This window comes from Pseudoalteromonas sp. J2K-J599, assembly GCF_059295115.2.
In genome coordinates this window covers 346029-461371 of sequence record NZ_CM200271.1, presented here as the reverse complement: position 1 = coordinate 461371, position 115343 = coordinate 346029, and the positions used below count along the sequence as shown (strand labels likewise).

The following is a 115343-nucleotide window of genomic DNA, read 5'->3' as shown; positions in this document are numbered from 1 at the left end:
TGCACCAGCACTGCATGTATACGATAAATCTAAGCTTACATCGCCACCAGCGGGAAATGCAGCTTCGCATACGCCCGTAGTGGTATTTGTTTTTACCGCTTGAATAGATAGCGCTTTTGCATTAAATCCAGTATTTGAAGGCTTTGCTGATAACTGAGTAGGAATTATAGTACTTCCATCTGTATCATTATTAAAAATAAATCCAGCATCAGAAAACGTAACTTTGCAGCCACTCAAACCAACATTATTACCACCGATATAACAACGAAGAGGTGCAGAAGGCTCTGCAGTGTTGTATCCAAATGTAACACTGCCTGTGGTGCGTTTAGCAAATTCGACAACCGCTGATCCTGTAAAATTAATATTCTCTCCTGTAACCCAGCTTTGTTGCCCACTATTATCTGGAGAAAGGTTTAAACTAGACGGCTCAGCAAATAATAAATCGCAGGCATCATTAGCGCAGGCTGTGAGTGTCATTTCTTTAGCTTCACACGTTAGACCTTTGTTATCGCTTATTGTTAAACGATAATGATCTAGGGTTTCTGGTATATAAATGCCACAAAAACCAGGGATACTTTCGGGTACTGGTAGAGCGTCAAACGTTGAGCTCCCTTCGGTAATAATTTGAGTAGCCGATGTAATTGACCCCTGATACGTTACATTTTGTGCGATTCTTACCTCACCAGTGGCAACAATATAGCCCGCAATATTTGCATCGGCTGCAATAGCAACCGCACCATCAACATAAATCGCTAAATACGCGCCAGTTTCGACCACTATATTTGTTTTACCTATATTCAAAAATGAAGTTGATAGAAGTGAGGTTGTGTCTTTTAAAAAAATACGTGTAGGCGCTGTTACTCTGTACTCTGTTTCCAGCATACTTAACTGCAACTCATCGTAGTAATAATCGCCAGCTAAAGAAGTAGGTACGGGCCCTGTTGAGCTGCCATCGTTTGTAACCGTTGGCACCTGTGCCGCTTGATTTGGCTCTAAAGAGTTATAGCCACCAGCAACACATGCTTGACCATTACATAAAGGAGGGCTCGTCAGCGCTGTAGAAATTAAGTTTGTGGTGGTGACAAACTGCGCATTACCATCGGTTATTTCTACCCCCTGAACTAACTGCACTTCACCATTGTTATAAGTAGAAATAGCGCCCGGGAATAACGTATCACAATCTAAAATATCACCATTAAATACAAAGGTACTGGTCATGGCGAGTATTGATGCTTCCTCGTTTACGTGACGGCGCTCGTTATCGCCATCACGATCTTCGTCAACAACAAGCCCTAGCCTGTCGGTCCTTAGATTACAGCTGCGTAACCACCCACCATCATCTTCTTGGCGTGAGTTTTTACTTGCTACAACTAGCGGAGCCACACTAAAATTATTAGTAAAACTAAAGTAATTACAGCCATTGCTCCAGCCGTCGACTTCAAAGCCGGTAAAAAAGGTTTCCCACGATACCTCAACGCCATTATCGTCAGAAAATATGCGATTACTTCCAGGCTCTACAGCCATATAAGCAACAGTTTCGGGTTTTATAACCCCAAGTGCTGTTTCAGATGCTTCTAATGCAATATTAACGCCGCTGGCAGATAGAGAATTACTTTCTACTGCAACTGTTAAAAATGGTATTAATGCTTGCGTTGGTGGATTGCTGTCTATGCTATTGAGTGTTTGTAATGAATGGAAAAAGTTTGGCCTTTGAGTAAATGGCTGAGCAAATGTCAGTGATTTATATCCCTTAGGTGTCAGTGGAGCAAAACCAGATTTAGAGCCATACTGTAATTCGAGTAATAAGTCTGTACTACCCACTTCCATAATTGTCCCATCAGGAAATTGATGCACACCATACTCAACAGCTAAATAGTGCGCCCCCATACTAATATGCCCGCCGTCCTCCCCAGAGGGTTCAAGCGGTAAGGCCTCAAAGCTAGTTGTGGTTATATTACGTATTCTTATTATTGCAGGGTTACCGCCTTGGTTTGTTGAGAGCATAAAAACAGCAGGAGGCGTTATATATTGCTGTTGAAAATTAACTTTTGTCCAAACAGGCGATGTATATGTATCTTGTAGTTCTATATAACGGCCTTCGATTTTTGGAGGCACTGCATTTGCGTAATTACAAAGTAACACGCAGCTAAAAAATATAGTGACCAATACATTTTTCATCATGGTAAGGTTTTAGCCTCCACACTGAGCGTTCTTTGTGTTTGCCAATAATCTTTTCTGCAGCTACTCCCTGCAGGGCAATCAATTGCGGCGCACGTTGCACTGCTTTGTAAGTAATATATATTCACAAGCCCGTTTGTTGTACTGCTATCTGGTAGGTCTATATATTCATTGCAACTTACCACTACTTTACAGTTAGCTAAATATGCAGTTTGGAAGGTTAAATCAGTAGTAACTGATGTACAGCTTTGAACTGAGCTATTTATTGGAAACAGTTGCGTTAAGCCACTTTCTAATCCACTTTGCGCCGCCATAAAAGCGCGAGCGCCGTAATACTCAATGGTATTTTGTTGAGATGCACCAGAAAGCACTTTAACTAATGCTAATCCTAGTGCTAATAAAGCAACAATAATGACTAAAGAAACTATTATTAAGTTTCCTTTTTGCTTACTGGGTAAGGCTTTTCCGTGAGGATTTTTTTTAAGGTACATTAGGAATATGTACCTCATGGTTAAAGCTCATTACTTCAGTATCGTTAAATTGCATTTGCGCATTCACATTAAGCACTGCGTTTCTTTGTAAAGAGAGTGCATCAAGAGTAAAAAACAAATCGCTAGCTAAATTGTTAGCAATATAAATACCTAATAAATCACGTTTAACACCACTGCTTATTTGTAAGCTCACGGCATCTAATTGATTAACAGTAAAACCGTAATTGGTATATCTATATAAATACTGCCCTTCAACGCAAAAACTTACAGGTTGAGAGAGTAAATAAAGGCGTTTACTCGGCGACTCTTGGGCAAATGCTTTACTAAATTGCCACTCATCAATTGCACTAGTGGTGGAGCTATTAAATGCTGATATTTTTAAACGCTTATTATTATTCTCATCGTATATATCAGCACTGCTTAACGGGTAAATTGTTGCCCAATCTCCAGTTTGCGGCTGCGTTAAATTATTAAGTTCAAAATCAACAGCGCTAACATTAAAAGGCGCTACGGTTGGTAAATAATTTGTATAGTGAGTCGCCGATAAAAATGGCGTAAATTCTAAGCACTGCTGAGCACCACATGCTCCGCTAGTACTGTTATCGCAAGAAAGCCTTAATGAATTTGGCGTGGCGTGGCGAAGTTCTTTACTAAGTCGCGTTATTAAAAAGCGGGCCTGGGCTACAGCTTCTTGGCGTTCAGCCCCTTGCGAATAAATACTGACTCCAGCACCAATAAACGAAAATGCACTTACGGCTAAAATACCAATAATCACCATAACAAGTAATAGCTCTATAAGGGTAAATGCATTTTGATATTTGGCTCTTTGCATTAGTAATTCCCTTTATATGCACTAAATCCGTAAACTTCGCCTAAGGGTGATGTTACTTCTATAGTAATACGCTTAAAAGTTGTGCCATCGTTAATGGTCAATTCGTTAAAGTCGCTATCGTACTGGACTGTAATAACTAAGTTAAAGTCACTGTATTGGCTTAACACCTCACCTAAGCTATTAGTAATAGGCTGGTTAGACAGTGCAATATAGTCATCTACATCGTTATAACTGGTTCTGGTTTCTGAGTTATCTATTCCTAAGTCAGCAGGTGCGGTACAAGCCTCAGCACCTATAGATATTTCGCCACACCGCTTAAAAGGTGCGCTTCTGTCGCTGTGTTCATCAAATGATTTACTTTGAATTTCGTTCATTAGTGATTGACCAAATTCAGAGGCTCTTAAAGCCACAATCGGCTCTGCACTTTTTTTGGCTTGTGGGGCAATTAAAGCTGTAATAATACTCAATGCAATCGCAAACATGACTATGCCAATAATAAGCTCAATTAAAGTAAAGCCTTTTACTTTAAGGGCACGCATATATTAGCCCTTCACCACTTATGCATACGCCAGCTAATCCAACGTCTATTCGACACTGCGTAGTACAAGTTTGATTTGATTTACCTAAAGCATCAAAACTAATTTGGGTAAAAATGTTCGCGTTACTATCTAAAGCACTAAATGTTATATCACTTCTTTGTGTGTCTATTTGTACCACTAAATGATCGGTGTTATTAGCATCAGCTCCACCGATACATGTATCGGGTGCGGGGGGAGCAATAAGTGTGGAGGTTATATAAAGGGTATGACAGCTTGCCGTTGCTGTATTTTGCATGGCACGTAGCTGCACTGTTCTCAGTGCATTTAAAGTACGATCTCGATACGAATAGGCGTCTTCTGTTGAGCTGCCCAGAAATTTGGGAACTGCCGTTACCGACAGTATTCCCAATATTACTAGAGTAATAATTAACTCAATGAGTGTGAAGCCACGCAATCGTTGCTTACTACTGCTTTTCATTTATGTAATTAACAACCCGTAGTAACAAGTGTTATTACTGGTGGCACTACAACAACAGAGCTTGTTGCGTCACCCGAATTTGTAGCTGCCGTATATTCAATACGGCAATCGTCCCCTACAAGATAACTATTAGGAAAAATAATAGCTTTATTTGCTGTAGCAGTATCTATATTAAAGTCTTTTGAATCCACTGTATCATCAGTACCATCTAAATCAGCAGTACCATCAGCAAAGTCGACATCTAAAAAGGCTTCAAAGGCAGCCTCTGTTGCTGCTGGATAACCATAAACTGTATCGACTGCATCACCTGTATCTACAGTAACTTTAGCCGATACCTTTTTGTGATTGCTAGCAATAATAGATTTGCCATTTACAATATTCATACCACTGCGAATAGAGCCTTGTAAGCCTTCAAGTGTTGAAGCATTTGCATCACCTTGCAAGTTTAAAAAACGAGGTGCTGCAGTAACAGCTAAAATGCCCAAAATAACAATTACGATGATCAATTCAACAAGTGTAAAACCTGCTTGTTTATTCATTGGTAAACTTTTTAACGATTGCGTTTTCATAAATAAGCCTCTTTTTAATTACTTAATTTTTAAATATTTTTACTTTGCCTGTTTTAGCAAAGTATGAAAAACCTGTTAGACCTGATATTTCCCCCGTATTGGTAGGTATACTTTTAACATCAATGGTGTGAGTTAAATAATAGACGCATTGCGTATTTTCTGCATTGTACCTAACTAAAAAACTTACACTTTTTATTATCGATAATTCATTACTTAACGTACTACTGGGTGCATCTTGTAAAATTATATTTAAAACTTGGCGGCATTTATTCGCATTTATAACTTCTGCACGAGTATCTTTTTTTTCTGTTTCATCGCTTGTTGGTGTACCTAACGTCCCATCAACACCAACTATTACCCCTGCATAGTTAACAAATGTTTTGTTTGACCTGCTGTTTGGCCTACCTTCTAACTCCCATTGACCTCTAACCATGCCAACAGCTGATGAAAAACTACCTGCTATAGCGTCAACGCTTGCATTATGCGCTTGATTTTTAATACCTATATATTGAGGTATAGCAAAGCTCAAAATGACTGCCAGTAAAATAACAACAATAACTAACTCAAATAATGAGAAACCTTTTGAGAAAGTTATTGTTGTGTTCACTTTAATTCCCTTTGATTGCCGACATCATGTTCCACATAGGCATAAAAATACCCAATGCTAAAATCAGCACCATAATGGCAACAAACACAGTTAAAATAGGTTCTATTTTTGCGGTTAAACTTCGTAAGTCATAATCAACTTCACGCTCATAATAATCAGCAGCTTCTTGAAGTAGCTCATCAACCCGGCCCGTTTCTTCACCTACCGCTACCATCTGTAATACAAGCTGAGAAAACAGCTGAGAACTTTTTGAGGCCCTAAGCAAACTATCGCCCTTTTCTATATCTTGGCGCATAGTAATAATCGCTTTTTCCATATAGCTGTTATCTACGGCATGCGCTGTTAGTGATAAACCAGTGGTCATAGGCACACCGGAGCGCAATACCATAGCTAAACTTTGACTGTAGCGCGCAAGCAATGTCCGTTTTAAAATATCCCCAATAAATGGAATTTTTAATTTATATTGATCCCACTTAAAGCGTCCAGACTCTGTATTTAAATAACGCCTCCAAGCAAAAACAGAACCAATAACCATCACCAACAATAACCACCAGTAGTTAACAAAAAAGCTGCTAGTGCCAATTAATATTTGCGTCATTAATGGCAATTCGGCATCAAATTTTTCGAACATACTGGCAAAGGTAGGAATAACAAAAATATTCAAAATAATCATAGCCGCTACTAGAGCCAAAATAACAAAAGTAGGGTAGCGCATAGCTGCTTTTATACGCTTTCGGGTTTCTTGTTCTTTCTCAAAATAAATAGCGAGTTGATAAAACGCATCTTCTAATCGTCCAGAGCCTTCACCAACCATTACCATGGATACTGTTAAACGGCTAAATACCTCGTTATGTATCGCCATTGCACTGGATAAGTCGCGGCCTTGTTCGAGCTGCTTGGTAACTTCTATTAGTACATTTTTAAATTTTTTATTTTGTGTTGTATCTGCCAACCCAACCATTGCTCGTATAATTGGTATACCTGCTTTTAATAGCGAATACATTTGCCTAGAAAACATAATCATGTCGTCTAGCGTTATTTTTTCGACAAATAAATTATCAAAAATTTTGATGTTATTTTTTGTTTCAACTAAAGAGATTGATATTGGTATAAATTGACGCTTCATTAAACTATCAGCTACGCCAGCTTGGTTACTCGCTTCTAATTGGCCTTTAACCAACATACCTTTGCTGTCTTTAGCTTTGTAGCTATATAGTTGCATCAATATCCCCTACTATTTCTGGGATATATTCAGCCACTTTAAATACTTCATCTAAAGAGGTAACACCTTGCTTGGCGTAGTTTAATGCCATTGTTGAGAGCGGCGAAAAATTCGCGCTATTTTTAGCGGCTTTTGCAAAACCTTGCGTGTCGTTAACTCGTAATGTATCCATCATTGCATCATCCATTTCGAGCAACTCAAAAATACCTACACGCCCTTTATAACCACTATGGTTACATGCTGTGCAACCTTGCCCTTTAGAGAATTGAGCTTCAGTAACATCTTCGCCTAAGTATTTTAGCCAACTTATTTCTTGATGATCTGGCAAGTACGGTACTCTACAGTCATTACATATTCGTCTTACTAATCGTTGGGCAATAATAGCGCGCAGTGAACTTGCCACTAAGTAAGCCGGTGCCCCCATATCAATTAGCCGCATAGCACTAGTGATTGCATCATTAGTATGTAGCGTTGATAACACAAGATGACCTGTTAAAGCGGCTCTTAACCCAATATCTACGGTTTCTTGGTCACGCATTTCACCAACCATTATAATGTCAGGATCTTGCCTTAAAGCGGTCCGTAAAATACTGGCAAAGCTCAGCCCTATTTTATTATTTATTTGTACCTGGTTAATACGACCGATACGATACTCAACAGGATCCTCTACTGTAATAATTTTACTTTCTTGTTGATTCAGCTCACTTAGTGCACCGTATAGTGTGGTTGTTTTACCCGAACCTGTTGGCCCGGTAACTAAAACCATGCCATGTGGACGTTTTATAATGCTGCGCACACGTTTTAATATGTGTACAGGCATACCCGTTTCATCTAACGATAGTAATCCTGCGGATTGGTCAAGCAGGCGCATTACAACTGACTCACCATGCTGAACCGGCATGGTAGATAAACGCACATCAATACTATGGCTGCGTACTTTTATATTAAACCGGCCATCTTGAGGGAGGCGTTTTTCAGATATATCTAATCCCGACATAAGCTTTAAACGTAGCACTAATGCCGATGCTATTTTTACTTGGTTAAGAGTGTGCTCTTGTAATATGCCATCTACACGTTGGCGAATACGTAATAAGCCTTCATCTGGCTCAATATGAATATCGGATGCACGTACTTGTACAGCATCCTCAAATATTGATTGCAGTAACTTTACAACGGTTGCATCTGATGTCTCATCACCTAAAGAATTTAAATCAAACTCTTCTACGTCTTGATATTCTTCATGAAGTTGTGCTGCAAAGTTGGTAATTTCATCTGTACGGCGATACACGTTGTCAAACGCAGCCATAATTTGGCTTTCTTGAACAACGGCTAAATCTATTCGTTTAGGAGCAAGCATAGTCGCAAGTTGATCAAGGCTCCTTAAATCAGCAGGATCGCTCATCCCGAGCAAAACAGAGTCACCATTATCTTCAATTACTAATGCTCTGTAACGACGCGCATATACTTCAGATAAAAGCTTAGATACATCATGTGATATTTTTCGCTGTGATATATCTAAAAAAGGTACCTGTAATTGCTGCGCTAAAAAGCGTAATAGTTGTGGCTCACTAATAAGCTCAAGGCTAATAAGTGTCGAACCTAATTTACGACCTGTCGCTGCTTGAACATTTAATGCTTCACTTAGTTGCGCTTCGGTGATCATGTGTTCATGAACAAGTAAATCGCCTAAGCGCATTTTTAAACTAGGTCTCATACGGCCTCCTTTAGCGCAACTAAACGCTGTAATGCATGCTGAGTCATAACAGTATTTAATCCACCTAAATCTAGAGCTACTTTGTAAAGTTGTTTAGCATCCAGATATTCTCCCAGTGCATCTTTTGAGGTTGCAAGTGCAAGCCACCACTTGGCTTGACTAGGCTGAAGCTTTGTAAGATGTTTAAAGCTTTCAAGTGCTTTATGGTGCTTACTTGCACTTTGCGCGGCAGTCCCTTGCAGCACCCAAAAATCAAGATTCGCTTGAGGCTCAAATTCATCACTTAAAAGCAGCAATACCTCTTCATACTGTTGTTGCATAATAAGTATTTTGCTTAGCATTACACGCCATTCAAGCACACTAGGATTTTGGCGAATACCCGCTTGCAAAACCTGCTGTGCAGAATTTATATCTTGTTGTTTAAAGTAAGTTGCAGCCAGTAAGTTTCGAGCCTCAACATGTAAAGGCGATTGCGCTAAAATCACGTTTAAATCACTTATAGCTTCGTTGTATAAGCCAAACTGTATTGCCTGCTTAGCTGCCGCTAATTGCTCAACCAATAAAGCCTGTGGCGACTTAGCTTCTGCCACGCTTTTAAACATAGTATTTTGAGGCTTAGCTTTAGTCACTGGCGTAATTTTTGGCTTACTCACAGTAACTTCACTAGCGGTTAACTCTTTATTATTAGCTAGTGCAGAGCTTTGTTTAACCTCGGCAGTTACAACCGGCTCAACTATTGGCTGAGAAGCTAACAATGTAGCTTCATCCAACTTGGGTTCAGCTAAATCATTCACTTTTGGCTTTATTTGCTCAATAGGCATAACTGCCTTTACAGCTTCTTGCTCAACCATAGGTTCTGCAGGACTTTTTTCATCTTGGGAGTCAGATAAATTAGAGGTTATAACCGCGACCATTTTTTGCTTTGGTAACACAGCCTCACGTTGGGTCTCTTTTTTGTCGGCGATAGGTAAATACAGGTATGCTAAAAAAATGACACTTAGCATAATAAGTAAAATTACGGCTTTAAATACAATGTTTCTTACATCATATATTGGCTTTACACTTACACCTTCTTGAATACTTACTTGCTTAGCTTCACGTTGCTCAATATTTTTAAGCATATTATTTATAACGCTCATAACCACTGCCTCCAAACCCATATGGCAGCAACAACTAAAACACTAAACATTAACGCGCTGTAACTCCAATATTGGCCTGTCCGGTATTTTGCGCAGTCTTCAGTATCTTTTATGGCAAGCTGAATATGGCGATTTGTTATTGTATTTAATCCTTCACCGTACGCTTGTAATAGTGCTTTGTGGCATAAAATATTAACTAATCTAGGAATACCACGGCTTGCTCTGGCAATCTTAAGCCCCATACTATTATTAAATAAAGGAGGCCGATTAAACCCTGCAATTTGTAAGCGATGATTAATATAATAAACAACCTCTGCGCCAGTCATCGCCCTTAATTTATACGAAAAACTGATACGCTGGCGTAACTGCCTTACTTTATTATTTGCCAGTTTTTCATCAAGTTCTGGTTGTCCAAATAGCACTACTTGAATCAGCTTTTCGCTTTCTGTTTCTAAGTTTGTAAATAATCTAAGCGCTTCTAGAGTCTCCCAGCTCAAGCATTGCGCTTCATCTATCAAAAGTACTACGCGCTCATTGTCTTCTTGTAAGTCGAGTAAATGATGATTTATAAGCTGCCCTAGTGCTTGTTGGTCCAATGCTTTATCTACATCCATGCCCAGCTCAATTGCAATCGCCCATCTAAGCTCTTCTGGGCTTAAATAAGAGTTAGGTAAATAGGCCACAATGTAATCTGGCTCAAGTTGATTTAATAACTTTCTACAAAGCAACGTTTTACCTGTCCCAACTTCACCGGTAACCTTAATAAACCCCTCCCCCATTTCAATGGCTGTTGTTAGCACTTGCATCGCTTCGTGGTGCGGCTCAAGTGCACAAAAAAATTGTGTGTTAGGGGTTAACGTGAAAGGCATTTCACTTAAATTAAAAAAGCTTAAATACATAGTTAGTTTTCATACCATGTTTTTAAAAGCTGACGGCTTTCACCTTGTTGTTTTTTCCAAGTGTCGGGCATAACAACGGTTGGTTTGATTAAGATAATCAGTTCTTTTTTCTCTTGGCGTTTACGAATACTTTTGAATAAATTGCCAAATAGCGGGATATCACCCAGCACCGGTGTTTTAGATTCTTCATCCTGAGTTGACGTTTGCATCAAGCCACCAATAACCACTATTTCGCCACTTTGAGCGCGAATAACGGTATCTGACTCTCGAATGTTGCTTTGCGCTAGAGGTAACTCAAAACGTTGATCGTCTAAAGTAATTACCTTTAGTTGCTCTTCTGTTTCAGTTACTGAAGGGTGAACATGCAAAATGACTGAGCCGTACTTGTCAATTTGCGGCGTTACATCAAGGGCAATACCAGAAAAGAACGGTGTTAAATCAATCTCAGGCGAGGTAGTTGTAGCAGTACCTGTTACCGTCGTACTTGATACGTTAGTAACAAAATATTCGTCCTGCCCTACTTTTATAACTGCTTTTTGATTGTTTGTAGCCGTAACCCGAGGGTTAGATAACATTTGCACATCGCCTTGGGTTTCTAGCAAATTAATAACCCCGTTAAAGTCACCTTTTTGAATGGTTAGCGATGACGCTCCGCCAATTGCAGCCGAAATACTATTACTAATTGTAGAACCCGCTGTTGTAGCAAACGAAATCCCACCTTCTAAACCACTGGCTATACGCTCCCAATTAACTCCTTGTTGATACTCATCTTTTAAAGTTACTTCTATTATTTTTGCTTCTAGAATAACTTGGCGTTGCAGGTTTTCTTGGCTTTGACGTAAAAACTCTTTGAGCTGACTAATTTCACTGGGCAATGCATTTACTGTAACCAAACTAGCTTGTGGGCTTGCAACAACATAGCGCCCATCGCCTGCGCCAATTAAGGACTTAAGAGCAACTTCTAATTCTTGCCAAAAATCATTTTTATTAATTGTTTGGATTCGAGAGCCATTTAAATCTAAGCTTTGGTTGTCACCACCAGAGCTACTATTTTGTTGGTTACCACTGCCTGAATTTGAACTACTCGATCCATTGCCACTTTGTGCAAACTGACTAACCCCACCAGCAACAACACTCACTGTAGATTGACCATGACGTTGCATCATCAAATAATTTACAGGTATCGTTTCTGTGCGCATTTTGGCTGGTAATACTTGTACAATTCGCCCTTCATTTACAATATCTAAAGGGTACATACGCTTAATAACAGCAATGACTTCGTTAAAAGTAACGCTTTTTAGGTTTAAACTAATTGTGCCATTTACTTCTGGGTGTACAGCAACACTAAAAGGAGTATCGTCTGTTAAGCCTGCAAAAAAGGCGCCTATTTCAACATCATTTGCAGCAACATCAAAACGCTTGATAGATAAATCATCACTTATAGTTTGCTCATTATTTATAGATGACAATAAGCTTTGTGTAAGTTCGCTTGGCATTTGTAAAGGCGCAATTACTTTAGGCTCTGTAGGTCTTTCAGATAACTCTTGCTCTATATGATTTTTAACCTCTTTACCTGGTTTAAAGCTATGGCACGCAGTTAAAAATGTAGGTAACAATAGAAGAACAAGCCACGGATGAGATAAATTATTTTTTAATTTCATAGTCATATAATTCTAATTTTATTTGTTTATCATCATTTGCTAACACAACCTGTTTTGAGTTAATGCTTAGCACCCGAAAATCATCTACAGCATCACCAACTCGATAAATATGGCCTGAAATAATGGCCTTAAATGCTGTACTGTTTTTAATAATAGATTGCAATTTAAGTTCTGTACTTTGCTTAACTGGACTATTGTTACTCACAAACATATTTGGCTGAGTCGGATCGCGAAGTTGCGCAAGCGCACTCGGCGCAATAATGTAAAGAGCCAAAGTACAAATACTATAACGCGATAAATTTTTCATTAGCGCTCACTGTAGCTATATGTAGGACGAGTTCAGCTTGAGGGTACTCTAGTACCTGATAACTAAACTCTTGTATTAATAACTTATTTTGATTGTTTTTTAATGCGGCTAAATATTTTTGTAAGCTAAAGTAGCTACCTTGCAAAGTAACTACCATCTGATGCTCAAAAAATAATGTTTGCGTATCATGTTCACCTAGTTTTTCTACATCGATAGCCCGTGCTGGTTTTACATTAAAGCTACTCACTTTTACGTCGCTACTATCTACAAGCAAATCTTTTAAAACGGCAGGTACATTTTTAGCAGCTACAAAGCCTTGGCTAAAACTATTAAGTTGATTATTTATTTCGGCTAATTCATCTCTGGTTTGTGCAATTTGGCCGCGTAAAACCTTAGTGTAGTCGTAGTTTAGTGCTTGGTTTAACATGGAGAGTTGCGCATTTATCTGCTGTAACTCTTGCAGCGTTGTATTGTGCTTTGAACGTATGTTGGCAACTTCATCTTGCTGTGGAAAAATAACGAACCAAAGACCGAGGTAAATCACTATAAACAAACCAACAAATAAGGTGGAATACTTCTCACGTTTTTGCAGCGATGCAAACTGAGCTTGGTATTTGACCCATAATGGCCAACCTTTATTTTTATTATTCTGGCTACTTGTTGTTTGGCTCATGGTTTATCGCCCTCATCACTAAGGTCTGTCGCTACATTAAATTCACTTACACCTGCTTGCGTAGATAACTCTAAAACTGAAAACTCTTTATCAATAAAAAATGGCGACTGTTTTAAATTATCAAACCAAATTGGTAAGAATTTTGATTGCGATGTTTGACCTTGAAGCGTCACACTTTGCCCTACAAACTTAATGTGGGTCAGCCAAATATTAGGTTCATGATACTTAGCTAAATCGTGCATTACCTGAGCGTAGTCGGTTGCAGACTGCTCTGAACTTTGCTCTAAATAGCTAAATATTTGCTGCTTGTGCAAAACCTCTTGCTGAAGTGTTTTTAGCTCATTAATAAAGAGTGTTTTATTTTGTTTCTCTGCTAACTGCTGTTTTACAACTTCTAACTGAGCTTTTCCTTGTTTGAGGTATTGCCTATTTTGTTCTAAATCAAGCTCACTAGAATATGTTTTATAACTGTAAAAAGCCCACGTGATTGCAATAATTAATAGCGCACCTAACCACAACGTGATCATTCCAGACAAAGGGACTGGGTCTCGCCGTACGCGTAAGGTTTTTTGATAAAAGTTAATCCGGGTTTTCATAGCACAGACTCAGGATCTGTTAATTGATAGGCTGCCCCAAGCGCATAATAAAAATTTGGCTCTAATTGCTGCGCTAATTCTAAGTTAGGCTCAAAATCTACAACTTTTACTTGTAAAAACTCTGCAAGCCCTGCTCTAAGAGTTAATGAAGATAAATCATCGCACTGTAACTGAATGCTGCGAATTGGTGGTTGCTTGAGCTGGCTTTCAAAAAAGTCCATAGAACGCTGAATTTCTAATCCTAACGCTTCTACCAATTCTTGATTTTGATCTTTATCAGAAATGCCTAAAAAACCATTTAATCGCCTAGCTAATACTAATTGCCCATCACGAATAATTAAGATTCGAGGTTCATGATTAGCATGTTGCACAATCAGCATATGCGCCTCTTTGTATGAGCCAAACAAGGTAACTAAAACCATTTCTTCAGAGGTCATTGCACGCAAAACAGGTTTAGTTTGTTCAAAACTGTCTATAAACGGAAGTAGTTGCAGCTTATTCGTAATAAACACATTCATTTTGCTGCTTTGCATCGGTAATGTTATTGGATAATCGATAAAGTCAGCCACAATATTTTCAGGCGCTATATCAACTAAATCTTTTGTAGTCCAAGGGAGTGACTGAATGATTTCTTCATCACTAAGGTTTGGTTTATCCATTTGCACTATTTGATAAAAGTAGTGCGGTATGACTAAATTAACGGCACAAATATCAGTAGAAACCTCATTTGTACAAGCAACAATTGCAGCGGTATAATCGGTTTGCTCAGACACATTTACACTGTGAGAACTGTGAACCATCCATTGGTCGCGTTGTTTTTTTAAACATACTGCGTTAACAGTATCTGCATACGTTGCAACACCAATAGCTGTATTAGGATCTAAACTACGATTTAACCAAGAAAACAGCTTTTCTTTCATATAGCTACTATTGTTAATTATGTATTAACCAAGTGTCGTACATTTTAATTATTTTGCCAAGTTGAAAACTAATAAATATGCATAAATCATTCAAAATAAAAGAAAATAACCATATTCAACAAATAGATACAACGTTTCTAAAAAAGAGAAATATTTATTTAGGTGTAAAACGTGATGATTTGCTTCATCCGTTAATAAGTGGCAATAAATGGCGTAAATTAAAATATAATTTAGCGTACATGCAAAAGATAAATAAGACAGAACTTCTGACTTTTGGTGGTGCATTTTCAAACCATATTCACGCCTGCGCAGCTGCGGGAAAAGAATTTAATATAACAACTCATGCAATTATCCGCGGGCCAGAACTTGATAACAACAATCCGACAATTCTGTTTGCAAAACATTGTGGTATGAACCTACATGTTGTTAATCGTATAGAGTATCGAAAACGTCACGAGACTGAATACCTTAATGCTCTGCAAGAGCGTTTTCCAAACGCTTATATCATCCCTGAAGGTGGCACAAATGAACATGCTTTATTAGGGTGTCAAGAGTTAGTACAAAGCTTACCCGAACATAACTACTTAGTTTGTCCTACAGGTAGTGGTGGCACGCTTGCTGGACTAATAGAAGGCAGTGCTTCAACAACACAAGTTATTGGTATAGCGGTATTAAAACAAGCTGAATATTTAAATGAAGAAATAAAAAAGCTGAGCGCTAAAGCTAATAACCAAACTAACTGGCAGTTACTCACAGAGTTTCATGATGGTGGCTATGGTAAGTTTTCACCTGAGTTATGGCAGTTTTGCCAAGACATGAGTCACACTTATAATCTGCCACTTGAGCCTATTTATAGCGGAAAAATGATGTATGCATTGTGGCAGCTTATTGAGCAAGATTATTTCCCATCTGGGAGTAAAATTATTGCTGTTCATACCGGCGGGCTTCAAGGCTTAAATGGGCTTAAATATAGAGGGTTAATTTAGACCTTAATTAAATACCGCTTGCGTAAACTCTTGAAGCGGCTCTGAAAAGTAAAAACCTTGAGCTCCTACCACTCCCAATTTGGTAAGCGTAAGTAGCTCTTTTTGAGTCTCTACGCCCACCGCGTATACGGGTAGATTTAAAAGACTAGCGGCTTCGACTATCCTTTTTATTTTCTTTTGACTTTGAGTTTTTTCATCTAATAAATGAACCAGTTCGTAAGATAACTTAAGCCCACATACTTGGTTATAATCAACTAGCATGGCTACTTTCTCACTGCTTTTTACATTATCAATCACAATGTGTGAATGCCCTTTTTTAATAACATTAAGTGCATTAGTTATCGACTCCCTATAAGTAAAAAATTCTGCCTCACTTATTTCAAATTGTAATTTAGTATTTAACTTAAGCTCTGCCATTTGATTGGCTAACCACTCCCAAAATACAGTATTAAACCAATTTTTAGGGTGTAGATTTACACTAACTGTTAAAGCCGAAGACTCACTGTGCATTAGCTTTTTGACTTGTGTTATTACAGTTTTATCTAATATTAAAGCGTCTTGATCACTATAAACCTGTTTAATAAAATAACGAGCGGCCAGTAAACCAAGTTGGCTATGCCTAACCCGAATAAGAGCTTCATGCTGCAGGATATCTCCACTAGAGAGTTCAAATACAGGCTGAAAGAATAATATAAATTTATTCTTTTTAATGTTTTCTATAACCTGTTTGCTAGAGAGGTGTTTTTCTTGGCAGTTATTTAACGTTAAACGGTGGCAATGCTGCAATAGGCTGCTTTGTGATAGTACGAGTGCTGATTTTGCTAACTTATAAACCGCCACTTGATCAGCGCCTAATTGATAATCACACGCACCTATTTTAATATTTTTATGAGTAATATTTTGTTGATGATTTTGACATATAAAAAACACATTTTTATGAAGCTTTTCAACGTAGCTATTCAACTCGCTAATAGAAATGTTTGGTAAGGTAACCGCTAAGTAATTAGAGTTTAGTATTTTTACCGACACACCTTTAAGTTCGGCTAATTTTTTAGTAATTAAGACTTTAAAATTGGCTTCTATATCCGTTTTTTTATTAAAGCTACAATCACACTTAATAAGTAAAAATAAGTTATGTGATGCAGTATTAACTCCATACAAAGAACTTAAATCACATTTTTTTGTCTGTGCGATTAGTTGAGTATTTTTATGCCTTTGTTGAATAATTTTAGTCGGCTGTATAACTGTATTTTTAAGCATTACTTTACGGTTTACTTTTAACAGGCTCCACCAGCGATAAGACCAATTAGCAGCGCCTAATATAATCAAATTTAAAAATATAAATAAGTAGCTTTGTGTTACCCACACTGGATAGTGATAAAGGCTCAAACTTAACGTTTTAAAAGTAAAAACTTCGCGTTCTAAATTGACTAAGTTCCTAAAGTGATCTGAAGAATTTTGCACCTCTAACTTAAAGCCTTCATTTTTAGCTAATGCGACCAACACTTCATTATTTATAGAGGGGGATAAATTTAATTCGTAAACACGCTTAACAAACTGCTGCCCAGAAACATGTGCTTTTTGATGTAATGCATCATTTAAAATGAAATTAAAACTAATAAGTATCACCAGAAACAGAACAAAAGAGATACCTTTGAAGTACTTTAAAAGCCAGAGTTTACTCTTTTGCATAGCCTGCCACTCGTTATATTAATAACTAAAGTGTTGTTCAATATCTATAGAAGCACAAGGTTGCAAACAAAGTTTAAACTTTTATTAATAGCACTAAACAAAAAACACTCAAATAAACGAGAGCTTACAAAAATAAACAGCTATGCCCTTTATTCTGTAAATAGATGAAAGCCATCGACAAAGCATTAAATCTCGTAACTCTTGTACTTTAGGGTGTGATTCATCTTCACTATCAGTTTGAGGTAAACCTTCAGGATTAAAAATTTTAACCTCAGCACCAAAATACGTTAATAAACGTGCACTCTCCTCTATTACCAACTTGCTATAAGAACGCGCTCTTAATGATCCATATAACAATAAAATTTTAGGTTTGTGCTCAGAAAAACTAACATTAAAATTTTTAGTGTATGGAACAACACTGTGTGTTTTATTTGTATTTGGTAACCCATTAACTTCTAACATTTATAACTCAATCTTTGCCAAGTGAATATACGAAAAATCGAATGTATGAAATTTCACATACAAACACGTTAGTCAAATTCTATTTTATAAATTTTTTTAAGTTATTAAAAAATCGGCTCAAGCCAATGGAAGGGATTGCGGTAGGTATTTGATAAAAATATTAAATTATATGTATAGCGCAACTATTTATTTAAACAGCGAATTATAGTTTCACGTAGTTTTTGCGTTTTAATGGGTTTTGCAACATGAGCATTCATGCCAATAGATAAGTATCGTGTAATATCATCTTTCATAACATTAGCTGTTAAGGCAATTATTGGAATATTTGCGATAGTTTCATCACTATCATTACGAATAATTTGAGTCGCCTCAACACCGTCCATGATAGGCATATGAATATCCATTAAAATTATATCAAACGACTCTAATTTTACTGTTTGGATGCACTCTAATCCATTATCAACTAAGTAAACCTGAGCGCCGCTATTTTCTAGTATGTTGGTAACTATGAGTCGATTGATTGAATTGTCTTCCACAACTAATACTCTAATACCCGCCAGCGACTGTTCACTCACAGCATTTTCTTTAGGCACTTCATGAAAAGAGCCGACTACTCTACTTTTCACCTCCTCATACAAGACACTCGAATAAACAGGTTTTTGCAAAATTGTGTTTATATTTATTTTGTTAGCCACATCATTAAGTAAAACCTCATGATCCCTTGTAAGTACAATTATATTATTGCAAAGCTGGGGATTAATATTATAAATACGCGTTAAAAATGTTTCACTACTCATCGCTGGCATTATCCAATCGACAATAATGACTTTAAATTTTTCTTTATTCTGTTCAATAATATCAATAGCTTGCTTAGCAGACGAGCACGCAGTACATGCTAAACCCATAGCTGTAAGCTGATTTTCAATTACTTTAAGGTCCTCTTCATTATCATCTATAATTAATACATCAAACGGATCAGTAAAGATTAGGTTAGGCGTATCATCAATCAACGCTTGGTTGTTCAATTTAACTTCCACCGAAGCAACAAACTCACTACCCACACCTTGAGTGCTGTGTACCGTTATATCACCACCCATCAATTGGCATAAACGCTTACTAATTGTTAAACCTAACCCTGTACCACCAAACTTCCTAGTTGTAGAACTATCTGCCTGAGTAAATGATTCAAATAAATTGCTAAGATTATCCTCAGCGATGCCAATACCTGAGTCTTTAACTGTAAAATATAAGCAAACACTTTGCGGATCGTCTAATAACTTTCTTGACTCAATTAAAACCGATACAGTGCCGTGAGGGGTGAATTTAATTGCGTTAGAGCATAAATTTAACAGCACCTGATTTATTCGCACTACATCGCCGATTAAGTCCAGCTTAACTGTCTCATCAATGACAATATCAAATGTGACTCCTTTACTTTGGGCCAATTCATTGAAGGTTGCTTTGATATAATCAACAACCGAATTTACAGAAAAAGGAAATTCTTCAAGGTTAATGTTTCCAGACTCAATTTTTGAAAAGTCTAAAATATCGTTAATAACCACCAGGAGTTGATCTGAGGAATATTTAATTTTATCTAAATAATGCCCATACTCACCAGGTAAACCTTTTTCGAGCAAAATATTAGTCAAACCAATAATCCCACTCATAGGGGTTCTAATCTCATGACTCATATTTGCTAAAAACTCAGACTTAGCGGATGTCAGATGCTCTGCTTCTTCCTTGGCGTGCAAAAGCTCTTCAGTGCGCTCTTCAACGCGCGACTCTAATCTTTGCTTTTCTTCATCAAGCTCTTTTAAAAGTTGAATGCGGCGTTGGTTTAAAAACAAAACAAAAACTAAAAAACTGCTAAGAATAAAAATAATTACAGTAGCGCTGTAAATTAATATTTTATTTTTCTCAAAGTAAGTTGGCTTGTAATAAGAGATAATTGACTCTTCTGGCAAGCTCTGCGGAGCAATATTAAACTTACTTAATTGTCGCCAATCATATGAGTATGTACTAAGCCCTTCACCACCAATTTCATTTAACGCTTTATTTTCATTATAAAAAACTATTGAATCGGCAATACGTTTACCTATTTTTTCACCCGACAATACATACCCACCAACAACACCTGAGCCTAATAGCACTTCCCAATAGCTAAACACTGGCGCCGGACTTTCTTTTGTTAATCGCTCTACTAGCTGATAAGGACTAAGTGATTTATTATCGTAACGCCTAAAAATGGGGGTAAATAAAATAATCGAATCCGCTGGGGCATTTCTTACTCTGGTTAGTAATTCTGGTAATGGAAGATCAAACCACTTTTCTACATTTAAATACGAAAAATCACGGTTAATAACCGAAAATAGTCCTCGATGAAAGCTCATACCAATATCGTTTTTTGTATCTAAAATTACGATCAATTTTTTAGGTTTCATTAAATTAACAGCATTTGCTGTTGCTTGCGCATAATCTAATTTAGCTTGGATCACAGCTCCGCTGGTCTTTTTTGGTAGATTAAACTGGGCGCCTGGCTCTAAGTATATTCGTGGAGCATTTATAAAAAAATCGTCTAATTGAGATAGTAACGTCGCTGCAGAAGGCGACTGAGTAACGATGATATCGATGTGCTTATTTTTATATTTTTGTTTGAGGTAGTCTTTCATTAACTGCTTTTGATTAACTTCATCAAAGCGATTTACATCCATATTTTCGACAAATAGTTCATAACTAAAAGAACGTTTTTTAAGCTCTGTACGCAGTCCAAGCTCAACACTTTTATACCAAGGCATATCTTGATTTGTTGAATTTATAAATAAAATATGAGTAACGTCTGAAGGAGTTTGAGCGTGTGAACTAAGGCTCAAGAATTGAAAAACAAGAAATAAAAATAAGATATTAGTTTTCATGTTTCTCATTGTGTAATCAGGGGAAAGTAGTTTAATGGTAAGTATTAACGATATATATATCAATTAAATACAAGATAAAATTTACTGTAATTTAACATTGCCAACAATACTATTTCACTTTACAGCCTAATGAGGTCTTATATTGATAGTTTTTGGATTATCATCACAGCGCAATACGCATAAAAAACCCAGTACGAATACTGGTTTTAGAGTAAAAAGTGTAAAGAATCTAATTATCTTTACACTGTAAAGGTTGGAACACTAGAATGGGATATCGTCATCAAAATCAATGGTTGGTTCCATTGGGTTTGATGCACCACCTTGCGGAGCACTTTGTGGTTTAGGAGCGAAACCACCTTGCTGCTGCGGTGCACTATTTTGTTGTGGTGCAAAGCCGCCGCCTTGCGGTTGTTGGTATTGATTATTTTGTTGTGGTGCAGGCGCTGACTGAGGTTGCGCTGCAGGTGCTGCTTGCTGTTGTGGAGCATAACCACCTTGTTGCTGGTTATTTTGGCCTTGATTATTTTGACCGTAACCACCGCTTTGTTGAGCACTTTGCGCTTGATTACCTTGGTAACCACCACCTTGTTGCCCACCTTGTGATTGATTACCTTGGTAACCACCACTTTGTTGATCGCCACCACGTGCGCCTAACATTTGCATTTGACCAGTAAAGCCATCTACAACTATTTCTGTAGTGTATTTTTCTTGGCCTTGTTGATCGGTCCACTTACGAGTTTGAAGTTTACCTTCAACATAAATTTGTGAACCTTTACGACAATATTCACCAACAATTTCAGCTAACTTGCCAAAAAATACAACACGGTGCCACTCAGTTTTATCAACCATTTGGCCAGTGTTCTTATCTTTATAGCTATCCGAAGTTGCTAGGGTAATATTTGCTACACCGTTACCGTTAGGCATATAACGAACTTCAGGATCTTGCCCTAAATTACCAACCAAAATTACTTTGTTCACACCGCGTGCCATGGAACCATCTCCTATAAATGTTAGATTAAACCAGCGACTTTACGCGCTTGGTCTAGGTCAAATTCTTTATCATTAATCTTTAAATAGCTGCGACTTTCATCGCGAACTACAGTTGCTTCTATTACACCTGGTAAAGCAACTAACTGAGAAGCAAGTACTTGAGCATGCTCTTCAGAATCTAATTTGGTCATTAAACTAATAACTTTACTTTTGGGTGGGACTTGCATTTTCCACGCAATAATAAGCCATATTAACCCAACAAGTGCCGCTGCCGCAAACACAGCTTGCGTCGTTGTAGTTTGTGCTACATAGCCACCTAACATACCGCCTAAAAAGGCGCCTAAAAACTGACTAGATGAGTAGCCTCCCATTGCTGAACCTTTTTGGCTTGCAGGTGCTATTCGCGATACAAGCGCAGGCATAGTGGCTTCTAAAAAGTTAAACGCCACAAAATAAAGCAGCATACACACAGCAATGCCTACTACACTATTAACCCATACCGACATTGCTAACATACTAATAGTTAACAAGGCTACCGAGCCAATAAATGCTTGTTTTTCTTTCTCTTTTTTAATGGCCACAATCATTATTGGTACCATTAATAAAAATGCTAAAAATAGCACTGGAATATACAAATACCAGTGATGGTCGGCAACCAAGCCATCTTTAATTAATTGACTCGGCAGTACCACAAAAATTGTGGTTAGCGTTAAATGCAATAACAATACACCTGCATTTAATCGTGCTAACTGAGGGTGTTTAATTAATTTTTTAATGTCGCTGAAGCTTGCTAATGTATCGCCTTTGGGCGCTTTATTTACCGCCTTTGGCACTAGCATGGTCACTATAAATATACCAAAGACAGCTAAAATAGCAGTCAACCAAAATACACCTGCAATACCCCATGAAGCGGCAACAATTGGCCCAAGTAACATAGCAAAGGCAAAGCTCATTCCTATGCTCATACCAATAACGGCCATTACTTTTGGTCGTTGCTCATCGCGGCTTAAATCTGAAGCAAACGCGAGTAGCGCACTGGCTATTGCGCCCATACCTTGTAAAGCACGGCCTACGGTAACCATTTGGATAGAGTCAGCTAATGCAGCAACTACAGAGCCAATAGCAAATACAACTAAGCCACCAACAATAACCTTTTTACGACCAATCTTATCGGATAATCGACCCATAGGTATTTGTAGTACAGCTTGCGTTAAACCATACGCACCAATGGCAAAACCAATCCAAATAGGCGAAAAACCTTCAAGCGATTGTCCATAAATAGCCAATACAGGCATCAGCATAAACAAGCCGAGCATTCTAAATGCAAACACACTCGCTAGTGATACAGCGGCGCGTTTTTCTCGTGAATTAAGTGAAGATGCGGTCATTATCTGCGTGATCTTACTCTATGAAAAATTGAGGTTGGGATTCTACCATAAGCTTGGCAATAATTAATCGCCTATAAGTAAGGATTTTTCATTGATCAAGGATTAATATTGCTTCGTATTATGCGATACTGAGTAAATAATTTTGGTAACAAACGAGATAGCATGGAAAACATTGAAGTCCGAGGCGCCCGAACGCACAATTTAAAAGACATCAGCCTAACCATCCCACGTGATAAATTAATAGTTATTACGGGTCTATCTGGTTCGGGGAAGTCATCACTTGCATTTGATACGCTTTATGCAGAAGGACAACGCCGATATGTTGAATCACTCTCTGCGTACGCAAGACAATTTTTATCGCTCATGGAAAAGCCTGATGTGGATCACATCGAAGGCCTCTCACCTGCCATTTCTATTGAGCAAAAGTCAACGTCTCATAACCCGCGTTCAACCGTAGGTACTATTACCGAAATTTACGATTATTTACGACTTATGTTTGCCCGCGTTGGCGAACCACGATGTCCTACACATGATTTACCACTTGCTGCGCAAACCGTTAGTCAAATGGTAGATACTGTTTTGGCACTGCCTGAGGGCAGTAAATTAATGCTGCTTGCGCCAATAGTAAAAGAGCGTAAAGGTGAGCATGTTAAGTTATTAGAACAGCTATCCAGCCAAGGTTATATTCGCGCCCGTATAGACGGTGAAGTATGTGACTTGTCTGATCCTCCAACACTTGAGCTTCATAAAAAACATACAATAGAAGTTGTTGTAGACAGATTTAAAGTAAAAGATGGCTTACAACAACGCTTAGCAGAATCGTTCGAAACAGCACTTGAAATGTCTAATGGCGTTGCACATGTAGCATACATGGACGATAGCAGCGCTGAAGAGATTCTATTTTCAGCAAATTTTGCCTGCCCTACTTGTGGCTATGCAATGACTGAGCTAGAACCGCGTTTGTTTTCGTTTAATAACCCTGCTGGTGCGTGCCAAACCTGTGATGGCTTAGGTATTCGTCAATATTTTGATCCTAATCGCGTAGTGCATAACCCGGAATTAAGCCTTGCTGGCGGTGCAATTAAAGGCTGGGATAAACGCAGCTTTTATTACTATCAAATGCTGCAAGCGGTTGCGGATCATTACAACTTTGATTTAGACGTGCCTTATCAAGATTTAGATAGCGAATCGAAAAAAATTATTTTAGATGGCTCTGGTAGCACTAAAATTGCATTTAATTACCGTAACGACCGTGGCGATTTAATTACGCGTAACCATGAGTTTGAAGGCGTTTTAAACAACATGAATCGCCGCTACCGCGAGACCGAGTCAAACTCTGTACGCGAAGAACTTGCTAAATACCAAACAAGCCAAGCGTGTCCTAGCTGTCATGGCTCGCGCTTACGCGAAGAGTCTCGAAATGTATTTATTGGACAAACCAACTTACCTGCAATCACATGCATGAGTATTGGTGAAGCCATGGAATTTTTTGAAGGTTTAGAGTTAACCGGACAAAAAGGCCAAATAGCTGAAAAAATATTAAAAGAAATTCGCGACCGTTTATCGTTTTTAATTAACGTTGGCCTAAATTACTTATCACTTGAGCGCAGCGCCGATACATTATCAGGTGGTGAAGCTCAGCGTATCCGCTTAGCCAGTCAAATTGGTGCCGGTCTTGTAGGCGTAATGTACGTACTAGATGAGCCATCTATTGGGCTACATCAACGTGATAACGACCGCTTACTACAAACACTGGTCCATTTACGCGACTTAGGTAACACCGTTATTGTGGTAGAGCACGATGAAGATGCTATTCGTGCTGCAGATCATATTATTGATATTGGTCCAGGTGCGGGTGTTCATGGTGGGCATATTATTGCACAAGGCACACGCGACGATATTTTAGCAAGCAAAGAGTCTGTTACGGGCCAATTTTTATCAGGCGTACGTAAAATAGAAATACCAAAAGAACGTCACCCAACGAACGACAAATGGCTAGAGCTATTTGGCGCAACGGGTAATAATCTTAAAAATGTGGATTTAAAAATCCCATTTGGTTTAATGACCTGTGTGACGGGTGTATCGGGCTCGGGTAAATCAACGCTAATAAACGACACTTTATTTAAACTGGCTCATACAGAGCTAAATGGCGCAACCACTGCCGAAGCGGCACCGTATAAATCAATTAGCGGTTTAGATCATTTTGATAAAGTGATTGATATTGATCAAAGTCCGATTGGTCGTACTCCACGTTCAAACCCGGCAACCTACACCGGTATATTTACCGGTATTCGTGAATTATTTGCAGGTACACAAGAAGCGCGCTCACGTGGCTACAAAGTAGGTCGCTTTAGCTTTAACGTTAAAGGCGGGCGCTGTGAAGCGTGCCAAGGTGACGGCTTAATTAAAGTTGAAATGCACTTTTTACCTGATGTGTATGTACCGTGTGATGTATGTAAGAGCAAACGCTATAACCGCGAAACGCTCGAAGTACAATATAAAGGTAAAAACATACACCAAGTGCTTGAGATGACTGTTGAAGACGCGCATGAGTATTTTGATAAAATACCGGCTATTGCCCGAAAGCTTAAAACTTTAATGGACGTTGGTTTATCGTATGTTCGTTTAGGTCAAGCCGCTACCACGCTTTCAGGTGGTGAAGCTCAGCGTGTAAAACTTGCCCGTGAGCTTTCTAAACGTGATACAGGTAAAACACTCTACATATTAGATGAGCCCACAACCGGCCTACATTTTGCCGATATTGAACAACTGCTTGTTGTATTACATCGCCTGCGCGATCACGGTAACACCATTGTGGTTATTGAGCACAACCTCGATGTAATTAAAACAGCAGATTGGGTTATTGATTTAGGACCTGAAGGCGGTGCTGGCGGTGGTGAAATACTCATTGCAGGTTCGCCAGAAGAAGTAGCTGAGTGTGAGCGTTCACATACTGGGCATTACTTAAAACCTCTATTAAATAAATAGAGGTTCGGTTGTTACAAATCAATCGTCATTAAAGTTATTTAACCCTCGAGATTACACTTAATTAAAAATGGCGAGAAGATTCACTTCTCGCTATTTTTTGGCTCTAATTTTTCTTTTATCAACATAATACCAATCCGCAATAATACTTAATCATTTTGCGGGGCTAAACGTGTCGCTACCTGTGTTAAAAAATTCTCATTTGCGACTGCATGGATGCAGAAGGTAGAGCAATGCAGGAGCTATTGCCGAGAACAACTAAATAGCGAATTTTTTGCCTAGCTACCAACACGTTTTTCCAGCCTCAAAATAGCTTATTTAATTAAGCGAATTGGTATAACAATCGAAAATGTTATTAAAGAAAAACAACACACTGCTGCAAATTTAACCTTGAAAGATAAACAGACCCTAGTCATTCCAACTTATCTGTATTATTTGCATGTCTTTATATTTTGATTCTGTAAAGAAAACTTGATTGTTATCACTAATAAAAAATGCGACAGGTTTAAAATCCACGTGCACATCTTTTACTGTTTTATCTTCTAAATTAAGCCGAGCAACTCTTGAAATAGCATCAGAGTAGTAGAGGTAATTACCATTAATAGCAAAAAGTTGTGCTTGTCGCGCGTCTTTGGGTAATTCCCAACTCTGTTTATTTGATAGTTTAATTAACTGATTATTAGTAATTGCATAATTAGTACCGTCAGCGCCTGAAATTAATTTGTTGGCTTTAATATCCTCTAATATAGTTGTGTCTCGCGTTAATAAATTAAACTGAGCAAATAGGTTTTCTGAACCACTTCGCTCTAAATAAATTATACTTTCATTATCTTTAGACCATACATAGTTTAGTATTTTTCGCCCTTTAAACTCAGCTATGGTATAGAGTTTGTTCGACATAACGTCAAAAAATGCAATATCGCTATTAACTCTTAATAAAACACGATCTTGCTTACTCGATACTCTTAGCCCGCCAATAGCAAAGGTAGATTTCCCTTCATAAGTAAAGTTACTAAGTTGCTTTGTAAGTCCATTTTGAGATAACCACAACTGACTGCTGCCAGAGCGCTCGGATACAAAAATATGCGCTGGCCCTTTCTCATTAATGACTTCTACAATGTGGTAGTCGTCTTCATCACTTTTGTAGAGTGCTTCATACTCAGGAACATCGCTAAAAAGATTAGTCGCTTTAATTAACGAAAATGCTTGTGTTTTATTTGCTGAGTAAAAGAGGCTATTAGCAGATTGAACTGCAATATAATAAGGTGAAATTGCTGGGGTAACCGTTAGTGTGCGTTTAATAATATTATTTTCATCAAACACAATGGTTGAAAGGTCAGAGTCTTCAAAAACAATCACGCCTTTATCGTCTGCAAGCCAGTCAAACGCGAAGCTAATTATACTTTTGTTTGCTTTAAATAACCGCTTAGTCTCACGCGTAGAAAAGTCGTAGCTGAACACCGAAAAAGGCTGACCTTTTTGACTAAGTATATATGCTATTTTATTACCTGAAGAAGATAAGCGCGGCATTATTACGCCATACATTACACCTGGTGGTGGAATAACAATGGACTCTTTTTGTAACTCTAAATCAAATTTATATAAACCTGAGCCATCTTGCTCATTTTTATATTCAGTGTAATAAATATATTCACTATTTTCGTCTACTTGTGCGTAGCCGGTGTATCTAAGGTCACACTTTTTAATTAATGTAGCCTCACCAACAATAGGAAACTGGCTTAAATCAACCAGTACCATTTCGCACTGCTGTTGTTTTAAGTTTGTAGCTTGTATAAGCACTGCGTGCTGATTTAACTGCCACGATAAAATAGATACTTGAAAGCCAGGATAGGTAATTTCAACCTCCCTTTGATCAGATAGTCGCTTTACAAATGCATGCATTATGTCATTTTCAGGTTCAACATTTGTATAAGCTAAATATTGTTTATCTGAGGACATCTCAGGGTGAACCTCACTGCCTATATTCCACGTGCTTGCTACCTTATTAACCGTGATCTGGTTAATCTTTTCGCTAGAAGGTGCATTAATAAAAAACAACCCAAACCATACTAAAGAGCACAGGCAAATAATGACGAGTAAAGAATAAATCAAAAAATTTTTACTATTCTTTTTTTGAACTGGTTGAGAAGTAGTTGCAGTAGCTATCTCTTCATTTTTGGCAGAAATACCCGGTGAGTCAGGCAAAATGTTTACAGGCTCTTTCAAAACGTTTGCTTGCGTTAAACGCTCAGGTATTACTGTTAGGCTATATCCTTTACGGTAATGCGTTTTTAAAAGCGGCGCTTTTTCAATTGGGTGGGCAAGCTGCTTTCTTAACTCTGAGATTGCACGGTTAATCGCATTATCATCAACAAAGCTCTGTTGCCACACACTCTCAATAAGCTCTTGGCGGGAAACAATTTGTTGAGGCTTGTCTATAAAGTGAAGTAATAGCTTTACTAAAAGTGGATCTAATTCCCTTTCTAAATGGTTTGAAGTAATCACACAGCGATTACTAATAAATTGCCAAGGTCCGATTTGATAATTCATAGTCTTTACGTATTTTTATTTTTATAAACCGTATCACATCTACACTTTCTTTTATAGAAAAAGCATTTTAAACCTTATATTAGCATTATAAGGTTTAAGGCTAACCCTCTAAATTAAAACAATTATTTAATTTAAAAACCTTATCTATTAATTGCTCATAACTAGATAAGCGACTCTCAATAAATTCAGCGATATTCTTTAAACCGTCATCAACAAGCAGCTCAGTAAAAAATCATTTGTGATTCTAAATTGGCTGCAATTAAAAATATAAAAGGTTTAATTATGAATAGCACAATGAAAAAAGTACTACCGGCTTTACTACTAGCAACTGCTTTTAATACAACTTCAGTTATTGCAGCTGACGCTAAACAACACAACGTTCAAAGCAATTTTAATCAATGCATAATTGGTGAAAGCGTAGAGGCGATTAACCCAGTTAATAAAAAGCAGCAAGAAACAAACAACATAGACGCCACTGAGTCTTTAAAAAGTAATGTTGATACACAAACGTTACTTTCTTCGATAGATGAAAAAATATCAGCTGAGCTTGACTCTTCAATGAGCAAAATAAACTCGCAAATTGATAAAAACCTTTCAAAGGTAACATCCTCAATCACTGCATATTTCAGCACTGTGTTATCGAACTAAAAACAATAAAATTAAAAGTTACATAAAGGAATTCTCATGAAAAAATTTACAAAAAAATTAGTATCTGCCAGCGTATTACTTAGCTGTAGTCTTTTAGCAAATACAGCACAGGCTCAAAGTTCTGTATGGCAAGTAAGCAATGGTAATGACTCGCTATTTATTGGCGGTACAGTTCACATACTACCTAAAGCCGAAATGCCACTACCCGCTGAGTTTAACCATGCTTATGAACAAGCAGATACGATTATTTTAGAAGCACCGTTACCTGACCCAGCCGACACCAATGCACAAATGCAAATGTTAGGCGCACTATCGTATACAAATAACGAAACGTTAAGTGAAAAACTTGAACCCGAGATTAAGGCATCACTTGAAAATAAGCTTAACGAGTTTGGCGCTAACCTCGCTAAGTTAGAGGGCTTTCGCCCTGCTATGGTTAGTATTGTCTTAATGTCGTTGGAGTTTCAAAAGCAAAATTTAATGGGTGAAGGGGTTGATGCTTACTTTACTAAAAAAGCGACTGAAGATAACAAAACAAAAAATTACTTAGAAACAATGGAATTTCAGTTAGAGCTTTTTAAAACAATGGGTCAAGGCAACGAAAACGATTTCATTAAACGTAACTTAGCCGAGCTTCACAACTATGGTGATATGTTTAAAGGACTTTTAGCTGCCTGGCGCAAAGGTGATACAGACACCCTAAATAAAGTAGCACTTGAAGATATGCAGCAAAATGATCCGAATAGCTACAAACAAATCATTACAGATAGAAATAATGATTGGTTACCAAAAGTAGAAGCCATGTTTAACAACGACAAAAATGAGTTTGTACTTGTTGGAGTTGCCCATCTTGCAGGACAAGATAGTTTGCTTACCTTACTTGAAAACAAGGGCTATAAAGTTTCTTTAGTTGATATTAATAGCACGGCAGATATAAAAGTAAGAGGGGCTGAATAATGGATAAAACAGACAAACTAGCTATATCGCTACTGTTTCTATTTGGGTCCATCATGTTGATATGTGCTATATAAAAAATGCCGCTAACAAGCGGCATTTTTTATTTTAATAAACTTACCCGCGAGGAATAAAACCAAGCGCATCGTATACCGATTTCAATGTTTTCTCAGCACGTACACTTGCTTTTTCAGCACCTGACTTCATTATGCCATCAAGTAGGTTTTGATCTTCTCTGATCTCTTTAAAGCGTGCTTGAATAGGCTCAATCATATTTACAACTGCATCTGCTGTATCTTTCTTTAAATGGCCATACATTTTATCTTCATACTCAGGAACTAGGTCTTCAATTGAGCGCTTAGTTGCAACACTCAATAAAGTAAGCAAGTTTGATACGCCAGGCTTTTCTGTGCGATCAAAATAAATACGTGCTTGTTCATCTGAATCAGTTACTGCTTTTTTAAGCTTTTTCACAATTTGCTTAGGCTCATCTAATAACATGATGTAACCATTTGGGTTTTCGTCAGACTTAGACATTTTTTTAAGTGGATCTTGCAAGCTCATTACGCGTGCACCAAACTCAGGGATGTACGGCTCTGGTAATTTAAATACGTCGCCATATAAATTATTAAAGCGTGTGGCTATATCGCGAGTCAGCTCTAAGTGTTGCTTTTGATCATCCCCTACTGGTACTTGATCAGCTTGGTATAATAAAATATCTGCAGCTTGCAATACCGGATATGAAAATAAGCCCACGTTTACGTTATTTGCGTGCTTAGATGACTTGTCTTTAAACTGAGTCATTCGATTAAGCTCACCCATTTGCGCGTAACAATTTAATACCCACGCTAATTGTGCATGCTCAGGTACTTGCGATTGTACAAATAACGCAGATTTTTCTGGATCAATGCCACATGCCGCATAAAGAGCAATACCATCTAACACTCGAGAGCGCAGTAGTTCAGGCTCTTGGCGAACCGTAATAGCGTGTAAGTCTACTAACATAAAGAAACTTTCGTGGTCTTCCTGTAACTTTAGCCACTGGTTAATAGCGCCAACATAGTTGCCTATTGTCATACCACCGGTTGGCTGAATGCCGCTTAAAACTACTGGTTTACTCATGATTTTCCTTTATTTTGCTTAATGAATAATATTTAACGCTGCGTTAGAACAGGTATTATATCTAAGAAGTTATCGCATAGGTACTGCGGATTATAATCCTCAAGACTTTCACCTTGGTTATAGCCATAACTAAGTGCAATTACGTCTATATTAGCGGCTTTAGCTGCAAGTATATCGCTTTTAGAATCACCTATCATTATTGCTTTATTAGGCTCCGCATTTAGTTTTTTGCAGGCAAATAGCAATGGTTCTGGCGATGGTTTTTTTGCCATGTCGTCACCGCATACAACCACATCAAAATGACTCGTTAGTGCCAATTTTTCGAGTAGTTTCTCTGTAAAAATTCGAGACTTATTAGTGATTAATGCTTTAGGCATACCGCGAAGTGCTGCAAGCCCTGTTTCTACATGTTGGTACAAAACACTATACTCACCAACTTGCTGTTCATAATACTTATAGAACTGTAATATTGCTTTGCCACTAAGTGACTCATCTAAATTTTCACTCACTTGCATATCGCCACTCAAAGCGCGTTTAACAAGGACTTCAACCCCATTACCAATCCAACTTTCAACCAAGCGTTGACTAACAATAGGAAAAGCAAAATCGCTCAAGGTTAAATTAATAGCGATATACAAGTCGTAAACGCTATCAACCAAAGTACCATCTAAATCAAATAAAGCGACATCGTACTTCATTACTTAACACTTCCAAGCTGCTCACGCATTTGATCAATCACCACTTTGTAATCAGGTTGATTAAAAATAGCTGAACCTGCAACAAACATATCAGCACCCGCTCGAGCCGCTGCTGCAATATTATCGACTTTAATACCACCATCAACCTCTAAGCGAATATTTCGGCCTGATTCAATAATACGCTGTTTTGCTTGGCGTAATTTTTCAAGCGTATGAGGGATAAAGCTTTGCCCGCCAAACCCAGGATTTACCGACATTAGTAAAATAGTATCTAGCTTATCAATAACATGGTCTAAATAACTTAGGCTTGTTGCTGGGTTAAACACTAAGCCTGCTTTACAACCGTGATCTTTAATTAACTGTATTGTACGGTCGACGTGCTCGCTGGCTTCAGGATGAAAAGTAATAATAGAAGCACCAGCCTCAGCAAATAAAGGTATTATGCTATCTACAGGCTTAACCATTAAATGTACGTCGATAGGTGCTGTAATACCGTAATCTCTTAGTGCTTTACACACCATAGGACCAATTGTGAGATTAGGTACATAGTGATTATCCATTACATCAAAGTGAACCACATCAGCACCCGCTTCGAGAACTTTATCAACATCTTCGCCTAGCTTTGCAAAATCAGCAGACAAAATAGAAGGGGCTATTAAATATTTTTGCTCTGGGTTAAACATGATTAACTCCATCAATAAATAGTGTATTGCGTTAATGTAACTTAATTGAAGATGTTACCCAAGTAATATGGCGTAATAGCCCCCATTTTAGGTAACTTTAAGTTTGATATTTAACCAGTATTTGCTATGATTAAAAAAGTAACAAATTATTGGATTTCATCATGCGTGCTTTTAAAATTGGGATATTAATTGCGTCGGCATTACTGCTTATCGGGGCGTTTAGCTTTGGTTCAAGCTCTGAGCAAGAATTAAGCTCAGTGAGTAATTGTCATAATACACAAGTGGTAAGTGCTCAAAACACTTTAACTGCGTGTATTAAAGCTGAAGAAGAGTCATCATGGTTTTCGTGGTTAACTGGCGATAGCCGTAGTGCTCAGTTTCATTACCTTGATTTACTGGAACTACTTACTAGTTCTGAAGATTCTAAAAACGCTCCTTCTTTAAAACCTTTATTTTAAATAATGCTACAATTTTTTAGCGCGTTGCAAAGTGTGCTAGCTGCATTTTTTGGTGTTCAGTCTGAAAATAAACGCCAAGTCGATTTTAAACAACATTCCCCTTTATCCATCATTTTAATTGCGATTGTACTATTTGTTGCTTTTGTTATCGCAATTTACGCAGTGGTTGCTTGGGTGCTAAATACATAGCCATCAACTCGTCAACTTTATTTCTAGAGCCACCTTTGGGGCTAATAGTGCGCTTTACTTGAATTTGTTCAAGCGATGCTTGGCTATAAATTTTACGCGTCCACACGGTATCGTGGTTTGAAATAAGCACAGGTGTGTTATTTTCAAATGCGGCTTGTTCTGCCAAATTAGCTAAGTTAGCCTGATCATCTAAATTAAACCCCCCTTTTGCGTAAGACGTAAAAGAAGCCGTTTTACTTAATGGTACATAAGGTGGGTCGCAATAAATAACAGCATTGTTAGGCACTAACTTAAAAACGTCATCGTAATCTAAACAAGTGAACGTTGCTTTTTGTGCTTTTTCAGCAAAAAAATACATTTCTTTTTCAGGAAAGTAAGGCTTTTTATACTTACCAAAAGGCACATTAAAAATGCCTTTTAAATTATACCTACACAGTCCGTTGTAACCATGGCGGTTCATGTATAAAAACAAGATTGAACGTTCGTATACATCACGGCTTTGATTAAACTGCACACGATATTCGTAATACGCATCTGCGTGATTATTCAAATCAACAAATAGCTTTTTAGCGTCACTAATAAGCTCATCTGGAGAGCTTTTAAGCTCTTTATATAAGTTAATTAAGTCTGCATTGATATCGTTGAGGATATAGTGCTTAAAGTCACTATTTAAAAACACAGAGCCTGCACCAACAAAAGGTTCAACCAAAGTATCAGCATGCTTGCTAGCTTGGTTTAATCGCGCATTAATGTTTTCAACTAGGCTGTATTTTCCGCCGGCCCATTTAAGGAAGGCTCTACTTTTTTGCTGCATTGGCTCTTTACTTCAATCTGGTGTTGCGCGATTTTACACTAAAGCAGTGTGTTTTACTGATCAACGACTGCTATTTCTTGCTTTATTTTACTAATTTTTTTATAGAAAGGTTTATTTTTTCTAACCCCAGGGGGTAAAGTATCCATTGCTGATTTTGCCTCGTTTATACTCTCAAAGCTGCCAAATGTAACAACCCACCATATTTGATTATTTCGCTTCGTTTGGTAAGAATGTGCTTGCTGCTGTAGATTGAATTGAGCAATGAAATTATCGCGAACTTCCTGCTGAGTTACCGCTAATAATTGAATAACACTATTTGTATCTGCTTGCTGCATGTACCAAATATTATCTTGGCTGATCTGAGTTTGCTCTGCTGTATTTACTTTCTCTACTTTTAGAGCTTTAGATACAACGTCACCTGCTTCACTGCTTTTGTTTTTAGCGCTATTATCAATAGCATTGTCTAATACCTTAACTGTATTTGCAGGTTCGCTAAGACTTTGCATGATAGCAGGCACATCATTAATGTGTACGCTCTTTGGCTCAATATCTGGCTCAACTCCTTCAGGGTCATTTAAGCTAACTACTGAGTCATTTTGCTTTATAACCGGCTCACTTACTTGCTCTACAGATATTGCTGTATTTAGGACTTGTGTTTCTTCCTGCTGATAATATTGTTGCCACCACTGCGTCATATCAGACTTATAAAGCAGACCAATAATTAAAAGCATAATTAACAACATCAAAATCAATAAGTGTAATCGCCAAGATACTTTATCTTTAACGATAATATCGGCTATGTGCTCGCTAGGTTGCCAAGCAAGCAATAAACTGGGGTTTCCATGAGCCTCGGCTAAAAAAGTACTAAAAACAGGGTCTTCATCATAAGGCAAATCAGTAAAGTACCACTGCAATAACATCTTGCTTTCTCGAAGCGTTAGTGGCTCCAAGTAAATTTCGACAGCGTCATTTAAAGCAAGTTTAGACTGTGATGCAATTATGATATACAACGTATTAGGGCTATTTTTAGAAAGCAGCTCAAGCTCAATTAGTATCTCTTCAGATAGTTGCCTACCGCCATCAAGCACCCATAAACAAGGTCCGCACTGCTGTTGCTCAAGCAGCTGGTAATAGTTTTCAGGTAAACTTAAATTATGATCAACCAAAGGGGAATTAAAGCTTTGCTCTAATAAATCGCTCATTAGTTGAGCGTCAGTCATTTGTGCACTTACTTGCACAAACGCTTTATTAAAGTCATTGTATTTATCTGTAATGAAGGTTTCGAGCATATAACTTTTACCTAGCCCCGATGTGCCAAGTAAAACTATTAAATTTTGTCCGTACTCAAATTGCAGTGCGATTCTATCCACCAAAGCCGCACGGCTTGGTAAAATTTGTGACTGCATTTACTGCTCGATTAAGTCTCTAACTTGGTCATCAGAAACATCATCAACTAATGCACACTGGCCAAATTGGGTAGGTAGAATAAAGCGTATAGTGCCTCTTTTATTCTTTTTGTCTTTACGCATATGCGTTAGGAACTGCTCGCTAGTCATTTGCTTTGGAATTTCTGTTGGTAAATTATATAGCTCAAGCAGCTTAATAATTCGATCAACTTCACTTGCGCTTAAATCTTGGCGTGTCTTGGCAAGTTTAGCTGCTAATACCATGCCTGTTGCAACAGCTTCGCCATGTAACCAAACGCCGTAGCCCATTTCTGCCTCAATTGCATGGGCAAATGTATGACCTAAGTTTAATAAAGCACGTAAACCATGCTCTTTTTCATCTTGCGCAACTATAAGTGCTTTTATTTCACAACATCTAAAAATAATATGTTGTAAACATGTTTCATCTAGTTGCTGCAAATTAGCTACGTTTCGCTCTAAGTATGCAAATAATTCGGTATCGTAAATCAGACCATACTTAATTACTTCAGCCATACCTGCTGCAAACTCTCTTGCTGGTAGGGTGTGTAATGTTTGTGTATCAATAAAAACCGCTTGAGGCTGATAAAATGCCCCTATCATATTTTTACCTAAAGGATGATTTACTGCCGTTTTACCACCTACCGATGAGTCAACCTGTGAAAGCACTGTCGTTGGTATTTGAATAAACGGTACGCCGCGCTGATAACACGCCGCTACAAAACCAGTTAGATCACCTATAACACCGCCACCTAACGCAATTAAGCACGTATCTCGGCCACAGTTATTTTGGAGTAAAAATGCTGATATTTTTTCAAACCATTCAAGTGATTTATATTGTTCACCGTCAGGAATAGTAAAAGATAGCGGATTTTGATCTGCTAATGAGTCAAGTAACGCTTGTAAATATAAAGGCGCTATTGTGTCATTAGTAATGATGATAGGCCGACAATCACCAATGTGGTGAACCAGGCGGCCATTATCTTGAAGTGCAGATTGCCCAATATAAATAGGATAACTTCGCTCGTCCAAATTAACTGTTAATTTAAGCATGCTTAGTTATTTCCTTATTATTGGTTTTTAAAAATCTAATTTCTCGATGATTTGGTTAGCAACAACTTTAGCGCTTTGCTCATCGGTACGTACAACAAAATCGGCAACTTCTTTGTATAGGGGCTCGCGTTCTTCTGCTAAGCGCTCTAGTACGTTACGAGGTGCTTCTTCAGTTTGCAGTAATGGGCGACGCTTGTCGCGTTGCGTGCGTGCAACTTGCTTTTCTATAGGTGTCTCTAGGTATACAACTATACCTCGAGCCGAAAGCTTGTTTCGAACTTCTTTGCTCATTACTGAACCACCACCGGTAGCAAGTACAATGCCTTGCATCTCGGTTAAATCGCCAATAACAGACTCTTCTCGAAGTCTAAAGCCTTCTTCACCTTCAAGATCGAATACCCATGCAATATCTGCACCTGTGCGGCGTTCGATTTCTTGATCAGAATCAACAAATTCAAGGTGTAATTGGTCAGCGATGTGACGACCAATCGTGCTTTTGCCAGCCCCCATGGGGCCAACTAGAAATATATTACGTTTCTCAGCCATATCTTTTAGTACAAACAAACTCTAAAATTTGAAATAAAACCCCGCCTAACGACCTGGCCCCAAAATTAAGGAGGGGATTATCTCAGTAATTGCAGGGGTATTTCAAGTCAATTAGAATAAAAAGCCATATAACGAGCAATTAATCTAAATAATCACCCGTTGGTTAACATAAAACCACTGTATTTTAATCAATTTGTATTTTCGGTGTCACGAAAATAAGTAATTCACGCTTTTCATTAAACTCACTTGTGGTTTTAAATAGTCTTCCTACGTAAGGAATGTCACCTAAAATTGGCACTTTACTCGTAGTATTAATGATCTGCTGTTGGAAAATACCACCGAGTACTACGGTTTGGCCATTCTCGACTAACACTTGTGTTTGAATTTCTTGAGTATCAATAGATACCGCTTCACCTGTACCCGTTTGTACCGTGTCACCCCGAGTATCTTGCGTTATTACTAAATCCAAAATAACTTTATTATCAGGCGTTATATGAGGTGTAACCTCTAAGCTCAGTACCGCTTTTTTAAAGCTTACGGTAGTAGCACCACTTGAAGCTGACTCAGTATAAGGAATTTCAGTACCTTGCTCTATTCGGGCTTTTTGCTGATTAGCCGCTATGATACGTGGACTAGCAATAATCTCGCCTTTATTCTCTTCCTCAAGCGCACTTAGTTCTAAATCAATCAGCGTACCGTTAGCCAGTTTTGCTATGTGTAAGCCAATGCTAGCCGCAGGGTTAGTGATAGGTAAATTTACATTTAATCGGTCTGAAATACTTGGTGCATTTGAAGTAGATGTCGCATTATAAATACCTTCTGCGCCTTCAAGAGAGCCTGAAATACCAACACTACTGCCCTGATCACTAAAGCCCCACCGTACGCCTAAGTCTTCGGTAACGTTATCGCGTACCGTTACCATTCGAGATTCTATTACAACCTGCTGCACTGGAATATCGAGCGTTTCAATCATGCGACGAATATTTTCTATACTCTTAACAGTATCTTTTACTAACAAAGTATTTGTACGTTGATCAACAGATACACTACCACGGGCAGTTATAATACTGTTTGTATCTGTTTTTAATAAGTCAGCAAAATTTTCGGCTTTAGCATAGTTTAATCGGATGTATTCACTATATAGAGGCTCTAAGTCTTCAACTTGCTGTTTAGCTTTTAAATCTTTGGCTTCACGTGCTGCAAGTTCTTCTGCAGGCGCTACCATTAATATAGAGCCATCCATGCGCTTATCTAGCCCTTTAATACGTAGTACTACGTCAAGCGCTTGATCCCACGGTACACCATCTAGGCGCAGCGTTATATTGCCCGTTACTGAATCACTGGTTACTAAGTTAAAGTCGTTGTAACCCGCGATAATTTGCAGTGCTGCACGCACAGAGATATCTTGAAAATTTAAGGTCATAGGGCGACCTTGATACTCAACCCCACCATCTAAGTACGCATTTTGCGTTTCATCTTTTTCTACTGTCAACGTTAAAATATTATCTATTTGCTGATACGTAAACGTGAACTGAGCATTAGGTTCGATAACAACACGACTTAAACCATCTTCTTTAAAAGTCTCGATATTACTTACAACAGTACCAAAATCTAATACATCTAATTCATAAAGTAGATCGTCTAAAATATCGGTGTGATGAAAGTCAGCGTAAATTTTCCCGCCACTTTCATGGACTTCAATTGCAGCTTGAGTGTCTTGTAAAAATACAAGTACTTTTGCTTCACCCTTCTCACCACGTCTAAAATCAATTGACTGGATACGGTTAATGTAATTTCCACTTACATCTCCTGAGTCCATCACTACATCTTCATTTTCAGATTCTGTTAGAGGGTTATCAGAGACACGTATCGATACTAAATTGTTATGAACTTCAGTCTCATAAATTTTTAATCTATCTAAATTTACCGTTACCTTTAAACCACTGCTAGTTAAAACATTAGTAACACTGCTAATTCCAGCTTGATTAACTTCAACATCATTTAAACCAACCTCTAACTCTGCAGTATCAAAAAACATTTCGATTCGGGCTGGACTATTAAACACTTGAACTTTTGGTTCAAAGGTTAACTCTTCATCAAAAACAAGCTGTAATTCAGTTTCGCCTTTAAGTAATGGATTATAACGAACATCATAAAGCAATGGCCCAGCTATGGCTGAGTTTACAGTGACTAAAGCAACAGCAGCCAGTAATGTCCGTGAAATACGATGAAGCCAAAGTACATCCTTATGCATCCTATTTTTACCTTTTTTATTATTAATTTGCGCCATCTGTTGCCGCCTCTAACATTTCTAATTTCGTCAGGCGCTCTTTCCAACAGCCAGACCCATCAGGGATTAATTCCACTAATTCTATATAGTCGTTGCTTACTCTTTTTACTTTGCCATCATAACTACCAAGATAATTCCCTACCGTTACACGGTGCAAAGTGTCATCTGTTGCTGTAATTAATGCCCAAATTTGTCCACTAGAACCTATTGTGCCTTTCATTGCTAAGTTATCTAGCGGGTATTTTTCTAACGGTTCGCGGCGACGCTCTTGATCTGGGTGCAAACAGTTTTTTACTTGCGTTAATTTATTTTGGATTATCTCAGGCTGAGGTGCTACAAACGGACTACGTAGCTGGCCAGCGCTATACTCAAATATTTCAAACTTTGTCAGCTCAGGAATTGATTCAACTTTTGGTGTTGTGCTTGCTTTTACCTGATCAATAAATTCTTTTTGCTCAGAAGTGTCATCATTACAACCCGCTAAAACAAATGCTATAGCTAAAGGTACTACGCGAAGGAGTTTCATTTTTTAACCCCTTCTTCATAACGATATGTTTTTGCAACAACACTGAATGTTAACTGTTTATCGCCCGATGATAAAATAGAAAAGTCATGTAAGCTTACAATTCGGGGTAACTGGGCCACTTTACCTACAAATTCACCAAACTCATGATAGCTACCTATTACTTCGATTTTAATCGGCAGCTCGGTATAAAATTCTTTCTCAACTTCTGGCAGCCAACCTATTTTTAAAAAAGTCAGACCACTCGTTGTCCCAACATATGATAAATCATCAAGTAAACCAGGAGTTTCGTTCGAAGTGGGTAGACGCTTTAATAGCTGTGAAAACTTGTCTTCCATTTCAATCATTTGTTGACGATATATTTCAAGCTTGCTCGCTACTGCATACTTAGTTCGATAAGTTGTTCGTAGTTCAACTTCTTTTGCCACGGCACTATGGTAGCTGTCAATTTCATCAGAAACTAATAGGCTATAACTAAAAAACAATACAAGGCCCGCAACAAATGTGCAGCAAATTGCTTTAACAGCAATTGGCCAATCACCAATGTTATCAAGCTCTATTTCATTCCAATCAATTTCACTCAGTGCTTTAAAATCAAGGTTCATCGCTAACCTCACCAATTTTATCAAATGGTTTTACATAAAATTCCATATTAAAATCACTAAGTAAACGCGAAGATTGATCGCCTGCAACAATGCCTTGCATTGAAGGATTCTCTAGTAAATATGAGCTTTGTACTTGGCGGAGCATTGTTGATAGGCGGTTATTAGATTCACTACGTCCTAAAACATGTATTTGGCTGCCTTTGCGCTCCAATTTTGTTAAATAAACACCGCCAGGCACTATTTTGGCAACTTCATCCATTATTTGCGTACCCAAGTTACGGCTGCTTTGCAATTCTTCAATGAGCCTCATACGCTGTTGTAAATTTTCCTTTCTTTTATCTAAGCTTCGTATTTCACTTATTTTTTTATCTAGCATGCTAATTTCTGAGCTTAAATAATTATTCTTTAAGTTTTGACCGTCTTTTAAAGCACTATAAAAGGAGCTTAATAAATACATACTTGCAAAACAAAGTATAACGACACCAACAAGTATAGTTACAAATTTCTTTTTCGATTCTTCGCGTTGTGATTCACGCCAAGGCAGTAGATTTATATGTGGCATGTTGAAAAGCTCCTTAATGCCAACCCTGTTGCAATTGCAAACTGCGTTTTGTGACGCTGCATTATATTACGGTCTACCTTTGGGGAAATTTCCATATTTACAAAAGGCTCTGCAACAACTGAGTGGATACCGAGTTCTTCAATAAGCAATCGGTCGATACCTTTTATCATCGATGTACCGCCCGTTAATACAATATAATCTATTTGCTCTTTACCACTGGTTGTTAAAAACATTTGCACAGCTCTGCGAACTTGTTGAAGTAACGAAGTTTGAAAAGGGGCTAATACTTCAAAGGTATAGTTTGGCGGTAAATCACCTGATGTTTTGCCTATTTCGGCTTCATCAAAGCCTTTATTATAATAAGCAACAATACTATTTGTATATTGATCGCCACCAAAAACTTGGTCACGGGTATAAATGGTTTCCCCAGCTTGCACAACACTCACAAGCATTAAAACTGCGCCAATATCGACCACAGCCACACACTTATTAAATGCATCGCTAGGTAATTGTTGATAGTAAACGTCCATAGCACGGCTCAATGCGTAGCTTTCTACATCTACTATTTTGGCTTCTAGATTTGCGGCTTCTAAAGCGCCCACCCGTGCTTCAACACTCTCAGTACGAGCAGCCGAAAGCAAAACATTCATTTTGCTAGGATCGGCCTCATTCGTCGAAAGCTTCTCAAAATCGAGGCTCACTTCATCAAGTGGGTAAGGGATTAAACTATCAGCTTCAATTTCAATTTGCGATTCAAGTTCAGCATCTGTTAACGATACATCCATGAAGATCACTTTTGTAATAACTGTTTGGCCAGAAACAGCCACTGCAGCAGATTTTAACGACTTCGGTAATTTTTTTCTTAATTTTGTAATAACGTTACCAATCGCTTCAATATCTTGGATTGTGCGCTCACTCATCGCACCTTTTGGCATCGGCTCAATTGCAAGTGCTTCTAGTCGAAATCCAGTTTCAATTTCACGTAAAAGCACCGCTTTGATAGAGTGCGATCCAATATCAATTCCTACCATCATCGGGGACGGTTTTTGAAATAGTTGACTTAGCATGTTTCAACTTGGCCTTTGTTTTAATAATAAACAAGTTATAATTTTTATCTGAAAAAATATTATTCATTTTTTAATCAATATATACTAGCAGTCAAAACTCGCAATTGGGAGTCCATTTAGGGAAATATAAGTGATTTTATTAAAACGAACTTTACAATTTTTTATCATTTGTGTGTTAATTGGTCTGATCACTTTGGTCAGTCTTTATTACTACGTTAAACCTGATATCCCCAGTGTGCAAGTTTTAAAAGACGTGCAATTACAAACTCCTATGCAAGTATTCACAAAAGATGGGCTTTTAATCAATCAATTTGGTGAAAAGCGTCGTATTCCAGTGACTATTGATGAAATTCCTCAAACCCTCATTAATGCATTTTTAGCGACAGAAGATAATCGATTTTACGATCATATAGGCATAGATCCTATAGGTATTGTACGTTCGGCTATTGTTCTTATATCTACCGGCGAGAAAAAACAAGGCGCAAGTACTATTACTATGCAGCTTGCTCGTAATTTCTTTTTAACTCGCGAAAAAGCATATATTCGTAAAGTTAAAGAAATATTTATAGCGCTACATATCGAAGGTGTATTAACAAAAGACGAAATTTTAGAGCTTTACCTTAATAAAATAGAATTAGGTAATCGCGCTTTTGGTATTGGTGCTGCAGCACAAGTTTATTACGGTAAGGAGTTAAAAGATTTAACACTTGCACAAATGGCGATGATTGCAGGTTTACCCAAGGCCCCTTCAGCTTTAAACCCAATTCGTAACCCAACGCGTGCAAAAGCACGCCGAAATGTTGTTTTAGGGCGTTTATTAACTGAAAATTATATTACTCAAGAAGAATATAACGAAGCAACGAGCCAACCTATCACCGCTTATTTTCATGGTGCTGAAATAAATTTATACGCCCCGTATATTTCTGAAATGGTGCGCGCTGAAATGGTCTCGCGTTATGGAATAGATAAAGCTTACAACTCAGGTTTTAAAATTTTCACCTCGGTAGAGTCTAAAGTTCAAAAAGCAGCGCAAAACGCACTTGTAAACAACTTACATAATTATGATATGCGCCATGGTTTTAGAGGACCAACAGATGTTTTATGGGACCCTGAAACACAACCTGCTTTAACTGAGCAACAAATACTCAATAAATTACAAAGCGTAAATGAGTTGGGTACTTTGAAAGCAGCAGCCGTGCTTAGTGTTAATGATAAAACAGCGTCGGTATTACTTAAAAGTGGCGAGCGCACAACTCTTACTTGGGATAACTTAAAATGGGCGCGTAAATATATTACTCGTTACCGCCAAAGTTTTGCTCCAAAAGCAGCTACAGATATTTTAACGCCAGGAATGCAAATATGGGTGCGTAAAAATGAAGATGACAGCTACTTACTAAGCCAAATACCAGAAGCATCAAGTGCTATTGTGTCACTCGACCCACAAGATGGAAGAATTAAAGCTATTGTAGGTGGTTACAGCTTTGAGCAAAGTCAATATAACCGAGCGGTACAAGCAAAGCGTCAAGTAGGTTCTAATATAAAACCTTTTATATATTCAGCAGCACTTGAAAAAGGTTACACGCTTGCGTCTATATTAAACGATGCTCCTATAAACCAATGGGATAAAAGCCAAGGCGTAGCATGGCGCCCTAAAAACAGCCCTGCTGTATATAATGGTCCGATAAGAATTCGCCGTGCTTTAGCACAATCTAAAAACGTTATTTCGGTGCGCTTACTACGCGGCGTTGGATTACAACGTACAGCTGATCATTTATTAAAGTTTGGCTTTAAAGATTCAGACATTAATCGCAGTGAATCACTAGCACTGGGTAGTGCTTCCATTACTCCACTTGAACTTGCCCGTGGCATGAGTGCATTTGCCAATGGTGGCCACTTAATTGAACCTTACTTTATTTCAGAAATTCAAGATGCTTACGGTAATGTATTGTTCAAAGCAAACCCTGCCCTAGCCTGTGACGAGGAGTCTTTACCGACACGCAATGAATTCTCACTTCATAATAGTAGTGATGAAGTGGAACCAACAAAAAAATGTGCACCGAGAATTATTTCTAAGCAGAATGCATTTTTAATTGCTGATGCAATGCACAGCGGTATTTGGGGCGGCGGTAGTTGGGCCCATAAAACGGGTTGGAGTGGCACAGGTTGGCGCGCACAAGCTTTAGAACGTCGTGATCTTTCGGGTAAAACAGGTACAACTAATGACTCTGTAGACACCTGGTTTAGTGGTTTTAACAGTAAAGTAATGACTTCTGTGTGGGTGGGCTTTGATAACCCAGGTAACGCTCTTGGCCGTTCTACGTACAATAACAACTTAGATAGCAGCCAAATATCTGGTGCTGAATCGGGAGCTAAAACAGCGCAGCCTGCATGGATTGAATTTATGAAAGCCGCACTTGAAGGAACACCTGAAGCGCCAATTGAGCCACCTGAGGGGCTTGTTTCGATTCGTATTGATTTAGCCACTGGTTTGCTAAGCCACAAAAATGACTACACCAGCCGCTTTGAATACTTTGAAAAAGGCACTGCACCGACAAAGTATGTGCTATCTCAGCCAAACGATATATTTGAAGAAGACACAAAAACCGAAGAAGAGCTATTTTAATAATATCTCTGTAATACAAAAACGGCAGCTTAATTAAGCTGCCGTTTTAATTTAAATAATCGCTTATTTTAAGTTTTGAACAAGCCAATATAAGTCAGAGTGTACACCCGCAGCGGTTACTTCTTTCCCAGCCCCAGGCCCCTGAATCACAAGCGCGTTATCACTATACCATTTGCTATTAATTACAAAAATATTATCGCCAGGTGTAAGGTTTGCTAACGCATTCCCATTGGGCACATACGTAACTCCTACTTTAGCGATAACTTCAGTTTTTGTTATATCTAATAGGCCTGTGTATCTCAGTACTGAGTTATTAGCTTTTGCTGTATCAGCATGCTCTTCAATGAACGCATCTAGCTGGGCTTTATTGTTTAGAAAGTCTTCCCAACTTCCTAGCGCAAGCTCACCGGGCATTAATGCCGATAAGCTAATATCATCAAGCTCAAGCTCTATACCTAACTCTCGGGCTAAAATAAGTAACTTACGCTGCATATCTCGTCCAGATAAATCCTCGCGAGGGTCAGGCTCTGTGAACCCCATTTTCTGTGCTTCTAATACCAACTCAGAAAAAGCAGTGGTACCATCATACTTACTACATAACCACGAAAGTGTACCCGAGAACACGCCTTCAATACGCGTAATTTTATCACCACTATTTTGCAAATCAGCCAAAGCAAAATTGATAGGTAAGCCTGCACCTACACTTGTATTATATCGCCAATGTAAATTACGTTCGCCAAGGTTACTACGAAGTGCTTTATACCAAGAAGTAGGTGCTGTACCTGCATATTTGTTAGCACTAATTAAATGACAATCTCGGTCTACAAAATCTGTATATAAAAAGCTAAACTGCTCACTTGCAGTAATATCAATTAAAACTTTATGTTCGTAGTCAAGCTCGCTTATCGCATTAAGTAAATCCGCAGCTTCATAGCTATTCGCCTCATGCTGCCATTGAGTTTTCCATTGCGATATATTTATGCCACTTGCATTAAATAACATATGTTTAGAGCGAACCAGCGCTACCAATTTAATACTAAAGTCGTCTGATAAACGCTCAAATTGTGCCGATAACTGCTCAATAAAAGCATCGCCTACATTGCCAAGGCCCGCAACTATAACGGCTATTTCTTGGCCTTTATTGATTAGCTTATCGTGTAAGGCGCTTTGTATATCGCTATCTATAAATTGGTCTGTTAGTAATAAAACATAACCATTATCTTGATGCACAAAACGCGGCTTTATAGTCTGCTCAGCTAATACTTCTAAAGCTTGCAGTTTTAGTACGCTAACGTCTTGCTCAGGGGCAATAATTGCACAGCCATTTAAATTTGACTCACTAATATTAGCTCTACCAGCAAAGTAATTAATAACTTGATATGTTTGTGCAGCCGGTACTACTAAATACACTTCACCATTATGGTTAAAATGATGAAGGCTATGCTGAATAAGCTGACTAACGCTTGCGACCTCACCTTCACTTAATCCTTCAACCATTAACAAATCAACATTTTGCAGCGTGGTTATAAAGCGCTTTTTCTTTGCTGAACCTTCTTTTACTATATCTGTTGGGCTTGCTTGCACATCAAAACTACTACGAACAGCTAGCTTAATATCGCTGTTTTTAAGTGGCGATAGTGTTTTTGCGTGTAATACAGGGTTACCCAAACGAGCTAATAAATTAGCTTGCCCGCGACAAATTTTGCCGTATTTAATCGCTTTTTTAACCTTACGAGGATCAGTGCTAAACACTCCCTGTGTATCGGTCCAAATACATACTTGCTTAGCATTACAGTAATTTGCAAGTAGTGTTGCACTATAATCGCTACCGTTGCGTCCAAGTGTTACGGTCTCACCTTTCGTATCGGCGGCAATAAACCCAGTAACAACATTTATCTTATTAGGTAAAATTGACTGTCGACATTGCTGCGCATTTTGCGCATGCATTAATTCACCATCGTTTAAGGTAAAAAGACTACGGGCATCTTGAGCACACGCCTCAATATTTAGCTGCTGTAAATAAGTAGCGAGTAAACGTGCTGACCACAGTTCCCCATGCGCAAGTAACGCAGCCTCTTTTAGCTGCTCAGCTTGAGCAAGTTCTGCAATATTACTAAGCTCGGTATTTAGTGTTTTAAGTGCGCAGCGCTTTAAATCAGCTTGTAATAACTGCTCAATTAAATCGCTTTGATGGTTATTTAACTGCAGTAAAATATCAGCGACAGCTTGCGTGTCTTGCAGCTGATAACTTTGCCACAACGACACAAGTGTATCTGTAGTCTTACCTGCAGCAGATACCACAACACAGTCACCCGGCTGAGTATGCCCAATAATTATTTTAGCTACGCTTTGATAGCGCTCACTAGAGCTTAAGCTTGAACCACCAAATTTATGTACACAATTGACCATATTTATACCAATTCGCTTAATTAAGTTGTCTATTTTGAGGAAAGAAAACCGTATCGATAACAAGGCAAAAATTTCGTTATTTAGTTGTTCTATATTAGGAATTTTTAACGATTTTATCGTGCGGTTTAATCCCTCAAATTGATTAGGGCGTGTTGTTCTTTGTGGATTGAAATTTGTTCAATCTAGGGGCGATTAAATCGCGGCGCGAGGTTTGTAACCTAGTGGGCTAAGTAAAAACCGAGCAACAAAGAGTTAATCGTCCCTAGAAAGAACCCAAAGGGCAGCGCATGTTTGGTATTTATGCTGCGTTATCGCCTATTCATGGGGAATAACCACACTACATAGGCTCCGCCTTGCCTAAAAACCAAACATACTGCTGCAAATTCACCCACCAAAGATCAACACGCCCTAGGTATTATTGCGGATTGGTATTACTTACCAAAGCGCTGGACGGGCTGCACTTAATTTAACGTTTCCACCAGAAGTGCCAGCACCTTTGCCTACACGGCCAACATTTTTATTTTGCCCTGGTTTTACAAGTTCAAATACTCGTTCAAAGTCAGCTATTAAATCGTGTATATCTTCAATCCCAACCGAAATACGAATAAGCGTATCGCCCACACCCGCCTCTAAACGTGCCTTTGCCTCCATGCCTGCGTGCGTCATAGTTGCGGGGTGACAAATTAAACTCTCTACGCCACCTAGTGACTCAGCTAAACTAAACGTTTTAAGACTAGTTAAAAATGCTGCGGCGTCGTTTATATCGCCTTTAATATCAAAACTAACCATGCCACCAAAGCCAAGTTGTTGTGCTTTAGCAAGCTCATGTTGAGGATGTGACTCAAGTCCTGGATAGTAAACTTGGCTTACAAAATTGGAGCTTTCAAGGTACTTAGCTATTGCTAGCGCATTTTCTTGGTGCTGCCTTAAGCGCACATTTAAAGTACGTAGACCACGAAGCGTTAAATAACTATCAAAAGGGGCGCCCGTAATACCAATATTATTTGCCCACCAAGCAAGCTCATCACCAAGCTCTTGTGTTGCAGCAATAACAGCGCCGCCCACTACATCTGAGTGCCCGTTAATATATTTAGTAGTTGAATGCACCACAATATCTACACCAAACTTAATAGGGTTTTGTAAGGCAGGAGACAAAAACGTGTTATCTGCGGCAACCAATGCACCGCATTGCTTAGCAACATCGGTAACCGCTTTAATATCGGTTAAACGAAGTACTGGGTTACTTGGAGTCTCTATCCAAATAAGCTTAGGTTTAATTGCTAAAATTTGTTGAAGGCTTTCTTCTTTTGTTAAATCTAATACTTCAAGCTTCAATAGTCCGCGTTTTTGTAACGATGTAAATAAACGATAGCTACCACCATAACAATCATGTGGAATTACTAACGTGTCGTCACTGTTAAGTAGCTGAGTAGCTAAATGCACGGCAGCCATACCAGTGGCCGTAATTATGCCACGAGCGCCGCCTTCAAGCTTAGCAAGCGTCTCTGCTAAAATATCACGATTAGGGTTACCACTGCGGCCATAATCATACTCACGCTTAGTATCAAAGTCGGCAAACGAATAAGTCGTTGATAAATAAATTGGCGGCACCACTGCACCATGATGTTTATCAGCATCAACGCCGTTACGTACAGCAATGGTCGCTTTGTTTTTTTCGCTCATATTCGTCACCTGATTAATTTGGATGTTTAGACGTCTAAAAGAGTAAGTTATCCGTTTTAATAAGTCAAAGGATTTTAAAGCTCTAGATGGCTAAAGTTAGGAAAGGCGTTTGCTAGTACCACATTTTAGCTCACAAAAGTGAGCTTATTTTTACATCCCAAATAGGCTTATTAAGATAGATCGGTATCTATTATTTGACTATCTTTTTTAAATCGATAGAATTTCACGCATATTTACACGCTTTTTATACCGTGTGAGAAATTAATAATCTGAGGCAACGATACATCTTATGGCTAAATGGAATGGTGAGTATATTCACCCATACGCAGAACACGGGAAAAAATCAGAGCAAGTTAAAAAGATCACCGTTTCGATCCCGCTAAATGTATTAAAAGTTTTAACGGATGAGCGTACGCGTCGTCAAATCAACAACCTTCGCCATGCAACAAATAGTGAATTGCTATGTGAGGCGTTTTTGCATGCATTTACTGGTCAACCTTTACCAAATGACGATGACCTACGTAAAGACAACGCAGAAAAAGTACCAGAAGAAGTTAAAAAGATAATGCAAGAAATGGGTTTAGAAGTGCCTATTTTAAACGAAGAATAAATCGTTACCTTTTTAGTCAAAAAACCTCAGCATTGCTGAGGTTTTTTGTTTAAGCGTTATATATTACGCCATATAATTTTCAGGCAAATCAATTTGCGCAACACCCGACTCTACCGCAGCAAGTGCTACAGCTTTAGCTATACGCGGTAGTAAACGCGGATCCATTGGTTTTGGAATAATATACTGCGCACCAAACTCTAGTTTATCTACGCCTGCGGCTTTTAAAACTTCTGCAGGTACAGGCTCTTTGGCAATACTACGAATAGCCTCAACTGCAGCAATTTTCATTTCATCGTTAATCGCGCTTGCACGTACATCAAGTGCACCACGGAAAATAAACGGGAAACATAAAACATTGTTAACCTGGTTAGGGTAATCAGAGCGCCCTGTTGCCATAATTAAATCGTTGCGTGCGCCGTGAGCAAGTGCAGGATCGATCTCTGGATCTGGGTTTGAACAGGCAAACACGACCGGCTTTTCTGCCATTAGTTTTAAATCTTCGGCAGCTAACAAGTTAGGACCCGAAACACCAACAAACACATCAGCATCTGCAATTACATCTTGCAATGTGCGTTTATCGGTATTGTTAGCAAAAAGCTGTTTATATTCGTTTAAATCATCGCGACGAGTATGAATAACACCTTTGCGGTCAAGCATATAAATGTGTTCACGCAGTGCACCACACTTAATTAACAGTTCCATACACGCAACTGCAGCAGCGCCTGCACCTAAACATACAATTATTGCATCTTCAATTGATTTACCTTGTACTTCTAGCGCATTTAACATGCCGGCAGCCGTCACAATGGCGGTGCCGTGTTGGTCGTCATGAAAAACAGGAATGCTACAACGCTCTATTAATGCTTTTTCAATTTCAAAACACTCTGGTGCTTTAATATCTTCAAGGTTAATACCACCAAATGTGTCAGCAATATTGGCAACCGTGTTAATAAAGTCTTCTGTTGTTTTGTGCTTTACTTCAATATCAATAGAATCAAGCCCTGCAAAACGTTTAAACAATAACGCCTTGCCTTCCATTACGGGCTTAGACGCTAAAGGACCTAAATTACCCAAGCCCAAAATTGCAGTACCATTAGTGATAACCGCAACCATGTTACCTTTACCGGTATATTTATATGCATTTGCAGGATCTGCGGCAATTTCACGTACAGGCTCAGCGACACCTGGGCTATAAGCTAGGGCTAAGTCTTGAACTGTTTCAGCTGGTTTTGTTAGCTCAATGCTAATTTTACCAGGTACGGGATGTGAGTGATAATGTAGTGCTTGTTCACGAAAGTCAGACATAACGCGATGGTATCCTGCAATTTAAGTTAAAGTGAGAGGTGGAGTCTTGGGGTACGATACCCTTATTATTTTTAAATTCCAAGCAATATCAGGTCTATCCTGTTATATGCTATATCCTTTAATTTTAAGAGGTTTTTCAGTAACTTTGCAGGATTATATAAACATTTGATAAATAAAAATTCACCAAAAAAGTAAGTTTTGAGGTGCGTTTATGTCTATTAAAATATTAAAAAAATGTATGTTTAACGTATCATCATAAACTTAAAATAACAGCCTACTACACTACTTTAAAAACAGATAAGCCCACGTTAGCTACTTTTATCAACCTAGTTAAAATTTGTACTATTTAAAATATAGAGAATATCTATCAATTTGTCTGCAAAGGTTTATGCATACTCAGAATAAGAATAGGAAATAGTTATGCAAGGTGTGATGTAGCTCGAGCAAGCTAAATAAGATAAGAAGTAGTAAGTTTTAGACACAAAAAAAGCACCCTAAGGTGCTTTTTTTAACTAAACAGCAATAATTACTTCTTGCTGCTAAGTGCACCGAAGCGCTTGTTGAAGCGATCAACACGGCCGCCAGTGTCTAAAATCTTTTGCTTACCAGTGTAAAACGGGTGACACGCAGAACATACGTCTAAGTGAATGTCTTTACAAAGAGTTGAGCTAGTTTCGAATTTGTTTCCGCATGAACATGTTGCAGAAATTACTTCGTACTTAGGGTGAATACCTTCTTTCATAGGAACCTCTAGTTAAGGCCGCATCGCTCTCCAAACCCGAAGTCTGGCACCATACGTCGTTAAAACAAATTTGTTGGTGGCGGATTTTATCCAACAACCTTCCCCTGCACAAGTATTTATTTATCTTTTCGCTAAAAAAGTGAACAATCTCTTTCTCAAGTACTATTGCTAGTAGGTTTTTAGCGGTATTTTTAGTACATTACAGCATTAATTTTACGGGTTGAGTTGTTATGAGTTTTGTTGAAGTTGCTATTAAAGTCCCGCTTCCACGCACCTTTGATTATAAAATAGAAGAGCAGCTCAGTGGCTTATCAACACCCATACTACCGGGCATGCGGGTTTTAGTGCCTTTTGGTAATCAAAAAAAAGTAGCTGTTGTTCTGGGTATTAAAAACAGTACCGACGTCCCTTTAGATAAAATTAAGAATATTATAGAGGTAATAGACGATACCCCTATTTTAAGCGCCCAACATTTAGAACTCCTTAGCTTTACTGCCCGCTATTATTGCTATCCCTTAGGCGAAACTATTCACATAGCGCTACCGAGTGCACTTCGCCAAGGTGAATCGCCAGATAAAACCAGTATTAACATGGTTGCTCTGACAGAAAAAGGCGCAAAAGTACCGTCATTAAAAGCCAAAACACAGCTCAATTTATTAAAGCAGTTATCGCAATCGGGGAAATCATCGTTAACCGAATTAAAAGCTCTTGGCTTTAGTAAAAAAACAATAGATAGCCTAATAGATAAAGAACTCATTACGCAAACTGTTGAACACGATAACCAATGGCAAAGCGTTGCACCAACTGTCGGTAGTAAACCTGTACTTAATAAAGAACAAGCGGTTGCCTGTACAGCAATAAATCAAAGTAATGGATTTAGCAGCTTTTTATTAGAAGGTGTAACTGGCAGTGGTAAAACAGAAGTGTATTTACAGTGCCTAGAAGAAGTACTCAAACGTGGCGAGCAAGCATTAGTATTAGTGCCAGAAATAGGCTTAACGCCACAAACTGTAAACCGTTTTCGTCGCCGCTTTCCTGATACACCCATTATGCTTTGGCATTCAGCCCTTACCGACAACGAGCGATTGCAAACATGGCGTTTTTGCGAAAAAGGCAGTTGTGCAATAGTTATAGGCACACGTTCGAGTATTTTTCTGCCATTTTTAAAACTCGGTATGATAGTTGTCGATGAAGAGCACGATTCATCATTTAAGCAACAAGATACCCTTCGTTACCATGCTCGTGATTTGGCCGCATACAGAGCTTTTCAGCATAAAATACCACTTATATTAGGCAGTGCTACACCCGCACTTGAAACACTTCACAAAGCAATTAATAACAAATATCAGCTACTAAGTTTAACCGAGCGCGCGCAAACTGCGACAGATAACCAATTTAAGTTACTCGATATGAAAGGCCAACCCGACCAAGCAGGTATTGCACATGCAAGCCTTGCAACTATGCGCCAACACTTAAATCGCGGTAAACAGGTTATGGTTTTTTTAAATCGCCGAGGTTTTTCACCCACTCTTATTTGCCATGAATGTGGCTGGCTAAGTGAATGTAAACGCTGCAGTACCAGCGCCACATTTCATAAAGCGATTGGGCAAATGATTTGTCATCACTGTGGCGATCAATACCCTGTTCCTCACCAATGTCCTGATTGTGGAAGTACGCAAATATTTCCAAATGGCAAAGGTACAGAGCAAATTGAAGAGTTTTTATCGACCGAGTTTCCAGATACACCCGTTACTCGCATAGACCGCGATTCAACTCGCCGTAAAGGCAGCCTTGAAAAAGCACTAGATGAAATAAACCTAGGCGGTGCACGCATTTTAGTTGGCACACAAATGCTTGCCAAAGGCCATCACTTTGCAGATGTAAGCCTTGTTATAATTTTAGACGTAGATAGCGGTTTATACTCATGCGACTTTAGGGCGACAGAGCATTTAGCACAGTTAGTTACTCAGGTCGCGGGGCGAGCTGGGCGTTCAGGGGAACCTGGCCAAGTATTATTACAAACACACTTTCCAGAACACCCGCTTTTACAAGACTTAGTCAATAATGGTTACCAAGACTTTGCTCGCTTTGCACTGAGTGAACGCGATGATGCAGACTTACCACCCATTACAAATATGGCTATTGTCCGTGCACAAGGACACAGCATTAAGCTAGTCGTCGATTTTTTGACGGATTTGGTTCCTGTGAATGGGGTATCTGGTATACAATTGCTCGGTCCGATCCCTGCTCCACTTGAAAAAGTCGCAGGTATGTATCGTTTTCAATTACATATTCAAGCGCAAGATCGCCGCATATTACATCAGTACCTTGCGCAAATGGTTGATTATTTAAGTTCAAGTAAACTTGCACAAAAAGTACGCTGGAGCTTAGACGTAGACCCTATAGACATGATTTAGGTTAAGGCCAAAATAACACCATGGCACAGCACGATTATATTAACAAAAAGCCTGCAGGCAGAAACAGTAAAAAAAACGCACCCGCTAAAAAACCATTTCCTATTCTTTTAGCTGTCATAGCCATCTTACTCGTCGGTGGTTTTGCTTATACATTATGGTTTATTAAAAGTAATGCAGATCCAAAACTTGTCGAAAAACAAGCAAACCCCACTGCGCCCGCAAAAGTAGAAGTGGTTATTCCACGCACACCAGAGTTTATTAAAGAAATTAGAAACCACGAGATTCAAGTTGAAGTGAAAGAACTTGAGCAAAAAGGCCCTTACGTTATGCAGTGTGGTTCGTTTAAAACCCACGCACAAGCGGAATCGCTAAAAGCTAAAATAGCATTTGCAGGCCTCATTTCTGAAATAAAACAGGCTGAAGGCAGCAATGGTACTTGGTATAAAGTGCGCTTAGGCCCTTATAAAACCAAACGCCAAGCCGAAAGTGATAAAAACAAACTTAAACGTGTAAAAATAGTCGGCTGCGGAATTTGGGGCTGGACTTGAAAATAAACCATTCACCCATATAACCTCTTCATAATCGTTTTTTACGAGTTGCCTCTGCAGCTCGATGATGAGGAATAACATGACTACTATCGTAAGTGTACGCCGTGGCGACAAGGTTGTAATTGGCGGCGATGGCCAAGTGTCTCTTGGTAATACCGTAATGAAGGGCAACGCCCGTAAAGTTCGACGTCTTTATAATGGCAAAGTAATCGCTGGTTTTGCCGGCGGTACTGCTGATGCCTTCACTCTTTTCGAACGCTTTGAAAGCAAATTAGAAATGCACCAAGGAAACCTAACTAAAGCCGCAGTAGAAATGGCTAAAGATTGGCGCAGCGACCGTGCACTTCGAAAACTCGAAGCTCTGCTCGCTGTTGCAGACGAAACAGCCTCTTTAATTATTACCGGTAATGGCGATGTGGTTCAACCTGAAAACGACCTAATTGCAATTGGCAGTGGTGGTAACTTTGCACAATCAGCTGCAACCGCCCTTTTAGAAAATACAGATTTAAGCGCTCGTGAAATAGTAGAGAAAAGCTTAACTATTGCAGGCAACATCTGCGTATTTACTAATAACTTCCAAACAATCGAAGAATTATAATAGGAACTATCATGTCTGATATGACCCCAAGAGAAATTGTTCACGAGCTAGATCAGCACATTATAGGTCAGGCTAAAGCAAAAAAAGCAGTGGCTATCGCACTTCGTAACCGCTGGCGCCGCATGCAACTCAAAGAAGATTTACGCAGCGAAGTAACACCAAAAAACATTTTAATGATTGGTCCAACCGGTGTAGGTAAAACAGAAATTGCCCGCCGATTAGCAAAACTTGCTAACGCACCCTTTATTAAAGTAGAAGCGACTAAGTTCACTGAAGTTGGCTATGTTGGTAAAGAAGTTGAGACTATCATCCGCGATTTAGTCGATGTATCAATTAAAATGACTCGCGAACAGCAGACTAAGAAATTTAAACATCGCGCCGAAGAAGCAGCAGAAGAGCGCATTTTAGATGCCCTTTTACCACCAGCGAAAGATCAATACGGCGAAACGCAGCGTGATGATAACTCATCAACTCGCCAAACGTTCCGTAAAAAGCTACGTGAAGGTCAGCTAGATGATAAAGAAATTGAAATCGATTTAGCACAAGCACAACCAAACGTAGAAATTATGGCGCCTCCTGGTATGGAAGATATGACCAACCAGCTACAAAGCATGTTTCAAAACATGGGCGGCGATAAGCGCACTAAGCGTAAACTAAAAATCAAAGAAGCCTTCAAACTATTAACGGAAGAAGAAGCCGCTAAATTAGTAAATCCTGAAGAGCTAAAAGAGCAAGCTATTTTTGCAGTAGAGCAAAACGGTATTGTGTTTATTGATGAAATAGACAAAATTTGTAAGCGCGGCGATTCTTCAGGTCCAGATGTGAGCCGTGAAGGTGTTCAGCGCGACTTACTACCGCTAATTGAAGGTTCAACTGTAAATACTAAGCACGGAATGGTTAAAACTGACCATATGCTGTTTATTGCCTCTGGTGCGTTTCAGATGGCAAAGCCATCAGATATGATCCCAGAGCTACAGGGCCGCTTACCGATTCGAGTAGAACTTGAAGCACTTACTGCAGATGACTTTAAACGCATCCTTACAGAGCCTCATGCATCGCTTACCGAGCAACAACGAGAGCTGCTTAAAACTGAGCAGGTATCGATTGAGTTTAGCGACGATGCAATTGAGCGTATTGCCAAAGCAGCTTGGCAAGTTAACGAGAAAACCGAAAACATCGGTGCTCGTCGTCTACACACTGTAATGGAAAGATTGATGGAAGAAATTTCATACGATGCTTCTGAAAAAGCAGGCTCGTCATTAGTAATCGACGCCGCTTATGTTGAAAAACACTTAGGTGCACTTGTTGAAGATGAAGACTTAAGCCGATTTATTCTATAAAACGAATATAAACGTTATACTAAAAGCCTCCAGATTGGGGGCTTTTTAATGGGATATATTAAATGAAACACGTAACAAAAGTGCATTACCACAGTGTAAGTAAAAATCTAGATGTTTACTTTGATGATGACAGTAAAGCTGTATTTAGCTGTGAGTTTTTACGTGTACACTCCCCTTCAGCTGAAGTGCAGGGCCATGGCTCTGGCCCAATGAAGCTAGTACTTAATAAGCAAGCTGTAGGAATAAAAAGTATTGTACCTGTTGGGCATTACGCACTTCGTTTAGATTTTGACGATGGCCATAACAGCGGACTATTTAGCTGGCGCTACTTTGAAAAACTACAACAGCAACAAGATACATTGTGGAGTGAATATTTAGTGCGGGTAACTGAACACGAAAAAAGTAAAGATAGCGTGCCTATAAAGTTTGTTCCTTAAACTTTATAGACCCGCACTATTAGGGGTTATTACACCTTAAACTTATCAATTGCAGTGAATAGAACACGAGCCTGCTCAGAGACTTCTTCACTTGTCTGCGCATTATCAGCAGCATGTCCCGAAGCATCTTGTGCAATATCTCTTATACGTACTACGTTTTTATTTACCTCAGACGCTACCTGACTTTGCTCATCAATCGCAACTGCTATTTGAGTACTCATCTCCATGATAGTTTGTACATCTTCGGTTATATCACCGAGTAGCTCACCGGCTTTAATAGCCTGCGATGCACTTTCATCTCCTTGCGAGCGGCACTGGTGCATAATACTAACCACCTCTTGAGTGCGTTGTTGCAGGGTATTAATAATCCCCTCTATTTCACTAGTCGATTCTTGCGTGCGCTGAGCAAGTGAGCGAACTTCATCTGCCACTACTGCAAAACCACGCCCTTGCTCTCCAGCTCTAGCCGCTTCAATTGCAGCGTTAAGCGCTAATAAGTTGGTTTGATCTGCAATCCCTCGAATTACATCAAGCACTGAGCCAATGGTTTCGCCGTCTTTTTCTAATTGCGATACAACACTTGATGCATTACCTAACGAACTAGACAAATCTCTAATATGTTTAACCGTTGAGTCAACTTCACTGCGCCCTTGCTGTGCGCTTAAGTTGGTTGATTCTGCTTTTTTAGCTGCGGCTTCAGTATTATGAGAGATATCTTGAATAGTTGCCTGCATTTGCGTTGCAGCTGTCGCTACCATGTCTGCTTCATGTAGTTGCTCTTGCATACCAGAGCTTGTTGCTGCGGTACTTTGTGATAAATGCTCGGTTGCTACATTAAGGGTGTTTAAAGCACCATTAACTTCGTTAATTAAGTTCTTAAAATCGCCTATTAAGCTATTAAAGTCGACAGTCATGGTGGTAATTTCGTCTTTACCTGTTTGCTCTATCATCACGCTCAAATCATTATTACGACGAATATCATTAATAGTGTGATAAACCCGCTCAATAGGTACAATAATGGAGTGGCTTGTAAAATAAACGAGTGCTAATACAACCACACCTGCAATCACAAATACCAAAATAGCTAAAAATTGAGCCTGCTCTACACTTTGCTCTACTTGTAACTTAGTGTCTTTAACGATTTTAGAAACAATGGCGTCGCTTTTATCTACACTGTCACGCATTACTCCAAGTGCGCCTGACTCAAGATCTAGCCCTAGCTTAGTTTGCGCCTGCACAAGTGTTTGAAATTCGCTTTGGTATATATCAATCAAAGGATTAATTTGTGCTTTATAGTCGCTTGGCAGCTGTGCTGCAGCTATCTGCTGCTTAAATGTATTAATTCCCTCATTAAAACGCCCTAGGTACTTAATATCAAATCTCAGCATGAAATCTTTTTCTGAGCGTCTTAGTTGCAGCATTGACGACAGCAGTTGGTAATTTTGCTGCTCTTTTAATAGTTGCTCAACTTCATGAACCGAGCTTCTAAGCTTGCCATATAACCCGTCGGTCGGGGTTAAACCAATCTCTTTTTGAAGCTTAACAACAGTTTCAAAATCATTATTATAGCTATTTATTAGTTGCTCAAAGCGCTGGACCTGCTCCTGTGCAATACCTTGGTTAGCCATTAACTGTTGTAACTTTTTTACTTTATCACTTAACTGCTCAAAATCCGTTTCAAATGCAGTTAACGCATCTTCTTGTTTATAAAACAAAAAGTTTTTTTCATGTTTACGCAATGCTAATGCATGTACGTTGAGCTCTTCTGCTAATTGAATAGTCTTGTTTAAGCTCAAGGTTGTACGTGATTCAAAAATAATCACGCATAAAAGGACCACCATTGCTAAACCAACAACGACTGCGTTTAGTTGTAAACGTCGTTTAATTGTTAGGTTTTGTAAAAAATTCATCGCTAACGCCTTTTTTGAATATGCATTTTTATTATAGCTAATAGATCAAAAGCGACTAATTAATTTAACTTTTTATTATTGGTAATTCTAAACAGTTTAAATGTGATGGCTATAAGGCGACACTATCCCACAAACCTTTATGTAACGATTGTGTGTTATTCCATTGTTGTTTAACCAACCAATCAATTAAAGGCGCGGGATCGCTGGGGTAATTTATTTGCTTGTTTTGCGGCGCGCTATTCCAATCATCAAGGGCTTGAGGGTTTAAATAGTTCATAACATGCGCCATGCCCATGGAAAATAAAGTTTGTGCATTTGCTGCTTGCTCAAACTGACCATCTAAAGGCTTTAATAGTAACTTTTTACCTAACTTAAGCGCTTCACTGGCAAGCTCAAATCCCGCGTTACCAACAACACCACTTGTGTTTGCTAAGTCGTTTAAAAAGCCAGAACGTGAAGGGGCTCGTAAATGTATATGTCCAAAAGACTGATTGCTGGCATTTGGGTGATAGCAATAAAATTCTTTTTCGGGAAAGTCTTTTAAATAATCAACAACGCTATCTAAGTTTTCGAAAGGTAAATATACCAATACCTTGTTCATTACTGCTACAGGGTTGTCGTGATTATGATGAGCAATAAAAGGCGGTATTATATTATTTGCAAATGGTTGCCAGTGCACGCCTAAGTAGGTAGTCGCTGGTGCATAATGCTTGATAAGTGATTTTCTCAGTACGCCACGACCAAACATAGGTACGTTATCTGACAAAAATGCTGCTTGGTGACTAATGCCAATAACGGGTATACCTGCCCGTTTTGCAGCCCATGCTGTCACAGGCTCAAAGTCGTTAAGTACAAAATCGTACTGTTTTATCTCAAGCGATTTTATATCACTCACCAACTTACAAATTCGCATGTTTTTAAGTGTTTTGAGATTTTTAACTTGCCCATTTTCAGTGCTAAACGATAAACCGCGATACGCTTTATAATCTGAGAATTCGTGCATATCAAAGTAATCTTTATTTGCGCGCCCTGAAAACACATAATCAACATCAATACCGAGCTTATTAAAGCAGCTTGCCATAACCCGAGCGCGCGTTATATGACCATTACCGGTACCTTGCACTCCATACAATATTTTCATGCAGGCACCACAAGTGCTAACGCAAATAAACCACAAAAACTACCAATCGTTGCGCCTATTATAATATCAGCAGGAAAGTGCACACCCAATACCACACGAGACATAGCAACGCCGGTAGCCCAACTAAATAGTAGTAATGCATATTCTGGAAAAAAATGGCTTAATATAATTGCCACTAAAAAAGCAGCGGCACTGTGACCCGATGGTAAACTAAATTTATCGCTTGGTACTATATAGGCATTTGTTACTAAGCAGTCGCATGGACGGATCCGAGCAAATCTATTTTTAGCTAGTAGGTAAATAGGTCTTTCTATAGCAAAACCAATTAATATAGTGACAGGCAATAATTGGTGCTGTTCATTATTACTAAGCCACCACACTGCTAAGCATATTAATATATAAAGCCCACCATCACCGCTTTTAGACAAACCAAAGGCCATTGTTTTAAACCACCTCGGTGAATTGCAATTAAACAAAGTTAAAAATAATTGCTCATCTATCTGAGTTACCTTTTTAAGCATATTATTATTCATCACCATCCCTCATTGCATAACATATGAACACCGATTTAGCTTATGTGTTGTAAATAACAATTGAGTGACGCTTTTAATACACTATTATTGCGATTAATGATTTAGCGCTTGTTTTGCCTAAATTTACTGCGATTAAGTCGTTGTTATTGCTTATAAGGAGGGTATACTGAGATATAAATTAATGTACCTTTTGAGGATAAAATAATGGATTACAGCACTTCTGATTTATGCGACCACTTTGCTGACGTGGTTGACGTGCTAGAGCCTATGTTCATCAACTTTGGTGGTCGACACAGCTTTGGTGGCCGCATTAAAACGGTTAAATGTTTTGAAAATAATGAACTCATCCGCGAATTACTTTCTCAAGATGGTACAGACCTAGTACTTCTTATTGATGGTGGCGGCTCAACTCGTCGCGCACTAATCGACATTGAACTGGCTGAGCTAGCACTTGAAAACAACTGGAATGGTATTGTTGTTTACGGCGCAGTACGCCACGTTGATGAGCTTGAAGAGCTTGATTTAGGCATTCAAGCAATTGCTTCAATCCCTGTTGCAGCCGACAGCGAAGGTGCTGGTGAAGATGCTATAGGCGTTAACTTTGCTGGGGTATCATTTTTTGATGACGACTTTATTTATGCTGATAGCACAGGCATTGTTTTATCTGCAGAAGAATTAGAGTTGGAAGTTGTAGAAGTATAACGTGACTTCCCATTTAAAAGTATATGATGAAAGCGCGGTTAGAACACTTTGCTCTACCCGCGCAAATGAGAAAAAAGCATGGCAATCAATGGCCTTGCTCGACACCCAAGTAAACCTGCAACAAGCACTTGTTGACGCTGCTCAATTTGGTATCCGCTATGTACTTCTGGGTATTTGCGAAGATATCGGCCCAAAAGCAAACTTAGGAAATGGTGGTGCAAACGAAGCATGGCCTGCTTTTTTAAAACGCTTTTTAAACCAACCTCACAATCAATTTATTGCCACTCAAAAAGTGCTTTTATTGGGTGAAGTTAATACTGATGATTTAATGGCGCAAAGCAACCAGCTTAATAATCAGCAAGGCCAGCAATTAACTCAATTACGAGATTTATGCCAACAGCTTGATGAACGCGTAGAGTCGGTATTGAGCCTTATTTTTAAAGCGGGGCTTGAGCCAATCGTTATTGGCGGAGGTCATAATAATTGCTTGGGAATTATCCGTGCCCTGAGTAAGTCAAAAAATACACCTATTAATGCTATCAACTTTGACCCTCATGCCGACTTTAGAGAATGTGAAGGTCGCCATAGCGGCAATGGCTTTCGCTACGCTTATAACGAGCAACATCTAAGTAATTACCACGTTATTGGCTTACATGAGATAAAAAACAATCAAGCAATTATAGATGCAATGAGTGAAGCTAACTTTACGTTTGATAGCTATCAATCAATACAAGTTAAGCGAAAAATTACACTCACTCAGGCAATTGAAAACGCATTAAGTAATTTTAACGATTTACCACTGGGTATTGAAGTTGATTTAGATAGTATTACTTACATGCCGGTTAGTGCGTACACATGTTGCGGATTTAGTGTGAATGACACTGAGCACTTTGTGCACTTAGCAGCAAACCATCGCCACTCTAAGTACTTACATTTATGTGAAGCAGCGCCTAGCCAGCACCCTAGCGGAGTTGAGGCCGGTGCTGCCCATGTAGGGCAAGTGATCAGTGCACTTGTGAATAGCTATCTACAAGCCAAAGAAAACACTTAGCGCTGTTGAACTAATCGCCACTCTTTTAGCCAGCTCATTAAACCAATACTACTTAGCGGGTGACCAAAGTAATAACCTTGGGCAGCATAACCTTTTAAGCTTTTTACAAACTTAAGTTGCTCAAGTGTTTCTACCCCTTCAAAAATCACTTTTGTTTTTTGTTGGTTATGCATTTCAACCATTCCGCTAACTAAACTGCGTATATTGTTTTGATTACTAAAGTCAGCAGTGAGTGAAGGTGAAACCTTAATATACTCTACCGCTAAGCTTGGTAACTTAGAAAGTAGTACCGGGTTATCACCAAGTCCATCAACACATACTTTTAAGCCTATGTTATTAAGCCTTGCGATCATGCCTCTGCCTTTATCATCTAGTCCCGTAAAAATATGCAAAGGGCATTCAACAATTAAATCGCCAGCTTCCAAGTGATGCTCACTTAAAACAACATCAACAAATTCAATAAACTCTTCGTTAAGCATTTCAGGACCAAATACGTTAATGCTAAGCGGTATAGAAATACCTTCTATTCTAAGCGCCATTGCAAGCTCAGCAGCTCTCTCTATTACAAATTTAGCGAGTGGATAACCAAGCCCTGCAATTCTAATGTCGTCGATAAACCTGTTAGCGGATAAAATCCCTTGCTTAGGGTGCTGCCAACGCAGTAGTAATTCTAAAAACTCAATTTGACCGTTTTCGTTACAAATAATAGGCTGAAAATAAAGCTCTAACTCGCTCGAAAAATCAATATTTGCTAATTCCTTTAGTCGCGCTTGTTGCTCTCGCAATTCAATCATCATTTGTTGATGATAAGGCACAACCTTGCGATCTGGGTGGCTATCGAGTGCCAGATATGCGTACGATATTAAATTATCAAAGTTGTTATCTTGCTCATTACAATCAACATAACTCGCTCTCGCTTTTACTTCTACAGTGCAGTTAGCAACATTAAATGGCTTAAGCGTTGCACCCAGTATTTGGTCAATAACTAATTCATGTAAGTGTTTTTGATTCGCGAAACTACAAATAAATGCAAAGTTAAGACCCCCTAAGTGGGCTAGCTTTTCTTGTCCAGTTAAAGTCACTATTTCGTCACTTGAAAGTAGCTCTTTTATTCGATTAGCTGATTGCGCTAACAGTATATCGCCAAAGTCGCGTCCAATATGCTGGTTAACTTGCTCAAAGCCTTCAAGGCGAATAACGATTAACGCTGCGCTTATTTGTTTGTTGTCGCACCATGCATAGTAACCTTGTCGTAACTGTTTTCTATCTGCAAAAACTGAAAGCGGAGACTCTTCAATAAATGCATCACCTTCAGGTTCTGGCTCTATAACGACTTCTATTTCAGCACTTTCATCATTTAAAAAGCCAACAATAGCTAATAATAATATTGCTAACACAACCCAAAATAGCGGAACTTCCAATAATAAATGAGCTGAAAATAGAACAACAAATAAAAGACCAGCCATTGAGCTGGTAATTATCATGCTCCAATTATTTCGCTCAAATGCTTGCCATAAGTGAAAACAAAACCCAAAGGCTAGTAGAATAGCAAGCCAAGCCGCACCGCTGCTTAAGATAGCTAAACCAACAGCAGCTGTGCATAAATAACTAAATTTAATACTGGTATTTTTAACAGCAAATAAAGTGGCGATCATCGCCATTAATAGTGCACCACTAAAAAATATTGGGAAATTACTGTCGGTTAGTATGTTCAAATTAACGGCATCCGTATTCGCTAAAAAAGTTTAAACCAAGTTATATGTGAGTAAAAATAATACAAACTAATTAATTCTACCCAAAATCCATAAATTTAACAGTTTATTTACGCCAAATTGGTAACTTAATTGTGATGGATGACTTATTTGCCAATGCGCAATATCAGCTCTTGCGCCAACCTTTAAAATACCACGGTCGTCTAAACCTAGTGCTTTAGCTGCATTTCGAGTAACACCAGCTAATGCTTGCTCAGGTGTTAATCTAAACAATGTGCATGCCATGTTCATCATCAAGTGCACTGAGCATAGTGGTGAAGTACCTGGGTTAAAATCACTCGCAATAGCTATAGGTACTTTATATTGATTAAGTAATTCAATAGGTGGGAATTTAGTTTCTCTTAAAAAATAAAATGCACCTGGCAATAACACCGCTACCGTCCCAGCGTCTGCCATGGCTTTTACACCCTCTTCATCTAGATGCTCAATATGATCCGCCGAAAAGCCATTAAACTGCGCCACCAGCTTAGCACCCTGTTGATTAGATAACTGCTCAGCATGGCATTTTACTGGGAGGTTATGCTTTTTAGCCGCCTGGAAAACACGTTTGGTTTGCGAATAACTAAACCCAACATTTTCACAAAATACATCGACTGCATCAGCAAGATTATTAGCCACTACCTGATCTAGCATGCCAGTACACACTAAATCAATATATTCATCAGCACGGCCTTTGTATTCAGGCGGTAGAGCATGCGCCCCTAAAAAAGTAGTTTTAATATCAATAGGGTGATGTTCACCTAATAAACGAGCGACTTCTAATATTTTTATCTCGTTTTCTGTATCTAGCCCATAACCAGACTTTATTTCAACGGTGGTTACACCTTCTTTTAATAACGTATTTAAGCGATCTTTTGCATCAACAAACAATTGTTCACGGTCGGCTGCTCTTGTGGCTTTAACCGTACTTGCTATGCCACCGCCTTGTGCCGCAATTTGCTCATAGCTTACGCCTTGCAAACGCTGTTCAAACTCTTGCGATCTTGAACCTGCAAATACTAAGTGAGTATGGCAATCTATTAAGCCCGGCGTTAACCACTGCCCTTTTACACTCAATGTCGGCGTTGCAAACACATCAAAACTAGGCAATGTTGATTGCTCTCCGATCCACGCAATTTTACCATTTTTAATGGCTATAGCAGCATTTTCAATTGCGCCATAAGGGGCATTTATATTGCTATCCATAGTGGCAATATTGGCATCAGTTAAAAGTAAGTCGATTTCTTCTAACTCATAATTTTGTGTTGTGCTTTGCATATCGCAGCCCTTTTTACACCGTGAATAATGAAAATATAGTCTAACAACCCATCTTGTATATACAAGATAATTGTGTCATCTTATTTATATAGTTTATTTTTAATGTAACCATAAATTTAATGACGACACCTAAATTTGCGCAAATAAAACAATTCATTGTTGATAAAATTCGCAGCGGTACGTGGCAAGAAAACCAACGTGTTCCCTCTGAAAACGAACTAAGTAGTCAATTTAGTGTAAGCAGGATGACAGCCCGCAGAGCACTAAGCGAATTAACCGAGGCAGGTATTTTAACCCGCAGCCAAGGGTTAGGTACATTTGTAGCTACATTTAAATCGCAGTCATCGTTACTTGAAATAAAAAATATTGCTGATGAAGTAAAAGAGCGTAACGGCAACTACACCTGTAGCGTACTCATACTCGAATCAATAAATGCAGTCGCACCTATTGCCATTGCACTTGGTGTTGAGGTTGACAGTGTTGTATATCGAAGTGTACTGGTGCATAACGAAAATGACAGCCCTTTGCAGCTAGAAGAGCGTTTTGTAAATCCTGCCCTTGCGACTGGCTACTTACAACAAGACTTCAGTACGCTTACACCACATGAATATCTATCTAGTGTTGCCCCACTTACCCAAGCAAGGCATACAGTAGAGGCCATTATGCCAAACAGCGAAATGTGCCAATGGTTAAACTTATATAATGAAGAGCCATGCTTACAAGTGATCCGACGCACCTGGTCTGTTAAAGGCATTGTAAGCTTTGCGCGCCTTGTATCACCTGGCAGTAAATATCGCTTAGGTGGCCACTTAACATTTAAAAAATAACAAACAATAGCGCTTACTGCGCTTTTTTTATAACAAATCACCTTGTATATACAACAGGAGCAAAACATGAACAACCGACTCGACACAAGTCGCGTAATACGTGCACCTCATGGCGATAAAATAAGTGCTAAAAGCTGGCAAACAGAAGCTGCTAAGCGCATGCTAATGAATAACTTAGACCCTGAAGTTGCAGAGCATCCTCATGCACTTGTTGTATATGGTGGTATTGGCCGAGCAGCTCGTGATTGGCCAAGTTATGACAAAATTATAGAAACCCTCGATAGGCTCGAAAGCGACGAAACCCTGCTTGTACAATCAGGAAAACCCGTTGGTGTATTTAAAACCCACAGTAATGCTCCTCGCGTGCTTATTGCTAACTCAAATCTTGTTCCACACTGGGCAAATTGGGAGCACTTTAACGAGCTCGATAAAAAAGGCTTGATGATGTACGGGCAAATGACGGCGGGTTCTTGGATCTATATTGGCTCGCAAGGCATAGTACAAGGAACTTACGAAACCTTTGTAGCTATGGCAAAGCAACATTTTGCAGGTAGCGCTAGTGGTAAATGGGTATTAACAGGTGGTCTTGGTGGTATGGGCGGTGCGCAACCACTTGCAGCTACAATGGCTGGGTTTAGTGCACTGGTTGTTGAATGTGATGAAAGCCGTATCGATTTTCGTATAAAAACAGGCTACGTTGATGTAAAAGCAACAAGTCTTGAACACGCACTGCAATTAATAACCGATGCATGTGTTAAAGGTAAAGCCCTCTCAGTGGGTTTACTAGGTAACGCTGCCGATATTTTTAGTACACTGGTTAAAACAGGCATTACCCCTGATGTAGTCACAGATCAAACATCTGCTCACGACCCATTGAATGGTTACTTACCACAAAACTGGACAATGGAGCACGCTGCAAAAATGCGTGAGCAAGATCCAAAAGCCGTAGTAAAAGCCGCTAAACAATCAATGGCAGTCCAAGTTAAAGCTATGCTGGCACTACAAAAAGCCGGTGCCGCCACTACTGATTACGGTAATAATATTCGTCAAATGGCGTTTGATGAGGGTGTTACCAACGCGTTTGATTTTCCTGGATTTGTGCCTGCCTATATTCGCCCTTTATTTTGTGAAGGTATTGGACCATTTAGATGGGTAGCATTATCAGGCGACCCTGAAGATATATATAAAACCGACGCTAAAGTAAAAGAGCTTATTCCTGATGATGCACATTTGCATAATTGGCTTGATATGGCGCGGGAACGCATACAATTTCAAGGGCTACCTGCACGTATTTGCTGGGTTGGCCTAAAAGATAGAGCACGCCTTGCACTGGCCTTTAATGAAATGGTTAAAAATGGCGAACTTAAAGCCCCTATAGTTATTGGTCGCGATCACCTCGATTCTGGTTCAGTTGCCAGCCCTAACCGCGAAACAGAGAGCATGAAAGATGGCTCAGATGCAGTATCAGATTGGCCATTACTCAACGCACTGCTTAATACCGCTAGTGGCGCTACTTGGGTGTCGCTTCATCATGGTGGCGGTGTAGGCATGGGATTTAGTCAGCACTCTGGTGTAGTTATTGTTGCCGATGGTACTGATGAAGCTAAAGAGCGTATTGCTCGCGTACTGTGGAACGACCCTGCAACAGGTGTAATGCGCCATGCTGATGCCGGATACGACATAGCAAAAAACTGCGCTAAAGAACAAAATTTAGACCTACCTATGTTAAACGAGGAATGATCATGTTCGAACTTACTCTCACACCCGGATCACTTGATTTAAACACACTAAGAAAAATTAATAATTCACCGGTAAAATTGAGCCTTGCAAAGCATGCCGAGTCGCAAATAGCAGCCAGCGCGCAAACCGTTCAAAACGTTATCAATGAACACCGCACTGTATACGGAATTAACACCGGCTTTGGATTATTAGCCAATACCAAAATTGCCGACGACGAACTTGAATTATTACAGCGCTCCATTGTACTTTCACACGCTGCGGGTATTGGCGAATACATGGATGACAGCACAGTAAGGTTAATGATCACCTTAAAAGTAAACTCGCTTTCACGTGGCTATTCGGGCATTCGCCTGCAAGTAATCCAATTTTTTATGCAGCTGCTTAGTAGCGAAGTATATCCATGCGTGCCTAAAAAAGGCTCCGTGGGGGCATCGGGAGATTTAGCTCCTCTTGCGCATATGTGCCTACCTTTATTAGCTGAAGGTCAAATGCGACATAAAGGAGAAATAATTAGCGCAGCACAAGGGTTAAAAATAGCGGGACTTGAACCCCTTACCCTTGCAGCTAAAGAAGGCTTAGCATTATTAAATGGCACACAAGCGTCGACTGCGTTTGCACTACAAGGCCTATTTAGAAGCGAGAACCTATATGCACAAAGCTGCGTTATCGGCTCGATAAGTATAGAAGCTGCAATGGGCAGTCGCGCGCCATTTGATGCACGTATTCATGAAATTCGCGGTCAGCGCGGACAAATAGACACCGCTCAAGTATTTAGAGAGCTACTCGATACGCACTCTCAAATTAGTGATTCCCACGTCAATTGTGAAAAAGTACAAGATCCATACTGCCTTCGCTGCCAACCTCAAGTGCTAGGTGCTTGCCTAACTCAGATACGCCAAGCTGCAGAAGTGTTGCTATGCGAGTCGAACGGTGTAACCGACAATCCGCTAGTTTTTGCCGATGTAGGCGACATAATATCGGGAGGTAACTTTCATGCAGAGCCCGTTGCAATGGCCGCCGATAACTTAGCTATCGCAATTGCCGAAATTGGCGCATTAGCAGAAAGGCGAATTGCATTACTTATCGATTCAAACCTATCCAAATTACCGCCATTTTTAGTTGAAAACGGCGGTGTAAATTCAGGATTTATGATTGCCCAAGTTACCGCAGCAGCGCTTGCGTCAGAAAACAAATCATTAGCGCATCCGGCTTCGGTCGATAGCTTGCCTACATCTGCAAATCAAGAAGATCATGTTTCTATGGCAACCTTTGCAGCAAGGCGCTTAGATGAAATGGCCAATAATACCCAAGGTGTTTTGGCAATAGAATGGTTAGCATCGGTTCAAGGGCTAGAATTTAGAAAGCCGCTTGAACCATCAAATAAAGTGCAAAGCGCTAAAGCGTTGTTACGCGAACATGTGAGTTATTATGATAAAGACCGCTACTTTGCTCCCGATATCGAAGCTGCTAATACATTACTAAGTGAAGGTAAGCTATGCGACTTCATAGAGAGCAGTCCCCTGCCTTCAGCATATTAAATACCGTGCTGATAGCTAAACCCTAAGGCTTCAATGGCTGAGCCTAATACTTTGCGCTCAGCCGAATCAGTTCCTGTAAACGTTGGCATTTCACCACCATGTTGCTGACACTTCATCGCGTAATATTCAGCTTTTGTGGGGTGCGCAGGATTAACCACATTATAAATATTTTGCCCTACTTGCCAGTGCTCTATCACCGCAAAAATAGCATTAATTACATCTTGTTGATGCACCATATTTACTACTTGCTCACTTGATGTATTGAGCTCTTTGCCTGCCACAAAACGCCCCGGCTCTCTATTAGGCCCTAGTAATCCAGCTAAACGCAGCACTTTCCCGTCTTGCTCAAGTACTTGCTCTTCAGCTTCATAAAGCTTTATTTGGCGCTCGTTTGTGCATGAAATATCACTACTTTCGCTATATACACCAGGCTCTTGATCGTACACCCCGGTTGATGAGCACAATAAAAAGCCCTTTGCGTTTAGCTCCTTTGAAAGCTTAAGCGCTGCGGTGAGTGTTTCAGGATAATTACTTTCACTGTGCCTGCTACGTGGTGGAATAGCACATACCCAATAAGCATCTTGTAAATCAACTTGATGCCTCAATTGTCCATCTTCAAGTGTAAACTGACGCTCAAAGTCAAACTCGTGTATATCTGTTCTATGCGTTCCTTGTACTTGCCAGTCAGCTTTTTGCGCACTTACGCATAAAGCATGTCCTAACCAGCCTGCACCTAATACTACTAATTTATTACTTTTATTTGTCATTTTTGTATAAGCCTTTATTTTAAACGCATAATTAGTTCTTTCTATCTAACTTTATAGAGATTTTAAGTAAGATATGATTAGATATAATTTCATAAATAATAAAAATATGCGCACTCATGCTAAATAATTTATCGTTACGGAAGAAAATATTATTATTGATTGGTGGAACAATTACCGTTTTACTGATTATCGCCTCAACATTTTTTGTTAGACACATTGCCAATCTCTCTAGAGAAAACATAGAAAACGAAGCACAAAGTTATCTACAGACCGAGCAACTTTCAATGCAAAGTTACTTCGCGATGTACGGTAAAATGGTATCAACCTTTGTTAATAACCCACATTTAATCAACTTTTTTGAAAATTGGGATACACGCGATCAAGCACTCGAAAGTGCACCTGGCTACAACGAAGTAAACCAAGACTTTGTGCGTTTAAGCTCAAATGACGAAAACATTTTATCGGCCTTTTTTGCCTCAGCAACCACCGGTGAATACTTTAAAGAAAACGAGCGTACAAGTCACTACAACGGCCAGCCTTATTACGCTTACAAGCGTGGGTGGTGGCAAGAAGCCATGCAAGTTAACAAGCTTTACGTAGGTCCAATCTCTGTTGATTTAACCACAGGCGTAGCATCCGCAGTAGTACAACAACCTGTTTATAACGCTCAGCTAAAACTCATCGGTATGGGCGGTGTTGATTTACAATTAAACAAAATTAACGACATGGTCGAAAATATTCGCTTTAACGGCCAAGGTTATGGATTTTTACTCGATGGTAATCAAAAAGTAGTACATTTTTCAAAGGCCACTGGGCATAAACTTTCAATTACAGATGAAGGTGCAAACGGTAAAGAAGGGCTCGATGCGCTTGAGCAACAATTTACAAATACAGCAGGCTTTAAAGAGTTAAATACACAAATGCGAAATAACCTTGAAGGCAGCCAAATGGTTGCTTTTAAAGGTGAGCAGTTTTATGTGGTTTACCATCGTTTGCAGCTAGAGCAGCCTTATATAGATTGGTATGTAGGTCTACTTATCCCAACTACTATGATTGAAGAGCCCGTAAATGCTGCAGTAACCGCTACAACAACGGCGGTAATTATTATCTTAATCATTATATTAGCCATGATTTTATGGGCTACCCACATGATTTCAAAACCCATTACAACGCTTACGCACATTATGCGTGATATAGCATCGGGCGAAGGCGATCTTACTCAAAAAATTGATATTAATAGTCAAGATGAAGTGGGACAGCTGGCCAACCACATGAACACTTTTATTGATAAGTTGCACGCCATGATGCTTGATACCGCAGCGCAAGCAGAACAACTAAGTAATGCAGCGGCCCAGTTAAGAAGTGTTTCTGAGAAAACAAATTCTGAAATTCAGCAAGAGAAGCAGCAAGTTGATAGCGTGAGCGCAGCGGTAACTGAAATGGCGACTACTGTGCTTGAAATATCACGTAACGCACAACACACAAATAACGCAGCTGAAGAAGTACAAGCAATTACAGCTGAAGGAGCTAGCCGTTCTACACAGGCGCAAACAGTAATGACTGAACTGGCATTACATATTGGCGAAGCATCTAAAGTGGTTGCAGGTCTTGAGCAAGAAAGTAATAACATTGGTGCGTTAGTCGATGTAATTAATTCCATTGCTGATCAAACCAACTTACTTGCACTTAATGCGGCTATAGAGGCTGCTCGTGCCGGTGAACACGGTAGAGGCTTTGCCGTTGTTGCTGATGAAGTACGTTCACTAGCAAGTCGCACACAAGAATCAACAGACGATATTCGAAATATGATTTCGCGCTTGCAGCAAATAGCTCAACAAGCCTCAGTAATGATGCAACAAGGACAAGATCAAACCGAGGGCTCAGTGCTTCAAACTAAAGAAGTGCTTAGCTCACTTCACAATATTGCGCAGTCGGTTACTAAAGTACAAGACCAAAGTCATCAAATAGCCACATCTACCGAGGAGCAAACTGTTGTTGCTGAAGATATTAATACGAGCCTTTCGGCAATTAATAACTTAGTGAACAGTACCGCTGACCATGCGCACACCCTCGCTGACGAAGCTCGTGACTTAAGTGATTTAGCTGCGGCGCTTAACAAAACGGTTAATCAATTTAAATTATAAAACATTCATTTTATAGTTGTGTTTAAGCGTAAAACTTAAGCGCAACTATAACCCTTGTTTTTAATTTATTTACCACCATATCTTTACAGTTCGCTGCTATTTTTACTGTAATTGAGTAATACAAAGTGATTTTTACGAACCAGATCAAATTTTTCGATTTTATACACCGATCTTTTTATTGAGATAGTTTGTTGTTTGGCAGAGTCTGGTATAGTAGCGCACGTAATAAACAGTGCTTTTTGAACGGTTTAATACAAAATTGCTAATTAATATGTTCTAAGTGTTATTTAAAAGCACATATTAATTACCAATTGTTAAAAATGGGTTAGCCGATACTCGGCTGACAAAGAATACATTGTAACGGTTTTATCATGATATCTAATTTATTTACCAAGCTTTTTGGTAGTCGCAATGACCGCACTATTAAAAACTTAAGAAAGACGGTCGCGCTAATCAATGCGCTAGAAACGCAACTTGAAGCGCTTTCTGATGAAGATTTAAGAGCTAAAACAGCTGAGTTTAGAGAACGTTACGATAACGGACAAAGCCTTGACGACATTCTACCAGAGGCTTTTGCTGTGGTACGTGAAGCGTCAAAGCGTGTAAATGGCATGCGTCATTTCGACGTGCAGTTATTAGGTGGTATGGTTTTACATCAAGGTCGCATTGCAGAAATGCGTACCGGTGAAGGTAAAACACTTACAGCTACTCTACCAGCTTATCTAAACGGCTTAACAGGCAAAGGTGTTCACGTAATTACCGTGAATGACTACCTTGCTAAACGTGATGCTGAAACCAACCGTGCGTTATTTGAATTTTTAGGCCTTACAGTAGGCTGTAACGTACCAGGTATGATGCCGCAGCAAAAGAAGCTCGCTTATACTGCCGACATTACATACGGTACTAATAACGAATTTGGTTTTGACTACCTTCGTGACAACATGGCTTTTAGCATTGATGAACGAGTTCAACGTCCATTATTTTATGCTGTAGTCGATGAAGTGGATTCAATCTTAATAGATGAAGCACGTACCCCGCTTATTATTTCAGGCCCAGCTGAGGATAGCTCTGAGCTATACACTGAAATAAACACCATCGTTCCTTTACTTGAGCTTCAAGAAAAAGAAGACGAAGAAGGCATTGAAGGTGACGGCGATTACACGATTGATGAAAAATCTAAGCAAGTTCATTTAACAGAACGTGGTCAAATTAAAGTAGAAGAGCTACTTACTGAGCGCGGCTTAATTGAAGAAGGCGATTCGCTTTATTCAGCAGCAAGCATTACGCTACTAAGCCATGTTTATGCCGCCCTTCGTGCTCATAAGCTATACCAAAAAGATGTTGATTACGTTGTAAAAGAAAACGAAGTAATTATTATCGATGAGCATACTGGTCGTTCAATGGAAGGTCGTCGTTGGTCAGAAGGTTTACACCAAGCTGTTGAAGCAAAAGAAGGTGTAAAAATTCAAAACGAGAACCAAACACTTGCCTCTATTACGTTCCAAAACTACTTCCGTTTATACGAAACGTTAGCAGGTATGACAGGTACAGCCGATACTGAAGCATTTGAATTTCAGTCTATTTATGGCCTAGATACTGTTGTTATGCCAACTAATAAGCCGATGATTCGTGATGATCGCGCCGATTTAGTTTACCTAACGCAAGAAGAAAAATACGAAGCTATTTTAATTGATATTAAAGACTGCCAAGACCGTGGACAACCGGTGCTTGTTGGTACTATTTCAATTGAAAGTTCTGAGTATTTATCGCAGTTTTTACGCAAAGAAAAAATTAAGCACAACGTACTTAATGCTAAATTTCATGCGCAAGAAGCTGACATCGTTTCAGATGCTGGCCTACCAGGGACAGTAACAATTGCAACAAACATGGCCGGTCGTGGTACCGATATCGTGCTTGGTGGTAACTGGAACAGTGAAGTTGAAAAACTTGAAAACCCAACTGATGAGCAAATTGCTGAAATTAAAGCAGCTTGGAAAATTCGCCATGATGCAGTAATTGATGCCGGCGGTTTACATATCATAGGTACTGAACGTCACGAATCTCGTCGTATAGATAACCAATTACGTGGTCGCTCTGGTCGTCAAGGTGATGCTGGTTCAAGCCGTTTTTACTTATCGATGGACGATGCGTTAATGCGTATATTTGCCGGTGAGCGCATGACTAACATGATGCGTAAACTCGGTATGCAACGCGGTGAAGCAATTGAACATCCATGGGTAAACCGTGCGATTGAAAATGCACAGCGTAAAGTAGAAGCACGTAACTTTGATGTACGTAAGCAACTACTTGAGTACGATGATGTAGCAAACGATCAACGTCGTGTTGTTTACTCTCAGCGTAACGAACTACTTGAAGAAGGCGATATTTCAGAAACTATTACTGCAATTCGTGGTGACGTACTTAGCAATACAATTGATCAGTACATTGCACCGCAAAGCCTTGCTGAAATGTGGGATATTCCTGGCCTTGAAGATCGTTTAAAACAAGACTTCTTAATTGAGTTACCGATTACTCAGTGGTTAGCAGATGACAATAAACTATACGAAGAAAAACTTCGTGAGCGTATTGAGCAGGCGGTTGAGCAGTCATACAAGCAAAAAGAAGAGCAAGTTGGCGATTCTGTTTTACGTCAATTCGAAAAAGCGATTATGCTACAGAGCCTTGATCAGCATTGGAAAGATCATCTTGCTGCAATGGATCATTTACGCCAAGGTATTCATTTACGTGGTTACGCGCAAAAGAATCCTAAGCAAGAGTACAAGCGTGAATCGTTTGAGCTGTTCTCCGAAATGCTTGAAAACTTGAAAGTAGATGTTGTAAGCATTCTAAGTAAAGTACAAGTACGCGCAGAAGAAGATGTTGAAAAAGTAGAAGAGCAACACCGTAAAAGTGAAAATGCTCCTCGCGAATACCAACATGAAGAAGCTGAGCACGTAGGTGGCGAAGCGCCAGAAACAGCGACAGTAATGGCTCGTACAGAACCAAAAGTTGGTCGTAATGACCCTTGCCCTTGTAAATCAGGTCAAAAATTCAAACAGTGTTGCGGTAAATTAAAATAACCCAATATTGTCAGTAGCTTATTAAAAAGCGGCGCTAGCGTCGCTTTTTTTTATGGAGTTTTAAAGTAATGACTATAGAAATTGTACATGTAGCTGTTGGTGTTATTAAGAAAAATAACGCTATATTCATTTGTAAACGTGCAGATGAACAACATCAAGGCGGTTTATGGGAATTTCCTGGTGGTAAAGTCGAAGCTGGAGAAAGTGTGTTTGTTGCACTTAAACGCGAGCTTATTGAAGAAGTTGGACTAACCATTCACAGCTCTAGCCAATTGATGGTGATTGAACATGACTACGGCGATAAATGCGTTAAATTAGATGTACACGTAGTAAGTAACTTTAGCGGTGAGGCACATGGCGCTGAAGGGCAACCTAGCGAATGGGTAGCAATTAGTGAATTAGAAAATTATGATTTTCCTGAAGCGAATGCTGAAATTATCGAAAAAATAGTTGCCCGATACGCATAAAAAAAGGGCATAAGTGAGCACAATGAATATCTCAATACAAAATAAGCTAAGCGAACTGTTAGCACTGCCCCCTGAGTTAACTCAAGTTAGTGCGATTGGTAGCGGTCATATAAATAGTACATGGCTACTTACAAGTATTGATAAACAGTTTATTGTGCAAAAACTAAATACTGAGGTATTTAAAAACCCTGCTCAGTTAGTGAGTAATGCAAAACTAATTGAGCAGCATTTAAATGCTAAACAACTGCAAAATAATTACCCGCTTGAAATAATCAAACATATAGCTACACAAAACGACGAACACTTAATAGAAATTGATAATGCGTATTATCGCGTCCTTAACTATATTAGTGATAGCTACAGCGAAGACGTTGTTAAAAATACCCAGCAGAGCGAGCAAGCGGCTTACGCCTTTGGCGTATTTGCTCATGCATTACAAGATTTTGATGCGCAACAGCTGCACACTGTAATCCCTGATTTTCATAACTTAGCGATGCGCTTTGAGCAATTAAATACCGCAATCACAAATAACTCTGTAAATAGAGTAAAGCACTGCGCTGACGAAATAGAGTATTGCTTAACGCAGCAGCATTTAATTACTGAGCTTAGTCAGGTAGCTAAACACATACCGCTTAGAGTGTGTCATAACGATACAAAAATAAATAATATGCTGTTTTGTAATACAACTCACAATGCAAAAGCAGTTATTGATTTAGACACCTGCATGGCAGGATTTTGGCTTTATGACTTTGGTGACATGGTACGTACATTTTGCTCCCCCGAAGCCGAGGATTCAACAAATTTACACAACGTTGTTATTCGAAAAGATATATTTTCAGCCATTGTTAAAGGCTATGTAACGCCATTAAAAAGCAGCATGAGTATACTAGAGCAAGAAAGCTTATTATTAGGCGCTAAAATAATGCCGCTTATGTTGAGTGTGCGTTTTTTAACTGATTACTTAAATAACGATGTGTACTTTAAAGTATCTCATGCAGAGCATAATTTAGAGCGAGCACAAAACCAACTCGCGCTTTATAAAAACATACTGAGTAACGAAGAATGGATACACGCGTGCTTAGTCGATGAAAAAATTCAAGATACAAAAAAACCAGTAAGCTAAAAACTTACTGGTTTTTGTTATTTATAGTAATGCAATTACCAGATTTTTACGCGATCTTCTGGTTTGATATACATTTTATCACCTTCTTTTACGTCAAACGCTTCGTAAAACTCAGGCATGTTCGACAAGATACCGATTACACGGTAGTGGCTTGGTGAATGAGGGTCTGTTAATAAACGATTACGTAACTCTTCATCGCGGTAGTTACGACGCCAGATTTGTGACCAACCCATAAAGAAACGTTGATCGCCTGTGTAACCATCTATCACGGGTGCTTTTTTATCACCTAAAGATAGCATATACGCTTTATGCGCAACGGTTAAACCACCTAAGTCACCAATGTTTTCGCCAAGCGTTAGCTCACCATTAACACTTGCATCTTCAAACGGTTTATATTCGTTATACTGTGCAACTAAAGCCGCTGTACGCTCTTCAAATTGCTTAAGGTCAGTCTCACTCCACCAGTTACGTAAGTTACCGTCACCGTCGTATTTAGCACCTTGGTCGTCAAAACCGTGACCCAGCTCATGCCCAATTACCGCGCCAATTGCGCCGTAGTTTACAGCATCATCCGCTTCTAAATTAAAGAATGGTGGTTGTAATATAGCGGCTGGAAATACAATTTCATTGTTTACTGGGTTGTAATACGCATTTACTGTTTGCGGAGTCATGTGCCATTCAGAGCGATCAACTGGTTTACCCAATTTAGCAATCATGTCTGCGTATGCCCATTCGCTATAACGGATGTAATTACCTACTAGCTCGTCTGAGTTAATCTCTAGCTCTGAGTAATCTTTCCACGTGTCTGGGTAACCAATCTTAGGCGTAAATTTGTCTAATTTTTCTTTCGCTGCAAGCTTTGTTTCAGGGCTCATCCACTCAAGATTTTCGATAGCAACGCCATAACCTTTAATTACGTTATCAACTAACTCTTCCATGCGTGCTTTCGCTTCTGGCGGGAAGTTATCTTTAACGTATACCTTACCTAAAATCTCACCAAGTACACTGTTAGATGCATCAACCGCTTGCTTCCAAAGAGGTGCTTGTTCCTCTACGCCACGAAGTGTTGTGCTGTAAAAGTCAAAGTTAAGGTTAACTAAATCTTCGCTAAGTAGCTCTGCATAACCACTTACAAAATGAAATTTTAAGTAGTTTTTCCACGTCGCTAAATCAGTATCTTTGTAAATAGTAGCAAGTGCTTCTAAGTAGCTTGGTTGACGTACAATAATATCACTTGCACTCACACCTGCATCTTTAAAGAATGCAGCTAAATCAAGCTCCCCCATCAACTTGCTTGCGTCTGCTACTGTCATCTTGTTATAAGATTTAGTTGCATCACGGCTTTGCACACGGCTCCACTGAGCATCAGCTAGTGTTTTTTCAAATGCAAGTACGCTCTTGGCAGCTTCTGCTGCATTTTTAACGCCCGATTTTGCTAAAACATCTGTGATGTATTGCTCGTAAGAAGCACGAATTTTAGTGAATTTTTCGTCATCATTTAAGTAATAATCACGATCTGGTAAACCAAGACCCGACTGAGATAAATACAATGCATACTCGCTCGAGTTTTTAGCATCGTTATTTACAAACCAACCAAACGGTAAAGTGCCGCCTTGTTTTTGAATTTTAGCCATTAAACCCACTAAGTCAGCTTTAGATTTAACGCTATCAATCGTATCTAATGACGGTTGTAATGGCGTAATACCTAGCTCATTACGCGCAGATTGATTCATGTAGCTTTTATAAAATGCGCCAATTTTATACTCATCACTGCCTTTTTTAGCGGCCTTATTCGCGGCTGCGTTTTCAAGGGCAATTTTCATCGCTTTTTGTGACTCATCATATAGCTGCGAAAAAGAACCGTAGTTAGACTTATCACCTGGTATTTCAGTTTTTGCTAACCACTGTCCATTTACATGATAATAAAAATCGTCTTGTGCGCGCACTGAACTATCCATATTCGCTAGTTCAATACCAAGCTCTAGTGGTTTTTCAGCGGGTGCTGTTACTACAGGAGTATCGGTTACTTTAGCTTCTTGTTGTTTTTCACCACAACCTACTAGACCAAGTGCAAGCGCTATGCTCGCAGCGGCCATTGTTACTTTGTTCATAATGATTCCGTTTGTTAGTTAGAATTAAATCATACCAATCTGCTTATGTATGGGGTCTATTTAACGTTAAGAAAATTACGCTAGAACTAGGCAAAAGTTTTTGTATCTAGTTGTTCTAAATAAAAAATTTTTAACGACGTTATAGTGCAATTTAATTCGTTAAATTGATCAAAGATTTATGCAGGTTGGTATCACATACCAACTCCATTAAATTCTTGAATATAGCAGGAGTAAAAATAGCACTGCCTGTACGCTTTTACTTAATGGAATGGGTATCAAGGGAGCTTTAAATAATAAAGCACACCACGCAGTATCATAAACCTCATTAGACCAACAATAAAATGGAATATGTAACAAAGTATTTTGAATGCGGTGAGCTGCAAAAATAGCCCTACCAATAACAATATAGTGGGTGGCTAAGGCTAACTTTTATTCTTTCCGTGGAGCGCTAAACGCTCTAGTTTTTCTTTTAATGAAGGGGGGGCAGAAGCCGCTATCGCATTTAAGTAATTAGCGGTTTGCTCACTCATTTTCCGTGAGTTGGTAACTGTAGGGCTGCCCGATTTATTCGCGGTACTTAATCGCTGAGTTGCTTGAGGATTTGCAGTTATTTTTATTTGCCCGAGCTCTGCCATTCCAGCAGCTCTAAAGTGTGAAAGCATATCCATTTTTAAATAATTAAGCCTAAGTGCGATAGGCGCAGATACCGCCTCTATCATTAGCGTGCCGTCTCGGTAATTACTAACTCTGCATTTATCACCCAATTTAGGGCCTAAAAAATCTTTTAATAGTGTTTGCTGTGTATCAAGTGCTTGGCTTTTGCCTGCATAAGCCGATAAACGATTATTTAACCCCGCCATAATATCGGTTAGCGGTTTTGGTGCATATCTATCTTTAGCCATTTTACACCTCGTAAAAACTCACTTAGACCCAGAGATAATACTCTGGGTCTAAGTATACACTGCGTATTAATACTACGCGCCGGCTATTTGCATTTGCTCTATTAGTACTGAGCCTGTTTGAATACCACCACGGCGTTCTATATCACCACCAATGGCAGAAATACCTTTAAACATGTCTTTTAAATTACCAGCAATAGTAATTTCACTTACCGGATATTGAATTTCACCATTCTCAACCCAAAAACCTGCAGCACCACGAGAGTAGTCACCCGTTACGGTATTTACGCCCTGCCCCATTAGCTCTGTAACTAATAAGCCAGTACCCATGGTTTTTAATAGTGCAGTTAAATCGTTATGAGTTTGCTCAACGAGCCAGTTATGTATACCGCCCGCATGCCCTGTTGGGGTCATGTTCATTTTACGCGCAGCATAACTTGCTAATAAATAAGTTTGTAACTCGCCGCCTTGAATTATTTCTCTATCGAATGTTTTAACACCTTCGCTATCAAACGCTGACGATGCCAACCCTTTTAAAATATGTGGGCGCTCAGCAATATTCACACAATTACTAAATACCTGAGTGCCTAAGCTATCAAGTAAAAAACTTGATTTACGATAAAGCGCGCCACCACCAATTGCCGACACCAAGTGACCAAACAATGAATTTGCAATATCTGCTCTAAAAATAACAGGCACTTTCATTGTGCCTAACTTTTGGCTGTTTAATTTAGCTAAGGTTTCAGCTGCCGCTTCAAGACCCACTGCCGCCGCATCACTTAAACCAGCCTGATCGCGAGCAACTGTATAAGCAGAGTCGCGCTGCATGTGTTCGCCATCTTTACCTATTACCATAGTACTAATACTATGACGAGTACGTGGAAAGCCTGCAATTAAACCGTGGCTGTTACCATAAACACGTAATCCCTGATGCGATGAAAAACTCGCACCATCAGAGTTAACAATCCGCTCATCTGCATTTAATGCAGCTTGCTCAGCAGCATGGCAAAGCTCAATGCCTTCCTCAGGACTTACATCCCAAGGATGATATAAATCTAAATCTTTAGGATTAAATTCAAGTAACTCTTTATCAGCAACGCCGTTAAATGGGTCATCAGATGTAAATTTGGCTATATCAATCGCTTTTCCGACTACCGTGCGCAATGTTTTTGGATTTAAATCAGCAGTTGACGCCGAGCCTTTATTATTACCAACATATACACTAATACCTAAGCCGCCGTCTTGGTTGAACTCAATGGTTTCTACTTCACCCATTCGTGTACTAACCGATAAACCAGACGTGCTAGACATCGCAGCTTCTGCAGCTGTAGCGCCTAATTTTTTAGCATGTTCGAGTACTTCTGCTACCGCATCTTTAACTTGCGATATTTGAGAATAAATTGGATCGTTTTGTTGGCTTTTCATAAATTAAGTCCTGAGCCTTAGAGGCATAATGCACGCATTTCTTATATTTAAATGCTAACACACTCAATGCATCACATCAGCTAATATTCCTAAGTATCATATTCATGTATAATGGCAAAAGTTATTTTTATTTAAGAGCACCCCATGGCAAAGAAAAAAGGCAAGCCTGCTGAAATTGAAGAAGAAATTGAATATGTATCAAGAACGGAGCTTAAACGCGAAGCGCAAGAGTTTCATCAGTTAGGTACTGAAATTGCCAAAATGGGTAAAAAACAGCGCGAACGCCTGCCATTAAATGACGATTTAAAAGAAGCGATGGTTGTTGCTGATAAAATAAGTAACAAAAGCGACGCGTACCGCCGCCACTTAAATTACATCGCTAAAACACTGCGTACTGTAGAAAACATTGATGATATTAAAGCGATTATCGATGTGATGCTTAATAAAAATAACCAAGCTGAAGTATTGGTCAAAAAAATTGAGCAATTACGTTCAGATTTAATTGAGCAAGGTGATGACCTTATCAATGAGACTATTGAGCAGTTTCCATCTCTTGATCGTCAACAGATGCGCCAATTAGTTCGTAATGCAGCAAAAGAAGCGAAAGCTGAAAAGCCAGGTAAAGGTTATAAAGAATTATTTCAATACCTTAAAGATGCTCATACTATTACGTATTAATTAGGTTGTCTTAAGTTATATTTTATTAAAAAAGGTGCTTCGGCACCTTTTTTGTTGTAGATCAAACCGCCTTCCTGAGTACTTTTTTATAATCCCTCCTAAATAAATACTTAGGTGCGCGTGATGATTAAACTTCCACAATGGGATGAAACCCTAATAAACAAATATAATGTGTCTGGTCCGCGTTATACCTCTTATCCCACGGCTTTATCACTGCGTGACGGATATCAGCAACAAGACCTACTAAGCGCTATAGAATCGTCAACAAGTCGCTCTCTTTCTTTATATATTCACATCCCGTTTTGTAGTCAGCTTTGCTACTACTGTGGCTGTAATAAAATAATTACCCGTCATCAATCTAAGGCAGATACGTATCTCGACTTTTTAGCAAAAGAAATTACTGCCCAAGCGCCTTTATTTAAAAGCTACACGGTTGAGCAATTACATTTAGGTGGCGGTACTCCCACCTTTTTAACCGCAAAACAAATGACCCGTTTAATTAAGCTTTTAGAACAACACTTTAATTTTACACGCACGACAGAGCGCGGCATTGAAATAGACCCACGCTCACTTGCCGATAATATGCTTGTTGATTTAAGGATGCTTGGCTTTAACCGCATCTCGTTTGGGATTCAAGACTTTAACGATGACGTGCAACTTGCTGTTAATCGCCCACAAAATGCAGATACCGTTAAGCAATTAATTACACAAGCTCGCGAGCTGGGATTTCAATCTATTAATGCAGATATGATTTACGGGCTTCCTCTGCAAACACCACAAAGCTTTAAACAAACTATAGAGCAACTCATTAAGCTAAGCCCTGACAGAGTATCAGTGTTTAACTACGCGCATTTACCAGAGCGCTTTGCTGCACAGCGTAAGATTAAAGATGCAGATTTACCCAGTGCTCATAATAAGCTCACCATGTTTAAAAATACGCTGGAGCAGATGACGCAAGCAGGCTATCAATTTATTGGTATGGACCATTTTGCAAAAACTGATAATGAACTAGCTGTTGCGCAAAATGAAGGCAAGTTACATCGTAACTTTCAAGGTTATACAACCCATGGAAATTGTGATTTATTAGGTTTAGGCGTGTCATCAATTTCACAAATTGGCACCGCCATTTTACAAAATCAAAAAGAATTAAAACATTATTACCACAGCGTAGAAACACAAAGCGGCAGTGCTCTTAATAAAGGAATGCACTTAACACATGATGATGTAACTCGTGCTGATGCAATTAAACAGCTCATTTGCCAATTTGAATTAGATATACAAGGCTTTAGTGAAAAACACGCGCTTATATTTAATGACTACTTTGAGGATGCATTAGTAGCGCTGGCGCCACTTATAAAAGATGAACTAGTCACTATAATTGATAATAAAATTAGCGTAACACCACGCGGGAACTTATTCATTCGTATTATTTGTATGTGCTTCGATGCTCACTTACAAAAACAAATTAACGCAACGCGCTTTTCAAGGGTGATTTAGCCTGAACTCTGGATAATAAATACATCGGCACAAAAAAAGCAGACCTAGGTCTGCTTTTTGTATTTAAGTTGTAGCTTTAATTAAAAACGACTTTATCGCTACCTGGAGCGGCTTTAAACTCGATGATAATTTTAGCGCAATCCGCTTTAACTTCATCTTTAAGTGTTTTTTCAGCTTGCCAGCGAGCCTTATCTAGCTTAAAAATCTCTTTTTTAGAGTATTTTTTACGTGCATCGTGCGTCGGCATTTCTTTAACTACCTGATACATTTTATAAATACCAGGATACTGCGTCGTTAAATCACGCTCGCTTTCAAAGGCATACTGAGACATAAGTACCCAAATACGTAAACAGCCTTCAGAAAACTCACACTGCTCTTCATTCATTGCACGTGCGATTAAATGAATACTATCGGCTAGTTTTGCGTTTCGCTTTAAACGCGACTTTTCAAGCTTTTGCTTTTGTTCAGCCTGCGTTTTAGCAATTAACTTTTTTTGCGCATTTAACTTATACAGCAACTGACCCGCATAAAATGCCAAACCAGCTATGATAGCAGCGCCTAAAAGTAAGGCTAAAATTACCGAGGTACTCATTATTTATCCTTACTATTTGTCGTCTTCATCTAACCATTCGTTGGCTAAATCATCAGATAAGTATTGATCGAAATCAGAACTGCCTTGGCTTTCAAGGTCATCTTCAAACTCGTCTTCGTCCTCATCTTCAATACCAAGAATTTCACATAACGCCTGATGACGGGCAATGCGACTATTAAAGTACTTAGCATCTTTACCTGTTAGCATTTCACCTTTTTCATGACGCTCTACTAATTTAAGTAAACGTTCATCATTCTCAAGTGCTTCTAGCTCTTGTTCAGGTGTAAATTCAGGCTCGATTACTTTTTTCAGCTCAATAGTTGGCTTTAAGTTGCGTTTCATTTCAACTTTAGGCTCCGGCGCGGTTGCGATTAACGGCACAGGCTTTTTACTGCCTACACGCTTATCTTTAGGCGCGTGATTACTATTTTGGCTTTCGCTATCTAGTAAATCTGGCGCATTACGAGAACCGGGCTTTGCGCCTTTGGTTTTTTTAACTCGCTGCTCTTTTAATGCGCGCATTTCTTTAAGCTTATCTTGGCTTAAACGAACAGGTCCGTTTGCTGGGCTTTTGCGTGACTTTTTAGTTCTACTCATATCTTGATCATCTCACTTAAGAGGTTTTGAGCGAAGCGCAAATTAATGGGCATCGCAGTGCTGGCCTAGCCAGAAGAATTCAGTTTGCGCTATAGAGGTTGGGTTTCTCATTTAAAAGCGCCTTAGCTAATTAATCGCTAATTTTAAACGGTGGGTATTGTAACAGGACAAATAAAAAGGCGGTAGAGAAAACATCTCTACCGCCTGCTAATCTGAGCGCCATTATCTGGACACTTCTCCCTTCGACTTTTTTTAGTCTTTATTATTTTTATTATTATCAGTCCGTATTGTTATTATTTTTACGTTCCTTGTTACATTCCATTTTGTTTTTGTTATTAAACTTCCATGAGTATTTTATTATTTTCGGTCATCCTGACACTTTTTTATTATTTCCTTTAGTAGCACCAATCTTGTGCTATGTAGTCATGCCGCGCCACTTTCCTTATAGCTTGTTTCCGTTTTGTTATTGTTCTTTTGCGACAGTGGTTAATTTACTCGTTAATGATTTTGTTACAACTGGTTTATATAACTTTTATTATACTTATTACATTTTAAAACAAAATAAACAATAAAATACAATAGGTTAATGATGAATAAGAAATAAAAAGAAGACTTTTCTCACACTCACGCATGGTCAATGTCTTACATTTAAACGGGTGATATCGTTAATTTTGCACACAAAAAAAGCAGCCCGGGCTGCTTTTTGTAAAACATTGTAGTGTATTTATTATTAATTGCTAAATAAATACGACTTTAGTGTAAACCACCTAAGTACTGAGAAAGTACTTCAATATCTTTATCTGTTAATTTCTTCGCTATATCGCCCATCATGCCATTTAAGTCATTGTGACGAGTTCCATCACGGAATTTTTCAAGTTGAGACTTGATATATCCAGGATGCTGAAAAGAAATTTTTGGAAACTTAGCAAGTGATGAACCGTTACCACGTGGACCATGACATGCTGCACATGAAGGAATCCCACGCTCCGCATCGCCTGCTTTAAAGAGCATTTCGCCAACTTCAACAACATCTTTAGGTGTAGCACCTTCAGTCATGTTCATTGAAGAAAAATAAGCAGCTAGATCTTTCATGTCTTGCTCGCTAAGTGGCATAGCCATAGCGCTCATTACTGGATCCATACGCCCTTCTTTGCCGCCTGACGTCATACCTAATTTTAAATCCTGAAGTTGCTTAAGGATATAATCTGGATGTTGACCTGCAATTTTAGGGTAAATATTAACCGGCGCATTACCGTCTGGGCCGTGACAAGCCGCACACGTTGCTGATTTTTCTTTACCTGCGTTTACATCGCCATCAAATGCTGTTGCGTTGCTTGCTGACAACGCACCAAGCAATATTGTTAAAGATAGTGCTATTTTTTTCATGGTGAATTCTCTGTTTCCGACCCTGTATCATCTACAATCGTGATGTTGTAATACATATATTCTACACGATAATAAATTCTCTGGCACGTTTTCTACACATATTAAGCTTATAATTTACAGGGTTTTGACTTAGATTAAGCTTTAACATGTTTTAAATGTACCATAGGTGCTGTTTTTAGGTGGTTAAATACGCTTTTTAATACATCCTTTATAGTATAAAATACGCGCCCTGAGTGAATTTGGTTTACTCAATGTTATTTTTTTAAGTTTTAGGAGAGCCTGTGCTCAAATCTCGTATCAAATATAATACTGCGTCTTTCGTAACAAGCGCTCCCGACATTACTAAATTACCTGCTGATACGGGAATTGAAGTTGCGTTTGCCGGTCGCTCCAATGCAGGTAAGTCGAGTGCATTAAATGCATTAACCGATCAGAAGCTAGCACGTACAAGTAAAACACCTGGACGTACTCAGCTAATCAATACATTCGATTTAGCGGATGTTGACGATATGCGCCTTATCGATTTACCAGGCTATGGCTTTGCTAAAGTACCAATCGAAATGAAAAAGAAATGGCAAAAGTCGTTAGGTGAATATCTGCAAAAGCGTCAAAGCTTAAAAGGTATTGTTATTTTAATGGATATTCGTCATCCATTAAAAGATTTAGACCGTGATTTAATTAACTGGGCAATTGGTAGTGAAATTCCAGTATTGGCACTATTAACTAAAGCCGACAAACTAAAGCAAGGCCCTCGTAAATCACAAGTACTGCAAGTTCGCCGTGAATTAAGCACGCTTGATGGGGATATTACAGTTCATGCGTTTTCATCATTAAAGGGCACCGGTTTACCAGAAGTAGCTAAAAAGCTAGATGAATGGTTTTTAGGCCCTGTTATTGCTGTACCACCTACCGATGAAACAATCACTGACGAAACAAACCCAGAGGCTTAAACGCTGGCGTTACGATAAATAAAACTGCTTTCCTGCAGATTTAATAAAATAGCCGAGCTTATCAGACTCGGCTTTTTCAGCCCACTGATAAAATACACTGCGTGAAACTCGCGCACTACAACCATACGGTAGCTTTAAATAAGGCACCTTTGAACCTTTGTAGTCTTTTATATACAAAGGCTGCTGAGCGCTCACTAGCCACTGCCTAGCTAAATTATCAATACAACACAACACTTGCCCTTGCGCTGTATTTTCAAAACGCCAATCAACAATAATAAACGGCGCATCTTCAACCGTTATTGTTATTTTTTCGACAGGGGTTTTTAAATAAAATTGCTCACCTTCTTTACACAATACAGAAGCAAACAGCTTCACCATGGCTGGGCGTGTTATTTCGCTGCCATCGTAAAACCATTTCCCTTCATTATTAATAACAATTGGCAGCTTCCCACAATGGTTAGGCTGCCAACTATCAAAAGGTTTGCTTGGCTCGCTTAATCGCTTACTAAGCTCACTTAAAGAAATCACTGTTTTTTAAGTGTAATTGCAAATGTAACAGGCACAGCTGTGGCAATTGAAGGCAAGCCCGCTAACTCTTGCAGCTTTTTAACGCCTTCGGTTACACCAAAATCATCACTATTAATAATAATAGGTGTTAATGATGATACCGTTAAATCACCACTTTGCGTGCTGTTAACGAGTACATCAATTGCCAATGGTTTTTTATTACCATGAAAATCAAGCTCAGCTTTAATACCCTTCAATACATATTGACCAGGCTTTTTGATATTACTTAGCTCTTTAGTTAAATTTGCAGTTAAAACAGCATTAGGGAATTTAGCCGCTTCGAATAAAAATATAGCTAAACGCTCATTACGAATAGGGATTAGAGTTTCGGCTGATGTTAAATCAACATTAACGCTAAACTCACCTTTATCAGAAAGCATACCTTCAAGGTTAGTAAAATGGTGAGCTTCAGCAATCGAATCTTTTTTAATTGAAACAAAGCTTAGTTGGCTTTTATCATTCACTAGCTGCCAATTAGCCTGAGCAACATTAGAAATAACTAAACTTGATAAAGAAAAACCTGCAATAGCTAATGCTTTAAACATAACGCACTCCTTAGTAATAAAATGAAAAGAATAAAAATGATAGCACTTCGATGGTATCACCTGCGATGTACCCAAACCACCTCGAAGTGACGAATGAACAATACAATTGGTATAGCGCAAAAAAAGAATTAATTAGATAGGATTTTTAGGCATAAAACAAAAAACGGCCCACCAAACAAGTTGGTAGGCCGGTATAGCAAACTGGGGAGAAGCTATCAATTTGTTGCACCCTTTCAGATGCATCATCAACAGGATGTCCTACAGGATAGGACAGGCGGGACTTTAGCAAAAGCACGCATTAAAATACAATCATATTCCTGTAAAATAGCTCGAATTGACGAACATATAACTATTTAATACAAATAGTTGCTTAAATTAACCTTATTTTAACTAAAGCTTGCATATAGCTAATTAAATAGCTGTGATTCGCCATTTTTATTAAACATAAAAAAAGCGCCAAAAGGCGCTTTAATTAAAATGCTCAAATTGCATTAATGGGCTTGTTCCCAGTTGTCACCTTCGTCGGCTTCAACAATAAGCGGCACATCAAGCGCTGCAGCTTGCGACATCAGCTCACAAATATGCTTTGTGTATTCTGGTGCGCAGTCTGTTTTAATTTCAAATACCAATTCATCGTGTACTTGCATAAGTAACTTAATCGTATTTGGCGCTTGTTCGTGTACCCAGCGGTTAACGCTCAGCATTGCCTTTTTAATAATATCAGCAGCAGTACCTTGCATTGGCGCATTAATAGCAGCACGTTCGGCTCCTTTTCTGCGCGCCCCATTACGTGCGTTTATTTCTGGCAAATGTAGGCGGCGACCAAATATTGTTTCAACATAGCCATTTTCAGCCGCTTTTTCACGTGTTGTTTCCATGTACTCTAATACACCTGGAAAACGCTCAAAGTACTTATCTATGTAATGCTGCGCTTCATGGCGTGGCACATCTAGTTGACGTGCTAAACCAAATGCAGACATACCGTAAATTAAGCCAAAATTTACTGCTTTTGCCTTGCGGCGCATATCGGTAGTTACATCATCAAGCTCTACACCAAATACTTCAGCGGCAGTTGCACTGTGTACATCTAAGCCGTTAGCAAATGCATTTAATAAACCTTTGTCTTGTGAAAGATGCGCCATAATACGCAGCTCAATTTGGCTGTAATCGGCAGCAACAATTTTATAACCATCTGCAGCTATAAACGCTTCACGAATTCGACGCCCTTCTTCTGAACGAATAGGAATATTTTGTAAATTAGGATCGGTTGAACTCAAGCGCCCCGTTGCTGTAATTGCCTGATGATAAGACGTATGTACACGCTGGGTTTTCTCATTCACCATTAATGGTAATTTATCAGTGTAAGTTGATTTAAGCTTTGATAAACCACGATGCTCTATAATTACTTTAGGTAGTGGATAATCATGAGCAAGCTCTTGCAATACTTCTTCTGCGGTAGAAGGTGCACCTTTAGGTGTTTTTTTGATAATAGGCAGCCCAAGCTTTTCAAACAACAGTACTTGTAGTTGCTTAGGAGAGCTTAAATTAAATGGTTCGCCTGCTATTTCAAATGCTTCTTTTTCAAGCTCAATTAAACGCTCGCCTAATCGTTGGCTGTGTGCTGCAAGCATATTGCTATCTATTGCAACGCCGGTTCGTTCAATATCAGAAATCACACTAACAAGTGGCATTTCTATATCTTCGAATACAGATTTTAACTTTCCATCAGCCGCTATTTTTGGCCAAAGCACTTCATGTAGGCGTAAAGTAATATCGGCATCTTCTGCAGCGTAAGGCGCAGCTTTTTCAAGTTCAATTTGGTTGAAGGTAAGTTGCTTTTTACCTTTGCCAGCAATATCTTCAAAGCTAATATTTTTATGACCTAGATATTTAAGTGCTAGCGAGTCCATATCGTGGCGTGTACCCACGCTATTAAATACGTATGACTCAAGCATGGTGTCAAACTTAATACCGTTTAGCGCAAAACCTGCATTCGCTAATACACTTTTGTCGTATTTAAGGTTTTGCCCTACTTTAGCTTTGTTTTCATCGGCCAAAATTGGACCTAGCTTTTGCATTACAAATTCAAGACTTAGTTGCTCAGGCGCACCCGGGTAGTCATGCGCTAGAGGTAAATACACAGCTTCACCCGCTTTTACGGCAAAACTCATACCCACTAATTGCGCTTTCATATAATCAAGGCTGGTAGTTTCTGTATCAAATGCAAATAACTCGGCACTATTTAATTGCTCTATTAACGTATCAAATTGCGCTTGCGTTAAAATAGTTTCGTAATGAGCGTCTTCTACTTTTGGTAATTCAGTCGCTTCGGTAGGTACCGCTAGGTGTGTTTCTGCATCTTTAGGATTATCAAGTAACTCAGCTAACCAACGACGGAATTCGCACTCACCATATAATGCAATTAATTCGTCTTTGTTAGGCTCTTGAAGTTTGAATGTATCAAGATCAGATTCCACTTCAACATCGCACTTAATTGTCGCAAGTTCGTAGCTCAAAGGAAGATGATCAAGCGCAATTGCTAACTTTTCACCTATTTTACCTTTAATCTCACTGGCATGATCCATCACACCTTGAAGAGAGCCATATTTTTCTAACCATTTAACCGCAGTTTTAGGTCCACAACCTTCAACACCTGGGATATTATCGACCTTATCGCCCATTAGTGCCAAGTAATCGATAATAAGCTCGGGGCCTACACCAAACTTTTCAACTACGGTAACAGGATCTGAAATACTGTCGGTCATCGTGTTTATTAATGTAACGTGTTCATTTACAAGTTGCGCCATATCTTTATCACCAGTGGAGACAAGGACATGCCGTTTTTGCTCAGTTGCAATGCGTGCAAATGTGCCAATAACATCATCAGCTTCAACGCCTTCGATACTAATTAGCGGAAAACCCATCGCTTTGATAATGCTATGTATTGGTGCTATTTGCGTACGTAAGTCATCCGGCATCGGCGGGCGATTTGCCTTATATTCGCTATACATATCGTTACGGAACGTTTTGCCTTTAGCGTCAAATATAACCACCATGTGTGAGGGATCATATTGTCTGATCAAGCTTTTAAGCATGTTGATCACGCCATAAATAGCGCCCGTAGCCTCACCTTTAGAATTAGTTAAATGCGGCGGAGAATGATAAGCACGAAATAAATATGACGAGCCATCAACTAAAATAAGTGGGTTTTCGGGGATCTGAGCCATGGTGAATTTGGATCCTAAATGCAAAAAATTAAGGTAATTATAAGCATGCCATAAGGTAGTAAATAAAACGACTGTGAATTACTGTTTATCGTGTTATTAAAACTAGAGCAAGCTGTGGATAAGTGTGTAGATAACAGCCACGAGCTATTCTTCCAAAGCATTATAAAATGCCTAGAAAATGCTTTAACTGTATGTTTTAATTTAAAAAAGATAATACGAGGTTCTTTTTTTATTATTTTAAACCAATGTGGAAAAAGGTTTTCTAACGACTACTTCTGTTGTTATTCACTTTGATTATTCGCGTCCATTTAAATAACCGGAGGAGTATTCTAGCACAATGGATCGAAGATCATAGCGATCCTTTATAATTTTTTTTAAAGGCAAAGTGATCGCAAATGGCATAAACCGCAAAACGACTTGCACTGCGAATGATTTTTGTACTAAAAATTTATTTTCGCGAGAAATTTTGAGCATGTTAAACTTCATCCGATCGACTTATAAAAAAGACTTTAGGGGCACAAAAGCATGAAAAACGTAGCAGTAATATTAGCAGGGTCTGGTGTGTACGATGGTAGTGAAATTAATGAAGCAATTTTAACTTTATTACATATAGCCAAAAATGGCGCAACGTATCAGTGTTTTGCACCAGATATTGAACAACTTCATACCATTAACCATTTAACAGGTGAAGTAATGCCTGATAAACGCAATGTATTAACAGAAGCTGCTCGCATTGCACGAGGTGACATTAAATCGCTGATTGAACTAGACGTGACTCAGTTTGACGCATTAATTGTACCTGGCGGTTTCGGTGCTGCAAAAAACTTATGCGATTTTGCAATTAAAGGCGCAAAAGCAAATATCAATCAGGACGTCCTTAATGCTTGTAAATCATTTGCAAAAGCAAATAAGCCTGCAGGTTATATGTGTATTGCACCCGCATTGATCCCATTTATTTACGATAACGCCGCACTTACTATTGGTAACGATGTAGAGACAGCACAAGCGCTAAGCACATTAGGCGCTAAACATATAGATTGTGCGGTTGACGGTGTAGTTATCGATGAACCAAATAAGTTAGTTACCACCCCTGCTTACATGTTGGCAGAATCGATTCTTGAAGCCGACGCAGGGATCGCAAAACTAGTTAGTAGCGTATTATCAATAAATTGATTTTGATCTTAGGATCTAAAAAGTTAATTGTATGACTGATTACGCTTATTAAATTGCTTAACAAAAAGCAGTAAATAATTAAATTTTATTGCGTTAACGCAAAAAGTAGTCAGTTTTATTAATAAAAACGGCTCTTAGCATTTTATAAATTGGCTCAGAGAGTTATAATCGGTTTAATTTCCGTCATCTTTAATCGTGATTGATCACGTTCAAATCGAAGTGAGCAAGGCAAAATGAAAAAATTAACAGCTGCAGCATTATTATTGCTAGCAACCACTGCATACGCACAGCCATATGATAACTCTATGACTGAAGATGCAATTAAAGCACGTCTCGCGCCGGTTGGTGCTGTATACCTTGAAGGCGATAAAGCTGCAGTTGCAGCGGCGCCTACAGGTCCTCGTTCTGGTGAGCAAGTATATCAAGGTGCATGTTTTGCATGTCACGGCACTGGTGCACTAGGCGCGCCTAAATCGGCTGACGATTGGGCTCCACGTATTGCTAAAGGTAAAGATACTTTACTTGAGCATGCGCTAAATGGCTTTAATGCTATGCCTCCAAAAGGCACGTGTATGGATTGTTCTGATGATGAGATTAGTGCTGCTATCGACTTTATGACATCTAAATAAGCTCGATTGAAATATACAAAAAAGGTTTACTTCTGTAAGCCTTTTTTAATGCCTAAAATAGTGTATCTAGCTACTGCTTTAGTAGGAATATCAACTTGACGATAAGCACTAAAAGTGAAAGTATAAGGCTAATAACTATACAATAAAAATAGCCGGTTAGATCATTGGAAGATAAACTATCAGTATCGAGTAAATTGGCGTATCAAAATAAACGCCTTAGAGCGCTTCTCGAAAAATACAAACAATCACATCACTTACAAAGTGCCCTGATCCAATTATCAGAGCAGGCAAGTACTGTGGCCGAGCTAACCCTGCTATACCCCGCCATCCATGACATTTTACAAAAGTACGTACCTAGTAAAAGTTTTTATGTGGTGCTGCTAAATCAATACAGTCAATCACTAGAACTTTCTTACTTTTCAGATGAAAAAGATGGTATTGCCGTCGCCCTTAACCAATCAAATAGCTTTGATGAAGGCGCCACGGGTTATGTATTTAAACAGGGTAAAACCACATGTTTTACCAAGCAGCAAATGCAAGATGCTGCAGCAGAAGGTTTATTTAAAGCATTAGGCACTCCTGCCGAACATTGGGTAGGCGTACCGGTTTACCAAGAACATAACATTATCGGTGTATTAGCAGCTCAAAGTTACGATACAAAACAAGGCTATAGCTCACAGCAAATACAATTACTTGAGTTTATGTCGCTTTATTTGGCAACTGCAATAGAGCGTGTAAAAAAACGAGAACTCCTTGAGTCAGAAGTTAAAATTCGCACCCGCGCACTCACTCAAAGTAACGAGGCACTAAACCTTGAAATAGAGCAGCGTAAACACGCACTTCAACGCCAGCAAATTCTATTTAAAATATCTGAGATAGCAACACAAGCTAAAAACCTTGATGACGCTTATTTTAAAATACACGAAATAATAAAAACAATTACCTACGCAGAAAACTTATATATTGCACTTTATGATAAAGAAACAGGGTGGATTAGTTTTCCATATTGTGTAGATGAATTTAAAGAAAATACACAGCCAAGACGATTTGCTAAAGGTTATAGTGAACTGGTAATAAGCACCGAAGAAACACAACTAATACACCCATGTAGAGCAAAAGAATTAATAGAAAGCGGTGTGGTACAACGTTCAGCACCTGTACCAAAAGAGCAAATGGCCACTAGCTGGTTAGGCGCTCCACTTAAAACAGCTCAAGGTGTTATCGGCCTTATTGTTTGCCAAGCCTACGATAACAAACATATTTTCAGCCGAGATGATTGCGAGTTAATTACCTTTGTATCGCATCAAATTGCAGCTGTTTTACAAACAAAGCTCGTCAATCAAGCAATTGCAAAAAGCCATCAAGAACTCGAATTTAGAGTAAACGAAAAAACCAAAGAATTGCGTCAAACTAATCTGCACCTACAAATGCAAATAGATGAGCGAAAAAAAATAGAGCAGCAGCTTTATCATGATGCACATCACGATTCACTAACGAGCTTGCCTAATCGTAGTCTATTTTTAACTCAGCTCGAAAAAACGCTACAACATTATCAACGTTTTCCTGAGCACCACTTTGCTGTTTTGTTTATCGATTTAGATAAATTTAAAGATATTAACGATCAGCTTGGCCACCATGCAGGCGATCAATTTTTAATTAACGTGAGTGAGTTATTTGCCCAATGTATACGCGAGCATGATTTACTAGCACGTTTAGGCGGGGATGAATTTGTTATTTTATTAACGCACTTAACTGAGCCTCAACAAGCAGAAGATGTTGCAAATCGTATTATAGATTTAATGAAAAAACCCTTTTATCTCAAAGGTGAGTCTTTACAAAGTGGCGCAAGTATAGGGATAACCTACTCAAAGAAAAGCTATACGCATACAGATGAAATTATTCGTGATGCCGATGCCGCCATGTATCACGCCAAAAACTCAGGAAAAAATCGTTACGAGTTATTTCATCCGCTATTAACGCAATCAATACCTGCGCAGACTCTAAAAGCACAACATCACCTTGATATATTACCTATGAGTTTTAGAAGCTCAGAAATAATTACTCTTGATGAGCAACATCAGTCTGAATCTTTATTTGAAGCATTTGGTGAACACCCAATACTTGGCTTTACTAGCTTTGATATTTTGAAAAAGTTTGCATCAGATAAAGAGCAGCATCTGCAAGTAGAGTTACAACTATTACAACGCGCCTATGCACAAGCAATTACTGCAAATGTAGCTATGGCATTGGTTCCTTGCTCTGGTTTGCTACTTGAGGAACACGAATTTGTTTTATTTACAGATACGCTAAATAAACAACAAGGACAAAGCCAGCTCTGTTTGCTATTTGATGAGCAAGAAATTCGCCACGCATGTGCAACGCAAATAAAAAACCTCAAAACGCTATCACAACTTGGTTATTCAATTGGTTTAAACAATTTTGCTAAAGACAGGTGCGAACTTAATTTACTAACCGATATTAATTTTGATTATTTACTACTTAGCTCGACCTTTAGTAAACGTGTTTTACAACAAGAAAGTTACGATTTTCAGCTACAGGGCGTGCTTGCAATTACAAAGCTCAAAGCAATGAAGGTCATTGCTAAAGGCCCTTCAATACTTAATTTTAGAGCTTTATTAGATAAACACGGTTTGGCATTTTTTGTAGGTAAACAACACGCTTTAGTATGCTCTGAGTTACCTGAAGTGCAAGCAACTCAGTCTCTATAAAGTTAGCCTGAGGTATTACTCAGGCTTTTTAAACATGGCGCGAAGGTTAGCGACTCTTGCTTGGCCTTTTTCCATGCGCTCTGCTTGGGTATTTGGCGCCTTTTTGTTTTCGAACGCGAGATCGTCCTGCGGTAACTCTTGTACAAATCGGCTTAATTCAGTTTGCGAGGTTTCACCGAATTGACGACGTATTTTTGCATAAGTAAGTGTTAACTCCTGCTGTGCGCGAGTAATACCAACATAAGCTAAGCGACGTTCTTCATCTACGTTGTCCTCATCAATACTTACCTGATGCGGAAGTAAACCCTCTTCCATACCCACCATAAATACATACGGGTACTCTAAGCCCTTTGATGCATGTAGTGTTGATAAGTGCACTGCATCGGTTTCATCTTCTTCTTCGTTACGCTCAAGCATATCGCGAAGGGTTAGCTTGCTAACAACCTCGGCTAATGTCATTGGTTCGTTGTCGGCATCACCGGTCAACATATCTGTTATCCAACGATACAGCTCTGATACGTTTTTCATACGCATTTCAGCCGCTTTTGCACTCGGTGACGACTCGTACAAATATGCCTCGTAATTAATATTACGCACTAAGTCTTTAACAGCTTCGAGCGTATCACCGCGTACTGCGTTATCAGATAGCTCAACAACCCAGCGTGCAAATCCAGCAAGCGCGTTAAAGCCACGCCCTTTTAGTCTGTAGCCTAAATCGTTATCAAAACAGGTAGCAAACAAGCTCACGTGCTTTTCATTAGCAAGCGTACCAAGCTTTTCAAGGGTAACCGTACCTATTTCGCGTCGTGGTGTATTTACGATACGTAAAAACGCATTGTCATCATCTTGATTAACTAATAGGCGTAAGTACGCCATAATATCTTTAATTTCTGAGCGAGCGAAAAACGACATACCGCCACTAATTTTATAAGGGATACGGTTACTCATTAGTGATTTTTCAAAGCCACGTGCTTGATGATTACCACGATATAAAATCGCGTAATCTTTATAGCTGGTTCGCTTCATAAACTTATGTGAGATTATTTCAGCAACCACACGCTCAGATTCATGCTCTTCATCGCGGCACCCTATTACTTTAATCGGCTCACCGTAACCTAGTTCACTAAATAACTTTTTCTCTATGTCATGTGGGTTATTGGCAATTAAAATGTTAGCCGCTTTTAGTATTCGCCCTGCACTTCGATAGTTTTGTTCAAGCTTTATAAGTCTAAGCCCTGGGTAGTCTTTACCTAATAACACTAAGTTTTGCGGGCGAGCACCACGCCATGAGTAAATTGATTGATCGTCATCACCTACCACAGTAAAACGGGCACGCTCGCCTACTAGCAATTTAACAAGTTGATATTGGCTTGTGTTGGTATCTTGATACTCATCCACCAGCAAGTATTTAAAGCGTTGCTGCCAGCGCTCACGAGAAGTGGCGTTATTGGTAAGTAACAAAGTAGGGATCATAATTAAATCATCAAAATCCAGTGCATTATAAGCACGCAGCTGGTTTTGATAGCGCCCATATAACTGCGCGAACAATGCTTTTTGCGGATCACGCGCTTCGCGTATTGCTTGCTCTGGCAGTACTAATTCGTTTTTCCAACTACCAATTTCCATTTTAAGTAGTTTGAGTAAGTCCTTGTCTTTTTTTAGCTCATCTTCGGTGAGTTCACTAAGAAGCTGATTGGTATCTTGATCATCAAATAACGAAAAGCCGGGTTTAAACCCTAATGTACTCAACTCTTTTTTTATTATTTCTAAACCGAGTGTGTGAAACGTTGATACCCATAAACCTTTAGCGTCTTGCTTACCGAGTGTTTGCAGTACTCGTTCACGCATTTCTTTGGCTGCTTTATTGGTAAAAGTAACAGCGGCTATATTTCGCGCTTTGTACTCACATTTTTTCACTAAATAAGCGATTTTATTCGTAATAACACGGGTTTTACCAGAGCCTGCGCCCGCGAGTACTAAGCAGGGACCACTAATATATTTTACGGCTTCATCTTGTTTAGGATTGAGTTTCATAACGACCAAAGAAATTTAAAAGACGCGCAATTTTAACGTAACCATTACAGCGAGCATAGCAATTGCCTTAATTAATTAAGGTAAAGATGATCATGTGTTAAATACCGCGGGTATAAGGTAATATTAGTTATTATCATTTAGGCAATGCCGAAGGGACAAATATGATCAACCCAGCAAAACTTGAAGAAATTGCTAAGCAAATTACTAGCAATATGCCACAAGGCGTAAAAAACCTAGCAGACACACTCGAAGGTAAAACAAAGCAAGTTCTACAAAACAAGCTTGCTGAGATGGACTTTGTGAGCCGTGAAGAATTTGATGTGCAAAGCCAAGTACTTATTCGTACTCGCGAAAAGTTAACCGAACTTGAAGCTAAAGTTTCATTGCTTGAGCAACAACTTAGCGCTAAAACTGACGCTGAATAATTATACCAATTGCATTAAATTAGTGTTTTATTATAGCGATAAGAAAATAGCTCAATAACAAGGCTAAAATTATGGTACATAGTTGTTCTATATAAATAATTTTTAACGTAGTTAGTGAGTTATTTAATACACTAGGATGATCATTTTTTTAATAAAATTGGTATTATTTTAATGTACAAAAAAGGCAGCTTAGGCTGCCTTTTGCGTTTTACCAAGTTTATTCAAATAGCTCATCAAGTACATAATAAGACAACTTAGCCTGCTGAGCTAAACTCACACTCAGCATTTTTTGCGCAACTTGTTCGCCAGTTATTGGTTTGTAACGCTTTACAAACGCAAATCGTGTAATAACAGGAAAAATAATACTGCCTATCTTTTCTGCCACTCTAAATTGCTCACGATCACCTAATAATAAAGATGGCTGTAAAATACTTATTTTATCAAAAGGGAGTGCTTTAATATGTTGCTCAAGCTCTCCCTTCATTTTCAAATAAGCACTATTACTGTGTGTATTTGCCCCGCTTGATGACACTAAGCAATAATGCGTAACGCCATTACATGCCGCTAACTGCGCCGCTATAAACTGATAATCAAAATCTACTTTACGCTGAGCGTGTATCGAGCCCGCTCGTTTACGGGTTGTGCCCAAACACGAAAACAATACATCACCTTTAAAAAGCTCAACATATTGAGTTAATTTTTCAAAATCAATAACGTGATTAACTAGCTTTGCATGTGTGACAGGCAGAGCTCGACGGCTTAACGTAACTACTTTTGTATAACGATCGCTATTAAGTAACTTATGGAGCAACTCATTACCGACCAAGCCTGTAGCACCTATTAACACCGCCGTTTCAGTCATGGATTTATTTATTTTCACCCACTTTTTTAAATACGTGTTGTACTGCTTTTTTATAGCTTTGCGTTTCTTCACTCGCGCACGTTACTACAGATTCTAAATCATGAAGATGGCCGTTTTCCAAACCATAAACCCAACCATGAACGCTTAGCTCTTGGCCGCGTTCCCACGCATCTTGCACAATGTTAGTACGGCATACATTACGTACTTGCTCAATTACATTTAGCTCAATAAGGCGGCTCAAACGCTCGCTTTCTGGCATTGCGTCAAGTTGTTCAAGATGCTTTTCTTTTACATCCCCTACATGGCGTAGCCAATTATCAATAAAGCCAAATTTTGCATTGTTTAAAACGGCTTGTACGCCACCACAGCCATAGTGACCTACTACCATTATATGTTTTACTTTTAAAACCTCTACAGCATACTGCATAACCGATAAACAGTTATGGTCAGTGTGTACAACCACGTTAGCAACGTTACGATGTACAAATAATTCGCCTGGTAATAAATCAACTATTTGATTTGCAGGTACACGAGAGTCTGAACAACCAATCCATAAATACTCTGGATTTTGTTGCATAGATAAAATTTTAAAAAACTCAGGGTCTGCTTCACTTGTACGAGCAGCCCAACGTTTGTTGTTATCGAATAAATTTTTTAACTTTCTCATTGCATCTCTTATTAAGTCGAGGACGGAAATTTAATGGACATTAGCAAGAATCAAAATATTACGAGGCGTTAACTGCTTTTCACAAAACGTTTTAACGCTTACTTGATAACCTTGCTGTTGCAAATATAAAGCACGATCGAGCACAAGCCAAACTTCAATTGCCCTTCTGAACACATGTCGAACCAGTTCAACTCGGTCAGTGATTTTTTTCCGAGCCACCCCAACTTCTAAATATTTAATATAATCAGTACCTTGAGGTAATTTCATTGCCTTTTTATCTGCAGCCCATGCACAAAACGATTTAAACGAATCTGAGAATATAGCTTTGTTGACCGAAGGTACGCTTACGTAATATTGCTCGCCAGTGATCGACTTTCTTAGTGCATCAAAACCAAGTCGCCACTCAAGTTCTGTTTTACGTACTTTTTCCAGGCGAGAAGGCGCTGTGACAGTTTCTTGTAATGCGAGCTTTAAATCACGATGCGTTAGATTAAGCTCACTTTTATTTGCAACCTCACTCATTGCACGGTACTCATTCGCCGTAAATAAATGGTAGCAACAAGGTGAAAAGCTAATTTGCTGTACTTTCGCTAAACTTGCTTGGCGCATAAATGCTTGGTGCAAACCACCACATGCGTGTAGCGCTACGGCATGCATATCAGCATTAAAAAATTGAGTGATATCGTCTTTTAATACATCTGCTTGGCTAAAGTGCATTGCTAAGCCTTGTTGCTGTGCACTTTTTTGTCCTTGCTCGCATAAGCTTTGTTGCAGTTCAATACTATGTACATTACTTGCGCCATTAAACGCAAGCATTCGACCTAAGTGCCCTTTACCCGCGCACCACTCTAAAACAGGTTGCTTGGTATTAGGTAGTGCAGATACAAAATCTTGTAACTGTGCAAACTTACGACCTTTAATGCCGTTACTTATCCAAAATGGATAATCAGCTTGAGAGTGGGCTGCGCTAGGTAACTCGCATAACTTTGCAAGTTCATCAAGTTGGCTGATGTGCTGGCTAAAAAATTGGTATAGCTGGTTTTGATCGTTATCAAGAACGCTTACCTGATCATCAGTTAGTTCGCTAAGTATGCCTTGTAGCTCTGGCCAAGGTATAGTGTCAAAATCAAATGCAGTGCACTGCCAATACTGACGATGACGCATTAAAAGTGAATCAAGTGCTAAAAATTGCTCAGCTAAAGTCATAACAGCTTAAAAAATAAAAAAGACAATTAATTATATCAGTTTCGTGAATTACCTAAGCAGTTAATTTTTACTAAAAATCAGCCGTAAATACAAAGGTATTGAAATAATACTTACCAAAATAGCTGCCATGAGCATCCACGATAACTGCATTTTTTCAGGTTCTTGATATTTATAAATAAAGTGAGATTTCACTTCGTCAAATTCGTTTTGCGGTATGCCATATAAGTCCGCAATTAAGCGCCACTTTGCTATCGACATATGCCCTAAACTGGTGGTGGGTGGGGTTATATAACTTTTTAGTACTTCAGCCTCAAAAGCGAGCTGATAAAAGCTTTTACCCGGTGCATAGTTTTGCTGGGTGACTGCAATGGCTTCATCCATGTTCATCATTGCATAACGCCACCCTTTTAGGCTCGCTTGGTAGAATTTTTCGACCGTTTGAGGATTTTTCTTAAGCATGTTTTCGCTGGTAAATAAAATGTCGCTGTATACGTCCATACCATAACGCTGTGGGCAAACAAGTCGATGAGCTACGCCTTGTTGAGTCATATAATAAGGCTCTGTAGTAACATACACTTGCATAGCATCTAGCTTGTTTTCAATCCAAGCCTGGCCTGGGTTTTCGCCATCGTAAACTTTGAGTTTATCCACATCAACGCCACTGCGTTTAAGCATAATAAGTAGTTCAGTGCCATCATTTTTGCTTACCGCAGTGATACGTTTATTAACAAAGTCACGTGGATGAAAAATATCAGACGTGTCTTTAACCATCCAGCAGTAAGGTGAAAATTGCAATAAGGCAGCCATAGCAACAAGAGGTTGTCCATTTATACGTTGCTGTAAAATACCAGAGTGCCCAACTCCAAATTGTGCTTCACCACTGGCGACAGGAGCAAAGGTATCAGGTTTCATTGGATTAGCTTGTTTAATAGTTACATCAAGGCCCGCTTCATTATAAAAGCCTTTTTGCTTTGCCATATAGTAGCCAGCAAACTGAAACTGATGTGTCCATTTTAGCTGTAATGTGACTGATTCTTGCGCCGCGATATGGCTACAAAAAAAGCACAATCCAATGATTAATCCTTTAAATAGCAACTAGGTGCCCTCAAAAAGTATGACGATTACCTGTAACTATATGTAAAACGTGCGATAAAGCAAGCACCCTAGTTAGGTGCCTGCCTTTAAAGAAGGATTATACTGAGGCGAGTTTTTCGGCTTTTTCTGCTTGGGGCTTTGATGTTAAAAATTGGCTAAAGCACGGATTTTGTGTTTCATCTTGTACACTGTAACCTAAACGGTTTAAGTGTTCGTTAAACATCTCATACTGACTCGGCTCAATAGCAAAACCTGCCAGTACATTCCCCATCGAACCACCGTGATTACGATAATGAAATAAGGTAATGTTCCAATTACTACCTAAAGTATCTAAAAAGCGTGCAAGCGCACCTGGATACTCTGGAAATTCAAAGCGAAGTAAGCGCTCATGCAATTGCTCGGGTGCTTTTCCGCCAACCATATAGCGCACATGTAATTTAGCGAGTTCGTTATCCGACAGATCGCAAAATTGGTAGTCATTATTTGTTAAGTCTTGCTTTAGCTCATTAAGCTCTTGCTCGCCTTGGCGCAGGGCAATACCTACAAATATTTGTGCTTCACCAGGTCCTGCATAACGGTAGTTAAACTCAGTAATAGCACGGCCACCTAAAGAAGCACAAAACTGTTTAAAGCTGCCTTTTTCTTCTTTAATAGTAACCGCTAATAACGCTTCGTTTTTTTCACCCAGCGCAGTGCGCTCTGCAACATAACGCAGGCGATCAAAGTTTAAATTAGCACCGGATAAAACAGCCGCTAAATGTAACCCTTTTAAACCCGACTGCTGGCTCCATTTTTTAAGCCCTGCCGTTGCAAGTGCACCTGAAGGCTCTGCTATTGCACGGGTAGATACAAAAATATCCTGCATGGCAGCACATATTTCGTCGCTGGTGACGGTTATAACTTCATCACAAAACTTTTGCGCTAAGCGAAATGTTTCAGTGCCAATAATTTTAACCGCTACGCCATCAGCAAAACTGCCAACGCGCTCAAGCTCTACCGGTTTACCTGCTTTAAGTGCCGCTTGTAAACATGCACTTTCGTCGGCCTCTACACCAATTACTTTTATATCTGGACGCAGCGATTTAATATAAACCGCCATCCCAGCAAGTAAACCGCCGCCGCCAACAGGAATAAACACCGCATCAAGCTCGTTTAATTGCTGCATAAGCTCACGTGCTACAGTACCTTGACCAACAATGACGTCTGGGTCATCAAATGGTGGAACAAATATACCGTTTCGTTGCTCTGTAAGCTCAAGCGCATGTGCTTTTGCGGCATCAAAATGATGCCCATGTAGCACAACTTCACCGCCAAGCGCACGTACCGCACTTACTTTTATTTCAGGCGTTGTTACTGGCATTACAATTGTGGCTTGATGCCCTAAGTGAGAAGCACTTAGTGCAACCCCTTGAGCATGATTACCCGCTGAAGCAGTGATAACCACTGAGCCTTTAGGTAATTTATTTAATTTGTTATACGCACCGCGTAATTTAAATGAATACACGGGCTGTTGGTCTTCACGCTTTAACCAAACATGGTTACCTAATTTAGCACCAAGCTCAGCCATTTCGCTGACCTCGGAAACTTTAGCCAAAGGCTCCATGTTTGCTTGAATAATAGCGCGAAAATAATCGAGCTCTTGAGAGACCATAATTAACTAAGCGCCTCCAATTTAGCTAAGTCACGCACTGCGCCTTTATCAGCACTTGTTGCAAGTAATGCATAAGCCTTTAAAGCAGACGATACATAGCGCTCACGGTCAACTGGTTTGTACGCCAGTTTTCCGCGTGCTAATTGTTTTTGTTTACGTGCTTCAAGCTCTTCATCGCTTAGTGCTAACGTGATTTCTCGTGTTGCGATATCAATAATGATTTTGTCGCCATTTTCAACATAAGCAATTGCACCACCACTTGCCGCTTCAGGCGACACATGACCAATTGATAAACCCGAAGTACCACCCGAAAAGCGACCATCAGTAATAAGTGCACATTTTTCAGCTAAGCCTTTTGATTTCAAGTAGCTAGTTGGGTATAGCATTTCTTGCATACCTGGGCCGCCTCTAGGGCCTTCGTAACGAATAACCACGATATCACCGGCTTTTACTTCATCGTTTAAAATACCTTCTACAGAATCATCTTGTGACTCGTACACGACTGCAGTACCTTCAAAATGTAGCATTTCATCAACAACGCCAGCGCTTTTAACAATACAGCCATCAACTGCTAAATTACCCGAAAGTACAGCTAAGCCACCATCTTGACGAAAAGCGTGTTCGACACTTCGGATACACCCATTAACACGGTCATTATCGCCCTCGTCCCAACGACACTCTTGGCTCATTGCTTTAGTGGTACGAATGCCCGCAGGGCCAGCACGGTAAAATTTGCGCGCTGCTTCGTTAGTAGGATCTGTTGCATCCCATTTTTTAACGAGCTCAGCCATAGTTGACCCAGCAACATGATTAACTGACATATCAACTAAGCCTGCTTTGCCAAGTTCACGTACGATTGCCATCATGCCGCCTGCGCGGTGCACATCTTCAATATGATATTCAGGTGTCGCTGGTGCAACTTTACATAAAAATGGTGTTTTACGAGAGAGCGCATCAATGTGCGACATATCAAAATCAACGCCCGCTTCTTGCGCTGCAGCAAGTAAATGCAATACCGTATTTGACGAGCCACCCATTGCAATATCAACAACCATTGCATTCATAAAGGCTGTTTTGTTAGCAATAGCACGTGGCAATACATCTTGATTATCTTTTTGATAATACTCACGACATAAATCAACAATACGAGCCCCCGCTTCAACATAAAGTTGTTTACGGTCTTTATGAGTCGCAAGCGTGGTACCATTACCCGGAAGTGCTAAACCAATCGCTTCTAACAAACAGTTCATTGAGTTTGCAGTAAACATGCCTGAACAAGAGCCACATGTTGGACACGCAGAACGCTCTACTTGCTCTGAATCTGCATCACTTACCGATTCATCAGCGCCTTTAACCATGGCATCTACTAAATCAAGTTTAATATCGATGTTAGCAAGCTTAGTTTTACCTGCTTCCATTGGACCGCCTGATACAAATATTACCGGAATATTTAAGCGTAGTGCTGCAAGCATCATTCCTGGAGTAATTTTGTCGCAGTTTGAAATACAAATCATCGCATCAGCACAATGACCATTTACCATATACTCAACCGAGTCAGCAATTAAGTCGCGCGAAGGCAGCGAATAAAGCATGCCGCCGTGACCCATTGCAATACCATCATCAATCGCAATAGTATTAAATTCTTTAGGGACGCCACCGGCTTGTGTAATGGTTTCAGCCATAAGTTCACTTAACTGATTAAGGTGAACATGCCCTGGTACAAATTGTGTAAACGAGTTAACTACGGCAATAATCGGCTTACCAAAATCGGTGTCGGTCATACCTGTTGCGCGCCATAATGCACGAGCGCCTGCGCGTTTACGCCCTTCAGTTGTTGTTGCACTTCTTAATTTAGCCATAGTTACCTCAGTTTTTGCCGCAGAATAAGCGGGCATTCCTCATTCTAAAATTGGTGAGTAACCGAGTGATTCAGTTACTCGTAAATTGTTTTTCAGTTCGTAATTACACAGCCTGTTGTTGCTGTAAATTTTGTAAAGTGACTTCTTTGACATCCACCAGCTTATTTAACTGGCTGGTTAAAAGGTGAATTGGTTTATCACTATCTACCGTCATGTCTACATTATAAAAACCATCGTCCATATTGAGCTGAAAATGCGTAAGGTCAAAACCACGATGACGCACCACTCGTAAAAAGCGCTCTACCGCTATACTTTGGCTTTTTAATGCAATAGTTAGGCTATGTTTCATTTTGCTTTCTCCGTCATCATTTCGTCGTTAGCAGCCCCAGGTGGTACAAGTGGCCAAACATTTTCTTTATCATCAATACAGGCATGTACTATGTACGGACCTTTACTGTTAACTAATGCAGTTATCGCATCATCAACTTGGTTAGCGTGAGTAATTGTTTGCCCTGGGATACCAAATACAGCAGCTAATTGCACAAAGTCTGGGTTATCCGACAGGTTAGTTTCAGAATAACGCCCTTCAAAAAATAGTTCTTGCCATTGGCGAACCATCCCTAAACGCTGGTTATCTAAAATTAATATTTTTACAGGTAAATTGTTACGACGAATAGTGGCCAGCTCTTGAATATTCATCATTATAGAACCATCGCCCGATACAGTGATAACAAAGTCATCAGGGCGTGCTACTTGCGCGCCAATAGCCGCAGGTAGACCAAAGCCCATTGTGCCTGCACCACCACTGCTTAAATGATTACTCGGATGAGTAAACTTCATGTGCTGTGCTACCCACATTTGGTGCTGACCAACATCGCAGCACACAACCCCTGTTTTTGGCATGCGTTGGCTTAGTTGGTTTAATAAGTACGGTGCAAAAACCTTCTCACCTGGGTAGTCGTAACGCCACGCATGCTTAATATTCATTTCTTTATTTGTGTCACACCAAGCTTTAGGTGTTACAAAGCACTCAAGTGCGGGTAACGACGTTTTTAAATCGGCAATTAATGAAGCTTTAGCAGGTTTTCGCTTACCAACTTCAGCAGCATCTATATCTAAATGGATTACTTTAGCTTTAGCTGCAAATTTAGCTAAGTTGCCTGTTACGCGGTCATCAAAGCGTGCCCCGATACATACAAGTACATCACACTCTTGCACTGCGATATTAGCAGCTTGACCACCATGCATACCCAACATACCTAAGTAATGTTCGTAATCTGGTAATACACTGCCTAGCGCTTTAAGTGTTGATACAGCTGGCATCTGAGTTTTATTTAAAAATTGCATTAGCTCATCTTGCGCATCAGCGGCTTGTACACCACCACCTACATACGCTACAGGCTGTTTAGCCTCACTCAACAATTGATTAGCAATAGCAACTTGCTTTAAATCTAACTCTGGTAAGTATTCATCAGCTGCTAGCCAAGGTTTAAAAGGGACTTGAGCCATTTGAATATCTTTTGGGATATCGACAAGTACAGGACCTGGGCGGCCGCTTTGCGCTAAATGAATTGCTTCTTGTAATATCTCTGCTAAGTCTTCAGCTCGTTCTACCATGTAGCTGTGCTTAGTACACGAAAGCGACATACCTAGTACATCTATTTCTTGAAACGCATCTGAACCAATCGCTGCAGTAGGCACTTGGCCGGTGATCGCCAATAATGGTACTGAGTCCATCATCGCATCAGCAAGAGCGGTTATTAAATTAGTTGCACCTGGGCCCGATGTTGCAAAACATACGCCTAATTTACGTGTGCTACGAGCATAACCAACAGCTGCAAACCCTGCACCTTGCTCATGACGAGTAAGGTAGTGTTTGACTGGCGCGCCATACAGCGCATCGTAAATTGGCATAATAGCTCCGCCTGGGTAGCCAAATACTTCATTTACGCCGTGTTTGGCCAATAAGTCGATTGTTAGTTCTGCGCCTGTCATTAATAAACCCTCATTCCTCAGTGACAACCCAATTACAAATTTTACCCTTAAAACTAAAAAGCCCTCCGAACGGTTAAGTGCGGAGGGCTTTTTTAATGCTTAAGTTTTTAAAGCACTACGAAGCCCTCGCGGGAATAATCACCACGATAATAATCAGGACTAGGTTAAGTGCGTTTGTAAGCATGTAATTAATACCAAATTTTGTTCAATTATCGCGAAGGTTATTCCTTCGCTCTCTTTTTATATTAGTACCGCGCTAGGCCCTTTAAGTCAACACCAAAGTTAATCTAACAAAAAGACTAAAAGGCAATTTATCAGGTTTTAAAATTCATTATACAAGCTGCTAGTGGTTTTTTTATGCTCTAATTTTAATCTCAGAAATTCACTATTCTTATATCCCTTATTTAAGGTTTGATTAATTTTTGAGAATATTTTTATAAATAAAATTATTTATCTCCTTCAGGTAATGCGTAGGTTCTCTTAAGCGACTCTTAAGTGTTGTTGCATAGCATGGCGTTGTTATTTTAAACGAGCCTAAATATGAACATAACTAGCCAAACACCAGCACAAAAAAAGCCAAATCGTAGTAAGCGGTTTTACATTCACTGTAGTGCAAATGCCTTTGTAGTGATGATTGCCTGTTATTACTGTTTAGTTATAAACATTCCTTTTATTCAAGGTTCGTTTAGCGCCATCACCTCCCTTGCATCTTTTTCATGGTTATTTTTACTTTCAGTGCCACTGCTTTTGTTATGCCTTTTAATTATTTTCTTTTCAATAGTGTCGGTTAGGTGGTTACTAAAACCAATTAACTACCTTTTACTGATAATTTCGAGTGCCGTACTTTACGGCTCATTAAATTACGGCGTCGTGTTTGACTATTCAATGATTCAAAACACGTTCGAAACAGACTCAAGTGAAGCTCTGAGCTATTTAAACCCTCAGCTCATAGCCTTTTTACTGTTGTTTTGTGCGCTACCTGTTTTTATATTAAGCAAAGTAAAAATACACTTTACCCGTCCTCACCAAGAAGCGATTAGTCGTATAAAACTTATTGTAGCGTGCTGCTCACTAATTGCTTTAGTGGTCGTAAACTTTTACGCCGACTACGCAGCCACTGGCCGCAATAACCGCATTTTGAAAAAAGAACTCATCCCATTTCAGTATCTCTCTAGCGGTTATAAATATATGCGCGATCAGCTGCTGTATACCAATATGGAGTTTAAAGATATAGATGCAACACCTACCTTAATTGCGCCTAACACCACCAGCGTAACAGTTATGGTTGTTGGCGAAACCGCACGAGCAGAAAACTTTTCTTATCAAGGTTATAAGCGCAACACCAATCCTTATACACAAAAGTATAATGTGACGTATTTTAATAATGTGGCGTCTTGTGGCACCGCTACTGCAGTGTCTGTGCCGTGTATGTTTTCACTGCAAACACAAGATAACTTTGATCGATTAGCAGCCGACAACCAACAAAACCTGATTGATTTAGCACAACAAGCTGGCAGCGACGTACTGTGGGTTGATAACAACAGCGGCTGTAAAAACGTATGTACCCGTGTTGTTAACATTGATATCCCAACCACCCCATCAGCGCTTTGCGATGGAAAATATTGTTTTGATGAAGCACTGCTTGCTCCACTTAAGCGCAAACTCGCTAATTTGAGCCAAGCTAACACCGTTATCGTCCTACATATGATGGGCTCACACGGGCCAACTTACTTTAAACGCTACCCAGATAAGTTTAAGCAATTTACGCCTACGTGCGATAGAAGCGACATTCAAAACTGCTCACTCGATGAATTAGTTAATACCTACGACAACACAATTGCGTACAGCGACTTTGTTAACGCCCAGGTAATTGAGCAATTAAAAGCGCTGCCAAACAACATAGATAAGCAGTTTTTATATGTCTCTGATCATGGTGAATCACTTGGCGAAGCCGGTGCTTATTTACATGGTTTTCCGTATAGCTTTGCACCTAGCACACAAACGCACGTTCCTCTTTATATGTGGGCTGATGAGCATAATCAGCGCATTACTAATACCTGTTTAGCTAATCTAGACACCACTGCTGCACGCTCACACAACAATATTTTTCACACCCTTTTAAATTTAATTGGCATTAAAAGCAAAACGTATCAGGCATCACTTGATTTACTTGCTAACTGCCAAACAACACCAAGCGAAATAAAACTATGAGTAATAAAACCGTTATAAAACGCCAAGGCTTAATGCGCCTTATTTTTACCTTAAGCCATTCTTTTAACGGCTTAAAATGGATGAGTCGATTTGAAGCGGCGTTTCAACAAGAGCTAGCACTGTTTTCGTTACTCGGTGTGTTTATGTGGCTACAAGAAATTGCACTAAGGGATAAATTACTGCTTATAGCCAGCCTGCTTTTTGTATTATTTGCTGAGCTGGTAAATACGGCAGTTGAGGTTGTAGTTGATAGAATTGGCAGTGAATACCATGAGCTTTCGGGGCTAGCTAAAGATATTGCCTCTGCAAGCGTGTTTATAGCTATGCTAATTGCCGCTCTTATTTGGTGGGCTGTGTTATGGGCATAAAGCTAACTTTTATACCTAAAATACAAAATGCACTTGGCCCTGTATGGATTTTTGTTGTATTTGCTGTTTTGGCACTTAGCTTTTTAACACTTGCTCGCTTTGGATTAAGTGTATGGCAAGGGGAGCGTGTATTTGGATCGCATGCGTGGTTGTCTATATTTATAGGTGGGTTAAGAGTAGATATAGCCACTCTAAGCTACATTATTATGCCCGCATTACTACTTACTTTACTGATGCAAAGCGTAGGTTGGCAAAATAAAGTACGCGGCCTCATTAAAATTTATTTAGTGACGATGTCTGCTTTACTTGTTTTTTTTGAAGTGATTACGCCTACGTTTATAAACGAGTACGATTTACGCCCAAACCGCTTATTTATAGAATATTTAATTTATCCTAAAGAAGTCTCAAAAATGATTTTTTCAGGCTATAAGTTAGAAGTATTTATTGCTGTTATAGCACTTATTTTAAGCTGTAAATTTGCAAGTAAAATATTTAGCAATCAATGGCAAAGCAAGTCATCACTAACAGGTTTAAATCAATCAATTTTAGCGCTTGTTTTAGTATGCTTAACTATTTTTGGCGCCCGCAACTCATTAGGACACAGACCACTTAACCCCGCCATGGTCTCGTTTTCTACCGATCATTTACTTAACGACTTAACCCTTAACTCACTTTATAGCGTCGCGTTTGCAGTTAAGCAACTTTCTAATGAGCAATCGAGCCAAGACTATTACGGTAAAATGCCCACCGATGAATTACTTAGTATTGTGCGTAGTAACATGCAAAATACGCAAGGCACATTTAGTGATGTAACCGCCCCTACAAAAACGTTTCATGGCGCAAGTAATACAGGTAAACCCAAAAATTTAGTCATTATTTTACAAGAAAGTTTAGGTGCTCGTTATGTAGGCACGCTTGGCGGTTTACCGCTTACACCTAATATAGACGCCCTTTATAAACAAGGCTGGGGGTTTGATAATTTATACGCCACGGGTACACGTTCAGTACGTGGAATTGAGGCAGTAATTACAGGGTTTACACCAACGCCTTCGCGTGCAGTTGTTAAGCTTGATAAATCACAACGTGACTTTTTTACCATTGCTGATTTTTTAGCAAAGCAAAATTACAACACGCAGTTCATTTATGGTGGCGAAAGCCATTTTGATAACATGCGCAGCTTCTTTTTAGGCAACAGTTTTAAAAGTATCGTAGATACAAATAACTTTAAAAAAATAGACTTTAATGGCTCGTGGGGCGCATCAGACGAAGACTTGTACGACCAAGCCGATATAGAACTTACTAAGCTTAAAAATCAAAACAAACCCTTTTTTAGCCTTATATTTTCAAGCTCTAATCATAGCCCGTATGACTTTCCTGACGATAAAATAACGCTGTACGATAAACAAAAACAAACCCGTAATAATGCTGCCAAGTATGCCGATTACGCACTAGGCACGTTTATCGAAAAAGCTAAAAAATCGAGCTACTGGGATGATACTGTATTTATAGTTATTGCCGATCACGACTCGCGCGTATCGGGTTCAAATTTAGTACCGGTTGATCACTTTAAAATTCCGGCCGTTATTTTTGGAAAAGGTATTACCCATAAACGAGATAGCCAACTAGCCAGTCAGCTCGATATTCCTGTTACTCTACTGTCTTTAATTGGCGCAAGTGGTAAGCACCCAATGATAGGTCATGATTTATCAAAGCCAATTAGCGACAACAAACAACGCGCAATGATGCAATACGACAAAAACTTTGCCTACATGCACAATAATAAAGTGGTGGTGTTACAACCACAAAAACCAGCAACCACCTATACGTATAGCAATAACCAGCTTGTGCCATGTGAAAACGATGAGCAATTAGTAAAAAAAGCCCTAGCCCATGCGAACTTAGGTAATCTAGCTTATACAAATGGTTGGTATCATTAACCAAGTGACTTGATAATAAAGCCTTGTTAAAGTAACAAGGCTATTTTTATAAACCGAGTAAACATGAAAATCCTCGTTATTGAAGACTCTGAAGCACTAAGACGCAGCTTGCAAGTTGGCCTTAGCAACCTTGGTTTTACCGTAGATGAAACTGGTGATGGCTCTGAAGGGTTGAGTATGGCACTGAGTGGAAACTACGACCTCCTCGTACTTGATTTAATGCTACCGAGCGTTGATGGCATGAGTATTTTACAAGCACTGCGCAGCAGTAATAGCCAAAGCCGTGTGCTAATTTTATCGGCACGAAGTGAGCCTCAAGATAAAATTAACGGCCTTATGAAAGGCGCTGACGATTATTTAACTAAGCCATTTTCGTTTGAAGAACTCCATGCTCGTGTCCTTGCATTACTTCGTCGTGGTTCACTGCAAAACCAACAAAATACCCTAACCGTAGGTGATTGCGTATTAGATCTGTCACTTAAAACTCTTCACTACAAGCAACATGCCATTGAGCTCACGCGTAATGAATATAAAATAATAGAATGCTTATTTAACGCCCCAGAGCGAGTATTGGGGCTTGAGCTTATAAGTGAAGCGGTGGTAGGTCAGTTTGATATGCTCTCTAAAAATGCGCTTGAAGCACACATCTCAACCATACGTAAAAAAGTAAGACAGTTTGATGGCGAGCTCCCGATAAAAAATAAACGTGGATTTGGTTATGTCGCAACAACAAAATAAAAATCACTCAATAAAACGTAAACTCGTTAATAATATTAGCGCCGTGATCTCAGTTATTTTATTCACCATATTTTTAACCGTTGATTTAAGTGTTGATACTTGGGTGGAAGATCAGTTTAATCAGTCTTTAACTAATAAAGCTAACTACTTAAAAACCTTAGTTGAAGATGACAACAACGTGGTTGAATTTGATTTTGCTGGTGAGTTTATGTCGGAGTATGAAGCAGCCGATGCCACGGAGTTTTACCAATTATGGCATGGCCGTGATGTGTTTGAGCGCTCGGACTCATTAGCGCTTTATGAAAATGCTAACCTGCCTTTTTTAGAAATGCCGATTAACGAATCTAAAATTATAGATTACGAGCTTCCTAACGGACGTGATGGTCGCGCACTTATAAGTCACTTTGTAGCCCAAAAAGATGATAGAAACCCCACTCACTCTGCTGTTTTTAATACCATGACACTTGCAATCGCAGCGCCGACAGCCGAACTTAATAAAGTACTGATTATTATTGATGTCGTCTTTATTTTAACCTGTGTGCTTGGTGTGTTTGGTGTGCGCTATTTAGTGACACGTATTGTAAATAAAGGCCTGCATCCTCTACACAATTTAAACGACCAAATTAAGTTACTCGATATTACCGGTGTTGCGCAAACAATAGAAAGCGACTTTAAAGTAGAAGAAATAGAACCTATACGTAACGAGCTAAATAAGTTTATTACCGTTAATCAGCAACTCTATAGTAATGAAAAACGCCTAACAAGCGACATTGCACACGAGCTTAAAACCCCAATAGCTGAACTCATAAGCCTCTCAGAGGTGGCTATTCGCTACCCTGACGATAAACGCATTAGCGACACCTATACCAGTGATGTGCTTAATATTTCACAGCGTATGAAAACGATTGTTAGCAACCTCTTATTATTGCAGCGCTCAAGTAGTAGTGCTATGCAATTGGATGCACAAAATATCATGCTAAACAACTTAGTAAATCAAATTATTGATGAGCTGACCTTTAAGCATCCAAGTATTAAAACGCGTTTAAATAACGAAATAAGTGACGAGATTACACTTAATGCTGACGAATTTAGTTTAAATACCATTTTGTGTAACTTAATCGATAACGCACTATTTTATGGACTTCCTGAGGCGCCAATTAAATTAACTGCCGTAAATAACAGCACAAACATGACCATCTCTGTTAGTAACAAAGTAAATAAACCACTAAGTAATGAACAGCTAACTGCTATTTTTGACCCGCTCTATCAGCTAGATTCATCTAGAACTAATAACCAGCGCCATGGTTTAGGATTATCAATTGTACAGAGCTTATGTAACTTAAATGGCTTTACTATTACGGCCAGTAATACCGAAAACAATACGTTAACGTTTATATTAACGTTACCTCTGAAGTAAATTTAGGTTAGTATTTACACTACTAATTTTGAGATTTTAAGGACAAACCATGAATGCTCTTACCCGTATTAGCCACTTTTTTATTGTGGCATTACTTATAACATTTAGCCTTAACAGCTATGCTGCTCCTGCCTTATATAAAATAGAAAAAAATGGCGTTAGCTCTTATTTATTTGGCACTGTACACGTTGGTGATGCCAGCATGAAAGGCTTACCTAACAATGTAATCAATGCGATTAGTGCAAGCAAAGAAGTGATTGTTGAAGTTGATATAAGCAAACTTACACCACTTGAAATGCAACAGCGCTCAATGCCATTTATGATGCTAAGTGACGGTAAAACATTACAAACTGAGCTTTCAAAGCAAAATTATACCAAGCTAAAAGATTACTTTGCTAAAAAGTCGATTGATATTGCTATGTTTAATGGCTTAAAGCCTTGGGCTGTTATGGTGACTATGATGCAAATTGAATTTCAAAATGCAGGATATTCAGATGAAACCGGCATAGATAAGCAAGTGCTTAGTTATGCTAAAGAGCATAATATTAAAATTGGCGAGCTTGAAACCCTAGAACAACAACTACAAATGTTTGATGGTATGGCGCTATTAAGCAATGAAATGATTGAAGAAACCTTTGAGCAACTAGCCGATATTAATACTTACTTTATCAAGTTAGTTAATG

General features: G+C 39.2%; 96 protein-coding genes and 1 pseudogene (2 of these 97 cut by a window edge). 35 read left to right on the top strand and 62 right to left on the bottom strand.

Features of this window, described 5'->3' with window-relative positions; translation table 11 throughout:
- The 16 genes in view from AC5NT5_RS02045 to AC5NT5_RS01970 are tightly spaced (at most 22 nt apart) and all read right to left on the bottom strand, a layout consistent with a single transcriptional unit that may run on beyond the window.
- A protein-coding gene (locus AC5NT5_RS02045) for an H-type lectin domain-containing protein (protein WP_154904153.1) crosses the window boundary here: on the bottom strand, positions 1-2181 show its 5' portion. 1560 nt of this gene lie to the left of the window's left edge; only the first 2181 of its 3741 coding nucleotides appear in the window; it begins with the start codon at positions 2179-2181; its stop codon lies off the left edge, out of view.
- On the bottom strand, positions 2178-2669 hold the full coding sequence (locus AC5NT5_RS02040; RefSeq protein ID WP_154904152.1) for an agglutinin biogenesis protein MshP: 492 nt from the start codon (positions 2667-2669) through the stop codon (positions 2178-2180). Before AC5NT5_RS02040 ends, AC5NT5_RS02045 begins: the two co-directional genes overlap by 4 nt.
- Positions 2659-3501 (bottom strand): PulJ/GspJ family protein, encoded by an 843-nt coding sequence (locus tag AC5NT5_RS02035; RefSeq protein ID WP_154904151.1) that lies wholly within the window; start codon positions 3499-3501, stop codon positions 2659-2661. Before AC5NT5_RS02035 ends, AC5NT5_RS02040 begins: the two co-directional genes overlap by 11 nt.
- Positions 3501-4040 (bottom strand): type IV pilus modification PilV family protein, encoded by a 540-nt coding sequence (locus AC5NT5_RS02030; RefSeq protein ID WP_154904150.1) that lies wholly within the window; start codon positions 4038-4040, stop codon positions 3501-3503. Before AC5NT5_RS02030 ends, AC5NT5_RS02035 begins: the two co-directional genes overlap by 1 nt.
- Entirely contained in the window at positions 4027-4518 is a 492-nt protein-coding gene (locus AC5NT5_RS02025; RefSeq protein WP_154904149.1) for a type IV pilin protein, read from the bottom strand. The genes AC5NT5_RS02030 and AC5NT5_RS02025 overlap by 14 nt, the downstream gene beginning before the upstream one ends.
- A gap of 8 nt (positions 4519-4526) precedes the next feature.
- The gene (locus AC5NT5_RS02020; RefSeq protein WP_154904148.1) at positions 4527-5087 is read right to left on the bottom strand and encodes a prepilin-type N-terminal cleavage/methylation domain-containing protein; all 561 of its coding nucleotides are present in this window, start codon (positions 5085-5087) and stop codon (positions 4527-4529) included.
- A gap of 22 nt (positions 5088-5109) precedes the next feature.
- A complete protein-coding gene (locus tag AC5NT5_RS02015) occupies positions 5110-5694 on the bottom strand; it encodes a pilus assembly FimT family protein (protein WP_039485772.1) in 585 nt (194 codons plus the stop codon).
- A gap of 1 nt (position 5695) precedes the next feature.
- Positions 5696-6916, bottom strand: a complete 1221-nt coding sequence (locus AC5NT5_RS02010; RefSeq protein WP_154904147.1) for a type II secretion system F family protein — start codon at positions 6914-6916, stop codon at positions 5696-5698.
- Positions 6903-8630, bottom strand: a complete 1728-nt coding sequence (locus AC5NT5_RS02005; protein WP_154904146.1) for a GspE/PulE family protein — start codon at positions 8628-8630, stop codon at positions 6903-6905. The genes AC5NT5_RS02010 and AC5NT5_RS02005 overlap by 14 nt, the downstream gene beginning before the upstream one ends.
- Positions 8627-9769, bottom strand: a complete 1143-nt coding sequence (locus AC5NT5_RS02000) for a tetratricopeptide repeat protein (protein ID WP_154904145.1) — start codon at positions 9767-9769, stop codon at positions 8627-8629. The genes AC5NT5_RS02005 and AC5NT5_RS02000 overlap by 4 nt, the downstream gene beginning before the upstream one ends.
- Positions 9766-10668, bottom strand: coding sequence for an ExeA family protein (locus AC5NT5_RS01995; RefSeq protein WP_154904144.1), 903 nt, complete (start codon positions 10666-10668; stop codon positions 9766-9768). The genes AC5NT5_RS02000 and AC5NT5_RS01995 overlap by 4 nt, the downstream gene beginning before the upstream one ends.
- Positions 10669-10670: 2 nt before the next feature.
- On the bottom strand, positions 10671-12329 hold the full coding sequence (gene mshL, locus AC5NT5_RS01990; RefSeq protein ID WP_154904165.1) for a pilus (MSHA type) biogenesis protein MshL: 1659 nt from the start codon (positions 12327-12329) through the stop codon (positions 10671-10673).
- Positions 12313-12636, bottom strand: coding sequence for an agglutinin biogenesis protein MshK (locus AC5NT5_RS01985; RefSeq protein ID WP_154904143.1), 324 nt, complete (start codon positions 12634-12636; stop codon positions 12313-12315). Before AC5NT5_RS01985 ends, mshL begins: the two co-directional genes overlap by 17 nt.
- Positions 12614-13309, bottom strand: a complete 696-nt coding sequence (locus tag AC5NT5_RS01980; RefSeq protein ID WP_154904142.1) for an agglutinin biogenesis protein MshJ — start codon at positions 13307-13309, stop codon at positions 12614-12616. The genes AC5NT5_RS01985 and AC5NT5_RS01980 overlap by 23 nt, the downstream gene beginning before the upstream one ends.
- Positions 13306-13905 carry a PilN domain-containing protein gene (locus tag AC5NT5_RS01975; protein WP_223231636.1) on the bottom strand — a complete coding sequence of 200 codons (600 nt, stop codon included), beginning with the start codon at positions 13903-13905 and terminating at the stop codon, positions 13306-13308. The genes AC5NT5_RS01980 and AC5NT5_RS01975 overlap by 4 nt, the downstream gene beginning before the upstream one ends.
- The gene (locus AC5NT5_RS01970) at positions 13902-14825 is read right to left on the bottom strand and encodes an MSHA biogenesis protein MshI (protein ID WP_101163202.1); all 924 of its coding nucleotides are present in this window, start codon (positions 14823-14825) and stop codon (positions 13902-13904) included. The genes AC5NT5_RS01975 and AC5NT5_RS01970 overlap by 4 nt, the downstream gene beginning before the upstream one ends.
- Positions 14826-14902: 77 nt before the next feature.
- Between AC5NT5_RS01970 and AC5NT5_RS01965 the strand changes: the two genes are divergently transcribed.
- A complete protein-coding gene (locus AC5NT5_RS01965) occupies positions 14903-15811 on the top strand; it encodes a 1-aminocyclopropane-1-carboxylate deaminase/D-cysteine desulfhydrase (RefSeq protein ID WP_154904141.1) in 909 nt (302 codons plus the stop codon).
- Between the two features lie 3 nt (positions 15812-15814).
- Here the strand turns inward: AC5NT5_RS01965 and AC5NT5_RS01960 are convergent, their stop codons facing one another.
- The 5 genes and pseudogenes from AC5NT5_RS01960 to AC5NT5_RS01940 form a co-directional block, all read right to left on the bottom strand.
- Positions 15815-17503, bottom strand: a complete 1689-nt coding sequence (locus AC5NT5_RS01960) for an EAL domain-containing protein (RefSeq protein ID WP_154904140.1) — start codon at positions 17501-17503, stop codon at positions 15815-15817.
- 180 nt (positions 17504-17683) lie between these two features.
- A pseudogene (locus AC5NT5_RS01955) lies at positions 17684-17965 on the bottom strand (NADPH-dependent FMN reductase); the annotation flags it as partial.
- Positions 17966-18147: 182 nt separating this feature from the next.
- On the bottom strand, positions 18148-20877 hold the full coding sequence (locus AC5NT5_RS01950) for a response regulator (protein WP_494513265.1): 2730 nt from the start codon (positions 20875-20877) through the stop codon (positions 18148-18150).
- 261 nt (positions 20878-21138) lie between these two features.
- Positions 21139-21867, bottom strand: a complete 729-nt coding sequence (ssb, locus tag AC5NT5_RS01945) for a single-stranded DNA-binding protein (RefSeq protein WP_494513264.1) — start codon at positions 21865-21867, stop codon at positions 21139-21141.
- A 20-nt stretch (positions 21868-21887) separates the two neighbouring features.
- Positions 21888-23255, bottom strand: coding sequence for an MFS transporter (locus AC5NT5_RS01940; RefSeq protein ID WP_149602041.1), 1368 nt, complete (start codon positions 23253-23255; stop codon positions 21888-21890).
- A gap of 162 nt (positions 23256-23417) precedes the next feature.
- On the opposite strand from AC5NT5_RS01940, the gene uvrA reads away from it, so the two are divergent.
- The gene (gene uvrA, locus AC5NT5_RS01935) at positions 23418-26243 is read left to right on the top strand and encodes an excinuclease ABC subunit UvrA (RefSeq protein WP_494513263.1); all 2826 of its coding nucleotides are present in this window, start codon (positions 23418-23420) and stop codon (positions 26241-26243) included.
- Between the two features lie 405 nt (positions 26244-26648).
- Here uvrA and AC5NT5_RS01930 read toward each other — a convergent pair whose 3' ends face one another.
- A complete protein-coding gene (locus tag AC5NT5_RS01930; protein WP_494513262.1) occupies positions 26649-28790 on the bottom strand; it encodes a winged helix-turn-helix domain-containing protein in 2142 nt (713 codons plus the stop codon).
- A 282-nt stretch (positions 28791-29072) separates the two neighbouring features.
- On the opposite strand from AC5NT5_RS01930, the gene AC5NT5_RS01925 reads away from it, so the two are divergent.
- Together AC5NT5_RS01925 and AC5NT5_RS01920 are read left to right on the top strand one after the other, a co-directional pair.
- Positions 29073-29438 (top strand): hypothetical protein, encoded by a 366-nt coding sequence (locus AC5NT5_RS01925; RefSeq protein WP_154903930.1) that lies wholly within the window; start codon positions 29073-29075, stop codon positions 29436-29438.
- Positions 29439-29474: 36 nt separating this feature from the next.
- The gene (locus tag AC5NT5_RS01920; protein ID WP_494513261.1) at positions 29475-30395 is read left to right on the top strand and encodes a TraB/GumN family protein; all 921 of its coding nucleotides are present in this window, start codon (positions 29475-29477) and stop codon (positions 30393-30395) included.
- Between the two features lie 114 nt (positions 30396-30509).
- Here the strand turns inward: AC5NT5_RS01920 and trpS are convergent, their stop codons facing one another.
- From trpS to rpe, 3 genes are read right to left on the bottom strand one after another with little or no spacing between them, the layout of a single operon-like run.
- The gene (trpS, locus tag AC5NT5_RS01915; protein WP_002958388.1) at positions 30510-31514 is read right to left on the bottom strand and encodes a tryptophan--tRNA ligase; all 1005 of its coding nucleotides are present in this window, start codon (positions 31512-31514) and stop codon (positions 30510-30512) included.
- A gap of 32 nt (positions 31515-31546) precedes the next feature.
- Positions 31547-32212, bottom strand: a complete 666-nt coding sequence (locus tag AC5NT5_RS01910; RefSeq protein ID WP_024606487.1) for a phosphoglycolate phosphatase — start codon at positions 32210-32212, stop codon at positions 31547-31549.
- A complete protein-coding gene (gene rpe / locus AC5NT5_RS01905; RefSeq protein ID WP_182674135.1) occupies positions 32212-32895 on the bottom strand; it encodes a ribulose-phosphate 3-epimerase in 684 nt (227 codons plus the stop codon). Before rpe ends, AC5NT5_RS01910 begins: the two co-directional genes overlap by 1 nt.
- A 161-nt stretch (positions 32896-33056) precedes the next feature.
- On the opposite strand from rpe, the gene AC5NT5_RS01900 reads away from it, so the two are divergent.
- Positions 33057-33353 carry a hypothetical protein gene (locus AC5NT5_RS01900; RefSeq protein WP_002958385.1) on the top strand — a complete coding sequence of 99 codons (297 nt, stop codon included), beginning with the start codon at positions 33057-33059 and terminating at the stop codon, positions 33351-33353.
- 3 nt (positions 33354-33356) lie between these two features.
- The gene (locus AC5NT5_RS01895; protein ID WP_002958384.1) at positions 33357-33542 is read left to right on the top strand and encodes a DUF2970 domain-containing protein; all 186 of its coding nucleotides are present in this window, start codon (positions 33357-33359) and stop codon (positions 33540-33542) included.
- Here the strand turns inward: AC5NT5_RS01895 and AC5NT5_RS01890 are convergent.
- From AC5NT5_RS01890 to AC5NT5_RS01850, 9 genes are all read right to left on the bottom strand, one after another.
- Positions 33499-34356, bottom strand: coding sequence for a Dam family site-specific DNA-(adenine-N6)-methyltransferase (locus tag AC5NT5_RS01890; protein ID WP_002958383.1), 858 nt, complete (start codon positions 34354-34356; stop codon positions 33499-33501). The genes AC5NT5_RS01895 and AC5NT5_RS01890 overlap by 44 nt on opposite strands.
- A 53-nt stretch (positions 34357-34409) precedes the next feature.
- Positions 34410-35762: an SPOR domain-containing protein gene (locus AC5NT5_RS01885; protein ID WP_494513260.1), complete on the bottom strand. Its 1353-nt coding sequence runs from the start codon at positions 35760-35762 to the stop codon at positions 34410-34412.
- On the bottom strand, positions 35763-36833 hold the full coding sequence (gene aroB, locus AC5NT5_RS01880) for a 3-dehydroquinate synthase (protein WP_494513259.1): 1071 nt from the start codon (positions 36831-36833) through the stop codon (positions 35763-35765).
- A gap of 27 nt (positions 36834-36860) precedes the next feature.
- Positions 36861-37379, bottom strand: a complete 519-nt coding sequence (aroK, locus tag AC5NT5_RS01875; RefSeq protein WP_004589350.1) for a shikimate kinase AroK — start codon at positions 37377-37379, stop codon at positions 36861-36863.
- A 184-nt stretch (positions 37380-37563) separates the two neighbouring features.
- Entirely contained in the window at positions 37564-39669 is a 2106-nt protein-coding gene (locus AC5NT5_RS01870) for a type IV pilus secretin PilQ (RefSeq protein ID WP_494513258.1), read from the bottom strand.
- The gene (locus AC5NT5_RS01865) at positions 39656-40195 is read right to left on the bottom strand and encodes a pilus assembly protein PilP (protein ID WP_154903925.1); all 540 of its coding nucleotides are present in this window, start codon (positions 40193-40195) and stop codon (positions 39656-39658) included. The genes AC5NT5_RS01870 and AC5NT5_RS01865 overlap by 14 nt, the downstream gene beginning before the upstream one ends.
- Positions 40192-40797 carry a type IV pilus inner membrane component PilO gene (locus tag AC5NT5_RS01860; protein WP_024596028.1) on the bottom strand — a complete coding sequence of 202 codons (606 nt, stop codon included), beginning with the start codon at positions 40795-40797 and terminating at the stop codon, positions 40192-40194. The genes AC5NT5_RS01865 and AC5NT5_RS01860 overlap by 4 nt, the downstream gene beginning before the upstream one ends.
- A complete protein-coding gene (locus AC5NT5_RS01855) occupies positions 40787-41359 on the bottom strand; it encodes a PilN domain-containing protein (RefSeq protein WP_002958376.1) in 573 nt (190 codons plus the stop codon). Before AC5NT5_RS01855 ends, AC5NT5_RS01860 begins: the two co-directional genes overlap by 11 nt.
- Positions 41347-42426, bottom strand: a complete 1080-nt coding sequence (locus AC5NT5_RS01850; protein WP_024596029.1) for a pilus assembly protein PilM — start codon at positions 42424-42426, stop codon at positions 41347-41349. The genes AC5NT5_RS01855 and AC5NT5_RS01850 overlap by 13 nt, the downstream gene beginning before the upstream one ends.
- Positions 42427-42556: 130 nt before the next feature.
- Between AC5NT5_RS01850 and AC5NT5_RS01845 the strand changes: the two genes are divergently transcribed.
- Positions 42557-45049 carry a penicillin-binding protein 1A gene (locus tag AC5NT5_RS01845; protein WP_154903923.1) on the top strand — a complete coding sequence of 831 codons (2493 nt, stop codon included), beginning with the start codon at positions 42557-42559 and terminating at the stop codon, positions 45047-45049.
- 63 nt (positions 45050-45112) lie between these two features.
- Here the strand turns inward: AC5NT5_RS01845 and metL are convergent, their stop codons facing one another.
- On the bottom strand, positions 45113-47458 hold the full coding sequence (metL, locus tag AC5NT5_RS01840) for a bifunctional aspartate kinase/homoserine dehydrogenase II (protein ID WP_494513257.1): 2346 nt from the start codon (positions 47456-47458) through the stop codon (positions 45113-45115).
- 435 nt (positions 47459-47893) lie between these two features.
- On the bottom strand, positions 47894-49141 hold the full coding sequence (gene metB, locus AC5NT5_RS01835; RefSeq protein WP_039485856.1) for a cystathionine gamma-synthase: 1248 nt from the start codon (positions 49139-49141) through the stop codon (positions 47894-47896).
- 289 nt (positions 49142-49430) lie between these two features.
- Between metB and metJ the strand changes: the two genes are divergently transcribed.
- Positions 49431-49751: a met regulon transcriptional regulator MetJ gene (gene metJ / locus AC5NT5_RS01830; RefSeq protein ID WP_002958371.1), complete on the top strand. Its 321-nt coding sequence runs from the start codon at positions 49431-49433 to the stop codon at positions 49749-49751.
- A 63-nt stretch (positions 49752-49814) separates the two neighbouring features.
- Here metJ and AC5NT5_RS01825 read toward each other — a convergent pair whose 3' ends face one another.
- Positions 49815-51056 (bottom strand): malic enzyme-like NAD(P)-binding protein, encoded by a 1242-nt coding sequence (locus AC5NT5_RS01825; RefSeq protein ID WP_002958370.1) that lies wholly within the window; start codon positions 51054-51056, stop codon positions 49815-49817.
- Positions 51057-51582: 526 nt separating this feature from the next.
- On the bottom strand, positions 51583-51798 hold the full coding sequence (rpmE, locus tag AC5NT5_RS01820; RefSeq protein ID WP_002958369.1) for a 50S ribosomal protein L31: 216 nt from the start codon (positions 51796-51798) through the stop codon (positions 51583-51585).
- Positions 51799-52028: 230 nt separating this feature from the next.
- On the opposite strand from rpmE, the gene priA reads away from it, so the two are divergent.
- The 5 genes from priA (at position 52029) to AC5NT5_RS01795 (ending at position 57138) form a co-directional block, all read left to right on the top strand.
- Positions 52029-54215 (top strand): primosomal protein N', encoded by a 2187-nt coding sequence (priA, locus tag AC5NT5_RS01815; RefSeq protein WP_494513256.1) that lies wholly within the window; start codon positions 52029-52031, stop codon positions 54213-54215.
- Between the two features lie 20 nt (positions 54216-54235).
- Entirely contained in the window at positions 54236-54763 is a 528-nt protein-coding gene (locus tag AC5NT5_RS01810) for an SPOR domain-containing protein (RefSeq protein WP_024596311.1), read from the top strand.
- A 79-nt stretch (positions 54764-54842) separates the two neighbouring features.
- Complete coding sequence (gene hslV / locus AC5NT5_RS01805) at positions 54843-55361, top strand: ATP-dependent protease subunit HslV (protein ID WP_002958366.1); 519 nt, start codon at positions 54843-54845, stop codon at positions 55359-55361.
- A gap of 11 nt (positions 55362-55372) precedes the next feature.
- Entirely contained in the window at positions 55373-56701 is a 1329-nt protein-coding gene (hslU, locus tag AC5NT5_RS01800; RefSeq protein ID WP_024596310.1) for an ATP-dependent protease ATPase subunit HslU, read from the top strand.
- 62 nt (positions 56702-56763) lie between these two features.
- Complete coding sequence (locus AC5NT5_RS01795) at positions 56764-57138, top strand: gamma-butyrobetaine hydroxylase family protein (protein ID WP_024596309.1); 375 nt, start codon at positions 56764-56766, stop codon at positions 57136-57138.
- Positions 57139-57167: 29 nt separating this feature from the next.
- On the opposite strand, the gene AC5NT5_RS01790 is transcribed toward AC5NT5_RS01795, so the two are convergent.
- The 3 genes from AC5NT5_RS01790 to AC5NT5_RS01780 form a co-directional block, all read right to left on the bottom strand.
- Entirely contained in the window at positions 57168-59048 is a 1881-nt protein-coding gene (locus AC5NT5_RS01790) for a methyl-accepting chemotaxis protein (RefSeq protein ID WP_494513255.1), read from the bottom strand.
- Between the two features lie 109 nt (positions 59049-59157).
- Positions 59158-60189, bottom strand: coding sequence for an MJ1255/VC2487 family glycosyltransferase (locus tag AC5NT5_RS01785; protein ID WP_024596308.1), 1032 nt, complete (start codon positions 60187-60189; stop codon positions 59158-59160).
- Positions 60186-60725 (bottom strand): phosphatase PAP2 family protein, encoded by a 540-nt coding sequence (locus tag AC5NT5_RS01780; RefSeq protein WP_024596307.1) that lies wholly within the window; start codon positions 60723-60725, stop codon positions 60186-60188. Before AC5NT5_RS01780 ends, AC5NT5_RS01785 begins: the two co-directional genes overlap by 4 nt.
- A 201-nt stretch (positions 60726-60926) precedes the next feature.
- Here AC5NT5_RS01780 and rraA point away from each other — a divergent pair, with 201 nt between their 5' ends.
- Entirely contained in the window at positions 60927-61424 is a 498-nt protein-coding gene (gene rraA / locus AC5NT5_RS01775; protein ID WP_002959955.1) for a ribonuclease E activity regulator RraA, read from the top strand.
- 1 nt (position 61425) lies between these two features.
- On the top strand, positions 61426-62475 hold the full coding sequence (locus tag AC5NT5_RS01770) for a formimidoylglutamase (RefSeq protein ID WP_182672767.1): 1050 nt from the start codon (positions 61426-61428) through the stop codon (positions 62473-62475).
- Here the strand turns inward: AC5NT5_RS01770 and AC5NT5_RS01765 are convergent.
- Positions 62472-64136: an EAL domain-containing protein gene (locus tag AC5NT5_RS01765; RefSeq protein ID WP_024596305.1), complete on the bottom strand. Its 1665-nt coding sequence runs from the start codon at positions 64134-64136 to the stop codon at positions 62472-62474. The two genes, AC5NT5_RS01770 and AC5NT5_RS01765, sit on opposite strands and share 4 nt — an antisense overlap.
- A 120-nt stretch (positions 64137-64256) precedes the next feature.
- The gene (gene hutI, locus AC5NT5_RS01760; RefSeq protein ID WP_494513254.1) at positions 64257-65504 is read right to left on the bottom strand and encodes an imidazolonepropionase; all 1248 of its coding nucleotides are present in this window, start codon (positions 65502-65504) and stop codon (positions 64257-64259) included.
- 119 nt (positions 65505-65623) lie between these two features.
- Here hutI and hutC point away from each other — a divergent pair, with 119 nt between their 5' ends.
- The 3 genes from hutC to hutH all read left to right on the top strand — a co-directional run bounded on the left by hutC (position 65624) and on the right by hutH (position 69609).
- Entirely contained in the window at positions 65624-66331 is a 708-nt protein-coding gene (hutC, locus tag AC5NT5_RS01755) for a histidine utilization transcriptional repressor HutC (protein ID WP_024596303.1), read from the top strand.
- Between the two features lie 66 nt (positions 66332-66397).
- A complete protein-coding gene (hutU, locus tag AC5NT5_RS01750) occupies positions 66398-68071 on the top strand; it encodes a urocanate hydratase (protein ID WP_182754022.1) in 1674 nt (557 codons plus the stop codon).
- Positions 68072-68073: 2 nt separating this feature from the next.
- Entirely contained in the window at positions 68074-69609 is a 1536-nt protein-coding gene (hutH, locus tag AC5NT5_RS01745) for a histidine ammonia-lyase (RefSeq protein WP_494513253.1), read from the top strand.
- Here the strand turns inward: hutH and AC5NT5_RS01740 are convergent.
- Positions 69606-70376, bottom strand: a complete 771-nt coding sequence (locus AC5NT5_RS01740; protein WP_494513252.1) for a Rossmann-fold NAD(P)-binding domain-containing protein — start codon at positions 70374-70376, stop codon at positions 69606-69608. The genes hutH and AC5NT5_RS01740 overlap by 4 nt on opposite strands.
- 116 nt (positions 70377-70492) lie before the next feature.
- Here AC5NT5_RS01740 and AC5NT5_RS01735 point away from each other — a divergent pair, with 116 nt between their 5' ends.
- The 4 genes from AC5NT5_RS01735 to AC5NT5_RS01720 all read left to right on the top strand — a co-directional run bounded on the left by AC5NT5_RS01735 (position 70493) and on the right by AC5NT5_RS01720 (position 77190).
- A complete protein-coding gene (locus AC5NT5_RS01735; protein ID WP_494513251.1) occupies positions 70493-72520 on the top strand; it encodes a methyl-accepting chemotaxis protein in 2028 nt (675 codons plus the stop codon).
- A gap of 371 nt (positions 72521-72891) precedes the next feature.
- On the top strand, positions 72892-75600 hold the full coding sequence (gene secA, locus AC5NT5_RS01730; RefSeq protein ID WP_154903912.1) for a preprotein translocase subunit SecA: 2709 nt from the start codon (positions 72892-72894) through the stop codon (positions 75598-75600).
- 68 nt (positions 75601-75668) lie between these two features.
- Entirely contained in the window at positions 75669-76067 is a 399-nt protein-coding gene (gene mutT, locus AC5NT5_RS01725) for an 8-oxo-dGTP diphosphatase MutT (protein WP_007582062.1), read from the top strand.
- Between the two features lie 22 nt (positions 76068-76089).
- The gene (locus AC5NT5_RS01720) at positions 76090-77190 is read left to right on the top strand and encodes a phosphotransferase enzyme family protein (RefSeq protein WP_154903910.1); all 1101 of its coding nucleotides are present in this window, start codon (positions 76090-76092) and stop codon (positions 77188-77190) included.
- A 35-nt stretch (positions 77191-77225) separates the two neighbouring features.
- Here the strand turns inward: AC5NT5_RS01720 and AC5NT5_RS01715 are convergent, their stop codons facing one another.
- From AC5NT5_RS01715 to pmbA, 3 genes are all read right to left on the bottom strand, one after another.
- On the bottom strand, positions 77226-79301 hold the full coding sequence (locus AC5NT5_RS01715) for a M13 family metallopeptidase (RefSeq protein ID WP_154903909.1): 2076 nt from the start codon (positions 79299-79301) through the stop codon (positions 77226-77228).
- A 422-nt stretch (positions 79302-79723) separates the two neighbouring features.
- Positions 79724-80203: a DUF721 domain-containing protein gene (locus tag AC5NT5_RS01710; protein WP_002959934.1), complete on the bottom strand. Its 480-nt coding sequence runs from the start codon at positions 80201-80203 to the stop codon at positions 79724-79726.
- A 72-nt stretch (positions 80204-80275) separates the two neighbouring features.
- Positions 80276-81625 carry a metalloprotease PmbA gene (pmbA, locus tag AC5NT5_RS01705; RefSeq protein WP_494513250.1) on the bottom strand — a complete coding sequence of 450 codons (1350 nt, stop codon included), beginning with the start codon at positions 81623-81625 and terminating at the stop codon, positions 80276-80278.
- A gap of 144 nt (positions 81626-81769) precedes the next feature.
- On the opposite strand from pmbA, the gene yjgA reads away from it, so the two are divergent.
- Positions 81770-82303: a ribosome biogenesis factor YjgA gene (yjgA, locus tag AC5NT5_RS01700; RefSeq protein WP_002959930.1), complete on the top strand. Its 534-nt coding sequence runs from the start codon at positions 81770-81772 to the stop codon at positions 82301-82303.
- Positions 82304-82426: 123 nt separating this feature from the next.
- Positions 82427-83800, top strand: coding sequence for an oxygen-independent coproporphyrinogen III oxidase (gene hemN / locus AC5NT5_RS01695; protein ID WP_182672758.1), 1374 nt, complete (start codon positions 82427-82429; stop codon positions 83798-83800).
- 76 nt (positions 83801-83876) lie between these two features.
- On the opposite strand, the gene AC5NT5_RS01690 is transcribed toward hemN, so the two are convergent.
- From AC5NT5_RS01690 to AC5NT5_RS01680, 3 genes are all read right to left on the bottom strand, one after another.
- On the bottom strand, positions 83877-84392 hold the full coding sequence (locus AC5NT5_RS01690; protein ID WP_002959926.1) for a DUF2489 domain-containing protein: 516 nt from the start codon (positions 84390-84392) through the stop codon (positions 83877-83879).
- Between the two features lie 12 nt (positions 84393-84404).
- Positions 84405-84989: a Der GTPase-activating protein YihI gene (gene yihI / locus AC5NT5_RS01685; RefSeq protein WP_182672757.1), complete on the bottom strand. Its 585-nt coding sequence runs from the start codon at positions 84987-84989 to the stop codon at positions 84405-84407.
- A 753-nt stretch (positions 84990-85742) separates the two neighbouring features.
- Positions 85743-86375 carry a c-type cytochrome gene (locus AC5NT5_RS01680; protein ID WP_024596955.1) on the bottom strand — a complete coding sequence of 211 codons (633 nt, stop codon included), beginning with the start codon at positions 86373-86375 and terminating at the stop codon, positions 85743-85745.
- A gap of 281 nt (positions 86376-86656) precedes the next feature.
- Here AC5NT5_RS01680 and yihA point away from each other — a divergent pair, with 281 nt between their 5' ends.
- Complete coding sequence (yihA, locus tag AC5NT5_RS01675; protein ID WP_007377272.1) at positions 86657-87325, top strand: ribosome biogenesis GTP-binding protein YihA/YsxC; 669 nt, start codon at positions 86657-86659, stop codon at positions 87323-87325.
- Between the two features lie 9 nt (positions 87326-87334).
- Here the strand turns inward: yihA and AC5NT5_RS01670 are convergent, their stop codons facing one another.
- From AC5NT5_RS01670 to polA, 3 genes are all read right to left on the bottom strand, one after another.
- Positions 87335-87853 carry a DUF1285 domain-containing protein gene (locus tag AC5NT5_RS01670; protein WP_154903904.1) on the bottom strand — a complete coding sequence of 173 codons (519 nt, stop codon included), beginning with the start codon at positions 87851-87853 and terminating at the stop codon, positions 87335-87337.
- The gene (locus AC5NT5_RS01665) at positions 87850-88437 is read right to left on the bottom strand and encodes a YceI family protein (protein ID WP_182672756.1); all 588 of its coding nucleotides are present in this window, start codon (positions 88435-88437) and stop codon (positions 87850-87852) included. The genes AC5NT5_RS01670 and AC5NT5_RS01665 overlap by 4 nt, the downstream gene beginning before the upstream one ends.
- Before the next feature lie 491 nt (positions 88438-88928).
- Complete coding sequence (polA, locus tag AC5NT5_RS01660; protein ID WP_182672755.1) at positions 88929-91664, bottom strand: DNA polymerase I; 2736 nt, start codon at positions 91662-91664, stop codon at positions 88929-88931.
- A gap of 525 nt (positions 91665-92189) precedes the next feature.
- On the opposite strand from polA, the gene elbB reads away from it, so the two are divergent.
- The 3 genes from elbB (at position 92190) to AC5NT5_RS01645 (ending at position 96195) form a co-directional block, all read left to right on the top strand.
- A complete protein-coding gene (elbB, locus tag AC5NT5_RS01655; protein WP_182696384.1) occupies positions 92190-92837 on the top strand; it encodes an isoprenoid biosynthesis glyoxalase ElbB in 648 nt (215 codons plus the stop codon).
- A 233-nt stretch (positions 92838-93070) separates the two neighbouring features.
- Complete coding sequence (locus tag AC5NT5_RS01650; protein WP_002959908.1) at positions 93071-93466, top strand: c-type cytochrome; 396 nt, start codon at positions 93071-93073, stop codon at positions 93464-93466.
- Positions 93467-93630: 164 nt separating this feature from the next.
- Positions 93631-96195: a sensor domain-containing diguanylate cyclase gene (locus AC5NT5_RS01645; protein ID WP_182672753.1), complete on the top strand. Its 2565-nt coding sequence runs from the start codon at positions 93631-93633 to the stop codon at positions 96193-96195.
- 15 nt (positions 96196-96210) lie between these two features.
- Here AC5NT5_RS01645 and rep read toward each other — a convergent pair whose 3' ends face one another.
- Positions 96211-98229 carry a DNA helicase Rep gene (gene rep / locus AC5NT5_RS01640; RefSeq protein WP_182672752.1) on the bottom strand — a complete coding sequence of 673 codons (2019 nt, stop codon included), beginning with the start codon at positions 98227-98229 and terminating at the stop codon, positions 96211-96213.
- 161 nt (positions 98230-98390) lie between these two features.
- On the opposite strand from rep, the gene ubiK reads away from it, so the two are divergent.
- The gene (ubiK, locus tag AC5NT5_RS01635; RefSeq protein WP_002959905.1) at positions 98391-98654 is read left to right on the top strand and encodes a ubiquinone biosynthesis accessory factor UbiK; all 264 of its coding nucleotides are present in this window, start codon (positions 98391-98393) and stop codon (positions 98652-98654) included.
- A 217-nt stretch (positions 98655-98871) separates the two neighbouring features.
- On the opposite strand, the gene AC5NT5_RS01630 is transcribed toward ubiK, so the two are convergent.
- From AC5NT5_RS01630 to ilvG, 8 genes are all read right to left on the bottom strand, one after another.
- Complete coding sequence (locus tag AC5NT5_RS01630) at positions 98872-99516, bottom strand: NAD(P)H-binding protein (protein ID WP_494513249.1); 645 nt, start codon at positions 99514-99516, stop codon at positions 98872-98874.
- A 4-nt stretch (positions 99517-99520) separates the two neighbouring features.
- A complete protein-coding gene (gene can, locus AC5NT5_RS01625; RefSeq protein ID WP_002959903.1) occupies positions 99521-100183 on the bottom strand; it encodes a carbonate dehydratase in 663 nt (220 codons plus the stop codon).
- A 30-nt stretch (positions 100184-100213) separates the two neighbouring features.
- Complete coding sequence (locus tag AC5NT5_RS01620; protein ID WP_494513248.1) at positions 100214-101389, bottom strand: methyltransferase; 1176 nt, start codon at positions 101387-101389, stop codon at positions 100214-100216.
- A gap of 60 nt (positions 101390-101449) precedes the next feature.
- On the bottom strand, positions 101450-102484 hold the full coding sequence (locus tag AC5NT5_RS01615; RefSeq protein ID WP_182696389.1) for an ABC transporter substrate-binding protein: 1035 nt from the start codon (positions 102482-102484) through the stop codon (positions 101450-101452).
- A gap of 97 nt (positions 102485-102581) precedes the next feature.
- Entirely contained in the window at positions 102582-104135 is a 1554-nt protein-coding gene (ilvA, locus tag AC5NT5_RS01610) for a threonine ammonia-lyase, biosynthetic (protein WP_494513247.1), read from the bottom strand.
- A gap of 2 nt (positions 104136-104137) precedes the next feature.
- Positions 104138-105994 (bottom strand): dihydroxy-acid dehydratase, encoded by a 1857-nt coding sequence (gene ilvD / locus AC5NT5_RS01605; RefSeq protein WP_024596945.1) that lies wholly within the window; start codon positions 105992-105994, stop codon positions 104138-104140.
- Positions 105995-106097: 103 nt separating this feature from the next.
- A complete protein-coding gene (ilvM, locus tag AC5NT5_RS01600; RefSeq protein WP_002959893.1) occupies positions 106098-106343 on the bottom strand; it encodes an acetolactate synthase 2 small subunit in 246 nt (81 codons plus the stop codon).
- Positions 106340-107989 (bottom strand): acetolactate synthase 2 catalytic subunit, encoded by a 1650-nt coding sequence (ilvG, locus tag AC5NT5_RS01595; protein ID WP_002959891.1) that lies wholly within the window; start codon positions 107987-107989, stop codon positions 106340-106342. The genes ilvM and ilvG overlap by 4 nt, the downstream gene beginning before the upstream one ends.
- A gap of 540 nt (positions 107990-108529) precedes the next feature.
- Here ilvG and AC5NT5_RS01590 point away from each other — a divergent pair.
- The 6 genes from AC5NT5_RS01590 to AC5NT5_RS01565 all read left to right on the top strand — a co-directional run.
- Complete coding sequence (locus AC5NT5_RS01590; protein WP_494513246.1) at positions 108530-110200, top strand: phosphoethanolamine transferase; 1671 nt, start codon at positions 108530-108532, stop codon at positions 110198-110200.
- Positions 110197-110568, top strand: coding sequence for a diacylglycerol kinase (locus AC5NT5_RS01585; RefSeq protein WP_494513245.1), 372 nt, complete (start codon positions 110197-110199; stop codon positions 110566-110568). Before AC5NT5_RS01590 ends, AC5NT5_RS01585 begins: the two co-directional genes overlap by 4 nt.
- Positions 110559-112505 carry an LTA synthase family protein gene (locus tag AC5NT5_RS01580; RefSeq protein WP_494513244.1) on the top strand — a complete coding sequence of 649 codons (1947 nt, stop codon included), beginning with the start codon at positions 110559-110561 and terminating at the stop codon, positions 112503-112505. Before AC5NT5_RS01585 ends, AC5NT5_RS01580 begins: the two co-directional genes overlap by 10 nt.
- 63 nt (positions 112506-112568) lie before the next feature.
- Positions 112569-113243: a response regulator transcription factor gene (locus tag AC5NT5_RS01575; RefSeq protein WP_007377292.1), complete on the top strand. Its 675-nt coding sequence runs from the start codon at positions 112569-112571 to the stop codon at positions 113241-113243.
- Complete coding sequence (locus AC5NT5_RS01570) at positions 113224-114660, top strand: sensor histidine kinase (protein WP_494513243.1); 1437 nt, start codon at positions 113224-113226, stop codon at positions 114658-114660. Before AC5NT5_RS01575 ends, AC5NT5_RS01570 begins: the two co-directional genes overlap by 20 nt.
- Positions 114661-114709: 49 nt before the next feature.
- Positions 114710-115343 carry the 5' portion of a TraB/GumN family protein gene (locus AC5NT5_RS01565; RefSeq protein ID WP_494513242.1) on the top strand. Its footprint extends 245 nt past the window's final position, so 634 of the gene's 879 nt are visible here — the first part of the coding sequence; it begins with the start codon at positions 114710-114712; its stop codon lies beyond the right edge, outside the window.

Coding starts and splice junctions, on each gene's coding strand:
- AC5NT5_RS02040 (WP_154904152.1), bottom strand. CDS start 2,669: ATGTACCTTAAAAAAAATCCTCACGGAAAAGCCTTACCCAGTAAGCAA.
- AC5NT5_RS02035 (WP_154904151.1), bottom strand. CDS start 3,501: ATGCAAAGAGCCAAATATCAAAATGCATTTACCCTTATAGAGCTATTA.
- AC5NT5_RS02030 (WP_154904150.1), bottom strand. CDS start 4,040: ATGCGTGCCCTTAAAGTAAAAGGCTTTACTTTAATTGAGCTTATTATT.
- AC5NT5_RS02025 (WP_154904149.1), bottom strand. CDS start 4,518: ATGAAAAGCAGTAGTAAGCAACGATTGCGTGGCTTCACACTCATTGAG.
- AC5NT5_RS02020 (WP_154904148.1), bottom strand. CDS start 5,087: ATGAAAACGCAATCGTTAAAAAGTTTACCAATGAATAAACAAGCAGGT.
- AC5NT5_RS02010 (WP_154904147.1), bottom strand. CDS start 6,916: ATGCAACTATATAGCTACAAAGCTAAAGACAGCAAAGGTATGTTGGTT.
- AC5NT5_RS02005 (WP_154904146.1), bottom strand. CDS start 8,630: ATGAGACCTAGTTTAAAAATGCGCTTAGGCGATTTACTTGTTCATGAA.
- AC5NT5_RS02000 (WP_154904145.1), bottom strand. CDS start 9,769: ATGAGCGTTATAAATAATATGCTTAAAAATATTGAGCAACGTGAAGCT.
- AC5NT5_RS01995 (WP_154904144.1), bottom strand. CDS start 10,668: ATGTATTTAAGCTTTTTTAATTTAAGTGAAATGCCTTTCACGTTAACC.
- mshL (WP_154904165.1), bottom strand. CDS start 12,329: ATGAAATTAAAAAATAATTTATCTCATCCGTGGCTTGTTCTTCTATTG.
- AC5NT5_RS01985 (WP_154904143.1), bottom strand. CDS start 12,636: ATGAAAAATTTATCGCGTTATAGTATTTGTACTTTGGCTCTTTACATT.
- AC5NT5_RS01980 (WP_154904142.1), bottom strand. CDS start 13,309: ATGAGCCAAACAACAAGTAGCCAGAATAATAAAAATAAAGGTTGGCCA.
- AC5NT5_RS01975 (WP_223231636.1), bottom strand. CDS start 13,905: ATGAAAACCCGGATTAACTTTTATCAAAAAACCTTACGCGTACGGCGA.
- AC5NT5_RS01970 (WP_101163202.1), bottom strand. CDS start 14,825: ATGAAAGAAAAGCTGTTTTCTTGGTTAAATCGTAGTTTAGATCCTAAT.
- AC5NT5_RS01965 (WP_154904141.1), top strand. CDS start 14,903: ATGCATAAATCATTCAAAATAAAAGAAAATAACCATATTCAACAAATA.
- AC5NT5_RS01960 (WP_154904140.1), bottom strand. CDS start 17,503: ATGCAAAAGAGTAAACTCTGGCTTTTAAAGTACTTCAAAGGTATCTCT.
- AC5NT5_RS01950 (WP_494513265.1), bottom strand. CDS start 20,877: ATGAAAACTAATATCTTATTTTTATTTCTTGTTTTTCAATTCTTGAGC.
- ssb (WP_494513264.1), bottom strand. CDS start 21,867: ATGGCACGCGGTGTGAACAAAGTAATTTTGGTTGGTAATTTAGGGCAA.
- AC5NT5_RS01940 (WP_149602041.1), bottom strand. CDS start 23,255: ATGACCGCATCTTCACTTAATTCACGAGAAAAACGCGCCGCTGTATCA.
- uvrA (WP_494513263.1), top strand. CDS start 23,418: ATGGAAAACATTGAAGTCCGAGGCGCCCGAACGCACAATTTAAAAGAC.
- AC5NT5_RS01930 (WP_494513262.1), bottom strand. CDS start 28,790: ATGAATTATCAAATCGGACCTTGGCAATTTATTAGTAATCGCTGTGTG.
- AC5NT5_RS01925 (WP_154903930.1), top strand. CDS start 29,073: ATGAATAGCACAATGAAAAAAGTACTACCGGCTTTACTACTAGCAACT.
- AC5NT5_RS01920 (WP_494513261.1), top strand. CDS start 29,475: ATGAAAAAATTTACAAAAAAATTAGTATCTGCCAGCGTATTACTTAGC.
- trpS (WP_002958388.1), bottom strand. CDS start 31,514: ATGAGTAAACCAGTAGTTTTAAGCGGCATTCAGCCAACCGGTGGTATG.
- AC5NT5_RS01910 (WP_024606487.1), bottom strand. CDS start 32,212: ATGAAGTACGATGTCGCTTTATTTGATTTAGATGGTACTTTGGTTGAT.
- rpe (WP_182674135.1), bottom strand. CDS start 32,895: ATGTTTAACCCAGAGCAAAAATATTTAATAGCCCCTTCTATTTTGTCT.
- AC5NT5_RS01900 (WP_002958385.1), top strand. CDS start 33,057: ATGCGTGCTTTTAAAATTGGGATATTAATTGCGTCGGCATTACTGCTT.
- AC5NT5_RS01895 (WP_002958384.1), top strand. CDS start 33,357: ATGCTACAATTTTTTAGCGCGTTGCAAAGTGTGCTAGCTGCATTTTTT.
- AC5NT5_RS01890 (WP_002958383.1), bottom strand. CDS start 34,356: ATGCAGCAAAAAAGTAGAGCCTTCCTTAAATGGGCCGGCGGAAAATAC.
- AC5NT5_RS01885 (WP_494513260.1), bottom strand. CDS start 35,762: ATGCAGTCACAAATTTTACCAAGCCGTGCGGCTTTGGTGGATAGAATC.
- aroB (WP_494513259.1), bottom strand. CDS start 36,833: ATGCTTAAATTAACAGTTAATTTGGACGAGCGAAGTTATCCTATTTAT.
- aroK (WP_004589350.1), bottom strand. CDS start 37,379: ATGGCTGAGAAACGTAATATATTTCTAGTTGGCCCCATGGGGGCTGGC.
- AC5NT5_RS01870 (WP_494513258.1), bottom strand. CDS start 39,669: ATGGCGCAAATTAATAATAAAAAAGGTAAAAATAGGATGCATAAGGAT.
- AC5NT5_RS01865 (WP_154903925.1), bottom strand. CDS start 40,195: ATGAAACTCCTTCGCGTAGTACCTTTAGCTATAGCATTTGTTTTAGCG.
- AC5NT5_RS01860 (WP_024596028.1), bottom strand. CDS start 40,797: ATGAACCTTGATTTTAAAGCACTGAGTGAAATTGATTGGAATGAAATA.
- AC5NT5_RS01855 (WP_002958376.1), bottom strand. CDS start 41,359: ATGCCACATATAAATCTACTGCCTTGGCGTGAATCACAACGCGAAGAA.
- AC5NT5_RS01850 (WP_024596029.1), bottom strand. CDS start 42,426: ATGCTAAGTCAACTATTTCAAAAACCGTCCCCGATGATGGTAGGAATT.
- metL (WP_494513257.1), bottom strand. CDS start 47,458: ATGGTCAATTGTGTACATAAATTTGGTGGTTCAAGCTTAAGCTCTAGT.
- metB (WP_039485856.1), bottom strand. CDS start 49,141: ATGAGCGAAAAAAACAAAGCGACCATTGCTGTACGTAACGGCGTTGAT.
- metJ (WP_002958371.1), top strand. CDS start 49,431: ATGGCTAAATGGAATGGTGAGTATATTCACCCATACGCAGAACACGGG.
- AC5NT5_RS01825 (WP_002958370.1), bottom strand. CDS start 51,056: ATGTCTGACTTTCGTGAACAAGCACTACATTATCACTCACATCCCGTA.
- rpmE (WP_002958369.1), bottom strand. CDS start 51,798: ATGAAAGAAGGTATTCACCCTAAGTACGAAGTAATTTCTGCAACATGT.
- priA (WP_494513256.1), top strand. CDS start 52,029: ATGAGTTTTGTTGAAGTTGCTATTAAAGTCCCGCTTCCACGCACCTTT.
- AC5NT5_RS01810 (WP_024596311.1), top strand. CDS start 54,236: ATGGCACAGCACGATTATATTAACAAAAAGCCTGCAGGCAGAAACAGT.
- hslV (WP_002958366.1), top strand. CDS start 54,843: ATGACTACTATCGTAAGTGTACGCCGTGGCGACAAGGTTGTAATTGGC.
- hslU (WP_024596310.1), top strand. CDS start 55,373: ATGTCTGATATGACCCCAAGAGAAATTGTTCACGAGCTAGATCAGCAC.
- AC5NT5_RS01795 (WP_024596309.1), top strand. CDS start 56,764: ATGAAACACGTAACAAAAGTGCATTACCACAGTGTAAGTAAAAATCTA.
- AC5NT5_RS01790 (WP_494513255.1), bottom strand. CDS start 59,048: ATGAATTTTTTACAAAACCTAACAATTAAACGACGTTTACAACTAAAC.
- AC5NT5_RS01785 (WP_024596308.1), bottom strand. CDS start 60,189: ATGAAAATATTGTATGGAGTGCAAGGTACCGGTAATGGTCATATAACG.
- rraA (WP_002959955.1), top strand. CDS start 60,927: ATGGATTACAGCACTTCTGATTTATGCGACCACTTTGCTGACGTGGTT.
- AC5NT5_RS01765 (WP_024596305.1), bottom strand. CDS start 64,136: ATGGCGATGATCGCCACTTTATTTGCTGTTAAAAATACCAGTATTAAA.
- hutI (WP_494513254.1), bottom strand. CDS start 65,504: ATGCAAAGCACAACACAAAATTATGAGTTAGAAGAAATCGACTTACTT.
- hutC (WP_024596303.1), top strand. CDS start 65,624: ATGACGACACCTAAATTTGCGCAAATAAAACAATTCATTGTTGATAAA.
- hutU (WP_182754022.1), top strand. CDS start 66,398: ATGAACAACCGACTCGACACAAGTCGCGTAATACGTGCACCTCATGGC.
- hutH (WP_494513253.1), top strand. CDS start 68,074: ATGTTCGAACTTACTCTCACACCCGGATCACTTGATTTAAACACACTA.
- AC5NT5_RS01740 (WP_494513252.1), bottom strand. CDS start 70,376: ATGACAAATAAAAGTAATAAATTAGTAGTATTAGGTGCAGGCTGGTTA.
- AC5NT5_RS01735 (WP_494513251.1), top strand. CDS start 70,493: ATGCTAAATAATTTATCGTTACGGAAGAAAATATTATTATTGATTGGT.
- secA (WP_154903912.1), top strand. CDS start 72,892: ATGATATCTAATTTATTTACCAAGCTTTTTGGTAGTCGCAATGACCGC.
- mutT (WP_007582062.1), top strand. CDS start 75,669: ATGACTATAGAAATTGTACATGTAGCTGTTGGTGTTATTAAGAAAAAT.
- AC5NT5_RS01720 (WP_154903910.1), top strand. CDS start 76,090: ATGAATATCTCAATACAAAATAAGCTAAGCGAACTGTTAGCACTGCCC.
- AC5NT5_RS01715 (WP_154903909.1), bottom strand. CDS start 79,301: ATGAACAAAGTAACAATGGCCGCTGCGAGCATAGCGCTTGCACTTGGT.
- AC5NT5_RS01710 (WP_002959934.1), bottom strand. CDS start 80,203: ATGGCTAAAGATAGATATGCACCAAAACCGCTAACCGATATTATGGCG.
- pmbA (WP_494513250.1), bottom strand. CDS start 81,625: ATGAAAAGCCAACAAAACGATCCAATTTATTCTCAAATATCGCAAGTT.
- yjgA (WP_002959930.1), top strand. CDS start 81,770: ATGGCAAAGAAAAAAGGCAAGCCTGCTGAAATTGAAGAAGAAATTGAA.
- hemN (WP_182672758.1), top strand. CDS start 82,427: ATGATTAAACTTCCACAATGGGATGAAACCCTAATAAACAAATATAAT.
- AC5NT5_RS01690 (WP_002959926.1), bottom strand. CDS start 84,392: ATGAGTACCTCGGTAATTTTAGCCTTACTTTTAGGCGCTGCTATCATA.
- yihI (WP_182672757.1), bottom strand. CDS start 84,989: ATGAGTAGAACTAAAAAGTCACGCAAAAGCCCAGCAAACGGACCTGTT.
- AC5NT5_RS01680 (WP_024596955.1), bottom strand. CDS start 86,375: ATGAAAAAAATAGCACTATCTTTAACAATATTGCTTGGTGCGTTGTCA.
- AC5NT5_RS01665 (WP_182672756.1), bottom strand. CDS start 88,437: ATGTTTAAAGCATTAGCTATTGCAGGTTTTTCTTTATCAAGTTTAGTT.
- polA (WP_182672755.1), bottom strand. CDS start 91,664: ATGGCTCAGATCCCCGAAAACCCACTTATTTTAGTTGATGGCTCGTCA.
- elbB (WP_182696384.1), top strand. CDS start 92,190: ATGAAAAACGTAGCAGTAATATTAGCAGGGTCTGGTGTGTACGATGGT.
- AC5NT5_RS01650 (WP_002959908.1), top strand. CDS start 93,071: ATGAAAAAATTAACAGCTGCAGCATTATTATTGCTAGCAACCACTGCA.
- rep (WP_182672752.1), bottom strand. CDS start 98,229: ATGAAACTCAATCCTAAACAAGATGAAGCCGTAAAATATATTAGTGGT.
- ubiK (WP_002959905.1), top strand. CDS start 98,391: ATGATCAACCCAGCAAAACTTGAAGAAATTGCTAAGCAAATTACTAGC.
- AC5NT5_RS01630 (WP_494513249.1), bottom strand. CDS start 99,516: ATGACTGAAACGGCGGTGTTAATAGGTGCTACAGGCTTGGTCGGTAAT.
- can (WP_002959903.1), bottom strand. CDS start 100,183: ATGAGAAAGTTAAAAAATTTATTCGATAACAACAAACGTTGGGCTGCT.
- AC5NT5_RS01620 (WP_494513248.1), bottom strand. CDS start 101,389: ATGACTTTAGCTGAGCAATTTTTAGCACTTGATTCACTTTTAATGCGT.
- ilvA (WP_494513247.1), bottom strand. CDS start 104,135: ATGGTCTCTCAAGAGCTCGATTATTTTCGCGCTATTATTCAAGCAAAC.
- ilvD (WP_024596945.1), bottom strand. CDS start 105,994: ATGGCTAAATTAAGAAGTGCAACAACAACTGAAGGGCGTAAACGCGCA.
- ilvM (WP_002959893.1), bottom strand. CDS start 106,343: ATGAAACATAGCCTAACTATTGCATTAAAAAGCCAAAGTATAGCGGTA.
- ilvG (WP_002959891.1), bottom strand. CDS start 107,989: ATGACAGGCGCAGAACTAACAATCGACTTATTGGCCAAACACGGCGTA.
- AC5NT5_RS01590 (WP_494513246.1), top strand. CDS start 108,530: ATGAACATAACTAGCCAAACACCAGCACAAAAAAAGCCAAATCGTAGT.
- AC5NT5_RS01585 (WP_494513245.1), top strand. CDS start 110,197: ATGAGTAATAAAACCGTTATAAAACGCCAAGGCTTAATGCGCCTTATT.
- AC5NT5_RS01580 (WP_494513244.1), top strand. CDS start 110,559: ATGGGCATAAAGCTAACTTTTATACCTAAAATACAAAATGCACTTGGC.
- AC5NT5_RS01575 (WP_007377292.1), top strand. CDS start 112,569: ATGAAAATCCTCGTTATTGAAGACTCTGAAGCACTAAGACGCAGCTTG.
- AC5NT5_RS01570 (WP_494513243.1), top strand. CDS start 113,224: ATGTCGCAACAACAAAATAAAAATCACTCAATAAAACGTAAACTCGTT.